This window comes from Streptomyces tsukubensis, assembly GCF_003932715.1.
Taxonomy (GTDB): Bacteria; Actinomycetota; Actinomycetes; order Streptomycetales; family Streptomycetaceae; genus Streptomyces; species Streptomyces tsukubensis.
In genome coordinates, this window is record NZ_CP020700.1 from 4,313,577 (window position 1) to 4,428,919 (window position 115,343).

Sequence of the window (115,343 nt, forward strand, 5' to 3'; positions counted from 1 at the left end):
CGCAGCGGGAGCAGGGACGGCGCTCCATGGCGACGGCGGCGGGGGCGATGCCCAGATGCATGCCCAGCAGCCTGCGCAGGGCCACGTGCGCCACCGCATAGGCATGGCGGTCCTTAGGGCGTAAGAAGGCGTCCAGCCGGGACGACTCCTCCGCGTCGAGGAGATGGCGGTGGGACAGTGCCTCCTCGGCCAGCTCGGCCACCCGGCCGTACCAGACCAGGTCGACGCCCGGGGGTGGTGCGAGGTGCTCGGCGGTCGTGGCCATGTAAACCTCGTCTTTTCTGCGGTTCTTCGGTTGTACGGCTACCCGGCTATCCGGCATCCGGTTCTACGGCTACCCGGCATCCGGCTGTACGGCGGAACGGCTGTACGGCCGGGGGACGGCGTTGCCCGCCCGGCGCGAGCCGCCCGGTCCGCGCGGCGGCCGGCCTCTGATCCGGCGCCGTCCGGGCCGGACCTCCAGTGGATCACCCGCTCCGGGAACCGGCAAGGGTCCGCCGCCCGAAGGCAGCGGACCCTGTGCAATCAGTGCGCCGGCACCGTCAGATGTTGACGCCGAAGTCCTGGGCGATACCGCGCAGACCGGAGGCGTACCCCTGGCCCACCGCACGGAACTTCCACTCCGCGCCGTGGCGGTACAGCTCGCCGAAGACCATCGCGGTCTCCGTCGAAGCGTCCTCGCTGAGGTCGTAGCGGGCGAGCTCGGCGCCGCCGGCCTGGTTGACCACGCGGATGAACGCGTTGCGCACCTGGCCGAAGGACTGGCCGCGGCTCTCGCCCTCGTGGATCGAAACGGGGAAGACGATCTTCTCGGCGTTGGCCGGGACGGCGGCCAGGTCGACCTTGATCTGCTCGTCGTCGCCCTCGCCCTCACCGGTGAGGTTGTCACCGGTGTGCTCGACGGCGCCCTCGGGGCTCTTGAGGTTGTTGAAGAAGATGAAGTGCTGGTCGGAGAGGACCTTGCCGGCACCGTCGATCAGGAGCGCGCTCGCGTCGAGGTCGAAGTCCGTCCCGGTCGTGGTGCGGACGTCCCAGCCGAGGCCGACGATGACCGCGGTAAGGCCAGGGGCCTCCTTGGTAAGCGAGACATTGCCGCCCTTGGAGAGGCTGACACCCATGGAAATCCCTGCCCAATCCGGCGCGGGCCGCGCCTTTCTTGACGTTTCCTTTGCCCAATATGCCCAACGAGCCGCCCCCGGGTCCGGTTCCCGGATACGACAAAGACTTCTTGTCGGGTTAGTTCCCGGAAGGCCGCCGCAACAGCCACCGCAGTACCCGCAACACCCACCGCAACACCCACCGCAGCGGCCTCCGCAGCAGCAGTGACGGCGGCTGTTGCGAGGACCCGGACCCGTTTCCCGTACCTCCGGCCGCACCACGGTTCACGCACTCCCGGCAGCTGCCCCCGCCTCCGCCGCCCCCTTCTTCTCCCGCCTCCCTCTCGCACGCTCCAGCAGATGCGCCGTGACGAAGCCGACGACCGCGCAGACCGCGATCAGCGGCGTCTGATTCGACGCGTCCGGCCCGAGCAGCAGCGTGGTCAGCAAGGCGCTGGTGACGGGCAGCCGGGTGACCGCCGCCGTCGCGGTCACCATTCCGAGCGCGAGCCCCGAGGTCGTCCCGAGCCCCGGCAGCCCCGAGCAGGCCACCCCCATCGCCGCCCCGAGCAGCACGGCCGGGAAGATCGGCCCGCCGCGCAGGCTGCCGAGCGCGATGCCCCAGGCCAGCCCCTTGCAGACGACGAGCACCAGGAGCGCGGCGACCGGCCAGGCGCCCGGATCGGCGGCGAGCGCCCCGAGCGTGGTCTGCCCGGAGAGTGCCGCCTCGGCCGGGGACCGGCCGGTGATCAGGGCGTACGCGGCGATGAGCACCCCGACGGCGACGGCGCAGGCCACCGTGCGCGGCGCGGTGCGCAGCTCGGTCCACCGGGCGGTGACCGTACCGATCCGGTGGGCGGAGAACACGATCACGGCGATCAGTACGGCGACGGGCACGCCCCACAGGAAGTCCCCGGGGTCCGGGGTGGTGTTCGGCGGTACGGACGGCAGTTCGAGCGCGCCCGTGGAGAAGCCGGTCCATCTGCCGAAGCCGGTGAAGACGAGCGCGCCGACCCCGCTGGCCAGCAGACAGGGCAGCAGCAGGACGAAGAGCTGGGTACCGGCCAGCCCCGCCGCTTCGACGACCATCACGACCGCGACCAGCGGCCCGCCGAAGATCGTGGAGATCGCGGTGGTCGATCCGCTCATCGCCAGCACCAGTCCGGCCTTCGGATGGGCGGAACGTTTCACGGACCCGAGGGCGAGGAGCGCGAGACCGCTGCCGAGCGCCATCAGAGGGGCCTCGGGCCCGAGCACCACGCCCAGCGGCAGCGTCGCGAGCGCCGCGATCACGACGCCCGGCAGCGCCGACGGCCCGAGCGGCGGCCCGCCGAGCCCTTTCACCGGCTGGTGACCGCCGCCGCCGGGGAGACGGGTGACGACCGGCACGAGGATCAGCCCGGCCAGCAGCAGCGCGGGCAGCGGCCACCACCAGGGGGCTTCGGCATAGCCGACGGCTTTCGGCAGATCGGTCCAGACGGCACGCTGGAGTTCGTGCTGAAGGCTGACGAAGAGGAAGGCGAGAAGGGCGATCGGGGCGCCGAGGACCGCCGAGAAGAGCAGCAGGGTCAGATATCCGCGGCTTCGAAGAATGTCCCCCAGGGGCACCGCGCTGGCCGTCCCCGGCCCGCTGGGCGCGGCGCCCTGACTCCCCGGGCCCTCCCCCTCGGAGCCCTGCGACTTGGCGCCCTTCCCCGGTGGCCCTCCGGCGGCGGATCCGGAACCGGAGCCGCCGCTCCCGCCCGGTGCCGCGCTTCCCTCGTCCGTACCCATGCCCCCACTCAAAGCCCCGCCGATGCCGCCTGCGCGGGGACGGGCCCGTACGGGTGAGCTTGTGCCCGTACGGACCAGTGCGACTCGCCCGCACGCCGTACCGCCGGTTCGCTGGCTGCACCGGTACGTACAGCCGGCGCAGGCCCGGTATCCGGTACGGCGGCGGCGGAGAGCGACAGCAACGGCGGCGGAGGCGGCGCATGGCACAGGAACCACCGGACGCCACCGGCCCGCCCGACGACCCCCGCAAGATCCCGGGCGACGGCTCTCGCGAAGTCCCGCCCGGCAGCCCCGGCAAGGTCCCGGGCGCCCACACCCCCGATGAACTGAAGCGACTGCGGGAGCGCGTCGCAGCACTGGAGAGCGCGCAGCAGACCGCCGTACGCCCCGGGCACCACCGGGTCCGCGCCTTCTTCTCCGCCCTGCTGATCGTCGTCGGCTGTGTGCTCGCCCCCCTGAGCGTGGTCGCCGCTTGGGCCGCCCAGGAGGTCGGGAACACGGACCGGTACGTGGCGACCGTCGCCCCGATCGCCGCCAACGGCGATGTGCAGAACGCGGTGGCGAACCGGGTCACCGACGCGGTGATGCAGCACATCGACCTCAACACCCTCCTGGAGGGCGTCGCTCCGGCCGACCGGCCCCGGCTGACGGCCGCACTCGGCAAGCTGGGCGGCGCTCTGGAGAACGCGCTCAAGAGCTTCGTCCACGACAAGGCGAAGCAGGTCGTCGCCTCCGACCGCTTCCAGACCTTCTGGACGGACGCGAACCGGAAAATCCACAGCTCTGTGGACAAAGCGCTGACCGGCAGCGGCGGAGGAGCGGTCAAGCTCACCGACAACGCCGTCCAGATCGACCTGGCGCCCGTGATCGACCAGGTCAAAGAGCGTCTGGTGGCCGACGGACTGACCGCCGCCGGCAAGATCCCCGAGGTCCACACCCAGTTCACGATCGTCAAATCCGATGACATCGGAAAGCTGAAGACCGGGTTCCGGCTGCTGCAGCTGGCCGGGTTCTGGCTGCCGGTCCTGGCGATCCTGCTGGTCGCGGCCGGAGTGCTGCTGGCCCTGCGCCGCCGCAGGGCCCTCGTCGCCGCCGCCCTCGGGGTCGCCTTCGCGACCCTGGTCCTCGGCCTGGGACTGACCGTCTTCCGGGCGGTCTATCTGGATGCCCTGCCGCCGTCGGCCTCCCAGCCGGCCGCCGGAGCCGTGTACGACGCGCTGGTCAGGCTGATGCGTACGACCATCCGCATGGTCGTCGTCCTCGGGATCGTGGTCGCGCTGGCCGCCTGGCTGACCGGACCGGGCCGCCGCGCCGCCCTCGTACGGCAGCTCTGGCACTCCGGCATCCGGTCCGTCCGGTCCACCGCCGACCATTACGGCATGCGTACGGGCCCGGTCGGACCGTGGATCCACCGCTACCGCCGCTGGATCGTCTGGGCGCTGGTCGCGGTCGCGCTCGTCGTCTATCTGGTGTGGAGTTATCCCACGGCATGGGTTGTGGTCGGTATCGCTCTGGCCCTGCTGCTCGCCTTCGCGATCGTCGATTTCCTCGATGAGGACCCGGCCGCGGACATCACCCGAACGGGTGCATCCGAATAGCGGTACGAGAGGTCCGGTCCGACGCTCGAATCCGGACCCCGTATGCGTCGGGCGTACGGGACGACGAAGGAGAGTCCCATGACCCAGGCACCACAGCCGACCGGGACCCCGCCGCACAGGTCCGGGGCCCACGGCACCGGCCCCGGTTCATCGGGCAACAGCTCATGGGCGGTCGGCGGGGTCGTTTTCGCCGGGGTCCTGATGCTGTGCAGCGGTGTCCTCGCGATCCTCCAGGGCATCGCGGCCATCAACAAGGACGTGATCTACGGAACGGTCGGGGACTACGTCTACCGGATCAACCTCACCGGCTGGGGCTGGATCCACCTGATCATCGGCATCCTGCTGGTGATCGCCGGCTACGGGGTGCTCAAGAACATGGAGTGGGCGCGCTGGCTGGGCATCTTCCTGGCCTCCATCAGCCTGATCGCCCAGTTCCTGTTCCTCCCGTATCTGCCGGTCTGGGCCCTGATCGTGATCGCGATCGACGTGTTCATCATCTGGGCACTGGCGGTGTACCGCCCGGAGGACCCGGAAGCTCGGCTGCTCTGATCCTTCCCGCGGTTACGGCGGTGGGTGCCGGCCCCGGCACCCACCGCCGCTCCCTGCCCACCGGACTCACCGAACTCACCAGCCCCTCACCGGGTCAGGGTTGCGCTGAGAACATGCGGATCGGTGAGCGTGTACTGCGCCGAACTGGCGATATGCACCGTCGTACCGTGCCGGGCCAGCGCCGTGGGATTCTGCAGCCCGTCCTCCTCGTCCAGTACGGGAGTGCCCTTGCCGTCGCGGACCAGCAGCACCCTGCTGTCGGTGACCCCGGCGACCAGCAGACCGTCGCCGTCGCCGGTGAACACCAGGTCGTCGATCTCGCCCAACCCCTCGGCCACCGTCTCGGGCCGCCCCGCGACGGGCGCGGACCGCGGCCCCGTCACCGGAAACCGCAGTACGGTGCCGCGGTCGTGGTTGGTCACCCAGACCGCTCCGGCGTGGACCCTGATCCCGTTGGCCCCGGCGAACCCCTCGGAATGCCGGGCGAGCAGCGGATCGGCGCTCCACACCACCGCCGGGCCCCCGGCCGCAGGCGCCCGCCACACCCGTCCGGCGAAGGAGTCGGTGATGTAGAGCTGCCGGGACCGGGTGTCCAGGGCGATCCCGTTCGGCAGACCGCCGGAGGGCAGCGCGACGACCCGGCGCGGAACGCCCCCGTCCGCCGCGATCCGCCAGACACCGGTGAGGTCGTCGGTCCCGGTGGCGTACGTGACGTACAGCGTCCCGTCCTCGGCCCGTACGATTCCGCCCGCGTACGGCTCGCCGACCGCGGGCGTCTCGGCCTGCGGCGGCGGGGCGGGCAGCGTGGCCAGGACGCGCAGTTCGCCGGACGGGGTGATCCGGACGATCTGACGGGTGGGCGCGAAGGTGACGACGACCGAACCGTCCGGTTCGGCGACGATGCCCTCCGGCTGCTGCCCGGAGTCGATGTTCAGCCGCGCGGCCCCCCGGACCGGCGCGGCCACCCCATCCGCCTCTTCGGCCCTTTCCATTCGGGCCTTACCGTCGCCCGACCGCGCGGGTGGCTCACCGGCATCCGCCGAGGGTACGGGGGCGACCCGGGTGGACGCCTGGGGCACCGCCCCGGCCTGGGCGACGTACAGAGCAGTCAGAACGACGAGCGCGGCAGCACCGGTGAACCTGCGCGAGGACGACGGGGACTTGTTCACGTGGGTCTCCAGAGCGGGAGCGCAGCTGCGGCACACTCCCGGGGGAGGAGCGCACCGGACCGGCCAGAGGCGTCACCCTATGAGCTGATCCTGTGCGGAGCGCCCCAACCGGCCGAAGAACTCGCGGTTTTCTGCGCGTACGGTCCTTCCCTCGGCCTGCTTCCCGTACCCCTCGCCGCCAAACCCGGGCGCGCTCCTGTCAGCGCCGGGGCTCTTCGGGCCCGCCGCTCGGCCGGTCGTGGTGGTCGAGCAGCCTGGACAGGAGGCCGGTCAACTGCTGCCGCTCCGCGGGCGACAGCGGTGCCAGCAGCGTGTCCTGGGCTTCGGCCAGCGGCTGCTCCAGCCGCCGGAGCTGCCGCCCGCCGTCGGTGGTCAGCGAAATGATGTTGCGCCGCCGGTCGGAGGGGTCGGGGGCGCGCTCGACCAGTCCGCGTCCGGCGAGTTCGTTGATTGCCGCGACCAGGTCGCTGACATGGATGCCGCTACGGCGGCTGAGTCCGGCCTGGCTGAGCGGGCCGGACTCCTCCAACGTCGCGAGCAGGCGGAAGTCGTAGCCGCGGGCGCCGACGGCCGAGAACCCGTCGGCCACCAGCCGGTGTGCGTGCTGGGCGGTCTGGGTGAGCAGCCAGCTGGGCAGGCTCCGCCATCCGGCGGGCGTGTTCTCGGTCGGGTTCTCCATGAAGACGAGTCTACCGAATCATTGGTCACACCTACGATTCCCTGTTACCGTTCAGTCATTGGTTGGGCAAACATTAGCCACCCCAATAAACTCTGGAGTGCAGAGAACATGATCAAGCCGTTCCGCATCGAGATCCCCCAGGCCGACCTCGACGATCTGACCGACCGGCTCGCCCGCACCCGCTGGCCGAACGAGGTCGCCGACGCCGGATGGGACTACGGTTTCCCGCTGGCCCGCCTCAGGGAACTCGCCGAGCACTGGCGCACCCGCTACGACTGGCGCGAGCACGAGAAGAGACTCAACGAACTACCGCACTTCACCACCGAGATCGACGGTCAGAACATCCACTTCGTCCATGTCCGGTCCGCCGACCCCGAAGCCCTCCCGCTGATCCTCACCCACGGCTGGCCCGGCTCGTTCCTGGAGTTCCTCGATGTCATCGAGCCGCTGTCGCGCGACTTCCACCTGGTGATCCCGTCCATCCCGGGCTACGGCTTCTCCGGGCCGACCCATGAACGCGGCTGGGACATCGTCCGTATCGCCCGGGCCTGGGTCGAGCTGATGCACCGGCTCGGGTACGAGCGCTACGGCGCCCAGGGCGGCGACTTCGGCTCCGGCATCTCCACCGCACTCGGCGCGGTGGCACCCGAACAGGTCGTCGGCGTACACGTCAACTACCTGCCGACCCCGCCGGTCCCGGACGCCGGCCTGGAACTGTCCGCGTCGGACGAAGCCCGCCTGGACAAGATCAGAAAGCTGATGGCGAACCGCCCGCCGTACCAGGCTCTCCAGGCCCTCACCCCGCAGACCATCGGCTACGCACTGACCGACTCCCCGGTCGGCCAACTGGCGTGGATTGCGGAACGTTTCGCCCAGTGGACCGACCCCCGCGCCCCGATCGACGACGAGCGGATCCTCACCAACGTCTCGCTGTACTGGCTCACCGCCACCGCGGCCTCCGCCGCCCGCCTCCACCACGACGCTCCGCGCCGGGCCGAACCGTGCCCCGTGCCGATCGGCGTGGCGGTCTTCGCACACGACATCACCCGGCCGGTACGGCCCCTGGCCGAGCTGCGGTACGACATCGGGCACTGGTCGGAGTTCGACCGCGGCGGCCACTTCGCCGCCATGGAAGTGCCCGAACTCCTCGCTGAGGACATCCGGAACTTCTTCCTCACTCGCATCGCGCCGGAGGGGGCGCATGGACCGGAGTGACCCCCGCTGGTTAGGTTCGACCTCATGTCCCATGACGAACCCATGCGTGCAGCGCGTCTGTTGAGTGCCCAGGCGAAGGCGGTACGGCTCTTCGAGACCATCGAGGAACGGGGCCTGATCGCCCCGGGCCAGGGGGAGCGGGCGGTCAGCGACCGTATCCGCGATCTGGCGAACGAACTGTTCGGCACGACCCGGCACTGGCACAAGAGGATCGTCCGCTCGGGACCGAACACCCTCATGCCCTACAAGGAGAATCCGCCGGACCGGGTCATCGGCACGGACGACATCGTCTTCGCGGACTTCGGGCCGATCTTCGAGGAGTACGAGGCGGACTTCGGCCGGACGTTCGTCCTCGGGGACGACCCGGTGAAGCACCGGCTCCGCGCGGATCTGCCGAAGGTCTTCGCAGCGGCCAAGGAGCACTTTGCACAGCACGGTGACATCACGGGCAGAGAGCTCTACGCCGAGGTGTCACGGCTGGCCGACAAGGCCGGCTGGGAACTGGGCGGATGGCACGCGGGGCACCTGGTCGGAGAGTTCCCGCACGAGTCGATCGAGGGTGCGGACATCGAGTCGTACATCGCCCCCGACAACGAAAGCCCCCTCCGCCGCACGGACAAGGCCGGCCGCACCTGCCACTGGATTCTGGAGATCCACCTGGTCCACGGAGAAGGAGAGTTCGGAGGCTTCCACGAGGAACTCCTCACCCTCGGCTGACCATACGCTGCTCAGCGTTGTTACCCGTCTGCCGCCAGCCGGGAAATCTCGGCGGCCACGGCCTCCGGAGTCGGCGCGACGGTGACACGGGCGACCCCGTCCAGGCCGGGATGCGCCCCGACCCGTACCGCATGCCGGGCACCGCGGAGCAGCTCCAGATCGTTGATGTCGTTGCCGAAGGCGTTGTACTCGTCGATCCCCAGCGAGGCCAGCGCCTCCCGCTTCGTCGTCGTACCCGGGGCGAAGTCGATGATGGCCTCGTCGAGGTGGTGGTTCACCGTCATCCCGAGCGCCCGCCCGGCCTCGGCCAGGGCGGCCATATCGGTGGCGTCGACGACCAGGAACTTCACCACGGCGGGCAGCTCGCCCGGCTCGACCCTGCGGGCCAGACCCCCTTGGTCGACACGGCTCAGGATCGGATGCCCGGCGGGCCCGGTGTAGGCGTAGTCCCAGGGCCCGTCGGCCAGATACCCGGCGCGGTACCGCTCGGCCTCTCCCAGGAGCAGCCCCAACTCCTCACCCCCGAAGGCGGCCCGCGCCCGCACCCGGCCACCGACCGACACGAGACTCCCGTTCCCGCCGATCAACGTGGCGGAAGGAAAGGCTCCACCGAGCACGGGCAGCAGATCCCGAACGGGCCGCGCGGAGGCAAACACGAGCTCGTGCCCCGCCCGCTCGCAGTCCCCGATCGCGGAGACGATCCGCTCGTCGATGGAGCGCCCGTCGAAGCAGAGCGTGCCGTCGATGTCGAAAACGGTCGTACGCACGCTGGAACTGGTCACGATCGGATGATATCCACCCCCATCGCGTCCCCAAGGGCCGCCCACCGGCGCTCAAGAACGACCTGCTGGCCGACACCGGACCTGCAGTACGACACGCAGCAACGCCAGAGGACCCTCACCCATCCGGTAAGGGCCCTCTGCCCTGGTACTTCAGCGTCGGGGTGGCGGGATCTGAACCCACGACCTCTCCGTCCCGAAGCAACTTGGGCGAGGGCTCTGCCTGGGGCTGGTGCGCCTCTCACCTGCGTTGATGGCCCCCAGGCGTCCGCGCTTGTCCGCCGTTGTTCGTCGGCGTTGTCACGTGGCTAGACACTCACCGCTCAACGGCCGGTCACGGGCAAGACCGTTGTCAGTAGAGGCTAGAGATGACCTAGTGACCAAGGGGCCTCCAGACTGTCCGCAGGGATGATCTTGGCCCTCGCCAGAATCTCTTCGTCCAGGGCCCGCACAAGGACGCGCAGCTCACGCGCGCTCTTCCTGGGCAGTGCCTGAAGCACTGCTTCGAGGTGCATGCGGAAGCCTGCGCCGTAGCACCCGCACTCTGGGAGGCCGCAATCAGAACCTATGCGTGGGTCTACAAGTTGCCTGAGAGGGCCGTGGGCAAGGACCTTCCAGTGCCAGAAGGCTTCTTCCGTAGCTTCGGGCCAGAAGCGAGTTCGCTCCAGCCGACGCAAGTCGGCTGTGCAGGACCCTGAAAGGTGATCAATCAATGGGTACCTTCGCCGCCTCAGGGGGCGCCCGGGGAGGTCGCCCCGCAGGGCTGATGGGCGCCTACGCGGCATTGCCCCTTCGGTTGTCAGTCATGCGGGCAAGGTACAGAACCAGGCGTCGGGGTGGCTACCGCGTATTCCGGTGGCTGATGCCCCGAGCTTGGGAATCACCGCATCACCGCATCTCTAGGCTTCAGCACTGTTCTGAACTGCGCCTATGGGAGCCAAGGCGTTCCTGGGCAGGCTCCTTGGCGTCCGCTGTTGACTGCTGTTTACCGGCTCATCGGGCACGGATCGGGCACGGCCAACGGGGCCTGCCTTGACGACCGCGTTCATGGCGGCGCGGAACTCGTCCTGGTAGCCCTGCTCGACTTCCGGGCGGAGAGGTCGCTCATCGGAGGGCGGCGTAGTCATGCTGCCTGCCCGGGGAGTGGGGAGCGACCGGCAGGGCTCAGCACGCCTCCGCCTCCGTGGGCTTGGCGCAGAGTTCGGCTGTGATGGTGTGGCCGTGGTGGTCGCCGCTGATGCGGATCTCGGTTGCATAGGCGCTGACCAGGGCCAGGCCCCGGCCTCCGAGCGCGTCATCGTCCGGGTGAGTGATCCGGGGGCGGCTGCTGCTCCCGCCGGAGTCGGTGACCGTGATGGTCGCGGCGGTCTCCGTATAGGTGACGGCCAAGTGGAACCCGCCCCGGCCGCCGCCGCTGTGGGCGATGGCGTTGGTGCCCAGCTCGGTCACGACCAGCAGTGCGTCGTCCGCGCACGGATGAGGGCCGAGGACAGTCCGGGTCCAGCGGCGAGCGCGGCTGACCTCCTGGGGCAGACCGGCGAAGGGGCGTCGATAGGTCGGCACGGTGTGTGTCCTCCATCCCTGATGACCTGCGGGTTCTTACGGCTCTGCGGCCATTCGGCTGACGTGGAGGTTCATGAGCCGTAGAATTAGTACTAGCACCGTACTTGATGTGTGGATACTAAAAGTGCGTGATCGAACTTTTCGTGCGGATGGTTGCCGCATAGCGTTCGCCGTAGGGCGGTGCCTGGCCGTTTCGCCGAGGAGGAAGGAATCCCGGATGTTCGGGCTGATGGTGCGGTTCACGTGCAAGGACGAGGCTGCCGCTGCCGCGTTCGACGAGCTGGTGACGCGGACCGGCGAGCACATTCGTGCGAACGAACCTGGAACGGTGATCTACACCGTCCACCGCGTTGACGGCCGGCCGCTGGAGCGGATCTTCTACGAGCTCTACCGCGACACCGCCGCCTTCGAGGTGCACGAGTCGCAGAACTACGTACGGGAGTTCCTCGAAGAGCGGGATCAGTACCTCTCCTCGACCCAGGTGGACCGCCTGGACTTCGTATCGGGCAAGGGTGTCGACGGTGAGCGCTGAGTACGAGAAGTCCCTCGGGCGGAAGATCGCCTTCAACCGCAAGCGGCGGGGGCTGTCGCAGAAGGAGTTCGCCGGGCTCCTCGGCCGGTCGGAAGCCTGGGTCTCCCAGGTGGAACGCGGCGTCCGCCGTATCGACCGGATGACGGTGCTGGAGAAGGTCGCCGAAGTCCTTGATGTGCCTGTTGCCGAGCTGGCTGCAGAAGCGCCGATCGTGGCGTCCGTCTCCGAGAGTGAGCCTCCTGGGGCGAGCCGACTGCGGCTCGTCCTCAGCTCGGCCCACTCGCTCAAAGCGATTCTCGGGCAGCCCGAACCGCCCGACATCCCCACCCTGCGGGCCGATGTGGAGCGGGCCTGGTCCCTGACGCACGAGGGCAACTACGCGGACCTGGCCGAGCTGCTGGAGGACCTGGTCCCGCGCCTGGAGTCGGCCACCCGTGCGGGCGTCGAAGAGGAGCGTCCCGGACTGTTCCGGCTGCTCGCCGCGATGTACCACACCTGCAGTGCCGCGCTGGCGAACTCGGGTGAGCCGGAGGCCGCGTGGATTGCCGTGGACCGTTCCGTGGTCGCCGCCGAGCGTGCGGGGGACCCGCTGCTGATGGCCGCGGGCGAGTTCCGGCTCTCGATCGTCTTCCTCGGGGCACGTCACTACGAGCAGGCCGCCCGCGTGTCGGGAAGTGCCGCGGACGCCCTCGCGCCACTGGCCGAGGACGGTGAACCCGAAGCCGTCGCGATGCGAGGGGCGCTCACCCTTCAGCGCGCCGTGGCCGCCGGCCGGTTGAACTGCGCGGACGACGCCTACGCCTACCTCCGTCTGGCAAAGGAACTGGCCGCGCAGGTCGGTGACGGGCGCAACGACTACAACACCGAATTCGGACCCACCAATGTGGCGCTCCACGAAGTCGCCGTCGCCGTCGACCTGGGGGACGCCGGGATCGCCCTGCGCGCGGCGGAGGACGTGGACGCCTCCGGACTGTCCTCGGAGCGGCAGGCCCGCTTCGGAATCGACCTCGCCAAGGCGCACGCCCAGCGCCGTCAGATCGACCGGGCCGTCGACTCCCTGGTCAGGGTGCGCGGACTGCTCCCCGAGATGTTCCGCGCCAAGCCCGCCGTCAAGCAGCTGGTGGCCGACCTGCTGGCGATGAGTCCCCTGCCGTCCGATCAGCTTCGGGAGCTCGCGCGGGAGTTGGGCGTACAAGAAGTGCGGACTAGTACCTGAAGTACTAGACGGTACTTCGCGTGCGAGTTACTGTGGTGTGTGTCGGCAGACTCCCTCTCGCATCCGGTGCGTGAGGGTGGGCTGACATGCGAACGCGCTGGTCAGGAAGGCAGACCTGTCCGGCGCGGGAGTGATACGGCCACAGAAACAAATGTGGCCTGAGCGGGAGGCAGCCCACTCAGGCCGGGTGCGTCTTTGGCATCAGCGCTCCTTGAGCGTATCGCGCCCGACCCGACCTATAAGCGGTCAACCTCCCCATGTGTACCACTTGATGATTATTTGCGCCCTCGTGTGGGCGCTGCACAAGGGAGTACATCCAGATGCGTTCCATTCGTGTGGAGACCTCGGCGGCGACGATCCTGCTGACCGAGGCTCCCGAGCCCAAGGTTCGCGACCGGAAGACCGGCGAGATCGCCGAGGACGCTGTCAGCGGTGAGACGTTGATGTCCCTGGGCGTCGTGTACATCGAGGACGGGGAGTCGTCGCTGGTCAAGGTCGTTGTGCCGGAGAGCGGGGTGGCGGAGGGGTCGGCGCTCGGTGCGCCGGTTGCGCTGCCGGGGCTGGTTGCCCTGCCCTGGGAGAGCACGTTCAACGGCCAGCAGCGGCACGGCATTGCCTTCCGAGCCGCCGCCTTCACCCCGGCCGTGTTCCCGGCCTTCGCAGGGGCATCGGCGTGATGATCGACGCTACGGACATGCTGCTCGCAGGCAGCCTCCCCGCCTTATGCGCTGCTGGCGCCGTGTACGCCCGGATGTCGTATCCGGGTCTGTACTGGCCGTCCGCGCTCCGGGCTCGGCTCGGTGTCCCTCAGCCGATGGCCGATGCCATCGCCACCCATCTGCGAGAGGAACGAACACCGTGACCGTTGACCGCCGTTTCCGTAGCGTGGCCCGCATCGGATCCGTTTGGGTGGGGAGCGCGTACGACCACTACGGCCGGGAGAAGCACACCGCTGCCTGTACGGCTCCGCGCTGCGGCTTCTCCGTCGACTATGACTCCCGCGCCGCCGCCGAACTCGCCGCCCGCACCCACCGCTGCCCCGTCCGCTGAAGGAACGTGACCATGGCAGTGAGTCTCCCGCCCGTCTTCGTTCTGGGCGTCGTCACCTGGGCCGCCATCAAATCTCGGCATCCGCCTGTGGGCCGATGCGGGCGCCAACCGTGTGCTGATGCGCCCATGCGATGGTGGAGTCGACCGAGACATCCCGATCGGATCCCGCCCGCTGCAGGGACGTGGTCCGGACCTGCTGGACCAAGCATTTCTTAGGTGCCGTCGGCAGACCACAATCGGTGGCGGGCGTAGACCGTCTTCCAAGGCCCGAACCGTTTAAGCCGGTCACCAGTCACAAATCACATGAACCCTGGTTCTCAGTCCGCGACGAAAGGCGCATATCCGACCGGGAGCTCGCTCACCTCAAGGTCCGAGAAGAGCAGGGTCAGATCGTGCGCGTTGGTCTCGATGTGGACCTCACGGAAGTCGATCCCGACAGCCTTGGACCAGTGGCGGGTGGCCTCCGACTCAGGGCGAAGCTCGGCACCGTACATCTCGTGGTACTTCGCGCCCCAGACATAACTACCGGGGTTGGGATCAGCGGTTTCGCGGTCGAGTAGACGGTCGTCCAGGGAATCCCGCCAGGTATCCGTGGACAGGAACGACTCGCATCGGGCCTCGACGCAGTACCGGAAGAGAAACCGCAGGTAGGTCGGCGGGCTCTGGACGCCGTTCGACGCGTCGACGATGACCTCGTAGTCGCGCATGTAGGGGGTGTATCCGTGGTGCACGACAAGGTGTCCGACGGTCTCGTTCAGCGTCCGCTGAAGTTCTGCGGTGTCCATGTCGCCCTTCTACCTCACTCGGTAAGCCCTTCGACAGCGAGATTCCGAGGCGTTGGGCACCCGTCGCCCGAGAGATCGCCCGGACAAGTCCCTCGACTCCGCACGGCTCCCGGCGGGAGCCTGCTGGTCCGCTGCAACAACCGCCGTACGACCCGGTGCGCGGCATGTGCGGAGGTCTACCGGAAGGCAGATCCGGCCCGTGATCCAGACCGGCGTCGTCGTCATGGACGGCATCTTCGGCACCGACCAGTCGCGGTAGTAACGCGGGAATCGACAGTCACGCAGTTAGACACGCAGCAATGCCAGAGGGCCCTTACCGATTCGGTAAGGGCCCTCTGACCTGGTACTTCAGCGTCGGGGTGGCGGGATTTGAACCCACGACCTCTTCGTCCCGAATGAGGTCCACCCAAGATCCCCACCACCCCGAACGACGTTTCCCCTGGTCAGCGCCGTGGGCTCGAACGGTCTGGGGCAGTCTCAAGAGGGCTCGGTGAGCAGATCGGCTCCCAGCTGGCTCCCAAGCCTCCCGATGTCATCTTGGGAGCCATTAAGCTTGGGGGCGCTCGATAACCCCTGTTATCGAGCGCCCGTAGCGGCTCCAGCGAAGAGCGACCGTAGTTTTTGGATACGCGGGAGGCGGTACTGCCGACGGGGCAGTCAGGTTGTCCTGCGAACAGGATCTTGAAGGGGGGGAGGGCGTCGTGGTTCACCATAGGGTTTCCGTGCCGGGCTCATCTCACCCCTTCGCGGCTGTGCCGTACGTCTCCATGTCCGAGATCGCGACGCTCGCGCGGGTGAAGCGTCCCGTGGTCTCGACGTGGCGGCGACGGTACTCGCATTTCCCGGCACCCGTCGCGGGAAATGCCGGCCGGCCCTTGTTCGACGGCGGGCAAGTGGCGGAGTGGCTGATCTCCTCGGGTCTGGGAAACACCGACCATGCGGAGCTTCGTTCTGATGTGGCCCTCTTCGGCATCGTGGCACTGACGGACCGATTCAGTGGGTGGCAACTCATTGAGGTCCTGGGCAGCCTGCTGTGCCTGCGCAGGCTCGACGGCCGCCCACTGGCCGGTCCTGACGTCGGCGCTGACAACGACGATGACCGGACGCTGTGGGCCGCGGTGATGCACCGAGCTGAGCGGATGGACGCCGAGGACGAGTTCGTCTTGCGCGAGCTGCGCTCAGTCGACGCTGCCGCCGCCCCGCTCGTCCGGTTCGCAGAGGACCTGGCTGACGCCGCCTACAACGAGCGAGGCGCGTACGAACGGCTGCTGGCTGCCCGTGCCCGGCTCGGCGTGGACGCTCTCGCCGCAGATGCCGTGTCCCCCGAGCTTCTGAGCCTGATCACCCAGCTCGCGGACCTGCGTGTCCGCCTGGAACGCGACCAATCGATCACCCTCGCCGACCCGCATGCACGCGCTGGCGACCTGCTTGCCGCGCTGCTGCGCGAGGCCGACGACTGCGAGAACATCACCGCCTTGGCCGCCGAGCCGGACGAGCGCCTGGCCCGCATCGCCCGTCGCCGCTTGCTGCTCGCGGGCGTCGACGAGCTCGCACTCGACGTGCAGACCGGCAACGACCTCGAGGAACGCCTCGCGGACCCCGATCTCATCGTGACTCAGCTCCCGTACCGCCCAGGTGAGGACCGCTCGGCCCTCGCCGCCCTTGAGGGCATCGAGCGCGTGGCCGACCTTCTCGCCTCCGGCTGCACGGCCCTCGTGCTGGGCCCCGCCGACGCCCTCGTCGACGCTCTGCGGGGCACGGAGGAGTCCCAGCTGCGGTCAGAGCTGCTGCGCAGAAATATCGTCGAGGCCGCCATCGCTCTGCCCGGCGGCGTGCTTCCTCACCGTCCCGGCTACCGTCCGGCTCTCTGGGTACTCACCCGCGACCCCGTTTCGGCAGCGGACGGCAAGGTCTTACTCGCCGACATCAGCGCCGTCTCCTTGACCGAAGACGTATGCGCCCGGCTGGCTGAAGACGTACTCCTCTGGCGCGCCGAAGGCTTCCGCGCACTCGACGGCCACGACCCCCGCTACGGACGCGCGGTGGACGTCGCTGTCCTGGACCGTTCCTTCGGCGGCCCGCTGACCCCGCCCGCGCCGCCTGCCTCCGCGATCTGGTCGCGCACGACGACAGAGCGTCCCGCACTTATCGCTGAAGCCGAGGCCTGCCTGGAGCGTGCGGCCGACGAGGCTGGGTCGTACGAGGACACGCACGGTCCGTTCCGCGGGCGCGTGCTGCGCCGCGTCGGCCGGATGCCCCGGCGGACCACTCTCGGCGCGCTCATCGCCGAGGGCAGGGTGAGCAGGCTCAAAGGCCACCGGATCGACGAGGACCATCTCGTCCGGGACGGCCATCACACCGTGCTCGGCCCCGAGGAGATCACCGGGGCCGGCGCCGTCGGGGCGCGGCGCATGGACCGGCTGGTGCTGGCCACCGCGTACGACCGCGTGGCGCTCACCGAGCCGGGGGATGTCGTCTACACGCTTGCGCCGCGACTCGGCCTGTACGTCGACCACGACGGCTTCAGCGTGGTCGCCTTCCCGGCCCGCGTGCTCCGCGTCAACCGCGCCGCCGAACGCCCGCTGACCCCGCGCGTGCTGGCAGCCCTGCTCGGCGTCGCCCGCAACACCGGCCGCAGCCCCAGTGCCGTGCGGGCCGCCCGCCGCATCGAGGACTACCAGCTGCCCGACCTTGACCCAGAGGACGTCGAGCGTTTCGACGCCCTGCTGGCCGAGACCGAGCGCCGGGAGCGGCTGTTGCGCGCGCAGGCCGACGCGCTCGCCGAGGCCAGGAGCCTGACGGTCGCCGGCCTCGCAGACGGCACCCTCACTCTCGACCGAAACGTGAACCAACCACCGTACGCAATGAATACCTTGACCATGGACGAGTTGTCGTCGAGCAGTCACGCAGGAAGAAGGAACGATGCCCCCGCGTAAGCGAGCCGCCGCCGGACAGGGCGAACTGCCCGGCGTCTCCAGCACCAAGGAGATCCAGGACATCCTGTGGAAGGCCGCGGACAAGCTCCGCGGTTCCATGGACGCCGCCCAGTACAAGGAGTTCGTGCTCGGCCTGGTCTTCCTGAAGTACGTCTCCGACGCCTTCCACGAGCGCCGCGAGGAGCTGGCCGCAGACCCGGAGCTGGCGGCCATCCCGGAGCACCGGCGGGCGGCGTTCCTGGAGGAGAAGGACGAGTACACCGAGAAGAACGTCTTCTGGGTGCCCCCGACCGCCCGCTGGGACCACATCAAGGAGAACGCGTCGAGCGCGGAGGGTGGCGTCGGCAAGCTCCTCGACGAGGCCATGGATGAGGTGATGAAGGCCAACAAGACCCTCACCGGCGTCCTCCCCAAGATCTTCAACCGCGACAACGTCGACCAGAAGCGCCTGAAGGAGCTGGTCGACCTCATCAGCGACGCCCGCTTCACGGGCCACGGCGACCGCCCGGCGCAGGACGTGCTCGGCGAGACGTACGAGTACTTCTTGGGGCGGTTCGCGAGGGCGGAGGGCAAGCTCGCTGGCGAGTTCTACACCCCGGCGAGCGTGGTGCGGCTGCTGGTCGAGGTCCTTGAGCCCTACGAGGGCCGGGTGTACGACCCGGCGTGCGGCTCGGGCGGCATGTTCGTGCAGTCGGGCAAATTCGTCGCCAGTCGGCGCGGCAAGGACCACACCCACGACATCGCGGTGTATGGCCAGGAGGCCAACGAGCGTACCTGGCGGCTGGCGAAGATGAACCTCGCCATCCACGGCATGGACCCGAAGGGCGTCGGCGAGCGGTGGGCGGACACCTTCGCCGACGACAAACTGCCTGACCTCAAGGCCGACTTCGTCATGGCCAACCCGCCGTTCAACATGTCCGACTGGGCAAGGAAGTCGGACGACCCCCGCTGGCGGTACGGCGTCCCGCCGCAGTCGAACGCCAACTACGCGTGGCTCCAGCACATCGTCTCGAAGCTGGGGGACCGGGGCAGCGCGGGCGTCGTCCTGTCCAACGGCTCCATGTCCTCGAAGCAGTCGGGCGAGGGCGAGATCCGCGCGGCACTGGTCGCGGCCGACCTGGTGGCCTGCATGGTTGCGCTGCCGGCCAACCTGTTCCGCACGACCGCGATCCCGGCCTGCCTGTGGTTCCTCACGAAGGACAAGTCCCCGCAGGGCACGAAGGCACTGGAGGACCGGCGCAGCCGGGTGCTGTTCATCGACGCGCGGGCCATGGGCACGATGCTCGACCGCACGGAGCGCATCCTCACGGACGCGGACCTGGAGAAGATCTCCGACACGTACCACGCATGGCGCGGCACCAGGTCGGCAAGGGAAAAGGACCTTTCGTACGAGGACGTGGCCGGTTTCTGCTACAGCGCAACGCTGGAGGAGATCGAGAAGCATGACTATGTGCTGACGCCGGGGCGGTACGTGGGGGCGACGGAGATCGAGGACGATCCGGACGCGGAGCCAGTGGAAGACCGCATTGCGCGGCTGACCAAGGAGCTGTTCGAGCATTTGGACGAATCGGCGCGGCTTGACGCGGTGGTACGCGAGCAGTTGGGGAGGGTCGTATGAACGGGTGGCAGGTCCGTGAGCTCGGCGATCTTTGCACAAGAATTACGGTCGGTCACGTGGGCTCCATGGCGTCTCGCTACGTTTCTCATGGAATTCCTTTCCTACGGTCACAGAATGTGAAGCCGGGACGCATTGACGTATCCTCGCTCAAGTATATCGACCAGGGATTCCATGATGAGTTGGTTAAGTCTCAACTGCACGCAGGCGATTTGGTAATCGTTCGCACCGGTGAACCTGGCGTGGCTGCCGTGGTTCCGGATGACATGGGGGCGACTAACTGCTCCGATTTGGTAATCGCGAGGCCCGGTCAGGGCGCTGACGTACGCTTCTTGTGTTATGCGATTAATGAGACTGCCGGAGATTTCATCCGAGCTCATACGGTCGGGGCCGTGCAGCAGCACTTCAATGTTGCTTCAGCGAAAAAGCTCACCCTTGATGTCCCGCCTCTCGCTGAACAGCGGGCAATCGTCGGTTTGCTCGGGGCGCTGGACGACAAGATCGCGGCTAACGACCGTGTCGCGTTTGCGGCGCAGAGCCTGCTGCGAAGTCTGTACGGTTCGGTCGGTGCAGAAACTGGTGCAACACCAATCGGTAAGATCGGGTCCGTCGTCCGCGATCTAGTCAAGCCGGAGATGCTTTCCGGGCGTGAGCCCTATGTGGGTTTGGAGCATATGCCTAGAAAGAGGGTATGGCTGGATACGTGGGGCGATACATCGAAAGTAGCCAGCGCCAAGAACGCTTTCCAGAGCGGGGATGTGCTGTTCGGGAAGCTTCGCCCCTATTTCCACAAGGTTGGACTAGCTCAGACTGCTGGTGTCTGCTCGACTGACATCATCGTGGTTCGGCCGGTGGAAGATGAGTATCGTCCTTGGCTCCTGATGGCATTGTCCAGCGATGAAACTGTCGCACACGCAACGGCGCGAAGTGATGGTACGCGGATGCCCCGTGCGAAGTGGTCCGATCTTGCCGGGTTCGAGGTCTCTTGGCCTGGCCGCGAAGCGGTGAACCGATTCGGAGCGGTTGCCACTCCGTTGATCCAACGGGTTGAGGCTGCCGCCGCCGAGAGCCGCGCCCTCGCAGCGCTCCGCGACACCCTCCTCCCCCAACTCATGTCCGGCAAGCTCCGCGTCCGTGACGCCGAGCGCATCGTGGAGGACGCTGTATGACGACTGTCAACCACCGCGCCAAGCTCGACCGAAAAATGACCGAGTCCACCTGGGAACACCTCGCTATGGACGAGCTAGGCCAACTCGCCTGGGAGGTGAAAGAGGGCAAGGCGATCGCCCCCGGCTCCGGGCACCGCAAGGACTGGGACGACCTGATCCTGCACGACCAGCTCCAGGCGGCCATCGAGCGGCTGAACCCCGAGCTGTCGGCCACCGCCGTCCACGAGGCGCTCCGCATCGCCACCGACCCCGCCTCCACCGAGCCGTACCCGGAGAACAAGCAGGCGCACGCCCACCTCACCGCCGGCGTCCGGTTCACCTACACCGACGAGTTCGGCGCCGAGCAGACGCCCACCGTCCGTCTCGTCGACTTCAACGACCCCGACGCGAACACCTACCTCGCCGTCAACCAGGTCACGGTCCGGGACACCGACGGCCGCCACCGCCGTTTCGACGTCGTCCTCTACGTCAACGGCCTGCCCCTCGCCGCCATCGAGCTGAAGAGCGCCTCCGCCGAGAACGCCACCCTCAAGGACGCGCACGCCCAGCTCCAGACCTACGTCGCCGAGTTCCCCATCGCGTTCCGCTACAACGTCCTGAGCCTGGTCTCGGACGGCATCACCGCGAAGTACGGCACGGTCTTCACCCCGTACGAGCACTTCGCGCCGTGGAACGTCGACCACGACGGCGACCGCGTCGACACCAACGCCCCCGACTACGACGGCCTGGAGGCGCTGAACCTCGCCCTCCACGGACTGTTCACCCAGTCCCGCTTCCTCTCCCTCACCCGCAACTTCGTCAACTTCACGCCCACCGGCAAGCGCATCGCGAAGCCCCACCAGTATTTCGCTGTGACCAAGGCCGTCGAGGCGATCGTCACCGCCTCCCAGAGCAACGGCCAGGCGGGCGTCGTCTGGCACACGCAGGGCGCCGGCAAGTCCGAGGAGATGGTGGAGACCTCCGCCCTCGTCTCGCGCCACCCGGCCTTGAACAACCCCACCGTCGTCGTCGTCACCGACCGCAACGACCTCGACGACCAGCTCTACGACACCTTCCGGGACAGCCAGACCCTCCTCGGGCAGGAGCCCCGCCAGGTCAACACCCGCGAAGAGCTCCGTACCGAGCTGAAGAGCCGTACCGTCGGCGGGATCATCTTCACCACACTGCAGAAGTTCGGTCTCAGCCAGGAGGAGAAGGACTCGGGCGCGGGCCACCCCCTCCTCTCCGAGCGCCGCAACATCCTGGTCGTCGTCGACGAAGCGCACCGCTCGCACTACGACAGCCTCGACGGTTACGCCCGCCACCTGCGCGACGCACTCCCGTACGCCACGCTCATCGCCTTCACGGGCACCCCGATCTCGAAGGCCGACGCCGACACCCGCGCGGTGTTCGGCGAGTACATCGACATCTACGACCTCAAGCGGGCCGTCGACGACGAGGCCACCGTCCGCGTCTTCCACGAGCCGCGTGTCATCGACGTGTCCCTGCCGCCCGACGTCGACCCGTCGACGATCGACGAGCAGGCCAACGCCCTTACCGAGGGCATGGACGACGCCGAGCGCCGCCGCGCCGTGCAATACGCCGCCACCATGAACACGGTCTACGGTGCGCCCGACCGTATAGCGACGCTCGCCGACGATCTGATCTCCCACTGGGAGAAGCGTCGCGAGCTGATGAAGCCGGACATCGGCGGCCCCGGCAAGGCGATGATCGTCTGTGCGACGCGGGAGATCTGCGTCCGGGTGTACGACGCGCTGGCCGAGCGCCGTCCCGAGTGGGCGAGCGGCGAGGTCGACCAGGGCGTCATGAAGATCGTCTTTCACGGGGACCGCACCGACGAGGAGCACCTGCGCAAGCACGCCCTGCTCAAGTCCCAGCAGAAGACCATCCAGGCCCGGGCCAAGAACCCGGAGGACGCGCTCGAACTGCTCATCGTGCACTCGATGCTGCTCACCGGCTACGACGCCCCGCCCATCCATACCCTGTACATGGACCGTCCCATGCGGGGCGCCAACCTGATGCAGGCCCTGGCCCGCGTCAACCGCCGCTTCCGCGGCAAGCAGGACGGTCTCCTCGTCGGATACGCGCCGCTCACCGACAACCTCTCCAAGGCCCTGGAGGAGTACTCGCGCCAGGACCAGCAGGACAAGACGCTCGGTGCGGACATCGATCGGGCCATCACCGAGGTCAAGAACGAACTCGCCACCATCAAGGGCCTGCTGGCCGGCTCGCGCTGGCGGGAACTGCTCGCAGACACCGCCCACCCCGAGCCGCGCAAGCGAGCCCTGCGCCTGACCTCCAACTTCCTGCGCGACCCGAAGACTCCGGGCAACAAGGTGGAACCCGGCACCAAGCCGCTGTCCGTCCGTTTTAAGGACAGTGCCGCTCGCTTGGACCGCTTCTACCGGATCTGCGCGATGAGCAAGGAGATCGCCGAGCGTTGCGAGGACCTAGAGGACTGGCGGCGCGACATCGCCTTCTTCAGTGAGGTGCGCGCCTGGATGATCAAGCTCGACGCCGCCGACCGTGAGGCCACGGGTCAGCCGGTGACCGCTGAGATCCGGCGTTACCTCGAAGCGCTCGCCGCCTCGGTCGTCGACGCGGACGAGATCACCGACCTGTACGAAGAGGCCGGGATCGGGCGGCTGGACATCACCCGCCTCAACGACACCCAGCTGCGGAAGCTGGAGAACTCCGAGACCTCACACCTGGTCACCGAGGCGTTGCGCCGCATGATCGAGCAGAAGATGCGCGAGGTGACGAAGCACAACGTCGTCCGGCACGAGAGTTTCTCCGAGCGGCTGAACGACCTGATGACGCGCTACATGCTCCAACAGCTCACCAGCGCCCAGGCGATTGCCGAACTCGCGGCGCTGGCACGGCAGGTGTCGGACGAGGCCCGTCGCGGTGAGCGCTTCGACCCACCGCTCAACCACGCCGAGCTGGCCTTCTACGACGCGGTCGCCCATCGCGACATGGCCGAGCTGATGGAGGGCGGCGACGACAAGCTCGCGCAGATCGCCCGGGCCCTCGTTGCGGACGTCCGCAAGAACCTGTCCGTCGACTGGCTCTCCCGTGAGCCGGTGCGCGCCAAGCTGCGCACCCGCATCCGCCGGGTCTTGGCCATGTTCGACTACCCGCCCGAGGAGGAGCTGGAGGCCATCGACCTGGTCCTCAAGCAGATGGAGACCTTCGCGGCCCAGTGGGCACCCGGCGCCAAGTAGTCCTCAGCAGGCGGGCCGCCATGCGGCCTGCCCGCCTGTTGAGGTCGGGGATCAGTCCCGCACGTGCGAGTTGAACGGAGGTGCCGCCGTCGCGGCAGCCCGACGTCCCGGCCAAGTGCGCACAAGACACGCGAGACGCAAGCAGCGGCGCGGCCGCTCGGCGAGGAAGCGTGCGACCCAGGGGAGGAAACCGGGTCCGCACAGGAGGAGTTTGCCGCGTAGTTCACCTCGAACCCCGAGGTGCGCATCTCGCTCTGCGGCTCGCAGTGCGGGTCCTGGAGGAGTGGGGGCATCCGCCTGCCTCGGACGGCTCCTGCACCGTCGCCCTGTTGGTGGCGGAGCTCGCCGCCAACGCCGTACGCCACGGGCGTGTGCCAGGGCTCGACTTCCGGCTTCGCCTGACCTCTGATGCGCGGCGGCGTCTGATCCGTATCGAGGCGGGGGACGCGTCCTCGGACTGGCCCCCGGCCCCTGCGCCGTCCCCCGACGATGAGGCCGTGCGCGGCCTGCTTCTCGTGGACGTGCTGGCCACCCGCTGGGGTGTGACGCCCCGTGTTCCGATCGGCAAGGTCGTCTGGTCGGAAGTGGCGGTGGAGCCCTGAGGGCTTCGACTGAACGCTACCCTGCTTCATGTCGACCAGTTACTGATAACGGGAGTTATCGGTGAATCAATAGGTCGAAGCCATCCAGTCTTCCTACTGTTCCTTTACACCGAGCCCCCACGAAGCGGCGGGCCGGACACCGGAGCAGAGGAGCTGACCGTGACGGCACACCCCGCGCAGAGCACTCACGCTGAAGAATCCGCACCGTCGGCAGAAGCCGAGGACCCGCAGACGCTCTCCGGCCTCCTGGAGACCCGCCTCGCCGCCTCGGTGCTCTCCGACGCGACGAAGGCGATGCTCCGGGAGGCGCTGGGAGACGTCGAAGGGGCAGCCGCGGCCACCGCGCCTCGCCGCGTCTATCTGGACTCCGTCTCCGTCGCCGGCTTCCGGGGCATCGGCCCCAAGGCGTGGCTCTCCCTCGCCCCCAAGCCCGGCGTCACCCTTGTCGTCGGACGCAACGGCTCCGGCAAGTCCAGCTTCGCCGAGGCCATCGAGACGGCGTTCACCGGGAAGAGCGCCCGGTGGGACGGGCTCAACCCCGTGTACCGCAGCAACTGGCGCAACCTGCACGACGGTGCGGCGCCGAAGATCGAAGTCAAGCTGTGCGAGGAAGGAGACACCAAGCCCAGCACCCTGACCTGCACCTGGGCGGGGGACGATGTCACGCTGCCCGACATCGAGTTCAAGCGTCCGGGGCACGGGCGCGGCGCCTTCGGCGAGGCGGGCTGGCAGCAGCCGCTGACCGACTACCGCCCGTTCCTGTCGTACTCCGACCTCGACCGGATGATCAGTGGGAAGCCCAGTCAGATGTACGACGCGGTCGCCAAGATCCTCGGTCTGGGCAAGCTGACTGGCGCCGACGACCTGCTCCAGCTCCTGGAGAAGGAGCTGAACACCGCGCTGAAGAGCGCTGAAGCGGAGCTGCCGGGGCTGGTCGAGATGCTGTCCGGTCTGGAGGACCCCCGGGCGGATGCGGCGATCGCGGCTCTCGGCCGGACCGGAGCCCCCGACTTCGACGCGCTGACCGTGCTGGTGGAGGGCCTGCCCACCGCCGACGCCGGCCACCTCGACGGGCTGCGCGCCGCCGCTGCCCTGACCGGACCCGACCTCGACGAGGTCGGCCCGGCGGTGGACCGTCTGCGCGAGGCCGTCGCCGTCCTGGGCGACGTGTGCGCATCGGGCGCCGAGGACGCTCACCAGCGCGCCGAACTGCTGGCCAAGGCCCTGGACCACAGCCGCCGTCACCCCGGCGAGGAAGTCTGTCCCGTCTGCGGCTCGGCCCGGCTGCTGGACGAGGCCTGGGCAGAGCGTGCGGCCGACCAGATCGCCGTCCTTCGGCAGGAGGCCGCCGCCGCCGAGGAAGCGCGGAGCGCCCTGCGCCGCTCTGTGGATGCCGTGAGGTACCTCGTTACCCAGGCCCCCAACTGGCTTCCGGCCGCGCTGGTCGATCCGTGGGAGGAGTGGACGGCCTGTCGCGGGATCGCCGATCCCGAGCAGCTCGCCGGGCGGGCCGAGAACAGCGCCCTCGTCCTGGCCGACGCTTGCGCCGTCCTCAGGGAGGAGGCAGTCCTGGAACTGGAGAAGCTGGACGAGGGCTGGCGCCGGTGCGTCGCGCGGCTCGCGGGCTGGCTCGACCGGGCGCGTACCGCCCATGCCGGAAAGCCCCGGCTGCGCCAGGTGAAGGCGGCCCGCAAGTGGCTCAAGGATGTCGGCGGGGAGCTGCGGGAGGAGCAGCTGCGGCCCTTCGCCGACCACACACAGAGGATCTGGGAGCAGCTGCGGCAGCAGAGCAACGTCGACCTGCGGTCCGTGCGCCTGAACGGCACCGAGAAGGCCTCCATGCGCAAGCTCGTGATGGACGTGTGCGTGGACGGTACGGAGGCGTCGGCCCTCGGGGTCATGAGCCAGGGGGAGCTGCACTCCCTCGCGCTGTCACTCTTCCTGCCCCGCGCCGCCGCGCCGGACAGCCCGTTCGGCTTCGTGGTGATCGACGACCCGGTGCAGTCCATGGACCCGGCGAAGGTCCACGGCCTCGCGAAGGTCCTGCACGACCTCGGCCAGAGCCGGCAGGTCGTGGTCTTCACCCACGACACCAGGCTGCAGCGTGCCTTCCACGACCAGGAGCTCGCCGTGACGGTGCTCCAGGTCGAGCGGGGTGACCGGTCCATGGTCAAGGTCGAGCGGGAGACCGATCCGGTCGCCCAGGCGCTGAAGGACGCGCGGGCCCTCGCGAGCACGACGGACCTCCCGGCCGTGGCGATGACCCATGTCCTGCCCGGCATCTGCCGGACCGTGCTGGAGCGCGCGTTCACCGAGGCCGCCTGGCTGCGTATGCACCGGGCCGGCATCGCGGAACACGAAGCACAGGCCGCGATCACCGACGCGAACACGCTGAGGGAGATCGCCGCTCTGGGGCTGTTCGGTGACGCGTCCAGGGCGGGGGACATCTACCGGGAGCTGAGCAGGCGCTGCGGGCCGCAGGCCGTGGGACTCGTCAGGCAGTGCCAGGAGGGTGCACATCCCACGGGCGCTTCCATGCCGGCCCCGCACCGGTTCGTGGACGCCATCGCAGTCATTGCCGAGAACGTACGGAAGCCGGAGGACTCGACGCCGTGAACGCCACTATCCCCCTGTTGCTCGCGACCGCCGACCGGCTCCTCACCGACCCGCCCGCCGCGATGGCGGCGGGCAGGTTCCGAGGAGCCGCCTTCGCCCTCCGGACCGCACTGGAGATCGCGGTCTCCGACGCGCTGCTGGCCGCGACGCCCGCAGTCCGGGCCAGGTCCACGCGAGCGAAGCTCCTCTGCCTGCGCTGCTGCACCGAAGCCGAGACTGCCCGACGGGCCAAGGCCGTATGGAAGCTTCTCTGCCTGGGCTGCCATTACCACCACTACGAGATCGGCCCTACCGCGAGCCAGCTGGCGCTCTGGCGGAGCGAAGCCAATCTCGTTGTCGCCCGATTGGGGAATTGAGTCAGTCTTTGCACACCGATTTCTGCTAATCCTATGACCGGGGTTCCGGGCGCCAGCCCGTCGTAGCGCCAGTATGGCGAACCGCTGCTTGCGGCGGGACCAGGCTGACTGGCTGAGCGTGTGGCAGATGCTCGGATGCCCTGACGACGGCCGGTTGCGTTTCCTGCGGGATCTTGCCCAGAGCATTCGCGACATCGAAGGGCCCCATTGCGAATGGTGGGCCCTCCGACATCGTGGCCGGTGAGGTACTGGCGGAGGGTGCGAGATTCGAACTCGTGAGGGGTTGCTCCCAACACGCTTTCCAAATGTTCATACGGGGGTTCGGCGGGGTTCGTACTTGTCCTGACCTGCGGCGGAGTGGTCATGCCAACCCCATCCGGACGGCTCCGGCCAGGGGGCGAATGAGCCCAGAACTGAGACCGCTCGACCGTTGTTTACCCGCCTTCCGGGCCAGGTCGGGCAGGCCTCACATGATCACAAAATGCGGCTTCTGAGCTGCTGACTTTGATCTCGGCGGTCACGACCATGGAGATGAAACGCAATCTGCGGGAGGTGGCGAGTGCGCTGGTTCACCGTCCTGGCAGGGGCTATCGCCGCCACTGGGCTCGTGAGGTGTCTGCTCGTGCAAGTCCGGAAGCTGATCATGGCGGTGGCTGAGGTCATCCGGTCGTGGCGTGAGGTCTGGAGGCTGCTGAGGCGCCGGTAGATCAGCCCGCTCGGCCAGAGACGGGTGGAGCCTGTGGGCGGCGCGGGGCCACACTGGTTGAGCGGGCCGGATCAGGCGTCCGCTTGGAGCCTGCTGCGGGGTACAGACGGTGTCGGGGAGGGCCTCCAGCCGCAACCGGCCATCGCCTCCGCCAGGCCGGAGAAGCCGGTCTGTACGGGTTCCAGCCGCTGGAGGCCAGCGAGACTGATCGTCTTCTGGGTGGGGCACCGCTCGTCCAGCACCCGGGTGGGCAGGACATAGAAGGTCCACTGCGTGAGGTCGAGGGGGTCCAGGCTCTGCTTGTCCTGATGGTGCAGCAGGCAGAAGACATACGCGTCCGAGCGGCGGAGGACCTCGGGCGACATCGTGCCCGTCGTGGCGTCCCACCCGGTGGAGGGAGCGATGGAGAAGGAGATCTTCGACAGAGCCTTCTGAGCCCAGGACTGCAGAAAGGCGGCCGACTTCACCTCGACCCGGCACCCCTCGGGGCTGCGGATGTCAACCGTGTCCCATTCGACACGGGTGCCGTCGACGGAGCCCAGCGCGGTGCCGACGATGTACTCGGCCAGGACTCCGCGCATGGTGTTGCCCACCAGATCGGAGCAGGCCCACTGCCAGAAGTCACCGAGCGTCCCCACGGCACCGCCACCGGCTCGCAGGGGGTCGCTGCCGCTTCGCCTCAGAGCGGTCAGCGGGCCGAGACGGACGTTCATGGGTTCCTCCAGTGCGGCGAGGGGCATCGCAGACGCGGGCAGCGCTGGTAATGGGCGGGTTCGGTGGACGGGTTGGGACAGCTTCGGCTTTCACTGCATTCCCAGTGACTTATGCACCGCGTTGGTCAGGGCCGTCGCTCGCATGTCGTCCGAGCCGCTGATGATGTGGTTCATGACGTAGCCGAAGGCGATGACGTGTTCCGGGTCGGCGAAGCCGAGTGAGCCCCCGCGGCCCGTGTGACCGAAGGCGGCAGAGCCGGTCATAGGAATGGCGGCGGTGGGCAGCATGAATCCCGAGGTAAAGCGGCTCGGGACCACCATGACCTGGTCCCGCCCGTGGGCCTGCTCCTCGGTCGCCAAGGCCAGCGTCTCTGGGGTGAGCAGACGGACCCCGTCCACCTCGCCGATCAGCGCGGCGTACATGCGCGCCAGCGCGTGCGCGGTGCCGATGCCGTTGGACGAGGGGAGTTCCGCGGCCTGGACCTCGGGGGAGTCGAAGTCGATGTTCGCCGGGTCGGTGACCGCGAACGCTCTGTTGCTGAGCGAGTTCGGGTCGCGCCAGGCGGCGACGAGGTCGCGCAGGTCCTCGGGGACCGACTCCTCGGGCACGGTGGTGAGGTCGACGTCCGGCTTCCGGTACACCATGCGGCTGACCCGGTCGCGTTCACCGGGCGGCAGCCCGATGAAGAAGTCCAGCCCCAGCGGCCTGGCGATCTCCTCGGTGAAGAAGCGGCCCGGCGTGCGGCCGGACACCCGGCGGATTACCTCGCCGACCAACCAGCCCCAGGTCCTGCCGTGGTATCCGTGTGCTGTTCCCGGTGTCCACTGGGGGCGCTGGGCGGCCAGGGCTGCCGTCATGGGGTGCCAGGCCAGTGCCTCGTCCAGCGGCACCGGCTCGTCGAGAGCGACCAGGCCGGCTTGGTGGGAGAGCAGCCAACGCACCGGGATCTCCGCCTTGCCGTTCGCGGCGAACTCTGGCCAGTACTCGGCCACTGGGGCATCCAGGTCCAGCTCGCCCCGCTGGGCCAGCAGATGCGCCGCCGTGGCGGTCGCTCCCTTGGTCGCCGAGTAGACGAGTTGAAGGGTGTCCCGCTCCCACGGGCGGCCGGTGTCCGGATCGGCGACCCCGGCCCACAGGTCCACCACGGGGCGGCCGTCCTGGTAGACGCAGACCGCCGCGCCGATCTCCTCGCGCCGGGCGAAGTTTGCCGCGAACGCCTCCAGTACCGGTTCGAACCCTGCCGCGACCTCACCGTTGATCACCGTCATACCGCCCATCCTGGCACTCACGGACGCTCACTCCGAGGGGCAAGTTCCTGAGCAGGGAAGATCAGGCCGCCACGGGTACCGCCTGGAGGCGCTCGCGGAATTCCCGTACGGACGGGACGGCCCGATGGGGTTCGAGCTGCAAGGAGAACTCCTTCAACCGGTCCAATGCCCGCACCGAGCTGACCTTGTCCTCCAGCAGCGCCGCACCGTAGTTCGCGGCGTCCAGTGCCCCGTCCAGATCGCCACCCGCCAGCCGGGCCTCTGCCAGTCGGCTGGAACGGACGGCCTTGTCCCGGGGCGCCGCCCGCTCGACAGAGGTCACCAGCGAACGCGTCGCTCGCTCCACATGCCCCGCGCGGAGCAGCACCTTGCCCTCCGTCGATTTCACCTGCGCTTCGCCGAACCAGTCGAGCCAGTCCGGCGCGTCCCCCGCCGTCTGGCGCTCCCAGAGGGAAGCGGCACGGTTGAGGGCTGTGCCGGCCCTCTGGTGATCACCGTCGCGTGACAGCGCCTCGGCCTTGTGCAGGTAGAGGAAGCACCGAGTGGAGGGAGACAGCGCGCGGGGAGCGTTGTCGATGCCGGTCGAGATCAGGTCGACCCGCTCGGCCGTGCGTCCGGCTTCGGAGACGTGGACGCCCATCTCGGCCAGGATGAAGGCACCGAAGGCGTCGTCTCCGCCGGTACGGGCGCTGCGCAGCGCGCCGACGTAGTACCGCTGGCCTGCGGACCGCAGGCCAGCGTCGTACGCCATCCAGCCTGTCAGGTGCGAGGTCCGGGCGGCCAGCGCGTACAGGCGGACCCGGATGTCGTCCGTGTACCGGCCGCCGCTGAGCAGGCCCGTGACCAGGGAGAGGTCGCCTCGGGCCTGTTCCAGGAGCCGGGCACCCCCCAGCTGATCATCGAGGGTGCGAAGGGTGCTGACGCGCTGCTCGATCATCGAGACCATCACGTCGGTGACGCGGTCTCCGTTGATCGCCGAGGCGAATGCGGAGGGTGCTTCGACCCAGCTCGACGCGAGCCCTGTCAAGGTAGCGCCGGTGATGGTGAGAAAGCCTCGTCGATCCAACCGTCCACTCCCCACGAGATCGGCCAAAGCCTCGATGGTGCCGGCCTCGGTCCAAGGCGCGGTGAGCCCCGTCACTTCCCAGACCGGAAGCCACCGAGGCCAGCCCTCCGCCCGCGCCCGTTCATACGGAACGGACAGCAGATCGCTGAGCACGCGCTGAGCGTCCGCGTCCGGTTCCTGACCCTGCTCCCACTTCCAGACAGTCGTGCGATTCGTCGCCAGAGGGATACCGAGCAGCTTGCCACGCGCCTGCATGAGGCGGGCGAACTCGGCCTTCCCCCATCCGCGCGACTGACGGACGAAGGTCAAAGGGTGGACAGCTAAGGACTCACCGGGCACGTCATCACTCCTGTCGTATCCCAACAGGGCGGCCGGGCACTGCATTCCACCCCTACGTACGAGGGTGGCGTCCCCTGGAGAAACCCCCCAGAAACGTTCCGCACCCGAGGGGCCCGGTCGTTGACTGGACCTCAGTCGTCCTCGGGCTGGGCTCGCAACTTCGCCCTTGGACGGACATCAGATCGACGGCTTCGCTCGCGTTCCTGTCCTGGCGGAGCCGCCTTCCAACACTGTGGAGGCATCCACCATGTCCTCGCTCGCCACCCGTCTCGTCCTCATGGGCAGGGAAGAGGAGGTCTCCATGGCCCGGCGCTCGGTCGTGGAGCGGGTCCGCGCGTGGGGCTCCATGGACGAAGAGACGACCGAGACGATCCGCCTCATCATCTCTGAACTGGTCAGCAACGCTGTGGTTCATGGCGAGGGACCTGTCACGATCACCGTTCTCGGGCGTCCCAGCGGCCTGCTGATCGACGTGCGAGACGGCAACCACGAGGCTCCCCGGACAGGGAGCTTCGGCACCGAGAACGAACACGGCCGGGGCCTGGCCCTGGTGGACGCCCTTGCGGTGCGGTCGGGATGGGAGCCGCTCGGGCGCGGCAAGCGGGTCTGGGCCGAGGTCGCACTTTCAGAACTGAGATCGGTTGGTCCTCGGACGCCGTCTGAGCCCCAGCTTTGCCCGGCCGTCTGATGTATCCGCTTCGCCCGTCGCCTCTTCCCGACCCGGACATCGTCTTCCGGCCCACCCGCCGAGACATTGACCCGAGCACGGGGGAGCCCACCGCCCACGCCCTGTGGGATCGCCAAGAGTGGCAGCCGTACGGCGAGTGCTGGCTGTGGTGCGGACGGCAGAACGTCGAGGTGACGTGGATCGGCCCGGTCCGGTCCAGCGGAATGCACGCCTCCCTGTACGCCTGCCGGGCCTGTCTGTACGAGCTTGATCAGCGGGTCCTGGAGGCCAACATCCGCTGGGACGCCCGCCCCGCCCGCTGACGCCCTGACGAGGTCTCCGAACCTCCGGCTACCCGTGCTCTATGTCATCCGCACCCAGCACCACCAACAGGGGTGCGGCCCCAACCTCCACCGGAATGCCGGCGGGAGGAACCCAAGAGGAAGGAGAACAACGAGGTGGCAGAGAACACGACACCGTCGTCGGCCCGGAAGGGCCTCCTGGTGGCGGTCGAGGAGCTGACCTCCGTCCACGACCGGTACGACAGCCTCCGGTCGGACAACGCCGGTAGCTCCGGCGACTCGCCGTGGCCCGGAGGCGACGGCAACCTGCACGACAGCGAGTAGCGGGCGGCGGTGGGGTCCGTGGTTCTGCCCGCGGACCCCACCGCTCCCTATCAGCCGATCTCATGAGGAGGAATTGATGGAACACCAGTTGATCAGCGCCATCGAGACGGCGCTCGGGTGGAACGACGCGGGCGAACTCGGCAAAAACTTCGCACGCGGAAGTATCGGCGACCCGGGCCTGATCTCGCGCGTACTCACCCCGAACCGCCTGCTCGACATCGTCATGCGCCGGAGCATGAACCGCCCGCAGTTCCGGGTCTTCCAGGAGAGCAAGGAAGTTCACCCGGCCATCTACTTCACCGACAGCGTCAGCCCCCGGGGCCAGAGCATCCCCATGGTGAACATGCACAGCCTCGGCCGGCTGCTGGGGGACGGGGCCACGGTGATCCTCGACCAGGCCAACGTCTTCGACCCGACGATGGAGGTCGCCTGCCGGGCGCTCCAGTGGTGGTCGCACGAGCGCGTCCAGGTCAACGCGTATCTGACGACGAACGAGGCGTCGGGCTTCCCGCTGCACTGGGACGACCACGACGTGGTGATCGTCCAGCTGGCGGGCGAGAAGGGCTGGGAGGTCCGGGGCACGTCTCGGTCCGTGCCTCTGTACCGGGACGCCGACCCCAACGACACCCCGAGCGAGGAGATCATCTGGTCAGGGGTCATGAAAGCCGGTGACATGATGCACATTCCCCGCGGCCACTGGCACCAGGCGACCCGTAACGGCCACGGGTCGGGGAAGAGCCTCCACGTCACGTTCGGGATCACCAAGCGCACCGGCGCGAGCTGGCTGGCGTGGCTGGGCGACTGGTGCCGAGAGAAGGAGATCTTCCGGCACGACCTGGACCGTCGTGGCGGAGAGGCGTTCCGCACCCTGACGGAGGCCGCCGGTCAACTGGTCGCCGAGCGCTCGCCGGCCGCCTTCCTGGCCGCGTACGAGCAGGCGATGCCGCTTCCCCGGCAGGTCCCCTTCCTGGACATCTTCGGTTCACTCGACGCCGTGGTCTGCACCACCCACTTCCCTCCGCGCATCGAGGAGAACGGCGAGACCATCGACGTCCTGGCCTCGGGGAAGAAGCTGACCCTCCTGGCCGAGGCACTGCCCTCGCTGCGGCTGTTGCTGAGCGGGAGGCCCGTGCCGCTGGACCGGGCGGTCTCCGTCGTCGGGTCCGAAGTGGTGGAGGTCGCCGAGATCCTGGTGAAGGAGGAGCTGTGCGCGGTCTTCACCCCCGAGTTGTCCTCGGGCTATACCGGTCTCGTCACGAACGCCGCCTCCTGACCGGAGCACTGGATCTCGGCGTCACCTCGATCGACACGAGCACCAACTACCTCGGCTTCCACTCGCATACCGTCCTGGCGCGGACGGCCGGCGATCTCCTGCCCAGGTTCACGGTCTCCACGAAGGTGGGTTACTTCCCCGGACGGGAACGGGCTGAGCACTCCCTGGACCCCGTGCGGTTGTACGAGGCTGTGGAACACGCCGCTCGGGATCTCGGTCGGGAGCCCGACATGGTGTTCCTGCACAACCCGGAACACTCCCTCGGTGACGCCTCCGCCCATGGCCGGGACGTACTGGCCCAGGCGTGCGCCGCGCTGGACGACGCCATGTCGAAGGGGCTGTGCGGTGCCTGGGGCGTGGCCTCCTGGGATCCGTCCCCGCTGGTCGGCCTGGTCGATCCGACGACGCCGAAACCATCGGTCCTCATGGCGCGAGCCGGGCTGCTGGTCGGTACGAGAACACTCGAAGCCGCCGAAGCCCTCGCGGCGGCCTGGGACCTCGACCGCAGTCGGTTGTGGGGTATGAGCCCCTTCGGCGGAAATACGGGGGACCCGGTATGGGGTCGGATCGACCCCCGGGTCTTCCTCCGGGGGGGTGACGGATTCTCCCGTGTCCAGGCGGCCTTTCGGGCCTCGTACTGCCTCCCGGGTGTCGGGACCATGGCCGTGGGCACGGACGATCCGGCTCATCTGGGCGAACTGCTCGAAGCCCTGGCCGCCGAGCCCGATGAGCGGACGATCCACGAGTACCGCACCCTCCTTCGGGAGCGGTCGATGGGTCAGTCGGCCTGAAGCTCCGAGATGACCTGCCGTGCCCTGTGCCGGGCGGGTTCGATCCGAGGGTCCTGCGGGTGCGCGTCCGGTCCGAGGATCTTCGAGCAGACGAAGAGCGTCATCAGCTTGCCGTCCCGGCTCTCGAAGTCGTGCCGCCGCTCGCGTCGTACGCGGCCGGCCAGTGCGGGGACGGCGAGCGAGGCGGCCCAGAGGGTCGCGGAGTCGAGGCCCCGGGGGGCGGTTCCCCAGTCCTCCCAGTCGAAGAGGGAGAAGGTCGGCGCGCTCATGTTGGCCCAGTTCAGGTCGGCGTGAGCCGGAACCCACCGCTCGACGGTCGTGTCGATCACCTCGGGGAACACGCCCCGGATCGACCCGCTGACCAGCTCCTGTGTGATCGTGACGGTGTCCGGAGTGGCTACGCGCCTGGTCGTGTTCCGCGCGAGAGCGTCCAGCGAATCCCCGAAGGCCCGCCACCACTCCTCCGACAGCGTCGGCTCCTCAGCGAGGACGGCGGTCCCGATCGGCGTACCGGGAAGGAGATCGGTCTCGTCGGCCCGCCACATCACCGGCTCGTCCGCGTCCTGCCAGACCACACATCCACGCCACGCGGGCTGGGCGACGCCCTCAAGGCGCGCTGCGCTCTCCGTACCGTTCCATCCCTGGTCGGTGATTCTGTCGAGCGGCCGACGTTCCACCCGTACCCAGGTGTCGCGGTCGGTCCGTGCGCCGACGGATCGGCGTTTGCGTACCACCGTGCTCGGGTCCAGTCGGGTCTGAAGGGACCGCCCGACGCGGTCAAGAACCTTGTCGACCGGCTCGACTCGGAGGTCGACAGAGCGGACAGCGGAGACCGAGTGCGTCATGCGGGGACCGTAGCAGCGGGCCACGGTGCCACGGGGACATCTGAGCCAAGAGGGGCGAGCGGATACCTCATGCCTGCGGCGCTATTCGGGAACAGCGACGGCCTCCTTCGGACGCAGCGAAGGAGGCCGTCAGCGGTCGGACTATCGGCGTGGACTGGGCCGTGGCGTCGGGCTCAACGACGTGGCGGCGACGGGCTCGCTCTGGTGCACGGCCATCGGCCTTGCAGCCCTGGTCGAGCGTGCCTGAGCTGCGAGGGCGCGGTCGCTTGGCGGTGGCCGGTGGGCGAGGCGGCGGATCCGCCAGGTGAGGACCTCCGCAGGGGAAACGGCGTCATCCAGGGTGCGCTGGTGGGTCGCGGCCTGGAGCAGTCGTCGTGGGTCATGTCCTGCGGTTTCGGCCTCCGAGAGAGCGGTGGCCAGGGCGGGCCAGGCGGGGTCGGTGAGGACCGTCTCCCCGTGATCGGGGGCCACCGTCCGGATGTGCTGGGCCAGCCGTGCGGCCTTGTCGGTCGGTGGCCTGCGGTCGGCGAGGGCGGCCAGGGGCGCGGCGGCTGCTTGACCGTAGGCGGCCCGGAGATGGAGCAGGGTCTGTTGGGCGGCTGCGACTTGCTGGTCGTGGTGGCGGAGCCGGTGCCATCGGATGGTGGCGATGACGGCCAGGAGAGCCATGTCGAGGAACATCGCCAGTCCACTGCCGTCACCGCCGGCTGGTGCGGTCCGCAGGGCGCGGACGGCTCCGCGCAGGGCTCGGGCCTGGTCGTGCCGGGCCCGGACCCGGGAGCGGGTTGCTCGTTCGAAGGCCGTGGCGGCTTGGCGGAGCTGAGGACGGAGATCGGCGGGGGCGACCAGCGGCAGGGCGTCGAGTGCTTCTCCGAAGGCGGCGATGTGGGCCTGGGCGGCTTCGTCGTCGGCTCGGTCGAGGTGGTGCGGGACGCGTTCGGTTGCGGCTGTGGCCTGGTGCCAGGGGTCGGTCCTTCGGCGGGTTCCGGTCGGGTCGGTCGGCAGTGCTTCGGTGGCGTCGAGGCGTTGGCGGATCTGGGGATAGGAGAGGTCGGGTGCGAGCTTGGATCCGGAGAACCAGATGGGCTCGCCCTGAGCGTTGGTGTCGCCGCTGAGGGCGATCTTGTAGCCGCGTATGTCGCCGGACGGGAAGTGCTGGACATCGACGAGGATGCCCTCCACACCGGCCAGTACACGGATGAACTCCTCCGGGCTGGTGGAGACGGCGACCACGGTGCGGACGGTGGTACGCAGGTGCTCGCGGGTGGTCGTCCGCCGACCGGTCCGCAGTGCCTTCTCCTTCTCGGCGCGGGTGGGGCGCTGGGCGGCGGTGCGGTCTCCGCGGACGAGTTGCCGGAGGCCGTACTCCTTCTCGATGGAGGCGAGCTCGCGGTCGGCATTGAGGTAGTCGTGCCAGTGGCGCGCGGGGTTCAGGTCGCCCCGGACTTTGGTGGCGGCGATGTGGATGTGGTCGGAGGCGTGGCGCACAGCCACCCACCGGCATCCGTCCGGGTCACCCTCGGGGGCTATGCCGGTGGCCGCGACGATACGCCGGGCGATGTCCGCCCACTCGTCGTCACTGAGAATCCGATCCTCAGGTGCGGCCCGGATCGAGCAGTGCCAGACGTGCTGCTTGGGTCCCCGGCCGAGCCGCCTGGCCTGTTTGACCCGCAGGTCGAGGTCGGCGACGAGGAGCTTCTTGGTGGCGTCGAAGTCATCGCCCCGGCCAGGGTCCGGGGCGAAGCCGTCCCAGGAGGCGACCAGGTGCGGGTCGGTGTGGTCCTTGGCCTTCGTCGTGTCGAACAGGTACCAGATGAGACCAGCGGTGCTCTTGCCGCTGCCGACCTTCGCGATCATCCGGCCGCCTTCCCGGAGACGGTCTCGTTCATGACCCCGGCGACCTCGGCGATAGTGGCGCGCACAGTGCCGAGGGTCTGCTGGGCGCGGTCGAGGAGGGCGGTGTCCCCAGGGTGGGGAACGCCTCCGGTATTCAGCCGACGGGCGATCTGGTTGACGTTGTTTCCGATACGGGCCACCTCGGTACGCAGAGCGTCGAGCCGGTCAAGGCGGTCGTCGAGGCTGGTGCGCTGCCCGGACAGGCCGCTTGCGAGTTCTCCGTCGAGGTAGGCCATGACCACGGCACCGACGAAGTGCGCGCCGGCTATCTCTAGCTCGCGAGCCTTGCCGACGATCCGGGCTTTCTCCTCGGCGCTGTAGCGGACATCGACCCGTTCCTTGCGCTGGACCTCCTCGCGGTCACGTCGTCGGGCGACGCGCCGCAGGGTGGCAGCACCTCCGTCGTCGACGGCCTTCTCCTCTTCGGGCACCCCCTGGTGCCCGAGCACCTCCGCCACCCCCGGGGCGGAGGAGTTCGCGTTGGACCGGCCCTTGGACGGTCCAACGCCATACCTTGCTGCGCCGGTTGCTGTGGGTGTGGTCGTCTCCTGCTGGTCGATGGTGCGCTCGCTGTGCTGGACGTGCATGTGGGTCTTCTCCGTGCGGCGGTCATTGGAGGGCTGGGGCGGGCCGGAGCTCGGGTCGGTTGGAGGCGGCGTCGGTGAGGGGTGGGAGACCGGGTTCGGGGGCCGGCCGGAGCGGACGACCGCAGGTGGTCCAGTGGCTGGTCGTCTTGGTCCGGTGTGTGGTCCGCGATGCCGGAGATGGACCGCAGCCTTGCGGACCAGAGCGGCGGTCTCGCGGACCAAGAGCAGGTGCATCGCGCTGACCTGCGGAATGTGTGGTCCGCAGACCGGTCCGGTCCGTGCGGACCACTTTTGTACGTACACATCTGGTCCGCGGTCAGGTCCGGCGGACCAAGCCGGTGTGGTTGTGGTCCGGGCTGGGGCTGGCTGGACTCGTCCCAGTCGTCCCGTTGCTGGTCAGGGCAGGTACGGGTGGGGTGGTGATGTCGGGTTGACCCGTTGCGGGCCCGGGACCCGTCCCCGTGCTGACCTGCGCGGGGACGGGTGGGACGGGTCGATACGGGTTACGCGCCGGGCTCGGCGGGTTCTGGCTGCGGGGCCGGGGTGGGGCAGTAGCGGTCCCAGGCGTCGGTGAACTGGTGGCGGGCGAAGCCCTTGGCCTGGGTTCCGCCGGGGAAGCGGTGGTTTGCCGAGCTGATCCCGTAGTCCTTGAGGAGCAGTTGCAGCCCGCGCGGGGTGAGCCCGTGGGGTCCGTATTCGGCCCAGGGGGCTTCGGTGTCGGCGTTGAGCTGTTCGATGAGGCGGCCGGTGCGCAGGGTGGCGGGGTCGCCTTCGGCGGCGAAGACGCGGCGGATGTCGGTCAGGATCCGGGTCCGCAGGGCTCCGTCCTCGTCCTGTCCGGCCTCATGGGCGGTCATGGTCCGGCAGGCCGTACGGGCGAGGGCGGGCCATTCGCCCTGGGCGAGGTCGGCGACGATGATCAGGGGTTCCCAGGTGTCGGCGGCGCGGTCTTCGACCGGCATGGCCGGTTCCATGTCCATTGCTTCGGCGTGCTGGGGGTGGAGCCATGCGGTGAGGCGGTCGCGTATCGCGTTGAGGGCTGGGGTGTCGCGGCCGGTGCGGAAGGCGGCCACGGTCTCACCGGCCGCTCGGCGGCGCATCCGTACGACGACCGACCTGTCCATGATCGTGTCGGGGAGGTCGCCGATGCCGGCGAGGGCGGCCATGGCGAAGGTGGGGAACTTGACCGGCTTGTGTTCGGGGCCGGTCACTCGCAGGGTCGGCCGGTTGCGCTGGTGACCGGCGTTCAGGAGGCCGCGCAGGTCCTCGTTGCGCTCGGCGGCCTTGAGGGTGCCGAAGAGGGTGTCGGCCTCGTCGACCAGCAGGGTCGGCGGGTTCTCGGTGATCGACCGGAAGATGGCCGCCGGGCTGGCGTTGACCGTGATCAGCGGCGCGTGCACCGTCTCGGTCACCACGTCCAGGAGCCGCGACTTCCCGCACCGCTTCGCCGGGCCGACCACCGCGAGACGGGGTGCGTGCTGCCACGCGGTTTGCAGGTGGGTGGCCGCCACCCACAAGGTCACCGCGGTCACCGCCTCCTCGCTCGGAAGCACCACGAACCGCTTGACCTGCCCCCGCAGGTCAGACAGGACCCGCGCGCCCTCGGACAGCGGCTCGACATGGCCGTTCGCCTCGGGCTTCTCACCACGGGTGGGCTCGGCCGGAGTGGTGTTGCCCGGCTGACCGGGGACGGCGGTCGGAGGCCAGGGCACGGACCTTGTGGTGGTGTCCTCGGTCGGGGATGGCGTGTTCGGCCGGGGGTCGGTCATACTGGGCTTCAGCTCCTCTGCTCGCGGGCCATATGGGACGGCAATCCCGGCCTCGCGGGTCGATCGCTAGGGATGGCGGTTGAGAGGTTTGCGCTTGAGCCCCCTGGTGCCGATGGCATCAGGGGGCTTCTTCGTTGGCGCGGTCGTGTCCTGCCCTACAAGCATGCCACAGGAATTGCGAATCGCAGTAGTGTTCTGCATCTCGCAGAATCCATGTTACGGTTGTGGGGTAGCCGGGAACGATCAGCCCTGCACGCATGGAAGGAAGTGCTCACGGTGGACGACGGCCAAGAGGGCGTTCTGCTCAGTGGGGAGGAGAACGTCGCGGTCCGGATCAAGCTGGAGCGCGAGGCCCGTGGGTGGAGCACCAACGCCCTGTCCGACCGCCTCAACGAGGCCGGCTTCGACATGAACCCGTCGGCGGTCTGGCGGATCGAGAATCGCAAACGCCGGATCAACCTCGACGAGGCCATCGGGTTCGCCGAGGTCTTCAGCGTCTCCCTGCGCAACCTCGTCGGCCCTCCGAGGCTCGCGGCCAAGGCCCGCGCCATGGAACTCATCGACGACATCGTGGCCGCCCACCGGGAGACCCAGCGAGCGAACCACGCCTTCACCCAGGCCCGCGACGCCTTCGACGCGTACATCGCCGAACATCCCGACATCAGCGAGGAGGCCGAAGTCATGGTCTCCAACGCCATCGCCGAAGCGCTCATGCAGGCCAACCTCGCCACGCACGAGCCCACCCCCGGAGGACCGAAGTCCGACACCGGCCACGCCGGTTCCCCCGAGGAGTAGCCCCTCCTCAACGCCCAGCCTGGTTCCGCAAACCCCAGGCGCGGGCAACACACCACGCCATCCCTAACGATCAACCGGCCAGGCCGGGGTTGCCGCCCCACACCACCTGGCCAGAACAGGACACCCCCTTTGCGCCGACAGGCGATACCCCCTGCCCTGAACTCTGACGCCGCTCTGCCGCGTCTCTACCTCCCGGAGGAGGTCGCCGCCTTCCTCGGCTGCTCCGCCTGGTGGGTCAAGGATCGCGCCCGTCGACGGCTCATTCCCTTCACCCGTGTCGGCCGCGCCTACCGCTTCACCGCTGAGCACCTCGCGGAGATCATCCGTATGCACGAGGCTCGCCCCGCCGTTCCGCAGCAGCGAGTGTCGGCCGCACCGCTGCCCACTCCTCCCACTTCCTCCTCGCCCGCTGCTGTGCCCACGTCCCGGCTCCGCGCCCGGCTGCCTCGCCGAGCCCGCCAGAGCCGCTTCGGGACCGCCGCCTAGCTCGACGAGGGGAGGGAGAAGCAACGTGGGCTTCGCGGAGAAGCGTGGAAACTACTGGCGCGGCCGGTACAAGACCGAGCCCGGCAAACACCTCACGGTCGTCGACGAGAACGGCAAGACGATCAAGTTCGCGACCAAGGGCGAAGCCCAGCGCGCCGCGAGCGAGGCCGAGAACAAGTACCGGCGCGGCGACTGGCGTGACCCGGCGCTCGGCCTGGAGACCTTCGGCGAGTACGCGGGCCGTTGGTATGCCGCCCAGGACCTGGCCGCCTCGACGATGCAGAACTACAAGCGCCACATCGAGGAGCACCTGCTCCCCGACTTCGAGGGCAAGGCACTGAGCGGTGTCCTCCGCACGGACGTTGAGCTGTGGGAGAAGAAGGAGCGGGCCGTGTACGCGGCCTCCAGCGTGAAGACATGGCGTTCGACGCTCCACCTGATCTTCGAGGACGCGATCGACGAAGGGCTGATCACCTCCAACCCGGCCGGCCGGCGGCGAGGGCGCGGCAAGCGCGCCGGCCGGTCCCGGGACCGAGGCCCGGAGAAGGTCGTCACCGACGCACTCGGCATCCTGCTGGCCGCCGAGCGGGCCGCCCTGCTGTCCGGTCGCGACGACGAGTTCGTCGCCGTGGTCCTCAAGGGCTACACGGGCAAGCGCTGGGGCGAGATCGTCGGCCTGGAAACGGAGTTCGTCCGGCCACACGCGTTCCGTGTCGAGTGGCAGCTGTACGAGCTGGACACCGGCGAGCTGGTCCGCTGCCCGCCCAAGGACGACAGCTACCGCACCATCGACTCGATGGACTGGCTGTCGGCCCTGGTCCTCAACCACATCGCCCGTACGAAGCCGACGCCCTGCCCCTGCCACGGACGGACGTATGTCTTCCGTGGTCAAGGAGCGGCCCGCACCGGTGGCCACCAGGGAGCGAAGCTCGTCGACGTTGCCCGTCTCGCCGGGGTCTCCACGGGTACGGTCTCCAACGTCCTCAACCACCCCGACCGTGTCACCGAAGCCACACGGGCACGGGTGGAGAAGGCTGTCGCGGACCTCGGGTTCGTTCGGGGCGGCGCGGCGCCGGCACCTGCTGCCCACTGGCGCAGAAACGGTTTTGCAACCTGGCTGTTCACCCCTGCGGTCTCCGGCTGGTATCCGAAGAAGGCTCCGCAGGAGGCCCGGCCCGTCCCTCTGCTCGGCGAGCCGTGGCCCGGCGTCCCGGCACGGGGACGCGGCGCCACCAACCGGGCCGACGCCTGCTGGCTGCCGATCGCCAAGGGCCTCACGCCCCACGGCCTCCGCCACACCCACCGGACGATGATGGAGGACCTCGGCACCGAGAAGGTCCTCATGGACGAGCGCATGGGCCACATCGACGGCTCGGTCTCGGCCCGCTACGCCCACGTCACCCCAGGCATGCGCCGCCGCCTCATGGTCGGCCTGACCGACCAGTGGCAGGCCGCGCTCGATGCCCGCCTGGCCATGTGCTCGTCATCGCCGGTACGTGTGCTCAACGAGCTTCTGCGCGCGCATACTGCCCGTGGACCAGTGCTACCTGGTTGATGCCCCACGCAGGTGCCCCACGCGAACATCGCGTGGGGCACCTGCGTTTCGTCAGCGCGTCAGATCAGACGGCGAAGGCTTGACCGCATACGAGGCAGTGATACGGGCCCGAGGTGTCTTCGGGTACTTTCACCGGCTCGTACGAGTGACAAGGGGACGTAACGGTGATCATGTCGTCGGGCTCGGTCAGCGGCGAGGGCACCTCTCGGGAGTCCACGCTGCTTTTGACGCTGACCTTCACGTACTTGCTGCGAGTCGGCTTGAACGCGTTCTTCAGCTCGTCCTCCACCATTCGTGCTGCGGCGGGAGCGATCACGCCCTTGGCGTAGTCGATCTGTTCCTGCGTCCACCAGGAGTCCGGCCCGGCTGGCTGCCCACAAAGAGGGCAGTAGTAGGCAGTGGGCGACGGCTGCTGTTCGGCCTCTTCGTTCGCCGGTCCGTGGTGCCACTTGAACTGGCTGATGCAATGGGGACACTCCCGACGCACGAAACCGTCGTGGTCGAGAGGCAGGCTCATCGGAATTTCCATGTCAGGCCCCGTCTACGAACTCTTCGACCCTGATCGGCACCCCATCAGCAGTCTTCGCCGTCAGGACGACGTTGAAATAGGAGCTTGATCCCGACCCCAGGGAGCGAGCACTCATCACGCGCACTGACTTACCGGCGGGCAACTTCGGGACGGGGAACTCACCCTTGTTGCGTGTGACGAGCTCGTCCTTCTCTTCGGCTTCCACGTCGAGGTCGTACACGTCTCCGGGGCCGTGGTTGGTGATCACGACCGTCCCCATCTTCCTCGACCCGTTGTCGACGTAGCGGGCACTGAGCCGAGGGGCACCGGCCGCCTGCGAGGACGGCAGCTTTCGTCCCAGCGGAAGCCCGCCGCCTGGCGGCACCGGGGGAGTGAGGTCGCCGGCGTCATGCCAGTCCGTGCCGGTCAGGCGCACAGCGCACCCTGCCGTCTGCAGGCGCGTCGCAAGGTCCTGACGCTTCCTTGTGGAGTTGTCGAGGCGGATCACATGCCGGCCGTGAATGTCGCTGAAGACCTTCACCTGCCCGAGCTCCACGATGACGGTGCGGTTCTCGTCTCGGCCCATGGCCATGCCAGCCTCGAACAGGACGTTCGGCCGGGGCTGCATCTGCGGACTGCACTCGGGGTCCCCGGCGTACGTGAGGCTCTCATGCAGGTAGGTAACGTCGTCGGGGGTTTGGAGGACGACCACTGCCTGCGCGCTTGAGAACGCTGTGTCTAGGACCTCACCGATGTACGGGGAACCCTTGCCGGTCAGCTGGATGGCCTCGGACCACTCGATGGGATCGAGGCCCAGCGCCCGCAGGAACTTGAAGAGTCCCTTGCGCGCGAGTTCGTTTCGTCCGTGGATCACGAACACCTTGCGAGGGTCTGCGCCGCCCTCGGCCACTCGGTCTGCCATGTCTTGCTCACCACTCACGGTCGAGGGAGAACTGTCCCCAGCGACGGTAGCGGCAGGCACTGACAACGAGGGGATCCCGAAGTCGGCTCCCAGTCGGCTCCCAAGCCGACCCTGGAAACCACTCAGGGGCTTGATCCGATGTCTCGGATCAAGCCCCTGACCTGGTGTTTCAGCTGTCGGGGTGGCGGGATTTGAACCCACGACCTCTTCGTCCCGAACGAAGCGCGCTGCCAAGCTGCGCCACACCCCGATGTCGCCGCTGTCGCGGCGACATCGCTAACTTTAGCCCACCCGCGCCCCCACGCGAAATCCGCTTTCGGCGTGGTCGCTAGGGCCGCTCGACCAAGGTCAGGAGGGTGGCTTCGGGCGGGCACGCGAAGCGGACCGGGGTGTAGCGGCTGGTGCCGCAGCCCGCGGAGACGTGGAGGCAGGAGGTGTGGTCGGCCGCAGTGTGGGTGGAGAGGCCCTTGACGCGGTCGGTGTCGAGGTCGCAGTTGGTGACCAGGGCGCCGTAGAAGGGGATGCAGAGCTGGCCGCCGTGGGTATGGCCCGCGAAGATCATGGGGTAGCCGTCGGCGGTGAAGGCATCGAGGGCGCGCAGGTACGGGGCGTGGACCACGGCCAGGGAGAGGTCCGCGGCCGGGTCGGGGCCGCCCGCCACGGACTCGTAGCGGTCGCGCTTGATGTGGGGGTCGTCCAGGCCGGTGAAGGCGATCTCGCCAGCGTCGAGCTTCAGCTTGCCGCGGGTGTTGCCGAGGCCGACCCAGCCCGCCGTGTCGAAGGCGTCGCGCAGCTCTTCCCACGGGTTGTGGACCACGCCGACCGCGGGCGCGTTGCCGTTGAGGCCGTGGCGGCCCTGGGCCTTTTCCAGCAGATAGCGGGCGGGGTTGCGGAGGGTGGGGCCGTAGTAGTCGTTGGAGCCGAAGACATAGACGCCGGGGAGCTCCATCAGCGGGCCGAGCGCGTCCAGGACCTCCGGGACGCCCTCGGGGTCGGAGAGGTTGTCGCCGGTGTTGATCACGAAGTCGGGGCGCAGGCCGGCCAGCGACTGGAGCCAGGCGCGCTTCTTGCGCTGGCCGCTGACCATGTGGATATCGGAGACCTGGAGGACTCTGAGGGGGCGCATGCCCTGCGGGAGTACGGGGACCGTCAGTCGCCGGAGGCGGAAGGAACGGGCCTCGAAGGCTGCTGCGTAGGCGATTCCGGCGGCGCCGACCGCCGTGATGGCCAGGGGGACTCCGTAGCGTGCGCGCATGGGTCCATCGTCGCAGACCCGCTCCGGGGTGTGCGTGGCGGAGTGATCATGAGGGGGCAATCGGCGGATTCGTCCGGTGATGGCCGTGGTGCGGAAAGTGACGGGCGGGGGAAATCGGCGGGCAGGAGCGGACCCGTACCTGTCACACTCTCCCTATGACCACGCTCAAGGCCAAGCTCAGGGACGACCTCACCGACGCGATCAGGGCGCGTGACGAACTGCGCTCGTCGACGCTCCGCCTCACCCTCGCGGCCGTCTCCAAGGAAGAGGTCGCGGGTACGACCGCCCGTGAGCTCTCGGACGACGAGGTGCAGAAGGTCATCGCCCGCGAGGCGAAGAAGCGGCGCGAGGCCGCCGATGCCTTCAGCAAGGGCGGCCGGGCCGAGCAGGCCGAGCGGGAGCTGGCCGAGGGCGTGCTGCTGGACGAGTATCTGCCGAAGCAGCTGTCGGACGCCGAGCTGGAGGCGATCGTGGCCGAGGCCGTCGCCGAGGCGAAGGCCGCCGGGGCCGAGGGGCCCCGGGCGATGGGCGCCGTGATGAAGATCGTGAACCCGAAGGTCGCCGGGCGGGCCGAGGGCGGCCGGGTGGCCGCAGCCGTGAAGCGGCTGCTCGCCGGCTGACCGGGCGGATACGGGCCAGAGGCAGAAGCAGCGCCAGTAGAAGAGGAGGGATCCGGGGCACCGCCCCGGATCCCTCCTTCTTGTTTGCTTCAGAGGGCTCGCCGGTCAGGACTGGCCGGGACCGCCGGGTCCCTGGCCCCGCTGACCGCCGCCTCCGATGACACCCGGCGCCATGGAGATACCGGGGATCGGACTGCCGCCCGCGTCACCCTCGCCCCCGCCGTTCCCGGTGCCGCCGTCGCCGCCCCAGCCGCCGTTGTCCCCCCAGCCGCCGTTGTCCCCCCAGCTACCGCCGTCTCCTCCGTTGCTGCCGTTGTTGCCGTTGCCTCCGGGGTTGCCCCAGGAACCGTTGTCCCCACCGTCCCCGTTGTCCCCGTCACCCGGGCGTTCCTGTTCGCCGTCGCCGGGAGTCTCACCCGGATCGGGCTTCTTCACATCCGGAATGGTGACCCGGTTGAACCTCGGGGCCACCTTGCCGCTCAGCGCACCGGTCATCGCCTTGCGCCAGATGGAGCCCGGTACCTCACCGCCGAAGACCTTCGGCTTGTACCGGCCGCCGATGGTGATGTTGAACATCTTCACCTGCTGGGTCGGGCTGCCGACCCAGACCGCCCCCGCCATATTGGGGGTGTAGCCGACGAACCAGGCGTTGCGGCGGCCGTCGGTGGTACCGGTCTTGCCCGCGTTGTCCCGCCCCGCGAGCCCCGCCTTCGCACCCGTACCCGCGTCGGAGACCACCCCGCTGAGCAGGGAGCTGATGCTGTCGGCGGTGTTCTGGCTCATCGCGCGCCGGCAGGTGCTCTCCGGCACCTCCAGCTTGCGCCCGTCGGCCGTCTTGATGGACTCGATGGCGACCGGGGTGCAGTACGTGCCCCGGTTGGCGAAGGTCGCATAGGCCGACGCCATGGTCAGCGGCGACATGCCCTCGGAGCCCAGGGTCATACCGGAGGGGGTGAAGGCGAGGTTCTTGCCGTTGCCCACGATCAGGCCGAGCTTGTCGGTCATCTCCTTCACCGGGCAGAGCCCGATGTCCGCGACCATCTGGACGAAGTAGGTGTTGACCGACTTCTCCATCGCCTCCTTGAAACTGTACGGACCGACCTCCGACTCCATCTCGTTCTCGACCTTGTCGTTCTCGGCGTTGACCCAGGGCTTGCCGTCACAGGTCTGGATGGGGCTCGGGTACGGCATCTCGTACGGCGAGGGGTACGTCTGCGACAGCGGCGTTCCCTGCTCTATGGCCGCCGCGGCGACGAACGGCTTGAACGTCGAGCCGACCGGGAAGCCGAAGTTCGACCCCTCCATCCTCTTGTCGACGGAGTAGTTGATCTGGGTCTCGTTCTTGCCGAAGCCGTACGGCCGGGACTGGCCCATCGCCAGGATCTTCCCGGTGCCGGGCTCGACCATGGTCACCGCGGTGGCGACCTTGTCGCTCTTGTAGACGTACTCCTTGATGGAGTCCTGGGCCGACTCCTGCGACTGGGGGTCGAGGGTGGTGCGGATGGTCAGACCGCCGTGGTTCCACAGCTTGGCCCGGTCCTCGCGGGTCTTGCCGAAGACCGGATCGCCGAGGAAGACGTTCCGGACGTAGTCGCAGAAGAAGCCGGCGCCGCTGACCGCGGTGATGCAGCCGTTCTTCGGGGTGCTCACCTTCAGCGCGACGGGGGTGGCCTTCGCCCGGTCCGCGTCGGCCTGGGTGATGTCACGGACGTCCGCCATCCGCTGGAGGACGATGTTCCGGCGCTTCTTCGCCTCCTCCGTGTCGTTCACCGGGTCGTAGCGGCTGGGGGACTGGACCAGTCCGGCCAGCAGGGCGGACTCCTGCAGATTGAGGTCCCTGGCCGGTTTGGAGAAGTAGCGCTTGGACGCGGCCTCGACGCCGTAGGCCTGCTGTCCGAAGAAGGTGATGTTGAGGTAGTTCTCCAGGATCTTCTTCTTGCCCAGCTCCTCCTCGACCTGGATGGCGTACTTCAGCTCCTGGATCTTTCGGCCGAGCGTCTGCTGGGTGGCCTGGGCGACCTTGTCGGGGTCGTCGCCGGCCTCCTCCACGAAGACGTTCTTCACATACTGCTGGGTCAGGGTCGACGCGCCCTGGGCGACCCCGCCCGACTGGGCGTTGCGGTTGAGCGCCCGCAGGACGCCCTTCATGTCGACCGCGCCGTGCTCGTAGAAGCGCGAGTCCTCGATGGCGATGATCGCCTTCTGCATGTACGGGGAGACTGCCGTGAGCGGGACGACGGTACGGTCGCGCGAGTAGACCGTCGCGATCGCGCCGCCCTCGGCGTCGAGGATGGTGGTCCGCTGACTGAGCGGGGGAGTCTTCAGATTCGCGGGGATCTCGTCGAACCCTTTGACCGTGCCTTTTGCGGCCAGTCCCAGCGCGCCCGCGGCCGGCAGGGCGATGCCCGCCAGTACGGCTCCGGCGAGCACACTGACACCGAGGAACTTGGCGGCTTGCTGGGTCCCTGACAGACCACCGCCGGAGCGGGTCTTTGGCATGGAGTCAGCCTACGTTCTCAATTGCCGGACACAGGGGCAGCCGTTGGCCTAAGCTGCTCCCAACTGTCACAGCAGTGCGGTTTTGCAACAAGGCAATCATGGATCGTTCCCGGAATTCACCGGAACTCCCCAACCGTCTTCCTGGCGTGTCCCGTAGTCATCGGGGCCTGGTGAAGGGGAAAGTGGAGTTCGGCATTCCAGGACTGGCCGCTCAGCGGGCCGCCCGGAATCTTGCCGAATCTGCCCTATGTGCCGCTCCTCGGCCTCGATGATCAGATGGTTCTGTCCCGGTTCGAGGGGTTGGGTTTATATGTCCCCGGCTCACTCCCCTGGGTGATCTGCCGCGTACGCATAGTCCGTTCGGGCCATTCGAGATTGGGCCCGCAGGGGGTGTTGCACCGCGCCCGCCTTCCGTAACGTCCTCAACTGGCAGCGGTGAATATGCCGCTGCCGCCGTGGGGGAGCCTCGATTCGGGAGAGGACGGCAGCCGTGATGGGCTGGGTAACCGACTGGAGTGCGCAGGCAGCCTGCCGCACTACCGATCCGGATGAACTGTTCGTACAAGGGGCAGCGCAGAACAGGGCCAAAGCGGTCTGCACCGGATGTCCGGTGCGAACCGAATGTTTGGCCGATGCCCTCGACAATCGGGTGGAGTTCGGTGTGTGGGGAGGAATGACCGAAAGAGAACGGCGCGCTCTGTTGCGCAGGCGCCCCACGGTCACCTCCTGGCGCAGGCTTCTGGAGACCGCGCGAACGGAGTACGAGCGCGGCGCGGGCATGCTGCCGGTCGGGCTCGACGACGACGAGACGTACGCCGCGTACGCGGCCGTCGGATAGCCGCTCGCGCGCCGTATCACTCATTTACGGCTTCGCGCGGCTCTACGGCAACGGCCCGTGGATGTGTCCCGCGAGATGCGTCCATGGCGGCGGTTCCGTATGCCGCCGTTCACCGGCGGAGTTGCCGGTGGCCGGAGCCGGAAGCGCTCCCCGCCTGCGGCGGCGCGGTCCGCCCGGCCCGAGGAGGGCCGTCGCGATGGTGCTGCCGTGTGCCGGCCGGGCCGACAGCCTGCGCCGACGGCGGTACGGCGCGGAGGCCCGCGCACGCATGCCTTCCTGACGCCCGGTAAGGCTAGGTCGCCGTCGGCCCGTTCCCCGCGTCACCGGCCGCCAGCTGCTCACCGATCGCCCGCAGTCCCGCGAGATCGTGGACGTCTCCGGGCAGTGCGGCCACATGAGCCACCGCCACCTCGGGGTGAAGCGCGGTGAAACGGTCCCGCATGCGCTGCTCACGCGCGAGCACCTGCATCCGTTCGGCATGCAGGCGCAGCAGACCAGCCGTCAGTTCTTCCGTGGTGTGTTCGTGGTGTGCCTCAAGAGGGATGGGGTGCTCGGGGGCGTGGTCCACGGGCGGGGATTCGGGAGAGGCGCCCGTGGCCTCACGAACACCAGTCTTCCCTGACCCATGATCCACAATGCGGGCCTCGGCAAGATTTTCTGAGGATTCCACCAACGACTCATCCGACTCATCAGACCTGTCGGACTCATCCGCCAGGTCCGCCAGGTCCGGCGCATCGGCCTCGTGCTCCCCGGATTCGTCGTACTCGTCCTCCGGGTACTCCGGTTCCAGCACTTCCGCCGCCGCCAGGGCCCGCTGGGCCGACAGCCTGGCGGCGCCGCTGCCGTGGACCCGGTTCAGCACCAGCCCGGCCAGCGGCATCTCCTCCTCCGCCAGCCGTTCCACGAAGTACGCCGCTTCCCGCAGCGCGTCCCGCTCCGGCGCCGCCACCACGAGGAACGCCGTCCCCGGGGCCTGGAGCAGCCGATAGGTGGCGTCGGCCCGGGTGCGGAAGCCGCCGAACATGGTGTCCATGGCCGTGACGAAGGTCTGGACGTCCCGCAGCAGCTGCCCGCCCAGCAGCTTGCCGAGCGTCCCCGTCATCATCGACATGCCGACGTTCAGGAACTTCATCCCCGCCCGGCCGCCCATCTTCGCGGGGGTCACCAGCAGTTTGATGAACTTGCCGTCAAGAAAGGACCCCAGCCGCTTGGGCGCGTCCAGGAAGTCCAGCGCGCTGCGCGACGGCGGAGTGTCGACGACGATCAGGTCCCACTCGTCCCGGGCCCGCAGCTGGCCCAGCTTCTCCATCGCCATGTACTCCTGCGTACCGGCGAACCCGGCCGACAGGGACTGGTAGAAGGGGTTCTCCAGGATCGCGCGGGCCCGTTCGGCGTCCGCATGGGCCTCGACGATCTCGTCGAAGGTCCGCTTCATGTCGAGCATCATGGCGTGCAGCTCGCCCGCCGGGCCCGTACCGTCCTGCTCTATGCCCTTCACCCGGCGCGGTGTGTTGTCGAGTGAGTCGATGCCCAGCGACTGGGCGAGCCGGCGGGCCGGGTCGATGGTGAGGACGACGACCCGCCTGCCGCGCTCGGCCGCGCGTACCCCGAGGGCCGCCGCGGTCGTCGTCTTGCCGACGCCACCCGCACCGCAGCACACGATGATGCGGGTGTTCGGGTCGTCGATGAGAGGGTCGACCTGCAGGGGGCCGGCCGCTGCGTCCAGGCTCATGAACCGGTTCCCGTCCCTTGTCCGGCGCCGTGCCGGCCGTCGCTCCGGCCGTTCGGCGCAGCCGTCTGCTGTTGCTGGGCGCGCAGTTCCTTCGAGAGCCGGTAGAGCCCGGCGAGGTCGACGCCTTCGCTGAGCAGCGGCAGTTCGTACGAGGGCAGCTCAAGACCGGCCAGCGCGGCCCGCTGCTCCCGCTCCAGGGCCACCCGCCGGGCATGGTCGGTCGCCTGCTCCAGCAGCGGGGTGACCAGGGAGCGCGCACCGCTCACCCCGGCGGACGTTAGCGCCGCGGCGATCTCCGTACGGCGCCCGTCGGCGGCGCCGCGCACCGCCGCCTCGTCCAGGACATGGGGGCGGACCATGTTCACGATGACCCGCCCGACCGGAAGGTCCGCCGCCCGCAGCTCGGCCACCCCGTCCGCGGTCTCCTGGACCGGCATCTCCTCCAGCAGCGTGACCAGGTGGACCGCGGTCTGGGGGGACTTCAGCACCCGCATCACGGCCTGGGCCTGGTTGTATATCGGCCCGAACTTGGCGAGCCCCGCCACCTCGTCGTTCACATTGAGGAACCGGGTGATCCGGCCGGTCGGCGGCGCGTCCATGACCACGTAGTCGTAGGCGTACGAGCCCTGCTTCGTACGGCGCCGGACCGCCTCGCACGCCTTCCCCGTCAGCAGGACGTCCCTGACCCCGGGCGCGATGGTCGTCGCGAAGTCGATGGCGCCGATCTTCTTGAGGGCCCGTCCGGCGCTGCCGAGCTTGTAGAACATCTGGAGGTAGTCGAGGAGCGCGCGCTCGGCGTCGATGGCGAGGGCGTAGACCTCGCCGCCTCCGGACGAGACGGCGATCTTCCGCTCCTCGTACGGCAGCGCCTCCGTCTCGAAGAGCTGTGCGATGCCTTGCCTCCCCTCGACCTCCACGAGGAGTGTCCGCTTGCCCTCGGTCGCGAGGGCGAGCGCGAGGGCGGCGGCGACCGTGGTCTTACCGGTTCCGCCTTTGCCGCTGACGACCTGGAGCCTGCTCACGCTTTCGAGCCTAACCAGTCGGACCGCGCCCTACGCACGAGGCTGTGTGCGGGCTGCGTCACGTGCCCACGGGACAGGTGTACGAGTACGGGCGGGGGAGGGCGGGAGTCGACGGGTGGATCCGGGCGGCCCCGGCGGGGCGGATACAGTCGGCTCCATGACCAAGAAGTGGGAATACTCCACCGTGCCGCTCCTCGTGCACGCGACCAAGCAGATCCTGGACACCTGGGGCGAGGACGGGTGGGAGCTCGTCCAGGTCGTACCGGGCCCCAACCCCGAGCAGCTCGTGGCGTACCTGAAGCGGGAGAAGACCTCGTGACGACCGCCGGTGGCGGTGGCGGTGTTGTCGAGGCGCGGCTGGCGGAACTGGGGCTGACGCTGCCGGCGGTCGTTCCGCCGCTGGCCGCGTACCAGCCCGCCGTCGTCTCGGGGCCGTACGTCTATACGGCGGGACAGCTTCCGATGGTGGACGGCAAGCTCCCGGTCACCGGCAAGGTGGGGGCCGAGGTCACCGCCGAGGAGGCCAAGGAACTGGCCCGGACGTGCGCGCTCAACGGCCTGGCCGCCGTGAAGTCGGTCATCGGTGACCTGGACCGGATCGCCCGTGTGGTGAAGGTCGTGGGCTTCGTCGCCTCGGCGAGCGACTTCACCGGGCAGCCCGGTGTGATCAACGGCGCGAGTGAGCTGCTGGGCGAGGTCCTCGGTGAGAAGGGCGTCCACGCGCGGAGCGCGGTGGGTGTCGCGGTGCTTCCCCTGGACGCACCGGTCGAGGTCGAGTTCCAGATCGAATTGGTGCAGGACTAGGTCCTGTCCGCCGGTTGCCGGTTGCCACCGGCGGCGCCGAGCAGGCGCGCCGGTGCGGCGGGCAGGACGGGAGCGGCCGGCGCGAGAGGGCTCGTACGGCCCGCTCCGCCGCCCGCCGCCGACGCGAGGTCCGGTGTTCCGCCTGCCGAGGGTCGTTGTGCCCGTGGTTCGCCGCGTTCGTTCCGCCCGGGGGCGGCGCGCGGGGTCTTCACATACGGGCGCGTGTACGGCTCCGCTCCCGTCGCCCCACTGCCCTGGCCACCGCTGCCGATGACCGGGATCCCGGCCTTCCCGGACACGGCTTCTCCCCGTCCGTACTGCCGTAACCCCGCAGCACTGCCGCAACTCTGCGGTGCCGAGCCTCCCGTCCAGGCCCGCCGCGGTCCACCGCCGTAACTCCGCAGTATCCCGCCCGAGTGACCGGGAGCCTCGGAGCGCGGGCCTGTGCCGTCCCGGGAGCTCCGGCGGCCCTGTTGGTCCGGTGCCGCCTCCGCGTCCCGCAGAGCGGCCGTCAGGTCCCGTGTAGGGGCCATCTTCGTTCCACGTGAAACAGTCGCCCCCGCCCGGCACCTCTCGAACATCCCGTCCGATCCGCATAGCATCCGGCCATGCCCGATGGTCAGTGGTACCCCCCGGAGTGGCCCGAACGGATCCGCGCACTCGCGGCCGGTGAGCTCGTCCCCGTCGTGCCCAAGCAGGCTGCAACCGTCATGCTGCTGCGCGACACCCCGGACGGCCCCGCCGTCCATATGCTGCGCCGCAGGGCCTCCATGGCCTTCGCCGGAGGCGCCTATGCCTATCCGGGCGGTGGAGTCGATGCCCGGGACTCCCGGCCCGTCGGCTGGGCGGGTCCGCCGGTCGCCGCATGGGCGCACCGGCTCGGTACGGACGAGGCGACCGCCCAAGCCGTGGTCTGTGCCGCGGTACGGGAGACGTTCGAGGAGTCGGGGGTGCTGCTCGCCGGGCTCACCGCCGATACGGTGCTGGGCGCCGTGGGCGGGGACGAGGCGTCCGAGCCCGGGCGCGGCCCCGGGGACGACGGAGGCTGGGAGGCCGACCGGCAGGCGCTGGTCGACCGCGAACTGGCCTTCGCCGACTTCCTGGACCGCCGGGGGCTGGTGCTGCGCTCGGATCTGCTGGGCGCCTGGGCCCGTTGGATCACACCCGAGTTCGAGTCCCGCCGCTACGACACCTGGTTCTTCGTCGCGGCCCTTCCCGAGGGCCAGCAGACCCGCAACGCCTCCACCGAGGCGGACCGTACGGTCTGGATCCGGCCCGCCGAGGCGGCCGCCGGATACGACCGGGGCGAACTGCTGATGATGCCCCCGACCATCTCCACGCTGCGCGATCTCGTCCCGTACGAATCGGCCGCGAAGGCGGTCGCCGCTGCGGACGGCCGCGATCTGGCCCCGGTCCTCGCCACGGCCCGCTGGGAGGACGACACCCTGGTGCTGAGCTGGCCGGGGCACGAGGAGTTCACCAAACACATCCCCGCCGAGGGAGGCACCCGATGACGGAGGCGGCGGCCCTGCCCGGACAGCCCCGGGGCGGTGTGCTCTCCGGACCCGCCACGGCCCGTGCCGTGAACGTCCTCGCGCCCAACGCCTCGGCGATGACCCTCGACGGCACCAACACCTGGATTCTCGCCGAGCCCGGCTCCGGGCTCGCTGTGGTGGTCGATCCCGGTCCGCTCGACGAATCCCATCTGCGCCGGGTGATCGACACCGCCGAGCAGGCGGGGCAGCGCATCGCCCTCACCCTGCTCACCCACGGCCACCCGGATCACGCCGAAGGCGCGGCCCGCTTCGCGGAACTCACCCGGACGAAGGTCAGGGCACTGGATCCCGCGCTGCGGCTCGGTGACGAGGGGCTCGGCGCGGGCGATGTGATCGGTGTCGGCGGCCTCGAACTGCGGGTCGTACCCACTCCCGGCCACACCGCCGACTCCCTCTGCTTCCATCTGCCCGCCGACGCCGCCGTGCTGACCGGCGACACCGTCCTCGGCCGGGGCACCACGGTCGTGGCCCACCCGGACGGCCGTCTCGGCGACTATCTGGACTCCCTGCGCAGGCTGCGCTCCCTCACCGTCGACGACGGGGTGCACACCGTGCTGCCCGGCCACGGGCCGGTGCTGGAGGACGCCCAGGGCGCGGTCGAGTTCTATCTGGCCCACCGGGCCCATCGGCTGGCGCAGGTCGAGACGGCCGTCGAGAACGGCTACCGCACCCCCGGCGAGGTCGTTGCCGAGGTGTACGCGGAAGTGGACCGCTCACTCTGGCCCGCGGCGGAGCTGTCCGTACGGGCGCAGTTGGAGTACCTGCGCGACCACGGGCTGATCTGACACCCGGACCGGTCGGTCGAGCGGTCCGGGCGCGGGCCGGTCCGTCGGGGAACAGCGGAAGGGGCGTCCGGAACCGTTCGGTTCCGGACGCCCCTTCCCGTGCGTGCTGCGAGTACCTCGTACGGCTCCCGGCTTCAGCGGGAGCGCTTCGCCAGCCGCTCGACGTCGAGCAGGATCACGGCACGCGCCTCCAGGCGCAGCCAGCCGCGCTGGGCGAAGTCGGCCAGGGCCTTGTTCACGGTCTCGCGGGAGGCGCCGACCAACTGGGCCAGCTCTTCCTGCGTCAGGTCGTGGACGACGTGGATGCCCTCGTCCGACTGGACGCCGAAGCGGCGCGACAGGTCGAGCAGGGCCCGGGCCACCCGGCCCGGCACATCGGAGAAGACCAGGTCGGACATCTGGTCGTTGGTCTTGCGCAGTCGGCGGGCGACGGCACGCAGCAGCGCGGACGCCACCTCGGGCCGGGCGTTCAGCCAGGGCTGGAGGTCGCCGTGGCCCAGACCGAGCAGTTTGACCTCGGTCAGCGCCGTCGCGGTCGCCGTACGCGGACCGGGGTCGAACAGCGACAGCTCGCCGATCAGCTCACCGGGGCCGAGGACGGCGAGCATGTTCTCGCGGCCGTCGGGCGAGGTGCGGTGGAGTTTGACCTTGCCTTCGGTGACCACGTACAGGCGGTCACCGGGGTCGCCCTCGTGGAAGAGCGCGTCACCTCGGGCGAGCGTCACCTCACTCATCGAGCCGCGCAGCTCCGCCGCCTGCTCGTCATCGAGCGCCGCGAAGAGCGGGGCGCGCCGCAGAACGTCGTCCACGAGTTCTCTCCTTGTCGACCTGCTCAGGGACCGTGGTCCCCCATGATGCCGGACCGCACGGTGCCCGTCCGGGGGACACCGCGGGCGGGACGCGTAGGACAGCTTCGCCGCGGCGGACCTGGCAAGTAAATATTCGTGCGATCAATCACAACAAGTTTGACGCACTGGAGCAGGTGTTCGTGCTCCAGGGGCCCGATTGGGTCCGGATCAGCGGTGGCCGGGGCGGACGAAGGCGGTGGACCGTAGGGTGGCCGGGTGTCCAAGTCGCCGGTGACAGCGCAGGCCAAGGGGGCCGGAAGAGTGTCCGGAAAGCAGGATTCCGCTATGGGCGAACAAGCTCCCATCGGTACCCGAAATGCCGCAAAGTCGGGCAAATCCAAGGGTGGGGCTGCTGCGTCGGGAGCGCGGAAGCGCACCGCGCCCGGAGCCGGAACCCGGACCGAATCCCGGCTCGCCATGGTCCGCCGCGCCCGCCGGATCAACCGGGAGCTGGCGGATGTGTATCCGTACGCCCATCCCGAGCTGGACTTCCGCAACCCGTTCGAGCTGCTGGTCGCCACCGTGCTGTCGGCCCAGACGACCGACCTCCGGGTCAACCAGACCACGCCCGCGCTCTTCGCCGCCTATCCCACCCCGGAGGAGCTGGCCGCTGCCGTTCCCGAAGAGCTGGAGGCGATCATCCGCCCCACCGGCTTCTTCAGGGCCAAGGCCCGCTCCCTCCTCGGGCTCTCCGCCGCGCTCCGCGACGATTTCGGCGGAGAGGTGCCGGGGCGGCTGGAGGACCTGGTGAAGCTGCCGGGAGTCGGGCGGAAGACCGCCTTCGTCGTCCTCGGCAATGCCTACGGAGTCCCCGGCATCACGGTCGACACCCATTTCGGACGGCTCGTCCGCCGCTGGAAGTGGACCGAGCAGGAGGACCCGGAGAAGGTCGAGGCGGAGATCGCGGAGATCTTCCCGAAGTCCGAGTGGACCATGCTGTCCCATCGGGTGATCTTCCACGGGCGCCGGATCTGCCATGCCCGCAAGCCCGCGTGCGGCGCCTGCCCGATCGCCCATCTCTGCCCCTCCTACGGCGAGGGCGAGACCGATCCGGAGAAGGCGAAGAAGCTGCTCAAGTACGAGATGGGCGGTCAGCCGGGGCAGCGACTGAACCCGCCCGCGGACTATCCGGGCACCCCCGCCCCGCCCCTCGGTGCCTCCGGACAGGCCTCCGCGTAGGTGCCGGCCCTCCGGTCGCGGCCGTCCGCCTGCCGTGGAGCGGTCGGAACGATCTGTGCGGCCCGGTGCGTTGTGAGACGAGGGGGGTGCCCATGCGCGCACAAGAGACGAGAACCGGCGGTGGCTGTGAGGCCGAGGTGCACAACGGTCAGCAGGACGGCGACGGCGCGGCCCGCCCCGGCCGTCGGGATCCGGCCGGCCGGTCCCCGGGCGGGTACGGCCGCGACGGCTCCGCCCGGACCGGAAGCATGACCGGCCACGACGGCTCCGAAGCCCCCGGGCGGCCCGGCGAGGGAGCCACAGGCGGTCCCGGCGGTCCCGGACACCCCGCCGACCGCGGTACGGTCCGAAACCCCGCCGACCGCGGTACGGCCGGAAGCCTCACCGGCCCCGGCGCGGCCGGTGCGGCCGGTGGTGTCAGTGGTGTTGGTGCAATCGGGGCCGTCACCGTCTCGACCAGTGGCCTGCCCGGCTGGCTGGATCCCGTCGTCGCGGTCGTGGACACCGTCCAGGGCCGCCAGCTCAGCCAGTTCCTGCCGCCCGGCGGCGGGCGCGGCAGACCGTCGGCCGTCCTGGTCCTCTTCGGGGAGGGCCCGACCGGCCCCGAACTGCTGCTCATGGAACGCGCGGGCGGACTGCGGTCGCACGCCGGACAGCCCTCGTTCCCCGGCGGCGCCCTCGACCCCGAGGACGGTGATCCGGAGACCACAGGCCCGCTGCGCGCCGCGCTGCGCGAGGCCGAGGAGGAGACCGGACTCGACCCCGCGGGTGTCCAGGTCTTCGGCACCCTGCCCAAGCTCTACATCCCCGTGAGCGGTTTCGTCGTCACCCCCGTCCTGGGCTGGTGGCGGGCGCCCAGCCCGGTCGGCGCGGTCGACCCCGCCGAGACGGCCCGCGTGTTCACCGTCCCCGTGGCGGATCTCACGGACCCCGCCAACCGCGCCACGGCTGTTCATCCGCGCGGTCACCAAGGCCCCGCATTCCTGGTCGAATCGGCCCTGGTCTGGGGTTTTACGGCCGGGGTGATCGACCGCATCCTGCACTTCGCGGGCTGGGAACGGCCCTGGGACCAAGCCCGACAGGTCCCCCTGGACCGGCGCGCATGACAGGCTGATTCCTTCGCGCCCGGTGCGCCACCCCCGTACATCCCGGATGCCCCGGACCAAGCCGGTTGCCCCGGACCAAGCCGGACACCCAGCGGCCCCGATCCGACCGAGCGGAGCCGGAGCCGAGACAGCGACTGCGAGGCAAATGACGGTGAACGTGCTGGACATCCTGCTGCTGGTCACGGCCGTATGGTTCGCGATCATCGGTTATCGGCAAGGTTTCGTCGTCGGCATCCTCTCCGTCATCGGTTTTCTCGGCGGCGGCCTGGTCGCGGTCTATCTGCTGCCTGTGTTCTGGGACAAGCTGATGAACGGGACCGAGGCGTCCACCACCGCGATCGTCGTCTTCGTCGTGGTCGTGATCGTCTGTGCCTCCGTGGGCCAGGCCTTCACCACCCATCTCGGCAGCCGGCTCCGCCGCCAGATCACCGGGGCGTCCGCCCGGGCCCTGGACGCCACCGGCGGCGCCCTGGTCAATGTGGTCGCCATGCTCCTGGTCGCCTGGCTGATCGGCTCGGCGCTCAGCGGCACCACACTGCCCACGTTCGCCAAGCAGGTCCGCACCTCCCAGGTGCTGGAGGGCGTCGACCGGATGATGCCCCAAACGGCGTCCACCTGGTTCGACGACTTCTCCGGAGTCCTCGCGCAGAACGGCTTCCCCCAGGTCTTCAGCCGGTTCTCGGACGAGCCCATCAAGGAGGTCCGGCCGCCGGACCCGGCGCTCGCAGGCAGCCCGGTCGTCGCCCGAGCCAAGAAGTCGATCGTGAAGGTCGTCGGTACGGCGGACAACTGCGGCAAGGTCCTCGAAGGCACCGGCTTCGTCTTCGGCGAGCGCCGCGTCATGACGAACGCCCATGTCGTCGGCGGTGTCGACGAGCCGACCGTGCAGATAGGCGGCGAGGGCAAGCTGTACGACGCCAAGGTCGTCCTCTACGACTGGCGTCGCGATATCGCCGTACTCGACGTACCCGGACTCGAAGCGAAGCCGCTGCAGTTCGCCGACGCCGACGCGCGCAGCGGGGACAGCGCGATCGTCGCCGGCTTCCCCGAGAACGGCGCGTACGACGTCCGCTCCGCGCGCGTCCGGGGCCGTATCAACGCCACCGGCCCCGATATCTACCGCCGCGACACCGTCAACCGCGACGTGTACTCGCTGTACGCGACGGTCCGTCAGGGCAACTCCGGCGGACCGCTGCTCACCCCGGACGGCAAGGTCTACGGCGTTATCTTCGCCCGCTCCCTCGACGACAAGAACACTGGCTACGCGCTGACCGTCGACGAGATCGCCGACGACATCACGACCGGCCTCGCCGCCAACCAGGAGGTCAGCACGGAGAGCTGCGCGCTCTGACCGTCCCGTACGATCCGCGGGTCCCGCGGCACATCGGCCCCCGCGCCGCGGCCGACCGCCGGGCCGCCCGTCACGGACCGGTCGTCAGGAGCGGGTTGCCCCGGGTTTCCGCCGAAGGAGGCGAGCGCGGCGGCCGGTGTCAGCCGCGGGTGTGCCGGAGCCGGGCCGACACCCAGCGCGCCCGCCGCCGCAGGATCCGGGGAATCCCGATCCCCTGCCCCGGGTGGTCATGGCTCCGGCCCCGGGGGCCATCGCCGTCATGAGAGCCCGGCCCACTGGCCGGGCGGCGGTCACGTGCCACGTCGCCATAGTCGTACGTCCAGCCCATACCGGGACGTCTGCCCGGGCCCCAAGGTCGGTAACCGTACGGAGGGCCGCCAATTGGCCTATGCGCCGGGCACATGGCCGTTCCCGTACTTTTCGTGCGGAAGAGACGCGCCCACGCCCGGCGGGCGGAGACCTAGCGGTCGGGCTCCGGGTCCTTCAGCCAGTTGATCAGCTCTGCGGAGAACGCCACCGGGTCCTCCTCGTGCGGAAAGTGGCCGAGACCGTCGAACAGCCGCCAGCGGTACGGCGCCTCCACGTACTGACCGGAACCCGCCGCGCTGCGCGTCCGCATCGCCGGGTCGAGCGACCCGTGCAGATGGAGCGTCGGCACCCGCAGCGGGCGCTTCATCCGGCGGTTGAACTGGATGCCGTCGGGCCGGGCCATCGACCGCACCATCCAGCGGTACGGCTCGATGGAGCAGTGCGCCGTGGACGGGATGGACATCGCGCGCCGGTACGTCTCCAGAACGGTCTCGTCCGGCGGCTTCGGCCCCCACCAGTCGCTGATCAGCTCGCCCACCAGCGCCGCATCGTCCGCGACCAGCCTGCGCTCCGGGATCCAGGGGCGCTGGAAACCCCAGATGTACGAACCGGCCCGGGTCTGTGCGAAGTCGGAGAGCATCGCCGAACGCCACCGCCGGGGGTGCGGCATCGAGGACACCGCCAGCCGGCGCACCAGCTTCGGCCGCATCACCGCGGCCGTCCACGCCAGATAACCGCCCAGATCGTGTCCGACGAGGGCGGCGTCGGGCTCGCCGAGCGACCGCACCACACCGGTGATGTCGAGTGCGAGGTTCGCGGGGTCGTAGCCCCTCGGCGTACGGTCGCTGCCGCCGACCCCCCGCAGGTCCATCGCCACCGCACGGAAACCGGCGTCGGCGAGCGCGGGCAGTTGATGCCGCCACGCCCACCAGAACTGCGGAAAACCGTGCAGCAGCAGCACCAGGGGACCGTCGCCCATCTCGGCGATGTGGAAGCGCGCGCCGTTGGCCGCCACATCGCGGTGGGTCCAGGGGCCGTCGATGCGTACGGGGCTTCCGGAGCCGGGGCCGGAGTCAGGGGCCGTCATGTCCACGAGCGTGCCACACCGGCCGGGGTGGTGCGGCCCACGGTCATCACTCGTACGGGTGTACGGGGCAGAGGAACCGTTTCCGTACCGGCCCCGCCGGAAGCCCGGCGTCAGGCCGCACCGGGACACGGAACCCTCGGGTCCGGAACCCCTTTGGTGCCCGGGCCGCCGGATCGGCTCAGCGCTGCGAGAGTTCGCGCTCCACGGCCGCCGGAAGCTGCCGGCGCCGGTCGGCCTCCGGACGGGGGTGCGGCTTGACGTTCTGGAGGACGGCCGCCGTCTGCTTGGCCGACGCGATCGTCTTCTCCGGCGGCTTGACCTTCTTGAACTTTGCGATCGCCAGCACCGACAGCAGCGCCGCGAGGACGACGTACGCCCCGCCGACGATCAGGAACGACCAGGCCAGCCCGAGTCCCAGATTGTGGATGCCGTACGCCGCGGCGAAGCTGAACACGGGCAGCGAGAACAGCAGGAAGACACCGGCGATCACAAAGGCGATGGCGCCGGTGGCGCCGCGCTTCACATCCTGGCGGAGTTCCGCCTTCGCCAGTGCGATCTCATCGTGCACCAGCGCCGACATCTCCGCCGTCGCCGATGCGACCAACTGGCCGATGCTGCGCTCGGCACCGCTGCCGGGGTCGCTCATGGCTGCTCCCTCTCGTGCTTCCGTATGTTCCCGGATGTACCGGACCGAACCGGGCCGGATGGTCCGGGGTCCGCCATCAGATCATGCCGGACCCCGGCCGTCAGTGCGCGACGCCCCCGTCGGTGCTCCGGTCGGCGCCCTGCCCGGCGGTGGCCGCCAGCTGCCGGTGCTCGGCGGCCTTCCGCTCGTAGATCTCCGCCATCCGCAGGTGGTACGCGGGGTTGTCCTGCTCGTAGACGTCGGGGATGCCGTCCTGGTCCTCGTCCCGCTCCTCCTCCTCGTACAGCGCCTGGTACCTGCGGACCCGCAGCTTCAGCAGGACGGCCGCGAGGACGGCGGCGATCAGCGAGCCGACCAGTACCGCGGTCTTGACCGAGCCGGTGAGCGCCGGGTCGCCGGCGAAGGCGAGCTCGCCGATGAGGAGGGAGACGGTGAAGCCGATACCGGCGAGCGTGGCGACGGCGAAGACATCGGGCCAGGCCAGTTCGTCGTTCAGCTCCGCGCGGGTGAACCGGGCCGCCAGCCAGGTGCCGCCGAAGACGCCGAGGGCCTTGCCGAGGACCAGCCCGAGGACCACTCCCAGGGCCTCCGGTTCGGTGAAGACCCGGCCCAGGGCCCCGCCGGAGACGACGACCCCGGCGGAGAAGAGGGCGAAGAGGGGAACGGCGAGACCGGCGGAAAGGGGGCGTACGAGGTGTTCGATGTGCTCCCCGGGAGACTGCTTCTCGCCCTCGCGGCGGGTGCAGCGGAGCATCAGGCCCATGGCGACACCGGCGATGGTGGCATGGACGCCGCTGTTGTACATCAGGCCCCAGATCACCAGCGCCAGGGGGACGTAGACGTACCAGCCGCGGACCCCCTTGACCAGCAGCAGCCGGAAGACGACGAGGCCGATCACCGCACCGGCCAGCGCGGCGAAGTTCAGTTCACTGGTGAAGAAGATCGCGATGATCATGATCGCGAAGAGGTCGTCGACGACGGCGAGCGTCAGCAGGAAGGCGCGCAGGGCCGAGGGCAGCGAGGTGCCGATGACCGCGAGGACCGCGAGGGCGAAGGCGATGTCCGTGGCGGTGGGGACGGCCCAGCCCTTGGCGGAGCCGCCGCCGAGCGTGACGGTGGCGAAGTAGACCAGCGCGGGGACGGCCATACCGCAGATCGCGGCGATCACGGGAAGCGCGGCGGCCCTGCGGTCGCGCAGCTCACCGGCGACGAGTTCCCGTTTGAGTTCGATACCGGCGACGAAGAAGAAGATCGCGAGGAGTCCGTCGGCGGCCCAGTGCTGGATCGACAGGTCGAGACCGAGGGATGCGGGGCCGAGATGGAAGGAACGTATCGCCTCGTAGCTGTCCCGCAGGGGGGTGTTGGCCCAGATGAGTGCGATCACGGCGGCGAGCAGCAGCAGAACGCCGCCGACCGTCTCGGTGCGCAGAGCGTCCGCCACGAAGGTGCGCTCGGGCAGCGAGAGCCGTCCGAGGAACTTACGGGGGGTGGATACGGGCGCGGGCATGGCGGGAAACCTCCGGCGGTCGGTCGGGCAGGGCGAAGCACATGCCGACCAGACTTCCCGGCGCACCTAGGTTTTCTTGTTGCGTCTTTGACGCGGTCCTTACTTTACCTAAGTGGGCAAGGGGGCATCCGGCGTCCTCTCACTCTAGGACTTCGCGGACTTTTCGCATGTCGGAGGGGGTCGGGGCGCGCAGGAGGGGGAGAGAGCGGTACGGGCGGTGGCCCGCGCCTCACCGAGAGGCGCGGGCCACCGCCCGTACACATGCCGTGCGGGAGCGGTCCGGGACCGCCCCTTCCGGTCAGTCCTCCGAGGCCGCGCCGGGCAGCTTCGACTGGATGAGGTCCATGACCGAGGAGTCGGTCAGGGTGGTGACATCTCCGAGCTGGCGGTTCTCGGCGACATCGCGGAGCAGCCGGCGCATGATCTTGCCGGAGCGGGTCTTCGGCAGCTCGCCCACCGGAAGCACCCGCTTGGGCTTGGCGATCGGGCCGAGGGTCGCCCCGACGTGGTTGCGCAGCTCGGAGACGAGGTTCTCGTCCTCGGAGGCCGAACCCCGCAGGATCACGAAGGCGACGATGGCCTGGCCGGTCGTCTCGTCGGCCGCACCCACGACCGCCGCCTCGGCGACCTTCGGGTGCGAGACGAGCGCGGACTCGACCTCGGTGGTGGAGATGTTGTGACCGGAGACGAGCATCACGTCGTCGACCCGGCCCAGCAGCCAGATATCGCCGTCGTCGTCCTTCTTGGCGCCGTCACCCGCGAAGTACTTGCCCTCGAACCGGGACCAGTAGGTGTCGATGAAGCGCTGGTCGTCGCCCCAGATGGTGCGGAGCATCGACGGCCACGGCTCGGTGAGCACCAGATAGCCGCCACCGCCGTCCGGGACCTCGTTCGCCTCGTCGTCGACGACGGTCGCGGAGATACCGGGCAGCGCGCGCTGCGCGGAACCGGGCTTGGTCTCGGTGACCCCCGGCAGCGGGGAGATCATCATCGCGCCGGTCTCGGTCTGCCACCAGGTGTCCACGATGGGGGCCCGGCCGCCGCCGATGTGCTCGCGGTACCAGATCCACGCCTCGGGGTTGATCGGCTCGCCGACCGAGCCGAGGACCCGCAGGCTCGACAGGTCGAACTTGGCGGGGATGTCGTCGCCCCACTTCATGAACGTCCGGATCGCGGTCGGCGCGGTGTAGAGGATGGTGACGCCGTACTTCTGGACGATCTCCCAGAACCGGCCCTGGTGCGGGGTGTCGGGCGTGCCCTCGTACATGACCTGCGTCGCGCCGTTGGCCAGGGGGCCGTAGACGATGTACGAGTGGCCGGTCACCCAGCCGATATCGGCCGTACACCAGTAGACGTCGGTCTCGGGCTTGAGGTCGAAGACGGCGTGGTGGGTGTAGGCCGCCTGGGTCAGATAGCCGCCGGAGGTGTGCAGGATGCCCTTGGGCTTCCCGGTGGTGCCGGAGGTGTAGAGGATGAACAGCGGCTGCTCGGCGTCGAAGGCCTCGGGGGTGTGCTCGGCGGACTGGCGGTCCACGATGTCGTGCCACCAGACGTCGCGGCCCTCGGTGACGGCGGTGTCCTCGCCGGTCCGGCGGACCACCAGGACGTGCTCGACCTGCGGGCACTTGGTGAGCGCCTCGTCGATGGCGGGCTTGAGCGCGCTCGGCTTGCCGCGGCGGTAGCCGCCGTCGGCGGTGATCACCAGCTTGGCGTCCGCGTCCTGGATACGGGAGGCGACCGCGTCGGCCGAGAAACCGCCGAAGACCACGGAGTGGGCGGCGCCGATCCGGGCGCAGGCCAGCATCGCGACGACGGCCTCGGGGATCATCGGCAGATAGACGGCGACCCGGTCGCCCTTGCCGACTCCCAGCTCGGTCAGCGCGTTGGCGGCGCGGGAGACCTGGTCCTTCAGCTCCGCGTAGGTGACGCTGCGGCTGTCGCCGGGCTCGCCCTCGAAGTGGATCGCGACCCGGTCCCCGAGGCCCGCTTCGACATGGCGGTCGACGCAGTTGTACGCGACGTTGATCCTGCCGTCCGCGAACCACTTGGCGAAGGGCGGGTTGCTCCAGTCCAGCGTCTCGGTCGGCTCGGTGGCCCAGGTGAGCCGGCGCGCCTGCTCGGCCCAGAAGCCGAGCCTGTCGGCCTTCGCCTGCTCATAGGCGTCAGCCGTGACATTGGCGTCCGCGCTCAGCGCGGCAGGCGGCGCGAACCGCCGCTCCTCCCGCAGCAGGTTGGCCAGACTCTCGTTGCTCACGACATCTCCCTTTCCCAGGGCGTCCTCAATACCTGTGTGTCCCGGGCCATAGCTCATCAGCCGGAGGCCCGGGTGACAAGAGCCTTCGGGTAAATGGTTTAGACCTGTCGTGGGTTTTGCCCCGTGATGGTGAACCGCAGCGGCTGTCGGGGGAGAAATACCAGGTGGCGGCGGGCGTGTCGGCTGGATTCCGGACGGTCCCTCCTCCCCGGGCGGCGGGGAGGAGGGACCGTCACTCCTTTGCACGGGCCCCGGACGGCTTTGGTTCACCGCTTCTTTCCCGTGGATGTTTCCGGTCGGCCCCGGGCGCGATCCTCCCGGGCCCGGACGGGTGGGGGCCGGTCAGCCCCGGGCCCGGACGGACCGGGCGCCGGACGGCGGAACCCGGTGGAAGACCAGGTCGAAAGCGGGCCCCGGCGCCGTATCCGGTCCTCCGTCCGGCTCTCCGTCCGGCTGTCCGTCCGCAGGCTGCTTCCCCGCCGGCTGTCCTTCAGGCCGCCCGGACCGCTCCGGCTGCTCGGGCCGCTCCGGTCGGCCGGACCGCTCCGGCTGGGCCGGTTGTGAGGGGCCGCCGCCCGTGCGCCTGTCCTCCTCCGCGAGGAGATACGCCTGGGCCTCGCCGACATGGAAGTACATGCCGTGCAGCTTCAGCGTGCCGTCGGCGAGCCTTCGGGCCACCGTCTCGTACGACCGCAGATGCTCCAACTGCTGCACCACATTGGTCAGACAGAGCTGCTCCACCGCGTCCTTCGGCGGCCGCCCCGAGAGACGCGCCGTGGCGCCCCGGCCCGCGGCCATCCGCTCCAGGCTCGGCAGTCCGTGGCGGAGCCACCGCCGGAGCGGGGTCTGTTCACCGCCGGGCTCCAGCCCGATCAGGGACTGCATCGCACCGCAGCCCGAATGCCCGCAGACCGTGATGGAGCCGACGCCGAGCACCTCGACGGCGTACTCGATGGCCGCGGCGACCGAATCGTCGCCGTTCTCCTCGCCGGGCAGGGGGACCAGATTCCCGATGTTCCGTACGGTGAAGAGGTCGCCGGGGCCGCTTGCCGTGATCATGCTGGTGACCAGGCGGGAGTCGGCGCAGGTGAGGAAGAGCTGGGAGGGGCGCTGTCCCTCGCGGGCCAGCCGTGCCAGCTCGTCACGGACCAGCGGAGCCGTATCGCGCTGGAAGGAGCCGAGGCCGTCGGCCAGTTCCCGGCCGGTCCGCCGGCCGGGGGAGCTGTGGCAGTGATGATTGCGCCAGGGGGTCCAGGGGCGGCAGCAGTTCTGGGACTCCGCAGCGGGCCCGCTGATCCTGCCGCCCGCCCGGCCGGTGAACTCCACCGTCCCGCCGTGGGCCACATGCGCCACCTGCCAGTCGTGCAGCGCTTCGTACGCCGCATGGTCCATAAAGGAGCCGTCCAGCTCGACCACGCAGTCCGTACCGCGGGGCACCAGGCCCAGTGCGCGGGTCAGCCGGGGCACCGCGAGGAACGTCAACTGGCCGCGCACCCGCACCCGGCGGACGCCGTCGTACTCCTCCTGGGAGATCCGGGTCCGGGTCAGCCGGTGCAGGGAGACGGCGACCGCGGCGGCGATCCCGATGGCCACGCCCTCCAGCACGCCCGTGGCGACGACGGAGAGCAGGGTCACCACGTAGACCAGCATTTCGCGGTTCCGCCGGACGGTCCGCAGATGGGTGATGCTCACCATCTGCACGCCGACGACCATCACCAGGGCGGCGAGCGCGGCCAGCGGAATGAGGTCGAGGAGCGGAACCAGCAGCAGGGCGGCGAGCACGATCCACAGTCCGTGCAGCATGGTGGAGTGGCGGCTGACGGCACCGGCCGAGACATTGGCGACCGTTCTGACGGCGACTCCGGCCACCGGCAGTCCGCCGAGGGCACCCGAGACGATGTTCGCCGCGCCCTGGCCCGCCAGCTCGCGGTCCAGATTCGAGCGGGGGATCCGGGACTGGGCGGCGCCCTCCGCGGTCTCTGCCCGCTTGGCCAGCAGTTTGTCGACGGCGACCGCCGACAGCAGGGACTGGACGCTGGTCACCAGGGTGATGGTTACGACGGCGGCGGCGATTCCGAGCACCGGATCCTGCGGCAGCTGGGGGAGGGCATGGCTGCTCCAGGACGGCAGGTCGACGCGGGGCAGCCCGTCGAGCCGGGCGACGGCGGCGAGCGCGGTGGCCGCCGCGACCGCGGCGAGCGCGGCCGGAATCCGTCGTACGACTCGTCCGGTACGTCCGGGGAGCCGGGGCCAGGCCAGCAGTACGGCGACGGTGACGGCGCTGACCGTGACGGCGTCGGTGTGCAGCGCGGCCAACTGGCCCGGCAGGGCCAGGGCGTTGTCGAGAGCGGCCGAGCGCGGGGTGCCGCCGAGCACGATATGGAGCTGGGCCAGGGCGATCGTGGCCCCGATGCCCGCGATCATGCCGTGGACGATCGCGGGGCTGACCGCGAGGGCCGATCGCGCCACCCGCAGGGCGGCCAGACCGAGCTGGGCGAGTCCGGCGAGAACGGTGACGGCGCAGGTCGCACGCCACCCGTACTGCTGGATGAGATCGGCGGTGACGACGGTCAGCCCCGCCGCCGGGCCGCTGACCTGGAGGGGTGAGCCGCCGAACCGGCCGGCGACGATCCCGCCGACGGCCGCGGCGACCAGCCCCGCCTGGAGCGGGGCTCCGGTGGCGAGGGCGATGCCCAGGGAGAGCGGCAGCGCGATCAGAAAGACCGACACGGAGGCGGACAGATCGGCGCCGGCGATCCGGAAGCCGCCGGGGGGCGGGCTGTGGGGCAGGGGAGAGCCCTCGGGCGGCTCGGGTGGGGAGTCGGTGCGGGTGGGGACGCAGGCGGACATGGTTCCCGTCTCCTCCGGGGCAGCGCGGTCGCGGAATGTGGGGGCGCGGCCGTGGGTCACGGCGTGCAGCGGCGGGATACGTGCAGAGACTCAACTCTCAGTAAATTGATCGTAATGGAGAGTAAAGACCGAGGTTGGACAGTCCGGGCATATAGGTCAACGTTTCACTCCTTCCAGTGATTAATGCGGTTAATGCGGCCCGCCATCGGCGGCTCCCCCCTGCTGCGGTGCGACTTTGTCGAATCGGTAATACCGGTCGGAAAAACACAAAGTCATATGAAAGTGGGTGGACGGATGAAGGCCGCCGTCGCACAGAGGGCCGCCGTCGGCGCGGTGGCCACGGCGCTGCTCGCGGGGCTGGCGGGCTGCTCCCTCCCGGGTGACCGGTCCGCGCAGGAGGGCGCGCCGGGTGCCAAGAAGGCACCCCTGCCCAAGGCCGCGCCGCAGCTGATCGGGGACGGTTCGACCGCCTACACCGGGGCGCAGCCGAACCAGCTGAAGCCGCGGAAGCTGAAGGCGGGCCAGAAGCCGCCCCAGTTCGTCGTGTTCTCGTGGGACGGTGCGGGCGAGGACAGCCAGAAGCTCTTCTCCCACTTCCGTTCCGTCGCCCGGAAGTACGACATGACGATGACGTACTTCCTCAGCGGGGTCTATCTGCTGCCCGAGGAGAAAGCTTCCCTCTATCTGCCGCCGCAGCACTCCGCCGGGCGCTCGGACATCGGCTTCAACGATGTCCAGGGCATCCGTGACACCGTGCGCGAGCTGCGCGCCGCCTGGCAGGAGGGCAATGAGGTGGGTACCCACTTCAACGGCCACTTCTGCGGGCCGGAAGGCGGCGACAGCTGGTCGGTCGAGGACTGGAAGAGTGAGATCAGCCAGGCCAAGTCCTTTGTGAAGAACTGGCGGACGAACTCCGGTCTGGCGGATGAGAAGCCGCTGCCGTTCGACTACGACAAGGAGCTGATCGGCGCCCGTACCCCCTGCCTGGAGGGCCGCAAGAACTTTGTGAAGGCCGCCGGTGAGCTGGGCTTCCGCTATGACACCAGCGGTATCAACGACCAGATCTGGCCGGAGAAGGAGGGCGGGGTCTGGGACCTCGGGCTCCAGATGGTCCCGTTCCCGGGCCGCGGCTTCGAGACGCTCTCCATGGACTACAACTTCATGGTCAACCAGTCCGGGACGGTCAAGGGCGACCCCGCGCAGCACGACTACTGGGGCCGCCAGATGCGGGACGGGCTGATCCAGGCCTTCGACCGCGCGTACGACGGGAACCGGGCGCCGCTGATCATCGGCAACCACTTCGAATCGTGGAACGGCGGGACGTACATGCGTGCCGTCGAGGACACCATCGCCACGGTCTGTGTGAAGAAGGACGTCAAGTGCGTCTCCTTCAGACAGCTCGTGGACTGGCTGGACGCGCAGGATCCCAAGGTGCTCGCGAAGCTGCGGACACTGAAGGTAGGCGAGGCCCCGGCGGCGGGCTGGCCCGCCTTCCAGCGCGGGGTGCCGGCCGGTCCGGCGGGTGACCCCGCCGGGTCGGCGGCCGAGAAGCAGGACCGGGCGGTGCCGCCCGCCGGAGACGGGGCAGAGGAGGACGGTCCGGCGGCCGTCGCGGCCGCCGTCCCCGTGGTCAGGCCGGAAGCGGAGCGCTGATCCCGGCGGCGGTCTCGCCGAGAACGAAGGCGGGGTCGACCTGGGCCGCCAGGTCGGCACCCGTCTTCGCGTTGCCCCAGCTCTCGGCGTTCCGCAGATGGAAGTGGACCATCTGGCGGGTGTACCGCTCCCAGTCGCGCCGCTCGTAGGTGTCAGTGACGGCTGCCAGCAGGGTGCGCAGGGCGGCGCGGTTCGCCGGTTCCAGCAGGCCGTACGGCTTCGGGCGGCCCTTCTCCATCGTCCGCACCCAGTCCGAGTGGCCGACGGTGACCAGCAGGTCGTCGCCGACCTCCTCGCGCAGGAAGTCGAGATCGTCCTCGCCCTGGACCTTGTTGCCGACGACCTTGAGCGCGACGCCGAAGTCCCGCGCGTACTCCTTGTACTGGCGGTAGACGGAGACGCCCTTGCGGGTCGGCTCTGCGACCAGGAACGTCATGTCGAAGCGGGTGAACATGCCGGAGGCGAAGGAGTCCGATCCGGCGGTCATATCGACCACGACGTACTCGTCGCGTCCGTCGACCAGATGGTTCAGGCACAGCTCCACCGCCCCGACCTTGGAGTGGTAGCACGCCACACCGAGGTCGGACTCCGTGAAGGGGCCGGTCGCCATCAGCCTGATCACGGCGCCGTCCAGCCGGACCGGGCGGGCGCAGGCGTCGTAGACCGGATTCTCCTCGTCGACGCGCAGCAGCCGGGAGCCCTCGCCCGGGGGCGTGGTTTTGATCATGGTTTCGGCGGAGGCGATCCGGGGGTTGGTGCCGCGCAGATAGTCCTTGATGAGGGGCAGTTGGGCGCCCATGGCGGGCAGCGCGGCGGCCTCGTCCTCGTCGAGACCGAGGGCCGCGCCCAGATGCTGGTTGATATCGGCGTCCACGGCGACGACCGGGGCCCCGTCCGCGGCCAGATGCCGGATGAACAGCGAGGACAGCGTGGTCTTCCCGCTGCCGCCCTTCCCCACGAAAGCGATCTTCATGTTCACCTAGGGTAGTGCTGAGATTGCCCTGTGTTGTCAAGAGGGGTGAAGAAGACCACTCAAAAGGGGGACGTACGCCGGGGGCGCGTAGCCTCCATGCCATGAGGACGAACGCCGTGCCCGCCCCCTCCGCCGATCCGCTCGCCGCCCTGGGTGAACTGCCGGGAGTGCCCGAAGCCGTTGCCTCCGTACGGACGGCGGTCGACCGGGTCTACGGTCACCGGGTCATGCGGCGGCGCAGTACCGAGGTGACATCGGAGGCCGCGCTGCGCGGGGCCCGGGGGTCGGCGGCGCTGGCCGGTGCCGACTGGGCGCTGGAGGAGGTCCGCAGGCGTACGGACTTCGGTGCCGAGGACGAGGCGCATACGGTCGGGGCGGCGCTCAGGCTCTCCGCCGAGGCCGGTCAACTGCTCTCCGTCTGGCGCCAGTCGCCGCTGCGGGTCCTGGCCCGGCTGCATCTCGTCGCGGCCGGCGGGGCCCCGGCCGACGGCGCTGTGGGGCGGCCGCGGCTGGCCGGAGAGGCGGTCGACGAGCCACTGGTGACGGCTCCGCTGCCGGATGCCGCGGAGCTGAGCGGCCGGCTGGAGGGGCTGGCCGGGCTGATCGTGGCGGGCAGCGCCGCCCCGGCGCTGGTGAACGCCGCCGTGGTGCACGGCGAACTGCTGGCCCTGCGCCCCTTCTGCTCGTACAACGGGCTGGTGGCGCGGGCGGCGCAGCGGATCGTGCTGATCGGCAGCGGGCTGGACCCGAAGTCGATCTGCCCGGCCGAGGTCGGCCATGCGGAGCTGGGACGAGAGGCCTATACGACGGCCCTGGAGGGCTATCTGTCGGGTACGGCGGAGGGCATGGCCGCTTGGATTGCCCACTGCGGGCGGGCGGTGGAGCTGGGGGTGCGCGAGTCCACGGCGGTCTGCGAGGCGCTCCAGCGCGGCGCGGCCTGAGCCGGGGAGGCGAGGGTCCGCCCGGTCCGTATCCGGTCCGGGGTCGGGGTCCGGGTGTCCGGTCCGGCGGAAGGTCCGGAGCGGCGGGTGCCGGGCACGGGCTCCGGGGGTGGTGTTCCGTGGTGCCGGGCCGGGGTCCGGCACCGGACAGGGTTGCGGCGGTACCGGTTGCGGTACCGCCGCTGGCACGTCCGCCGAGTTACCAAGCGTCCTCGATGATGCGCCCATCAGGCCGGGGACTTTGCCCTTCACCTGGTGCGGCTGGCCCGTATTCGACGGGTCGACGTCGCGTGGGTGCCCGGTTTTCATGCTCGGTCCGTGGGGCCTTCATGCGTGTACTAGGTGATCCTCTCGGATGTCCTTGGTCTCGCGGGCCGTTGAATCCTTTGTACTCCTGCGGGCAGGGAAGCGGAACCCCTGCCCGCACTTCTTTACTTTTAGCTTCAAATACGGAGGAAACGGTCGTTGGAGCGGCCCGTGAGGCGACCGGTGGTGCGGCGGGTGGTGCCTGAGCCGCCGACCGAAGCCCCCACAGCCCCCACAGCCCCCACAGCCCCCGCGGCCCCGGCGGCTCCGGCTGTCGTACGGATGGCCTGGGTGACGACACGGGCCGGGCCGTTTCCCGAGGCGGCGCGGGCCGCTGCGGCACCGCTCCGGCGGCGCGCGGCGTACCAGACCAGTCCGGCGGTCGCTGCCGCCGCGCCCACCGCGGCCGCCGCCATCAGCGCGGGGCGCGGCGGCATCGAGAGGGCGGGCAGCCGCTGCTTCAGCCGGACCGGCCGGTTGAAGACCAGAACCGGCCAGTCCCGGGCGCCCGCTTCCCGGCGGAGTGCGCGGTCCGGATTAACCGCGTAAGGATGTCCGACGGACTCCAGCATCGGCACATCGGTGATGGAATCGCTGTATGCGTAGCAGCGGGAGAGGTCGTATCCCTCGGACTCGGCCAGTTCCCTGATGGCTTCCGCTTTTGTCGGCCCGTAGGCGTAGTACTCCACTTCGCCGGTGAAACAGCCGTCGTCGCCGACAACCATGCGGGTGGCGACCACCCGGTCGGCGCCCAGCAGTTCGCCGATGGGCTCGACGACCTCGGCACCCGAGGTGGAGACGATGACGACGTCGCGGCCCGCGGTGTGGTGCTCCTCGATGAGGGAAGCGGCTTCGTCGTAGATGATCGGGTCGATCAGGTCGTGGAGCGTCTCGGCGACGATCTCCTTCACCTGTTGAACGTTCCAGCCCTTGCAGAGGGCCGAGAGATACTTGCGCATCCCCTCCATCTGGTCGTGGTCGGCGCCGCCCGCGAGAAAAACGAACTGGGCATACGCGGTCCGCAGTACGGCCCGGCGGTTGATCAGGCCACCGTGGTAGAAGGACTTGCTGAAGGTCAGCGTCGAAGACTTCGCAATGACCGTCTTGTCCAGGTCAAAGAACGCGGCTGTGCGGGGCAAGGAGTGGTTTTCCACGACCCGAGCATAGGTGGCCTCCATTCGGCGTACGCTCGGGCGTGTGGGTTTGCCTGAGAAGGCTCTCGGGTACACCATGGAAGTCACGGATCGTTCGCGACCGTGCTAACCCGGTCCGGCTCCTCCCCCCCCGAGCCGGCCGGAGAGGCGACCCCCGCTCTCCCCCCCGGCGGGGGTCGTCGCATGTCCGGACGGGTTTTCTGTCCACTGCAAGATCCACCGGGCTCGACCTCCCCTTCGCGCGGCGCCGTGGGCCTGCCTCTCCGAACACTCTGCATCGTCACTGTGCGTGACGGAAGAGGTGCGCAGGGGGAACCACTGGTATGGGCGACCAAGTTATTCACAAGTGGTCGGTTGTCCACAGTTTTTCGGCAAGATCCACACGATTTCCCGGTGCGCCGCACCGTGATTCCACCCGCGTAGTTCGCGGGCATCAGGAATCACCGATCCCGTTTCACCGCGGGATCGCGGCAAACAAGGGGTGGAGAGTGTGGCTGGATCCCTCACATCGCGGCGGGCGACGACCGGTGAAGGGCGCGGGCGGGGCCCGCTGATCCTCACCGAGGACATGGAACTGCTCGACGATCTGCTGCGGCTGTGCGCCGCTGCGGGGGCCGAGCCCGAGGTCCGGGCGCGGGTGCCCGAGCGCCGGGAGAGCTGGGAGGACGCCCCGCTGGTCCTGGTCGGCGACGATGCCGCGGCGCACTGCCGGGGCGCCGGCCGCAGAAGCGGGGTGCTGCTCGTGGGCCGGGACCGGGACGGGGAAGGGTCCGCCGGCTTCGTCGATCCCGTCCTCTGGCGGCATGCGGTGGAGATCGGAGCGGAATCGGTGGTGCGGCTGCCCGAAGGGGAGGGCTGGCTGGTCGGCAGGATCGCCGATGTCGTCGAGGGCGCCGGGCAGCAGGCGCTGACGGTCGGGGTCCTCGGCGGCCGGGGCGGCGCCGGGGCTTCCACACTGGCCTGTGCCCTGGCGGTGTCCGCGGCCGGAGCCGGGGTCCGCACCCTGCTCGTCGACGGCGATTCCCTCGGCGGCGGTCTCGACGTCCTGCTCGGCGGTGAGCGGGCCGAGGGGCTCCGTTGGCCGGATTTCGTCGGCACCAGGGGACGGCTGGCGGGCGGTGCGCTGGAGGAGTCCCTGCCCGAGCTGCAGGGTCTGCGGGTCCTGAGCTGGGACCGGGCCGATGTGGCCGTTCCGCCGGAGGCGGTGCGATCCGTGCTGGCCGCGGCCCGCAGGCGCGGCGGGGCCGTCGTCGTGGATCTGCCGCGCCACTTCGACGACGGCACGCGCGAGGCGCTGGCACAGGTGGACATCGGTCTGCTGGTCGTCCCCGGCGAACTGCGGGCCGTCGCCGCGGCCGGCCGGGTGGCGGCCGCGGCGGGCCCGGCCCTCAAGGACCTCAGGGCCGTCCCCCGCGGCCCCTATGCCGCGGGGCTCGACGAGCAGTGGATCGCCGCCGCGCTGGGGCTGCCGCTCGCCGGTGAGCTGCCCCGGGAGCCCGGTCTGCGGCGCGGCTGGGACGAGTCCACCCCACCGGGCGGCGCGGACGGACCGCTGGCGCGTTTCTGCGCGGCCTTCTGGGACCGGGCCCTCGGCGGGGACGTGGTCGCATGAGCTCCGTCATGCTGGACGCGGTGCGGCGGCGGCTCGCGGAGAGCGGAGCCGAGCCCACCCCGGCGCGGGTCGCGGCCGCCCTGCGCGCCCAGGGGCGCCTGCTGGGAGATACGGAGATCCTCGGCGGCACGGAGTCCCTCCGCTGCGAACTGGTCGGCACCGGGCCGCTGGAGCCGCTGCTGGCCGACCCGGCCGTCACGGACGTGCTGGTGTCGGCGCCCGACCGGGTCTGGGTCGACCGTGGCCATGGTCTGGAGCGGGCGGGGATCACCTTCACCGACGCGGCCTCCGTACGCCGGCTGGCCCAGCGGCTCGCCGCCGTGGCGGGCCGCCGGCTGGACGACGCCAGGCCGTGGGTGGACGCCCGGCTCCCCGACGGAACCCGTATGCATGCCGTCATTCCACCGGTCGCCGTCGGCTCGACCTGTCTGTCGTTACGGGTGGTGCGGACCCGGGCCTTCACGCTCCCCGAGCTGACGGCCGAGGGCACGGTGCCGCCCGGCGGCGACCGGCTGCTGGCGGCGCTGGTCGCGGCCCGAGTCTCGTTCCTCATCAGCGGTGGAACGGGCAGCGGGAAGACCACTCTCCTGGCCGCACTCCTCGGCCTTGTCGGGGAGCACGAGCGGATCGTTCTGGCCGAGGACTCCGCGGAACTGCGGCCCGACCACCCCCATGTGGTCCGACTCGAATCCCGCCCCGCCAACCAGGAGGGCGCGGGCCTGGTCACCCTGCGGGATCTGGTCCGGCAGGCGCTGCGGATGCGCCCCGACCGGATCGTCGTCGGAGAGGTCCGCGGCGCGGAAGCAGCCGATCTGCTCGCCGCACTGAACACCGGTCATCAGGGCGCCGGGACCGTCCATGCGAATGCCGCGGCGGATGTGCCCGCCCGCCTCGAAGCCCTCGGCACCGCCGCCGGGCTCGACCGGGCCGCCCTCCACAGCCAGCTGGCGGCCGCGCTCGATGTGGTGATCCACCTCGTCCGGGGCCCCGCCGGACACCGCCGGATCGCCGAGATCCACGTACTGGAACGCGGTCCGGGAGGACTGGTGACCACAGTTCCCGCAGTGCGGCACCGCGGTGACTCCTTGGTGTACGAACGCGGCTGGGCCCGGCTGCGGGATCTGATCGGAGACGAGTCGTGAGCCCGGTCGAGCTGGTACACGCCGCGCTGTTGTGTGCGATGGCGGCCGCCGTACTGCTGATGGACGGCCGGGGCCGCGGGCGGCGGGCGAAGCTGGTCCTTGCCGGGTGCGCCGCGGTGCCGCCTCCCCGGCCGCGGCGGCGGTGGCCGGCCTCCGAGCTGCGGGCGCGGGGCGAATGGCTGTGCGGGGCCGGTGCCCTGACAGTCGCCGTTCTGGCGGAGTCGGTGGTTCCGCTGCTGGTCGGGGCCCTGGCCGTGCCGCTGGTCCGGCGCGCCCGGCGGACCCGTGAGCGGGAGCGGGCGAGGGCCCGGCGGGCGGAGGAGGTCATCGCCCTGTGCGGCTCCCTGGCGGCGGAGTTGAGAGCGGGTCTCCAGCCCGGGCAGGCGCTGGCCGAGGTCGGCGCGGGGCAGGCGCTGGGGGCCGCCGAGCCCGCGGTGCTCGCGGCGGTCCGGTTCGGCGGCGATGTGCCCCGTGCCCTGCGGGACGCGGCAATGGAGCCCGGTGCCGAGGGGCTGTCCGGGATCGCCGCCTGCTGGAGCGTGGCCGTCGGCAGCGGCGCGGGGCTGGCGGCCGGTCTGGACCGGCTGGAAGCCGCGCTCCGTGCGGAACACGACCAGCGGGAGGATCTGGACGCCCAACTGGCGGGCGCCCGCTCCACGATCGTGCTCCTGGCCTTCCTGCCCCTGGTTGCCCTCGGCCTGGGATCGGCCCTGGGCACCGATCCGCTCCGGGTGCTGCTGCACACTCCCGCGGGCCTTCTCTGCCTGCTGGCCGGTGCCGTGCTGGAGGCGGCCGGGCTCTGGTGGGCCGCGCGGATCGTCCGCAGGGGGCGGTTCCGGTGAGCCCGGCCGCCTTCGTCCGCCCGGAACTGATGCCGGTGGTGGTGCCGGGGTTCGTGATCACGGCCCTGCTGGTCCTGACCGTCCTCGCGGACCGTCGCCGGAAACGCCGGACGAGGCTGCGTGCCGACCGTCTGCTGGGCCGGGAGCGGAACCGCCCCCGCCCCCGGTGGCGTACGGCCCGGCAGGAGTGGGCGCGGAACTGGGGGCCGCCACTGGCTGCCTTCGCCGGAAGCTGCGTCCTGGTCGGCGGGCTGCCCGGCTGCGCCGTGGGGGCGGTGGCGGGCTGTGCGGTCCATCTGTGGCGGCGTCACCGGCCGCCGGGGGCCCGGGTGGAGGAGGAGGCGGCGGCCCGTCAGCTTCCCCTCGCCGCGGACCTCCTGGCCGCCTGCGTGTCCGCCGGCGCCGGGCCCCGCGAAGCGGCCGAGGCCGTCGGCGAGTCCCTGGGCGGTCCGGTCGGCGAGCAGCTCGTCCGTACCGCCGCGGAACTGCGGCTCGGCGGTGAACCCGATCTGGCGTGGGACGGATTCGCCCGGATACCGGGAGCCGGGGAACTGGCGCGCTGTTTGGGCCGCGCCGATGCCACCGGCGCTCCCGCGGCGGAGCCGGTCGCCCGGCAGGCGGAGCGTCTCCGGGCCGCCCGGGCCCGGACCGCGACCGCCCGGGCCCGCCGGGCCCAGGTCCTGGTCACCGCGCCCGTGGGGCTGTGCTTCCTGCCCGCGTTCCTCGCGGTGGGGGTGGCGCCCGTCGCCATCGGCCTGGCATCCGGGCTGCTCGACCGCACCTGACACGGGCGGCGCGCGGCAGCAGCCCCGTCAGCGCCCGGGTCGTTCCGTCCGGGCGCCGGGACAGCCCGTCCGTCCATGAACGCGCGTACCGAAGCCAAGCGAACCGAAACGAAGCAGGACGGATCCGACCGGATCCTTTGAACCCGAGGAGTTTTCGATGTCCGAGAAGCCTTTGACGGAGAACGACGACGCAGCTGCCCGTGCCGGAAAGGCCGCCGGGGAGCGTCCGGGGAACGCCGCGCGCCAACGGCCGCGCCGGAGGCGCCGCATGTACGGGGACCGGGGGATGGCCACCGCCGAGTACGCGGTGGGGACCGTCGCCGCCTGTGCCCTGGCGGCGGTCCTCTACCGGATCGTCACCGGGGGAAGCGTCACCCGTGGTCTGGAGTCACTGATCGGCGAGGCCCTCAGTGCGCCGTTCTGAGCCTGGCACCGGCGCCCGGGACCGGGGTGCGGTGACGGCGGAGGCGGCGGTGGCGATCCCGGCCCTGGTCGCCCTGGTCGCGGCGTTCCTCTGGGCGCTGACGGCCGCGGTGGCACAGATCCGGTGCGTGGACGCCGCCTATGCGGGGGCCCGGGCGGCCGCGCGGTCCGAACCCCGCTCCGTGGTGATGGAGACGGCCCGGGCGGCGGCCCCCGCCGGAGCGCGGATCCGGGTCCATCGCGCGGGCGACTTCTGGCGGGTCCGGGTGGAATCCCCGTCGCCGGGCCCCGGGAGCCTGGCCCTCACCCTGAGCGCGGAAGCCGCGGTCCGTGCGGAGGGGACGGCGGCGGAGGTGGCGGGATGGTGAGGTCGGTGAGGGCAGTGGGGTCGGTGAGGTCGGTGTTCTCCCGGGTTGTACGGGATGCCCGACCGCACCGGATCGCGGATGGGCCGCGCGCCTGCATTCCGCGGTCCGTACGGGCGCCCGCACGGCGGGACGGCGGCTCGGCCACGGTCTGGGTGGCGCTGGTCGCGACCGTGCTCTGCGCCCTCTTCGGCACGGTGCTGGCCCTGGGACAGGTGGTGATCGCGCGTCACCGGGCGGCTGCGGCCGCCGATCTGGCCGCGCTCGCCGCGGCCGACCACGCGTTACGGGGCGAAGCCGTGGCGTGCACCCGGGCGGCGGAGGCGGCCCGGGCCCAGGGCGCGATGCTGCTCCGGTGCGAGCTGCGCGGGGAGACCGCCGATGTGGAGGCGGCTTCCCGGCTGGGACCCTTCACCCCCAGGGCCCTCTCCCGGGCGGGCCCTGCGTATCCCGTGCCGGCTCCGTCCGCACCCGGGGAAGGCTGACCGCGGTGCCCTTCGCCGGAGCCGCGCCCCACCACATCGGGCCGGCCGGAGGGCCTTCCCCGGATTCCGGAAGGCGGTTACATATCGCTGCAGGGGCCCGCATTCCAACGCCGCAGGCGCACCGCACACTGCTCGAAGGAGTAGAGGAGCAGCAGCAACAGCAGGGCCGCAACGCCGTCTGCCCAGAAGTGGTTGGCCGTGACCACGACGACGGCGATCGTGACCGCTGCGTGCGCGGTGCCCAGCCATCTCCAGTGACTGCTGGTCAGACGAGCTGCCACCAGGGCCACCAGCAGGCACCAGGCGACGTGGACGGACGGCATGGCTGCCAGTTCGTTGGGAGCCAGGCCCGCCATGGTTCCGTCGAACATCGACTGGCCGTACTGGACTGCCACGTCGACAAAGCCGTTCTGGGGCAGCATGCGGGGCGGCGCCACCGGGACGAACTGGATGATCAGGCACCCCGCGGTCACCAGCACCAGCGCTGTCCAGACGCGGCGAAAGTGATGCTGATGCCGTACAAATACCCAGATCAGCGTGCCGGCCGTGCCGAGGCCGTGCATGACGGCGTAATAGCGGTTCGCCGCTTTGACCAGCCACGGTCGTGGCAGCACGACCCGCTGCCAGGAAGCCTCGTTCGGAAAGCCCAGCCGGAGTTCGGCTCGGTGAATCCGGGCCGCGCGGTCCAGAGCAGGTTCCTTTCCGGCCGATGAGAGATGACCGGTCAGCTGCCATACCGAAAAGAGGCCGAGCACCGTCCCCGCGTCGCACAGAGCTGTGCCGAGCGGGGCAAGACCCGACCGGCGGGCCACCGCGCCGGCCGTGAACAGAACCGCTGCGGCCCCACCCGTAATCCGCCACGAACGGACCGTACTCCGCACCGAAAACTCCTCTCTTTGCAGCCGTACCGGTCCCACAGCAGCCTGCAGCCCGGTCCGGTAATACTTTGAAATGCGATGCAATTGATGAAGCTGCCGGAATTCTCGACTTGCCGTACCCCGCCATGGGCGAGTGCGCGGCTAGGATGCCGATCCGTGTCCACGGTAACCGATATTGCAGCACATCCCGTCACGGTAAGTCCGGTTTCAGGGCGTCGCGGTAAGACCGAGTTCATCCGACTTCCCTATCATCTCTATCGAGGTGACCCATGCTGGATTCCGCCCCTTGAATACGAACGCAGACAGTTTCTCAGTAGCCGCCATAACCCGTTCTTCAGCTACGGCGAGGTGGGCTTGTTTCTGGCGCGGCGGGGGCCGCGGATCGTGGGGCGTATCGCCGCAGTCCGTAACTCCCGCTACGAGGAGTTCCAAGGGAAACGCCACGGCTTCTTCGGGCTTTTCGAATGCGAGAACGACCCGGAAGCGGCTCGCGCTTTGTTCGACGAGGCCTCGAAATGGTTGCTCCGCTTCGACCTGGAGGCCATGCTGGGCCCGGTTTCTTTTTCGCTCAACGACGAGTGCGGGACTCTGGTCTCCGGATTCGGCCACCGGCCCATGGTGATGATGTCCTACAACCCGCCGTATCATGATCGGCTGATGAATTCCTGTGGCTTTTCCAAGGCGAAGGATCTATGGGCCTGGAAGTTTTCCGTCGAAGAGCCTCCTGCTTTTCTGCTGGAGCAGGCGGAGCAGGCTCGGGCCCGTTCCGGCGTCACCGTGAGGACGCTTGAGCTGCAGAACATGAAGACGGAACTGCCCCGCATGATTGATGTCTACAATTCCGCATGGAAAGACAACTGGGGATTTGTTCCCATGACCAGCGAGGAGGTCGAGCGTCACGCCGATCGTCTGCGTCGGGTCATTGAGCCGGAGCTGGTGCTCACCGCGGAGGTGGACGGGGTCCCCGCCGCCTTCCTGCTGGCTCTCCCCGATGCCAATGAGGCCGTGGCCGCCGCTCAAGGACGGCTGACCCGTTGGGGTGTGCCGATCGGATTTCTGCGGATGCTCCGGGCGGCCGGTCGCATCGAGGGCATGCGCATGGCCGCTTTCGGCGTAGCGCCCGGATACCGGAGGCTGGGGCTGGACGCTCTGCTCTACACCGAAGCATGGCAAGCCGCCCGGCGCCTGGGCTACCGCCGTGCGGAGCTGTCGTGGACCTTGGAAGACAACGCCGTGATCAACCGTGTCACTTCGGCCATGGGCGGGGAGCGCTACAAGACGTACCGCATCTATCAACGGCCGCTCGGCTCCGTACCGCCGGCACCCGCAGGGCGGTGGTGAAGGTGCGTATCGCAGTCACCGGAGCCACCGGGTTCATCGGCGGGCGGCTGATCCGGCATGCGGTCCGCCGGGGCGACACCGTGACGGCCCTGGTCCGCCGGCAGTCCGATACGACGGCGCTACGGCGTACGGGAGTCGGCGTGCGGGAAGTGGACTGGGCGACGGGCGACGGAATCACCGACGCCATTGCCGACGTGGAATGTGTGGTGCACCTCGCCGGTGCAACGGCGGCCAGGAATCGGGCGGATTACCTTCGGGGCAACGCGGACACCGCCGCGGTGCTGGCACGTTGCCTGGCCGCACTGCCGGACCCCCCTCGGCTGGTGCACTGCTCCTCGCTGGCGGCGGCCGGGCCGTCCACGCCGGGCCGGCCCCGCACCGAGGCGGACCCGCCGACCCCGGTCTCCCATTACGGCGGCAGCAAGCTCGCCGGCGAAGCAGCCGTACGAGCCGTCTGCGAGCGGGTGCGCGTGGTCATCGTCCGCCCGCCCATCGTCTACGGCCCCGGGGACCGGGAGTTTGTGCCGCGCCTGATTCCTCTGGTGCGCGCGGGCCTTCTGCCCAAGGCCGGAACCGGCCTCCGATGGTATTCGCTGATTCATGTGGACGACTTGGTCCGTGCCCTGTTCGCTGCGGCAGTTCGCGGTGAGACCGTCCGGAATTCTGCACCTACTTGTGGAACCGGGGTCTATTTCGTCTCGGACGGTCACGAGTACTCATGGCAGGACATTGCGAAGACAGCCGCGCGGGCTCTTGGACGGCCCACCCCCGTCGTCTTTCCGGTTCCCCTGGCCATGGCGCAGCTTCTGGCCTGCGGAGCGGAGTTCGTTGCCCGCGCCGGTGGCAGAGTTTCCCTGCTGAACCGCGACAAGGCGCGGGAGATGCGGTATCACGCATGGACCTGCTCGCCGCAGGCAGCGGCGCGTGAGCTGAACTTCACCGCCGAGATTCCCCTGCTGCGGGGAATCGAGGAACTTATCGGACCCGATGCCGATGAAACGAGACGCAGACGCGGCCGGGTGCCGAGTGAGCCGAATGACATGTCTTCCTAGGCCGAGTGGACCAACCTCGCCCCCCTGTGCCGTTTCTCCGATGGGGCGCTGCCCAGGGCCCGTACCACTTGGCCCTACCTTCTTGGATCAGGCCTTCTCCAGCCATGTACGAGGAACGGGACACCATGGATCGCAACCGGAGCGGTTCCGAAGAAATCGCCATTGTGGGTATCGCCTGTCGGCTTCCCGGTGGCACAAACAGCCTCGATGAACTCTGGACGGCTCTCGCGGACGGCCGTGACCTGGTCACCGAGGTCCCGCACAACCGGTTCGACGTCTCTTCCTTCCTCGCCCCCGACCCCCGGCAGCCGGGCAAGAGCTACTCCCTCGCGGGTGGATTCCTCGAAGAGATCGCAGGTTTCGACGCGGAGTATTTCGGAATCTCGCCGCGAGAGGCCAGTCGCATCGACCCTCAGCAGCGTCTGGCCCTGGAACTGGCCGTGGAAGCCCTCGACGACGCGGCAATCCACGGCGATGTGCTCAAGGGCTCGGACACCGGGGTTTTCATCGGAGTCGCCGCTCAGCACTACGCGGCTCTCCAGGAACGTGACCCCGCTTCGATGAACGCCTACACCATGGCCGGCGGGTCCACGGGGAACACCGCCAACCGGGTTTCCCACGCCCTGGATCTGCACGGGCCGAGCATGGCCGTCGACACGGCTTGTTCCTCGTCGCTCGTGGCGGTCCACCAGGCATGTCAGGCGCTGCTCGGCGGAACGGGCCGCGTCATGCTTGCGGGCGGAGTCAACGTTCTCCTCAGCCCGCACCACTTCGTCGGCTTCTCCAAAGCCTCCATGCTGTCGCCGAGCGGCCGCTGCCGGACGTTCTCGGCCGCGGCGGACGGCTACGTACCGGCCGAAGGCGGCGCGGTCGTGGTGCTGAAGCGCCTGTCGGACGCCCTGGAGGACGGAGACCGGGTCCACGGGGTGATTCTCGGGACCGGCACCAACGCCGACGGGCGCACGAGCGGACTCTCACTGCCGAGCGCGACAGCGCAGGAGGCGCTGCTGCGCCAGGTCTACCGGCGGGCCGAGGTAAGCCCTGACGACCTCGCGTACTTCGAGGCACACGGCACCGGCACCGCGGCCGGTGACCCTGTCGAGTGCGAGGCGATCGGGCGCGCGTTGAGCTGCTACCGCCATAAGGATCTTCCGCTGCCCGTCGGATCGGTCAAGACCAATCTGGGGCATCTCGAACCGGCTTCGGGCATGGCGGGCCTCTGCAAGGCCCTGCTGGTCCTGCGGGAAAGGGCCATCCCGCCGTCGCTTCACGCTGAACCACTCAATCAGGACATCGACTTCACAGGATTGCGGTTGCGCCCCGTAACCGCCGCTCAGCCGATCCACGGCTCCGGCCGTGCTGTCGTGGGCGTCAACTCCTTCGGATTCGGCGGCGCCAACGCACACGTCGTCCTCGCCGAACCGGCACAAGCCCGGGAGAACCCCCAGCCTCCGCCCAGACGCGCCCTGCCGATCGTCGTATCGGCCCGCAGCGCGGCAGCGCTTGCCGACGCGGCCGAGCGGATGAGCAGCCATATGCGCGGAATCCCGGCGGAGCGGTTCTACGACACGTGCCACACCGCCGTTCTCCGGCGGACACACCATGAGCACCGTGCCGTGGTGATGGCCGACGATCCCGGCAGCGCGGCGGCACAACTCGAAGCCCTCGCGAAAGACGCCCCGGTCTCCGGCACGGCCACCGCCGAGGCCGTGGGCAAGGGGCGCGTGGGGTTCGTCTTCTCGGGCAACGGTTCGACCTGGTCCGGGATGGGCGCAGATCTCCTGAGCGATCCGGCCTTCCGCACCGGTGTCGACGAGGTGGACTCCGTCCTGTCGCCGCTCCTGGGCTGGTCGGTCGGAGAGCGGCTTGCCGAACCGCCGGAGGCCGCGCAGATGGAGCGTACGGAATTGGCCCAACCCTTGCTGTTCACCCTTCAGGTCGCCCTGGTGAACATGCTGCGCCGGCAGGGGATCGTGCCGGCCGCCGTCATGGGCCACAGCGTCGGCGAGATCGCCGCCGCATACACAGCCGGAGCCATTGATCTCGCGACCGCCGCCGCGGTGGTCGCCGCTCGAAGCCACTGCCAGGAGGCCACCGCGGGCCTGGGCCGGATGGCGGCCGTGGGCCTCTCCGAGGAAGACGCCGTCAAGGAGCTGTCCGCCTACGACGGGCTTCTGGAGCTGGCGGCCGTCAATTCCGACAGGGACGTCACCATCGCGGGGAACCGCGAGGCCCTCCGCCAGCTCGAACGGGACCTTACGGCACGGGAGGTCCCCTTCCGCACGCTCGACCTGGACTACCCATTCCATACCCGGGCCATGGACGTGATCGAGGAGCCGCTCCTGCGCTCCCTCTCCGGGGTGCGCTCCACGGCGCCCGGTCCGGCGATGGTGTCCACGGTGACCGGCCGTCTCGTCGAGAGCCGGCAACTGGACGCCGCGTACTGGTGGAAGAACGTCCGTCAACCGGTGCAGTTCCTGTCCGCGGCCCGCGCCGTGCACGATCTCGGCTGCGACGTTCTGGTGGAGATCGGCCCGCATCCCGTCCTGTCGGGCTATCTGCTCCGGATCGAACCGCGCGACGAAACACCGGTCGCCGTCGTACCCACCCTCGTCCGCTACGGCGACGGGCCCGAAGCGATGCGCGCCGCAGTGTGCCGGCTCATCGCGTACGGAGCCGTAACCGAGTGGGAGGCGCATTTCCCCATCCCGGGGCGCGTGGTCGGCCTCCCCGCCTACCCCTGGCAACGCGAGCGCCACTGGAACGGCGCATCCCACTGGTGGTCACCCTACGGTCGCGCCGACCACCCGCTGCTGGGTTCGTCCCTGCCGACAGCGGAGCCGAGCTGGTACGGAATCCTGGACCGCACCCGTCTGCCCTGGCTGGACGACCACAAGGTCGGGGGCACCACGATCATGCCCGCCACCGGGTATGTCGAAGCGGCCCTCGCCGCCGGCCGACGGGCCCTGAACACCGCCGTCGAGCTGACGGACCTGCGCATCACCCGCCCCCTGGCCCTGGCCGATCCGTTCTCCGAGGCAGGATTGCGGGTCTCGGTCTCGGACGAAGACGGTGTGGTACGGATCGCGAGCAGCACCCCGGGCAGCGGGTCCGCCAAGGACGCCCCCGAGGACCCCGGGCAGGAGCATGCCCGGGGACGGGTACGCAGGCTGTGCGCCGACCGGCCGCGTCCTGTGGACCTGAACGGGATCCGGACCCGACTGACCGGCCGGACGAGCGCGGCGGAACACTACGAAAGGACCGCCCGCGCCGGCTTGTCCTACGGACCTGCCTTCCAGGTCCTCACCGAACTGGGCCTCGGCGACGGCGAAGTGCTGGCGGCCTACCGTGCGGAGGACCCGGACGAGGCGTACGGCATCCACCCCGCCGTCCTCGACGGTGCCCTGCAGGCCGGCACCCCGTTGCTGGCGGACTCCGGCGCGCATCAGCCCTTCCTTCCCGTCGCCGTCGAAGAGGTCCAGCACTGGGTCGGCCCGGCCCGGACCGGCTTCGTACACGTGCGGGCACGAGCGACCGGCTCACGGGAGGTCTGCTGGGACCTGGACGTCACCGACGATGCCGGAGAGGTCTCGGTACGGATGCGCGGGGTGCGGCTGCGGCGGGTCGACACCGCGGAGTCCACCACGGCCGACTGCTGGACGACCGTGACGCGCGCCCTGCCGCCGTACCACGGCCGGCCCTTGCAGCGCAGCCCCTTCCCCACGCCCTCCGCGGTCGTGGACGACGCCGGCACGGCCCTGCTGGAGCCGGCCGGTGGGCGTCCGTTCGACCAGTGCGTGCGCGCCTTCAGCGAAATGAACGCCCATTTCGCAGCCCGGACCTTCGCAGACCTGCTGCCCGAAGGCGGCACTTTCGGCGCCTCGGAGCTCATCGCCGCCGGTGTGCAGCCCCGCTACCGGAAGCTGCTGGACCTGCTGACCGAGCTGACGACGCAGTACGGGTTGACCCGGCGCATCCACGAAAGCGCCACGGAACCCCGGTTCCGGTTGGCACTCGATCCCCGACCCGACCGCATGGTCCAGCTGGCCGCCGCCCGATTCCCGGACCAGGCGATCGTCCTGGCCCTGTACACCAGATGCGGAAGGAACCTCGCCGAGGTACTCAGAGGCAGCATCGACGCGCCGGAACTGCTGTTCGGCGACGCGGACCGCCACCTCATCGAGCAGTTCTACGAGCAGCAGCACGATCTGCGTCTGCACAACTCCTGCGCACAGGCCGTCGTACGCAGCATGATCAGGAACTGGCCTGCCGGACGTCCGCTCCGCGTACTGGAAGTCGGAGCCGGCACGGGAGGAACAACGGCCTCGGTGCTGCCCGTGCTGCCCGCCGAGAACACCACGTACACCTTCACCGACGTCTCCGCCGCCTTCCTGCCCAGAGCCCAGCGGCGCTTCGGCGGCCACGACTTCATCGAGTACCGAACGCTCGACCTGGACCAGCCCCCCGCACCTCAGGGCTTCCAGACCGCCGGGTACGACCTCGTCATCGCCTCCCACGCCCTCCACGCGGCTCCGGATCTGGCACGCGCCCTCGACCACGTCGGCAGTCTCCTGGCCGACGGGGGCCTCCTCCTGGCCGTCGAGTGGCACGAGTCCACCCATCTCGCGCCCTGCTTCGGGTTGCTCGACAGCTTCTGGAGCTTCCACGACGCGCCCCTGCGCACCTCCTCCCCGCTGCTGAGTCCGGCGGAGTGGGAGGCGCTCCTCGGTGACCGCGGCTTCGCCCACCCGGCACGGGTGAGCCGGGAACCGGACAGCGGCTCCCCCCTCTGCTCGGTGCTCGTCGCACAACGTGACATCAGGGCGGAAGCCCCCGAGGTGCCGCCGCCGGCCGCCGCCGATCGCGACGCCGCCTGGATCATCGCTGCCGGTTCCCGCGACAGCGATCTCGCCGAAGGCATTCGGAACGCGCTCCTCACCGCCGGACACCTGAGCGCACACCGCACCGCGCCTCTTGACCAGCCCGACGAGTGGACATCGCTGCTACCCGCCGCGGGCCCGGCGAACATCGTCCTGATCCTCGGGGACGGCGCCCACGACTCCGCTGCCCCCACCGAACGCGCAGCTGTACGCACCTGTGTGGACCATGCCGCGGTGTTGCGCGCCGCGGCCTCGGCATGCGACGGCCTTCCCGAGTCGGCCACGGCAACGCTCTGGCTGATCACCCGCCCCTGCGGCGCCCTGCCCGGCCCCGTCCGGCCACTGACCCTCGCAGACGCCGCGACCTGGGGTGTGGCCCGGTCACTGGCCAACGAGCACCCCCGGATCGCCGTCCACCAGATCGCACTGGAGCGCGGTCCGGCGGCCGACGAGGACGCACAGCGCCTGTGCCAGGAGCTCCTGGCCGGTTCGGAAGAGCGCGAGATCGTCCTCACCCACGGTGGGCGTTTCGGCCCCCGGGTCGTCAAACGCGCCGTGTCCGGCCGCAACCGGGACCGGCAGCCCTTCACCCTTGCCCTGAGAGACCCCGGACCGGGCCACCGGCTCTCCTGGCAGGACATGCCGATGCCCGTACCGGGCCCGGGCCAGGTCGTGATCGAAGTCCGGGCGGCCGCGCTCAACTACCACGACGTCATGGTGGCCACCGATCTGCTGCCGGCGGGAGCCGAAGGCGACGAGGTGGAACCGAAGCTGGGCCTGGAGTGCGCCGGGACCATCGCCGCGGTCGGGGACGGGGTCACCTCGCTGGCCCCGGGGGACCGGGTATGCGCCATGGCGGAAGGAAGCCTCGCCTCGCACGTCCTGGTGGCCGAAGAGCTGACCGCGCCCGTGCCGGCCCGGCTGAGCTTCCCCGAGGCGGCCACCCTTCCCGCGGTCTTCACCACCGTGCACCACAGCTTCGGACGGCTGGCCCAGCTGCGCCCCGAAGACACCGTGCTGGTCCACTCGGGCGCCGGGGGAGTGGGCCTCGCCGCCCTCCAGTTCGCGCAGGCACACGGAAACCGGATCATCGCCACGGCAGGCACACCGGGCAAGCGGGAACTGCTCCACTCCCTGGGAGTCGACCATGTGCTCGACTCCCGCGATCCCGCCTTCGGCGAAGAAGTCATGAGAGCCACAGGCGGCCGGGGAGTCGACGTGGTTCTCAACTCCCTCGCGGGTGAGGCCATCGCCCGAGGGCTCGAACTTCTCCGCCCCCACGGCCGGTTCGTCGAGCTCGGCAAACGCGACATCCACGCCAACGGCCGGATGCTGCTCCGGCCCTTCCGCAACAACCTGGGCTATTTCAGCGTCGACCTCCTGCAGATGCTGCGCGCAGATCCCCAGCGCTTCGGCTGCCTGCTCACCGAGGTCATGGACCAGGTAGCGGCAGGCACCTACCGTCCTCTTCTGCACCAGACCTATGCGGCCGCCCGCATCGGCGAAGCCTTCCGCGTACTGCACCGCGCCCGGCACGTCGGCAAGATCGTCATCTCGTTCGACGAGCGGCCGCCGACCGAGCCGTACTCCTCGTCGTTCCGTCCGGACCCCGAGGGCACCTATCTGGTCACCGGTGGTCTCGACGGCTTCGGAGCCGCCACCGCGGTCCGCCTGGCCGGGCAGGGAGCACGGCATATCGTGCTGGTGGGCCGCCGCGGCGCGGACACCCCGGGAGCGGACGGACTGCTGCGTACCCTGCGGAGCCTCGGGGCGGAGGCCACCGCCCGGACCGCGGACGTGACCGACCGCGGAGCCGTGCAGAAGGTACTGGACGCCATCGACGCCACCGGTCACCCCCTGCGGGGCGTGGTCCACGCCGCCATGGTCCTCGACGACGCCCCGCTGAAGGAGCTGGACGACGAGCGCTTCTCCGCCGTGCTCGCGCCCAAGGTGCAGGGCGCGCTGGTACTGGACTCGCTGACGCGCGATCGCGACCTGGACCTGTTCCTCGTGTTCTCCTCGGCATCCTGCCTGATCGGCAACATCAACCAGGCCCCGTACGCAGCGGGCAATCTGTTCCTCGAAGCGCTGGTCCGTGCCCGCCGCGAGGAAGGGCTGCCGGGTACGGCGGTCGCCTGGGGAGCCGTCACGGACGTCGGCTACGTCGCCCGCAGAGAGCTGACCGACATGATGGCGCGCGTCGGCCTCGGAATCATGACCTCCGCCGAAGCGCTGGACATCCTGGAGAACCTCCTTGCCCTGGGCGACGAGGTGACCGTGGTCGGACGGCTCGACTGGGACGCACTGCGACGGGTCATGCCCGTCCTGCGCACCCCCCGTTTCGCCGGCCTCCTGTCGGCGACGGATACGGCCCGCCGGAGCAGCGACCTGCGCGAACGACTGGTGGAAGCAGACGGCGAGGAAGCCGCCGCCCTGGTCACCGACACTCTCGTACGGCTGGCCGCCGACGTACTGCGCAGCACACCGGACCGGATCGACCGCTCCCGCCGCCTGGCGAGCCTCGGCCTCGATTCCCTTCTGGGCGCGGAACTCGCCGTGGTCATCCGGCGCTGCTTCGGCTGCGACCTGTCGTTGATGGAGGTCCTGACCAGCAGGGATCTCAACGATCTGGCCCACCGCATTCTGTCCCGGGTCGACCGCCGGGGTACGACACCCTCCGACGGACACCCCGAGCCGGTGAGCAGTTCCCGGGGCGGCCACTGATCCGGGATCCCGTTGGTGTGCGCGTCGACGGCGGTGGTGCGCAGGCACCACCGCCGGACCGTGCGCCGACGTGCCCCTCAACGGAGTCTCCGCCGGGCGTCCCGGTGGCCGTCGCTACCGCAGCGCGGCGAAGGCCGCCACCACTTCGTCGAGGTGTTCCCTGCGCTGCGTCGCGGTGCAGCTCAGCCGCAGCCGCGCCGATGCGGCCGGTGGAAGGACCGCGTTGACATAGACACCACGGTTCATGAGGTCGCGCCACACGGTGGCCGTCTGCACCTTGTCCTTCATGGGCACCGGGATGATCGGGGTGGTGGCCGGTGCGCAGGCGTAACCGAGGGCGGCCAGTTCACCGGCGAGGGTACGGGCGTTCCGCAAGGCGGTGCGCCCCCGCCACGGCTCCTGCCGTGCGACGCGCAGTGCGGTCAGCGCCGCAGCCGTGGCGGCAGGAGACAGCGCCGCACTGAACACCATGCTGCGGGCGTGGTGGCGGAGGAAGGAAATCGTCGAGGGGGTGCCGAATACGGCCCCTCCGATCGACGCCAGTGCCTTGCTGAAGGTGAGCGTCAGGAGATCGACCTCGGCGCGCCCCGCGAAGTGCGCCAGCGTGCCGCGGCCGTCCGCGAGGACGCCCGCGCCGTGCGCATCGTCGAGCAGGACGGTGGCCTGGTGGTGCCGGGCCACCTCCACCAGTTCGGGCAGCGCGCAGATATCCCCCTCCATGCTGTAGATGCCGTCCAGTACGACGAGACGGCTTCCCTTTCTGCCGGGTTCGGCCGAGGACAGGGCCGTGTCCAGGCTGTCGGGGCTGTTGTGCCGGAACATGCGCATACGGGACTGCGAAAGCCGGGCGCCGTCCAGGAGCGACGCGTGGGCGTACTGATCGAAGAAGATGACGTCGTCCGGCCCGCACAGGCCGCTCATGACACCGAGATTTGCCTGGTAGCCGGTGGCGAAGACCAGAGCGGCAGGCATCCCGAAGAAATCTGCGAGTTCCCGTTCGAGTTCCTCGTGGAGTTCCAGTGAACCGTTGAGGAGTCGGCTGCCGGTGAGGGAGGATCCATAGGTGAGCGCCGCGTCACTGGCCGCTCTGACGACGCGATCGTCGTGTGCGAGCCCGAGGTAGTTGTTGCCCCCGAACATCAAGGCGGATTTTCCGTCGACCTCGCAGACGTCCGCCGCCATATGCTGCCAGGCGGTATAGAACGGATACAGGCCCAGCTCCTGCGCCACCTGCGGCAGGTTGAACTTCTCGCATTTGTCCAACAATGCCATCGGAGCTGCTCCTTAACGCCGCTCGGTGGAATCAGGCGACATGGAACACAAGAGCAGCATTCTGTCCCCCGAATCCGAAGGAGTTGGTGAGGGCGGCATCCATGGGGGTCTCTCGTGGTTCCTTGCTGACGATATCAAGGTCGATTTGCGGATCCGGCGAGTCGAGATTGGCGGTCGGCGGAATGGTCTGCCGTTCCAGTGTCAGTACCGTATGCACGGACTCGATGGCGCCGGCACCGCCGATCGCGTGACCGAGGAGGCTCTTGTTCGCGCTCACCGCCGGCGGTCTGCCGAACACGTGGTGCAGTGCGTGGAACTCGGCCAGGTCGTTGAGCGGGGTGGACGTGCCGTGGGCATTGATGTGGTCGATGTCCTCGGGGGCCAGGGCGGCGTCCCGCAGTGCCGCTTGCATGGCTTCGGCGGCGCCGCGGCCGGCCGGGTGCGGCGCCGCGAAGCGGTAGGCGTCGCAGGAGGCGCCGTAGCCGGCCAGATAGGCCCGCGGTCTCGCCCCGCGTCCGAGTGCGTCACGGGGCCGTTCCAGGACCAGGACGCCGGCCCCCTCGCCGAGGACGAAGCCGTCTCTGTCCTGGTCGAACGGGCGGGAGGCGCCAGCCGGATCACGGGTGCGCCCGGAGAGCGCGCCCATCTGCCCGAAAGCGGCCGAACAGATGCGGTTGCACGCCGATTCCGCTCCCCCCGCGATGGCGATGTCGCAGCTGCCGGCCCGCAGAAGGCCGAGGGCGACGCCGATGGCCGTGGCGCCTGAGGCGCAGGCCGTGGAGACGCCGAAGTTGGGGCCGCGCGCTCCCAGGTCCATGCCGATCTCTCCGGCCGCCATGTTCGGCACGCTCCGGGTGATGGCCAGAGGCGAGACCTTCTCAAAGGCGCCGACCTTGATGTGGCCCACTTCTTTTTCATAATGGTCGTAGCTGACGCTGCCGACTCCGATGACGACCGCGACGCGCTCCGCATTCCAGCGGGCCGGATCCCATCCGGAGTCGGCCACGGCTTCACGTGCCGCCGTCACCGCGAGTTGTGTTCCCCGGTCCAGGCGCCAGGAGAGTCGTCGTCCGAGAATCGCATCGGCGTCGAAGTCCGGGACCCTGCAGCAGAAGTCCACGGGCAGACCCGCCAGGGCGGCGTCCGTCGCCGCACGGCTTCTTCCGGTCAGCAGGCCGTCCCAGGCGGCTGTGACACCGATACCCGCCGGTGTCACCAGTCCGATTCCGGTTACGGCCGCCGACGTTTCGGTCACCGCCCCGTTCCTGCCGCGGTTCCTGTCTGCTCGGGGTCGGCGGTGGCGATTTCCTCGGCGCTGTCTGCGGCTGCGTCGCGAATGATGTGGTCCAGTGCGGTTGCGGTCTCACCGAGTGTCGACGCCACACCGACATCGGACAGTTGGTGTCCAGTGCGCTCCTGTACGATCAGGCCGAGTTCGACGAGGGCCAGTGAATCCACTTCCAGCTCTTCAAAGGTGGCATCGGGTCGCATCCGATGCTCGTCCAGACCGAATGTCTCGGTCAGTGTTTGTACGATCAGCTGGTAACTCTCCACTGCTGCACCTGCTTCTCTAGGGGCACCCGGTAGATCCGCCGACGACTCGATGCAGACAAGAGTCGGTGTAGACGCAGTGCCGAAGAGGGCAAGACACGCGTAACTCAGTCTGTCAGCGCAATGGAACGGACTGATCCCACCGGGCTTATGGGGACGGTGTTTTGCACCCCGGCATCGGCATATCGCCGGGGCTCACCGGGGCTCAGGGGCGGGGCGGGCCGGCGGAGGCGAGGAGCTGGGTGAGGAGACGGATCGCGGCCCGCTTGTCGAGGGGCTCGTTGCCGTTGCCGCACTTGGGGGACTGGATACAGGAGGGGCAGCCCGCCTCGCACTCGCAGGACGCGATGGCCTCCAGGGTCGCCGTCAGCCAGGCACGGGCGGTGTGGAAGGCACGTTCCGCGAAGCCCGCGCCGCCCGGATGCCCGTCGTAGACGAAGACCGTCGGGAGAAGCGTGTCGGGATGGAGCGGGACGGAGACCCCGCCGATGTCCCAGCGGTCGCAGGTGGCGAAGAGCGGCAGCATCCCGATGGACGCGTGCTCCGCGGCGTGCAGCGCGCCGCCGAGCTGTTCGGGGGTGATCCTGGCGGCATCGAGCTGGTCGTCGGTGACGGTCCACCAGACCGCCCGGGTCCGCAGGGTGCGCGGCGGCAGGTCGAGCTTGGTCTCGCCGAGCACCTCGCCCGTGATGAGCTTGCGGCGCAGGAAGGAGACGACCTGATTGGTGACTTCGACGGATCCGTAGCACAGCCTGCCGTCGCCCCAGGGCACCTCGGTGTCGGTGCCGAGGACGGAGACGGCGGTGGTGTCGCGCGCGGTGGTGGAGTACGGGGGTACGGCCTCCTCGACCAGGGCGACCGAGTCCTCCAGGTCGAGCCGGCGGACGAGATAGGTCCGGCCCTGGTGGAGGTGGACGGCCCCTTCGTGGACGGAGGTGTGCGCGGCGGATTCGTCGACCGTGCCCAGGAGCCGTCCCGTGCCCTCCTCGACGATCTGCACGGGCCGCCCGCCCCCGCCGCGGATGTCGGCCAGGTCGGCGGCGCGCTCGCGCCGGGTCCAGTGCCAGCCCGATGCCCGGCGCCGCAGCAGCTTCGCCGCCTCCAGCTGCGGCATCAGGCCCGGGGCGGCCGGTCCGAAGAGGCTCAGGTCCGCCTCGGTGAGCGGGAGTTCGGCCGCGGCCGCGCAGAGGTGGGGCGCGAGGACGTACGGATTGTCGGGGTCCAGCACGGTCGACTCAACGGGCTGCGCGAACAGCGCCTCGGGGTGGTGGACGAGGAAGGTGTCCAGGGGGTCGTCCCGGGCGATCAGCACGGCCAGCGCGCCCTGCCCGCCGCGTCCGGCCCGGCCCGCCTGCTGCCACAGCGAGGCCCGGGTGCCCGGGTATCCGGCGATCAGGACCGCGTCCAGGCCGGAGACGTCGATCCCGAGTTCCAGTGCGGTGGTGGCGGCGAGGCCGAGGAGTTCACCGGAGTGCAGGGCGCGTTCCAGGGCCCGGCGCTCCTCGGGCAGATATCCGCCCCGGTAGGCGGCGACCCGCCGGGGCAGCGTGCGGTCGACCTCGGCGAGTCGCTCCTTGCTGATCACGGAGATCAGCTCGGCGCCCCGCCGCGAGCGGACGAAGGCGACCGTACGGACCCCCTGCACGGTCAGGTCGGTGAGGAGGTCGGCGGTCTCCGCGGTGGCGGTACGGCGCACCGGGGCGCCCTTCTCGCCGTGCAGCTCCGTCAGCGGCGGCTCCCAGAGGGCGAAGACCAGTTCACCGCGGGGCGATGCGTCGTCGGCGACCTCGTGGACGGGCACCCCGGTGAGCCTCCCGGCGGCCCGGGCCGGGTCGGCGGCGGTGGCGGAGGCCAGGAGGAAGACCGGATCGGCGCCGTACCGTGCGCATATCCGGCGCAGCCGGCGCAGCACCTGGGCGACGTGCGAGCCGAAGACGCCCCGGTAGGTGTGGCACTCGTCGATGACGACGTAGCGCAGGGCGCGCAGGAAGGACGACCAGCGGGGATGGGAGGGCAGGATGCTCCGGTGCAGCATGTCCGGGTTGGTGAGGACGTAGCCGGCGTACTGGCGTACCCACTCCCGCTCCTCGAAGGGGGTGTCGCCGTCGTACACGGCGGGCCGTACCCGGTTGCCCAGCGGGGCGGCGAGCGCCTTCACGGCCCGGCACTGATCGGCCGCCAGCGCCTTCGTCGGGGCGAGGTACAGCGCGGTGGCGCCGCGGCCGTTGGGGGCTTCGGCGCCGTCCAGGAGCGTGGTGAGGACGGGCGCGAGGTACGCCAGCGACTTGCCGGACGCCGTTCCGGTGGCGATGACGACGGACTCCCCGTCGAGCGCATGTTCGGCGGCGGCCGTCTGGTGGACCCACGGATGGTCGATCCCGGCCTGCTGGATTGCGTCGATCACTTCCGGCCGGATGCGGTCCGGCCAGACGGCATGACGGCCCGGCCGCGGGGGCAGGTGCTCCGTATGAGTGATGCGCGCAGCCCGGTTCGCCCCCGCGGAGAGGCGGTCGAGGACCGCCTGGGGGGTGGGGCGGGCGTCCCCGCTCTCGTGGGGTCGTCGGGGACGAAGATTCTTGGCCATCGGCACCGAGTGTGTCACCGGCGTGACGGACAATGGTCCCAAGGCGTCGTGCATGGTTGCAGGTAAGTGATTGAATGCCATCGCGGCTGGCGACCGTCCCCCGGCTCCGCCGGGGAGACCTGAGGGGGCGGCCGCTCGATAGCAAGGTGCTGGAGGATCCGTGGACCTGTCCCTGTCGACTCGCGTTGTGCCCGGTCCGAACGGCGACCGTACGGTCGTCGAGGTCGGTGGCGAGATTGATGTGTATACCGCGCCCAAGCTGCGCGAGCAGTTGGTCGAGCTGGTGAACGACGGCAGTTATCACTTGGTCGTCGACATGGAGGGCGTGGACTTCCTCGACTCCACCGGACTGGGGGTGTTGGCGGGTGGCCTGAAGCGTGTGCGTGCACACGAGGGTTCGCTGCGTCTGGTCTGCAACCAGGAGCGCATTCTCAAGATCTTCCGGATCACCGGACTCACCAAGGTGTTCCCGATCCACACCACGGTCGACGAGGCCGTCGCGGCCCCGGACTAGGCCGTTCCCGTCCCTGTCTCCGTTTCCCTCCGGCGTCCGCCGGGTCTTCCCGTGCCACGGCCGTCCGGTTTCCCGGTCGGCCCGGCCCGGGGCCGGGCCCGGCGGACGCCGGGCGGGGCGGTGAGAGGGGCCGGGGGCGGGCTGGTCGCCGGCTCCGGTACGGGAACCTGCCCGGTTCCCGCACCGGAGAGGGCGCCGTGCCCTCCGGGGGCGGCCGATCGGCCGGAAGAAAACAGCAGTACCAGGGGGGAACCGGGCCGCCAGTCCGGTGCCCCCGTACGTATGCCCGTACGTCCGAGGGGGATCGCATGACCACCGTCGAACTTCGATTCAGCGCTCAGCCCGAGCATGTCAGGACCGCCCGGTTGGTGGCCGCTGCCGTGGCGCGCCGGGCCGGGGTCGACGAGGCCGTGCTCGACGAGGTGAGGCTCGCCGTGGGCGAGGCCTGCAGCCGGGCCGTCGGACGGCATCGTTCCCATGGCATCACCTCACCCATCGAGGTCGTGCTGACGGAGGAGGACAAGACCTTCTCCATCGCGGTCGGGGACGAGGTCCCCGCCTCCGGTTCCGACGGCTCCGCGGGCCCGGCCGACGGCCGGGGCGGTGATCCCCGGGACGCGGGCGACTCCGCCGCGGACGGCGAGGACGATATGGGCCTCGCGGTGATCAGCGGGCTGGTGGACGATATGGAGGTGTCCACCACCGAAGAGGGTGGTGTGATCCGCATGAGCTGGCCGAAGGCCCAGGTCACCGCTCTGCCGTAAGGCTCCCGCCGGGTCTGCCGGGGTCCGGTCCGTTCGGGCCGGGGCTCCGGGTGCTCCGGACAGGTGCCCAAGGGCGTGCCCGGCCGATCGCCCCGAGGCTTCGCGCCCGGCTCGGTACGGGCCCGCTCCGATTCGGGGTGCGGGGGCGCCGTTCACGGCCCCGCGCTCTGCTCCGTGCCCGCGCCGCGTCCCGCACCCGTCCTGGCCGTGGTCGTTCCGGCTGCACCCGCCCTGGCTGCATCCGTTCCGTCCGCGACCGGTCCAGGCCCCTGTGCGGGCCGCGCCCGGGATCCGTCTTTGAGACCTTCGGCGCGGCGCTCGCCCCGTCCGCGGCCGCCCCGTCCGCGCCTACGGGTGGGCGATTCCCCCGGCCGGCCCTACGGCCCTGATCTTGACGGACGCTCGTCCCGAGCCGCCCCCACCGGACCCGGACCCCGTCAAGAACCCTGCTGAGCAGGGTTTTCTCATATTTCCGCGATCACATCCCGGCCGCGTTCCGATCATTTCCGGATCACTTTTCCCGTGATCGACCGCTTCGGCGATCACGGGTCAATGCCCCCATCCCATTACTTCTTTCGGGTGTATTTACGGAACTCGATCATTTGCCAAGGGCCACAAAGGTCACTTTGCATTTGTCGTGCTCTGTTTTGATCAGGTTCCGCTCCCTAGACTCCGTCCACATCTTGAGCTCTGAACGACGTCAAGGAGGACGAATGGCGGGGCTCTTCCATCAGCCAGATCAGGAAATGATCAATCAGTCCATCTCTCTGTCGGCCGCGGTGCTGACCGATGACAACCGGGTGATCGTGGTTGTCATCGCCGTGGTCGCCCTGGCCGCGCTCGTCGTCGCCCAGCTGCTGGTGCGCCAGGTGCTCGCCGCCGGTGAGGGCACCGACTCCATGAAGAAGATCGCGGCCGCGGTGCAGGAGGGCGCGAACGCCTATCTCGCCCGGCAGCTGCGCACCCTCGGCATCTTCGCGGTCGTGGTGTTCTTCCTGCTGATGCTCCTTCCGGCGGACGACTGGTCGCAGCGCGCCGGGCGTTCCGTGTTCTTCCTGGTGGGTGCCATTTTCTCGGCAGCCACCGGTTACATCGGCATGCGGCTCGCGGTACGGGCAAATGTCCGGGTCGCAGCCGCGGCGCGGGAAGCGACCCCCGCTCCGGGAGAACCGCCGAAAGACCTGACGGAGGTCTCCCACAAGGCCATGAAGATCGCCTTCCGTACCGGTGGCGTGGTCGGAATGTTCACCGTGGGCCTCGGACTGCTCGGTGCCTCCTGTGTCGTTCTCGTCTATGCCGCCGACGCACCCAAGGTGCTGGAGGGTTTCGGTCTCGGCGCCGCGCTGATCGCCATGTTCATGCGGGTCGGCGGCGGTATCTTCACCAAGGCCGCGGATGTCGGCGCCGATCTCGTCGGCAAGGTCGAACAGGGCATTCCGGAGGACGATCCCCGCAACGCCGCCACCATCGCGGACAACGTGGGCGACAACGTCGGAGACTGCGCGGGCATGGCCGCCGACCTCTTCGAGTCGTACGCGGTGACCCTGGTCGCCGCCCTGATCCTCGGCAAGGCGGCTTTCGGTGATGCCGGGCTCGCCTTTCCGCTGATCATTCCGGCGATCGGCGTGGTCACCGCGATGATCGGTATCTTCGCGGTCGCTCCGCGGCGCTCCGACCGCAGCGGGATGACCGCGATCAACCGCGGGTTCTTCATCTCGGCGGTGATCTCCCTCGCCCTGGTCGCCGTCGCCGTACTGCTCTATCTGCCCTCTTCCTACGACGATCTGCAGGGTGTCACCGATCCGACCATCGGGGAGCACGGCGGCGACCCGCGGGTCCTCGCCCTGGTCGCCGTCACCATCGGTATCGTGCTGGCCGCCCTGATCCAGCAGCTGACCGGCTACTTCACCGAGACCAGCCGCCGCCCGGTCAAGGACATCGGGAAGTCGTCGCGGACCGGACCTGCGACGGTCATCCTCGCCGGGATCTCCATCGGCCTCGAATCCGCCGTCTACACCGCGCTGCTGATCGGTCTCGGCGTCTACGGGGCGTTCCTCCTCGGCGGTACGTCGATCACCCTCGCGCTCTTCGCGGTGGCGCTCGCGGGCACCGGCCTCCTCACCACCGTCGGTGTCATCGTCGCCATGGACACCTTCGGCCCGGTCTCCGACAACGCCCAGGGCATCGCGGAGATGTCGGGCGATGTCGAGGGCGCGGGCGCGCAGGTGCTCACCGACCTCGACGCGGTCGGCAACACCACCAAGGCCATCACCAAGGGCATCGCCATCGCCACGGCGGTACTGGCGGCGGCGGCGCTCTTCGGCTCGTACCGCGACGCCATCACCACGGCAGCACTGGACGTCGGCGAGAAACTCGGCGACGACGCTCCGATGAACCTGGTGATGGACATCTCCCAGCCCAACAACCTCGTCGGGCTGATCCTGGGCGCCGCGGTGGTCTTCCTCTTCTCCGGACTCGCCATCAACGCGGTGGCCAGATCGGCCGGAGCGGTGGTCTACGAGGTGCGGCGGCAGTTCCGCGAACACCCCGGGATCATGAACTACACCGAGAAGCCGGAGTACGGGCGGGTCGTCGACATCTGCACCAAGGACGCCCTGCGCGAACTCGCCACACCCGGTCTGCTGGCCGTACTGACCCCGATCGCGGTCGGCTTCTCCCTCGGTGTGGGTGCGCTCGGCGCGTTCCTGGCGGGCGCGATCGGCACCGGCACGCTGATGGCGGTCTTCCTCGCCAACTCCGGCGGCGCGTGGGACAACGCGAAGAAGCTGGTGGAGGACGGCCACTACGGCGGGAAGGGCAGTGAGGCACATGCCGCGACCGTGATCGGCGACACCGTCGGCGATCCGTTCAAGGACACCGCGGGACCCGCGATCAACCCGCTGCTGAAGGTGATGAACCTGGTGGCACTGCTGATCGCCCCCGCCGTGATCCAGTTCAGCTACGGGGACGACGCCAGTGCTCCGGTACGGGCGCTGATCGCCGGACTCGCGATCCTGGTCATCGTCGGGGCGGTGTACGTGTCGAAGCGCCGCGGAACCGTCGTGGGCGACGACGAACCGGGCCCCACGGAAGCGGAGCGGAACGCTTCGTCTCCCGACCCCGCGGCGGTGTCCTGACCGGCCCGTTCCGGAACGCGTCACACGTCACACGTCAGTTCATCAGTGCTCGGAGTTCAGGATGCGGGCGGTCGGTGTGCTCCGGTGCACCGGCCGCCTTCCGCCGTCCGGCGCGGGCGTCTGCCGGTCCCGGTGAGCGTTCCCGGGCTCCGGGTGAGGCTTCTCTCCCCTGCATGCTTGGTGCAAATGGCTTCAATGGCACATGAACCGGTCAGTTGACGGGTGGTGAGCACCGGCCCGGCGTGTATGTTCCGGGGCGCAAGGAGCCTTGGAAGGGACCGATCCGGTGAACAAGAAGCTTGCGGCTGTGCTGTCCGGCGGTGCGGTACTGGTACTGGCACTGTCCGGGTGCAGTAGCGAAGAGAAGACCAACCCGGTCGACGACTGGGCCAGGAAGTACTGCGATCAGGTCAAGACCCAGTTCAAGATCAAAGCGGAGGCCGATCAGCTGATCGCCGTCACCGCGATCGACGGCAAGCCGGCCGACCTCCAGGCGGCCGACTCGAAGGCCTTCCAGGACCTTGCGAACGTCAACAAGGCGCTGGCCGCGGCTTTCCGTACGGTGGGCACGACCCCCGTCGAGGACGACGAGCAGCTCGTCCGCGCGGCGGCCGCGGAGCGCGACGCCAGTGCCGCGTTCTACCTCGACCTGAAGAAGCAGGTCGACGCCCTCGACACCGCCGACCAGCAGGAGTTCGCGGACGGCCTGATGGTCGTCTCCGAGGGCTTCGCCAAGGCGGAGGCCAACGAGAAGGCCTGGAACAAGCTCCGGGCCAGCGAAACGGGCAAGGCGATGGGCAAGTTCGAGGGCTGCCGGACGGTGAAGGCGAAGCCCCCGGCCGCGGCGGGCCCCTCGCCGTCGACCTCCTCCTGACGGCCCGCGCCGCCGCGGCGGCGCAGCCACCCGAGTACGCCGTACGGTGCCCCGAGCCCGTACGGCGTTCCGTTTCCCGCGCCACGTTCCGTTTCCGTACGGCGCGGGGGTCTCCGTACGGCACGACCCGTTTCCGTACGGTGCAGGTCATTTCCGTACGGGGCGGGGCATTTCCGTACGGTGCCCGGGTCTCCGTACGGCCCACACCGCACCCGCCCCGCCGCGTCCCGGCCGCCCGGTGTCCCCGTCGGCGGGGACAATGGGCGGGTGAGTACGACCGGTGTCACCCCGCCCATCCCCGCCCCCGACCACGCGCCCCGGCTTCGCGACGCGCTCATCGCCGCCGACTTCACCGCCGACGGGCTGCTCGAACGGCTCGGGGCCACCGCCTATGCCGCTCTCGCCCGCAGCGAGACCGTCCCCGCGCTGCGGGCGACCCGCGGTGACGGCCCCCTCGACGAACTCGTCCGGCTGTTCCTGCTCCAGCGGTCCGCCGCCTGCGACCGGGTACGGGACGTCCTCCCCCTCGACCTGTGCCTGGCCGACGGGTGGCTCGTCCGCGACGGCGACACCGTCCGGGCCACCGTGGACGTGCGCCCCTACAGCGGGCCCGCGGGCGAGGACTGGTTCATCGTCTCCGACCTCGGCTGCGCGGTCGGCGGCGCGGCGGGCGCCGGCGGGCAGGGCGAGGCCGTGGTCCTGGGCGTCGGCGGCGCCTCCACGACCCTCGCCGGGATCACCGTGCGAACCCCCGTCGCTTCCGCCCTCGACCTGGGCACCGGCTCCGGTATCCAGGCCCTGCACGCCACCCGGCACGCGACCCGGGTCACCGCCACCGACCTCAACCCGCGCGCCCTCGCCTTCACCCGGCTCACCCTCGCGCTCTCCGGCGCGCCCGGAGCCGAACTCCTGGCGGGCTCCCTCTTCGAGCCGCTGCCGGCCGCGGAGACGTACGACCTGATCGTGTCCAACCCGCCGTTCGTGATCTCGCCCGCGGCCCGGCTGACGTACCGCGACGGCGGTATGGGCGGCGACGACCTCTGCCGCACCCTCGTCCAGCAGGCGGGGGAGCGGCTGAACGAGGGCGGGTACGCCCAGTTCCTGGCCAACTGGCAGCACGTCGAGGGCGAGGAGTGGCAGGACCGGGTCCGCGCCTGGGTGCCCGCGGGCTGCGACGCGTGGATCGTCCAGCGCGAGGTCCAGGACGTCACGCAGTACGCCGAGCTGTGGCTGCGCGACAGCGGCGACCACCGGGGGGACCCCGAGCGGTACGCGGCACGGTACGAGGAGTGGCTGGACGAGTTCGCGGCGCAGCACACCAAGGCGGTCGGCTTCGGGTGGATCACCCTGCGGAAGTCGGCATCCGAACGGCCGTCGGTCGTACTGGAGGAGTGGACGCATCCGGTGGAGCAGCCGCTCGGCGAGACGGTCGTCGCCCACTTCGCCCGCCAGGACTATCTGCGCGAGCACGACGACGCGGCGCTGCTCGCCGACCACTTCGTCCTCGCGGCGGAGGTCGTCCAGGAGCAGGTGGGGCCGCCGGGCGCGGAGGACCCGGAGCATCTGGTGCTGCGGCAGAACCGCGGAATGCGGCGCGCGACCAGGGTGGACACGGTGGGCGCGGGCTTCGCCGGGGCCTGCGACGGGACGCTGAGCGCCGGGCGCATCCTCGACGCCATCGCCCAGCTGCTCGGCGAGGACCCGGTACTGCTGCGGGACCGCACCCCGGCGGCCCTGCGGGTGCTGGTGGGGGAGGGGTTCCTGGAGCCGGTGGGGAGGCTCTAGCGCCCCCGCCCTGCTCCGGGGCCGTTCCTGAGCTGCTGCTCCCCGGCTGCTCCCCGTCCCGCTCGGGTGCTGCTCCCCGTCCTGCTCGGGTGCTGCACCGGGGCTGCTTCGGGGCGGGGGGAATCGGCCAATGTTCGTTCTCCGTGACGAGTCGGTTCCCCTCGGTCACCCGGGCCGGTCGGAGCGGGTACGGGAGCGGCCGGGACCGCCCCGCCGAGCGCCCCGGCCCTGCCCGGACCCGTCCGCCGCCACGCGGGTGAACCCCCGCGCCGTTCACCCGGAATTCGCAACTCCGCCGCCCTGAGCTGTCAGCCTCGGAAGTCCGGTGCCGGGGACGGCCCCGAAGGGCCACAGAAGGGCGGGAAACGGGCATGGAGAGCGGTCCGGCGATTTTCGCGGCGGCGGCGTTCGGCCTGTTCGGAGCGGCATTGCTGGTGTGGACCGGGGTGCGTACGGCACACCGTTCGCCCGTCGCCGCGGGAGTGAGTCCCGCCACGGCCGCCGCCCTCACGACCCTCACCGGCGTGGTCTCCCTCGCCCTCGGGGTGTGGTGTCTGACCCGGGTGTGAATCCGGTGGGAACCCGGCCGGGATCCGGCGGTGAATCCGGTGGCGCACCGGGTCTGAACATGTCCCCATCAGGAATCCGGCTGCCTCCCGCGGCTGCGGGCCGGGGGCGGGCTCCAGGGGGCCGCCGGAGGGTTCCGGCCCACCGTCATACCGGTCCGGGCGGCAGGAACGGCCGGTCTCGGGTTACCGTTCGAGTGGCCGTTGCGGGCTTTTGCCGTTTGACACGGGGGCGGGTTGTACCGTCACACTCCGCAGCGACGGCACCGGCGCGCCGCGTCGGACCGTGCCGTGCCGGGCAGTGCGACCCCGACCGGGGCCGCCCGGACCCGGGTGCCGCCCAACTGAACAGCCGCAGCACCGCAGCACCGCAGCACCGCAGCACCGCAGCACCGATGTACCGATGTACCGAAGTACTGCAGTACCGAACGCCGAAGAACCGAACACCCGAATACCGAACACCGAAGCACCGAGCACCGACGTACCGAGCAGCGCGCAGCACCGCACGGCACCATCGACCACCACGCCGTATCCGCCGCGCACCGAGCGCCGACCGGAGAGAAGAGCCACGTTGTCCCCGACCAGCGAGACCGCACAGGGCGGCCGCCGACTCGTGATCGTCGAGTCGCCTGCCAAGGCGAAGACGATCAAGGGCTACCTCGGCCCCGGCTATGTCGTCGAGGCAAGCGTCGGGCACATCCGCGACCTCCCCAACGGCGCGGCCGAAGTGCCGGAGAAGTACACGGGCGAGGTCCGTCGCCTCGGTGTCGACGTCGAGCACGACTTCCAGCCGGTCTACGTCGTCAACGCCGATAAGAAGGCCCAGGTCAGGAAGCTCAAGGAGCAGCTGGCCCAGAGCGACGAGCTCTATCTCGCCACCGATGAGGACCGCGAGGGCGAGGCCATCGCCTGGCACCTCCTCGAAGTGCTCAAGCCCAAGGTCCCGGTCCACCGGATGGTCTTCCACGAGATCACCAAGGACGCGATCCGCGAGGCCGTCGCCAACCCGCGCGAGCTGAACCAGCGGATGGTCGACGCCCAGGAGACCCGCCGCATCCTCGACCGGCTCTACGGCTACGAGGTCTCCCCGGTGCTGTGGAAGAAGGTCATGCCGAAGCTGTCGGCGGGCCGTGTGCAGTCCGTGGCGACCCGGCTCGTCGTCGAGCGGGAGCGCGAGCGCAGGGCGTTCCGCTCCGCCGAGTACTGGGATCTGACCGGTACGTTCGCCACCGGCCGCGCCGGTGACCCTTCCGACCCCTCCTCCCTCTCCGCCCGGCTGGCCGCGGTCGACGGCCGCCGGGTCGCCCAGGGCCGTGACTTCGGTCCGGACGGGCAGCTCAAGGGCGCCGCCGCCGGTCAGGTGCTGCACCTCGACGAGGCGAACGCGCGAGCCCTGGCCGCCGCGCTGGAGAACGCCGCGTTCTCGGTGCGCGCGGTGGAGTCGAAGCCGTACCGCCGCTCCCCGTACGCCCCCTTCCGTACCACCACGCTCCAGCAGGAGGCCTCCCGGAAGCTCGGCTTCGGGGCGAAGGCCACCATGCAGGTCGCCCAGAAGCTGTACGAGAACGGCTTCATCACCTATATGCGTACGGACTCCACGACGCTCTCCGACACGGCGGTCGCGGCGGCCCGGGCGCAGGTCACCCAGTTGTACGGGGCCGACTATCTGCCCGACCGGCCGCGGACCTACGCGGGCAAGGTGAAGAACGCCCAGGAGGCGCACGAGGCGATTCGTCCTTCGGGTGATCGTTTCCGCACCCCGGCCGAGACCGGTCTCAGCGGCGACCAGTTCCGTCTCTACGAGCTGATCTGGAAGCGGACCGTCGCCTCCCAGATGAAGGACGCGGTCGGCAACTCGGTCACCGTCCGGATCGCGGGCACCGCCTCCGACGGCCGGGACGCCGAGTTCACCGCCTCCGGCAAGACGATCACCTTCCACGGCTTTATGAAGGCGTACGTCGAGGGCGCCGACGACCCGAACGCCGAGCTGGACGACCGCGAGCGGCGGCTGCCGCAGGTCGGCGAGGGCGACGCGCTGCGCGCCGACGAGATCACCGCCGACGGCCACGCCACCAAGCCGCCCGCCCGCTACACCGAGGCGTCGCTGGTCAAGGAGCTGGAAGAGCGCGAGATCGGCCGCCCGTCGACGTACGCCTCCATCATCGGGACCATCCTCGACCGCGGGTACGTCTTCAAGAAGGGCACGGCCCTGGTGCCGTCCTTCCTCTCCTTCGCGGTCGTCAATCTGCTGGAGAAGCACTTCGGCCGGCTCGTCGACTACGACTTCACCGCCAAGATGGAGGACGACCTCGACTGCATCGCGCGCGGCGAGGCGCAGGCGGTGCCGTGGCTGAAGCGCTTCTACTTCGGCGAGGGCGCGCCTCACAAGGGCTCGGCCGCCGAGGCCGGGAACGGCGACGGCGACCACCTCGGCGGGCTGAAGGCGCTGGTCACCGACCTGGGTGCGATCGACGCCCGGGAGATCTCCAGCTTCCCCGTCGGCGACGGCATCGTTCTGCGCGTCGGCCGCTACGGCCCGTACATCGAACGCGGCGAGAAGGACACGGAGGGCCACCAGCGCGCCGACGTGCCCGACGATCTGGCGCCCGACGAGCTGACCGTGGAGTACGCGGAGGAGCTGCTCGCCAAGCCGAGCGGTGACTTCGCGCTGGGCAAGGACCCCGTCTCGGGCCACGAGATCGTCGCCAAGGACGGCCGCTACGGTCCGTACGTCACCGAGATCCTTCCCGAGGGCACCCCGAAGACCGGCAAGAACGCGGTCAAGCCGCGGACGGCCTCCCTCTTCAAGTCCATGTCCCTCGACACGGTCACCCTGGCCGACGCGCTGAAGCTGATGTCGCTGCCGCGGGTCGTCGGCGCGGACGCCGAGGGCGTGGAGATCACCGCACAGAACGGCCGCTACGGCCCGTATCTGAAGAAGGGCACCGACTCCCGTTCGCTGGAGACCGAGGACCAGCTCTTCACCATCACGCTGGAGCAGGCGCTGGCGATCTACGCCCAGCCCAAGCAGCGGGGCCGGGCCGCGGCCAAGCCTCCGCTGAAGGAGCTGGGGACGGACCCGGTGAGCGAGCGGCCGGTGGTGGTCAAGGACGGCAGGTTCGGTCCGTACGTCACCGACGGCGAGACCAACGCGACCCTGCGGACCGGTGACAGCGTGGAGACGATCACGCCGGAGCGCGGCTACGAGCTGCTGGCGGAGAAGCGGGCGAAGGGGCCCGCGAAGAAGACGGCGAAGAAGGCCGTGAAGAAGGCACCCGCCAAGACGGCCGCAAAGAAGACGGCTGCGAAGACGGCCGCAAAGAAGACCACGGCGAAGAAGACGGTGGCCAAGAAGACCACCACCGCGGCCGCCGCGAAGAAGACGGCAGCCACGAAGACGGCAGCCACGAAGACAGCGGCCAAGAAGGCGGCGGCCTCGTCGAAGACGGTCGAGGAGTAGCGGCCGTCGTACTCGTCCCGGCGCGCCCCGTACCCCCACCGGGTACGGGGCGCGCAGTCGTTCACGGCTCTGTACGGTGCCCCCGGTGAGCGCCCCCGTACACCGCGTAACGCCTGGTAACGCCCTCGTATCAAAGGGGTAAGGCCCTCGCTGCAGCGTACGGCCGTCCGTTCGGACGGGCCTCCGGCAGCGGTGGTGGTCCGGCTAGGCTGGGCGGATGACGCGAGCCGAGCAGCCAGACGAGCCGAAGGCGGTCGCGAGCGCCGTCTCAGAGACTGCCTCAGACGTCGGAGCCACCCCCGCCCCCGCCCCCGGCCCCGGTCCCGACGAGGCCCTCGCCGCCGACTCCCGGGAGCGCGCCCTGCGCTCGCTGCTCAGAGTCCCCTCGCTGCGACGGCTGTGGAACGCGCAGGTCGCCGGAGGTGTCGCGGATACGGTCGGACTGCTCGTCCTGGTCCTGCTCACCCTTCAGGCCGCGGTCTCCGACGCCACCTTCGGCGACGGCTACCGCGGGGCCGCCTTCGCCGTGGCCGCCGTGCTCGGGGTCCGCGTCGTCACCACGGTCCTCTTCGGCGCCGTCCTGCTCGGCCCGCTGACCTCGCTGACCGCACCTTCGGGCCCGCTCGACCGCCGCTGGACGATGATCGGGGCGGACGGGCTGCGGCTCGCGCTGCTGATCGTCGCCCCCCTGTGGATCGACTGGACACCCGCCAACGCCCCCCTGCTCCTCCTGGTGACCGTCTTCGTCACCGGTGCCGCGGAACGCCTGTGGACGATCGCGCGCGACGGCGCGGCCCCCGCGCTGCTGCCCGCACCGCCGCCGGAAGGCGCGGCCGTGCGCCCCCTGCCCGACCATCTGGACGCACTGCGCCGCCTCTGGCTGCGGACGTCGTTCGTGGTGATCCCGGCGGGCGCCGTGGTGCTGCTGGCCGCCGTGCTCGTGAGCGAACTGCTGGGCACCGGCGTCGAATGGTTCCAGCTCCACCAGGCGGCCCTCGCCTCGTACATCGCCGCCGGGCTGTTCGCCGCCTCGGCGTCGCTGCTGTGGGCGGTCCAGCTGCCGGGCGGCGGAACCCCGCGGCCGCGCTCCCCGCTGGAGGGCCTGCGCAGGCCGCTCATGGCAGGCGGCCCGGACGGCGCACGGGCCACCGACAAGGGCCGCACCGGCTCGGTGACGCTGTTCGTCCTCGGCTGCGCCGCGGTCGCCGGTGCGATCGCCGCGGCCGTCGCCGTCTCCGTACTGCATGCGTACGACCTGGCCGGCGGGCCCGCCTCGTACGCCCTCCTCGTCCTCGTCCTCACCGGCGGTACGGGGCTCGGCATCCGGGCGGCCACGGCCGTCCTGCCCGCCCTGTCGCGCCGCCGCCTCCTCGCCCTCGCGCTCGCCGTGACCGGTGTCGCGCTGCTGGCCATGGGCCTGGTGCCGGACACGGCGACCGTCCTGTTCATCGCCGCGACGGCCGGATTCTCGGCCGGTGTCGCGGCGGCCACCGGCCATGCGCTGCTCGACCAGGAGACCGAGGAGCCCCGCCGGGCCCGGATGACGGACCATCTTCAGGCCGTGGTCAGGGTCGCGATCGCGATCGGCGCACTGGTCGCACCGCTGCTGGCGGCGGCCATCGGACCGCACCGGCTCGCGGGCGGCGACTTCGTCTTCGCGCACGGCGGCGCCGCGTTCACGCTGATGCTGGCGGGCGCGCTGCTGCTGCCCGTCGCCGCGATCGTGCTGGCCAAGACCGACGACCGGGCCGGCGTACCGCTCCGGCGCGACCTCGGGGACGCACTGCGGCGCGGCGCCGACCCGCAGCAGGCCACCGCCCCGAACGGCTTCTTCATCGCCATCGAAGGCGGCGACGGAGCCGGGAAGTCCACCCAGGTCGAGGCGCTCGCCCGGTGGATCCGCGACAAGGGCCACGAGGTCGTCGTCACCCGCGAACCGGGCGCCACCCCGGTCGGCAAGCGGCTCCGTTCGATCCTGCTGGACGTCTCGTCCGCCGGTCTGACCAGCCGTGCCGAAGCACTGCTGTACGCGGCCGACCGCGCCGAGCACATCGGCTCGGTGGTCCGCCCGGCGCTGGAACGCGGCGCCGTGGTGATCACGGACCGCTATATCGACTCGTCCGTGGCCTATCAGGGCGCCGGCCGGGACCTCTCGCCGACGGAGATCGCGCGTATTTCGCGCTGGGCGACGGAGGGGTTGGTTCCGCATCTGACCGTTCTGCTGGACGTCTCCCCGGAGACCGCGCGGGAACGGTTCACCGAGGCGCCGGACCGGCTGGAGTCGGAGCCGCTGGAGTTCCACCAGCGGGTACGGTCCGGTTTCCTCACGCTGGCCGCCGCCGACCCCGCTCGTTATGTGGTCGTGGACGCCGGACAGGAACCGGAGGCCGTCACCACCGTCGTACGGCACCGGCTCGACCGGATGCTCCCCCTGTCCGCCGCCGAGATCCAGGCGCGGGAGGAGGCCCGTAAGGCGGCCGAGGAAGAGGCCCGGCGCAAGGCGGAGGAGGAAGCCGTCCGCAAGGCCGAGGAGGAGCGCCTGGAACGCGAGCGGCAGGAGCAGCTCGCCAAGCTGCGCGCCGAGGAGGAGGCGCGGCGCAAGGCGGAGGAGGAGGCCGCGCGGCAGCGCGAGGCAGAGCGGCAGGCGGAGGAGGCGCGGCAGCGTGCCGAGGAGGCCCGCCGGCTCGCCGAGGAGGAGCGCCGCAAGCGGGAGGCCGAGGAGAAGGCCCGCCGCGAGGAGCAGGAACGCCTCCGCAAGCTCGCGGAGGAGCAGGCCCGGCTGCGGGCCGAGGCCGAGGAGCGGCGGCTGGAGAAGCAGCGACTGGCCGAAGAGGCGCTGCTGCGGGCCGAGGAAGTGCGCCGGCAGGCGGAGGAGGCCAGGCTGGCCGTCGAGGCGGAGGCCGCACGGCTGGCGGCGGAGGCCGAGGAGGTTCGGCGCCGGGCCGAGACCACGACGACGACGGAGCTTCCGGCACCGCCGGTACGGGACGGCGGCGCGGACTCTGCCGCGGACTCCACTGCGGACTCCGCCGTGGACTCCGCTGTGGAGTCTGCGAACGAGGTCACCGTACCGACGCCGATCGTCCGGCCGGACGACGAGACGCACGAGATTCCGCAGCTCACGCCGGAGCAGGTGCGGGAGGCGGAGGAGACGGCGGTCCTGCCGCCGGTGCGGGACGCGGACGAGACCGCGGTCCTGCCTCCCGTACGGGACGCCGACGAGACGGCCGTGCTGCCTCCCGTACGGGGGGAGTCGCCCGCCGACCGGGTACCGCAGAGCATCTTCCGCGACGACGACGCCGAGAACGACGCCGGTGGTGTCGGTGATGGTGGTGTCGGCCCGAACGACCGTACGCGCGAGCTGCCCCAGGTCGACCCGGAGACGGGCGCCCCGCGGCGGCGGTCCGACTGGGCGGAGGAGACCCCGCTGGACGATCTGCCGACGCTGGCCGACGAACTGTTCGGGTCCCAGGACGACGGGGACGGGCGCGACGGCGGCGGCCGGGGCGGGCCGCGTCGCGGCAAATGAGCCCGCGGCGGTACGGATCCGGGGTGGTACGGATCCCGGGTGGTAGGGATCCGGGGCCGCCGGGGACGGATGCGGCGCTGACGTGCGCGTTCTCGCGTTGTCGTACCCACCCCTCACAATGGGGACCACGCGGCACGGTTCCGGACCACCCCCCGGGACCGGCGCCGTGGGCAGGGCCCCGGCGCTTCGGGGCCGGGGACCGGGGATCCGAGAAGGAGGGGTGACGGCATGACGGTCTGGGACGACCTCGTCGGTCAGGACCGGGTGCGGGAGCAGCTCGAAACCGCCGCGCGGGACGCCGATGCGCTGGTGACGGCCGCGGCGGCGGGGACCGCGCCGCCGGAGGCGTCCAAGATGACGCATGCCTGGCTGCTCACCGGCCCGCCCGGTTCCGGTCTGGCGACCGCGGCGAGAGCCTTCGCGGCGGCGCTGCACTGCATCAGCCCCGACCGTGCACTCGGCGGAGTGCCCGGCTGCGGCTTCTGCGACGGCTGCCACACCGCCCTCGTCGGGACGCACGCCGATGTGGAGGTCGTCCGTACGGACGTGCTCTCCATCGGCGTCAAGGACACCCGGGAGCTGGTCCGCCGGGCCCAGCTTTCGCCCGCAGGCGGCCGCTGGCAGGTGATCGTCCTGGAGGACGCCGACCGGCTCACCGAGGGCGCGGGCAATGTACTGCTGAAGGCCGTCGAGGAGCCCGCGCCGAGAACGGTGTGGCTGCTGTGCGCGCCCTCCCAGGAGGACGTGCTGCCGACGATCCGCTCGCGCTGCCGCCATCTGACGCTGCGGACGCCCCCGGTCGACGCGGTCATGGATCTGCTCGTACGGCGCGACGGGATCGAGCCCGAGGCCGCTGCGGCTGCCGCCCGTGCCACCCAGGGCCATATCGCGCGGGCCCGACGGCTGGCCACGGACGAGGGTGCGCGCGCCCGCCGCGCGACGGTTCTGAAGCTGCCGCTGCGCGTGGGCGATGTGGGCGGCGCCCTCAAGGCCGCCCAGGAGCTGATCGACGCGGCGGCGGAGGACGCCAAGCAGGTCGCGGACGAGGTCGAGACCAGGGAGACCGAGGAGCTGAAGGCCGCGCTCGGCGCCGCCCAGGGCGGCCGGATGCCGCGTGGGACGGCGTCGGCGATGAAGGAGCTGGAGGACCGGCAGAAGAAGCGGCGTACGCGTACGCAGCGGGACAGCCTGGACCTGGCGCTCAGCGATCTGACCGGCTTCTACCGCGATGTCCTGGCGCTGCAGCTGGGCAGCCGGATCGCCCTGGCCCATACGGACGTCCAGGACGCCGTCGACCGGATCGCCCGCGAGTCGACCCCGGAGGGAACGCTGCGCCGGATGGAGGCGGTCCTGCACTGCCGGGAGGCCCTGGGTGCGAATGTGGCCCCGCTGCTGGCGGTGGAGGCGATGACGATGGCGCTGCGGGCGGGCTGAGCGGGCACCGTCACGGGGTGGTCCTTCGCGGCCCGGCGGCGACTCCCCCTTTCCCGCCGCCCCTCTCACCGTCTTTCTCCCTTCCCATTCACCCGTACGAGCCGGGGGCGGGGGAAATAAGGAGGTAAAGGGGTTGTATGCGGGATGGTTCGCCTAGGCTCCGGGGATGGACCGACGCCGTTTGCTCCGCAGTTCCGCTCTCGCGCTGGCAGCCACGGGCCTGCTGCTCTCCGGCTGCACCGGCGGGGGCTCCTCGTCCAGTGCCTCGGCAACGCCCACGAAGGGCGGTTCGGGCCAGGGCGCGCGGTCCGCTCCCACGGCGGAGCTGAAGCCGTACTACACGCAGAAACTGTCGTGGCGGAAGTGCGGCACCTCGGGCTTCGAGTGCGCCACCCTCAAGGCACCCCTGGACTACGCGAAGCCCGGCGGTGACTCCGTCGAGCTGGCGGTGGCCCGCAAGAAGGCGACCGGTCCCGGGTCGCGGCTGGGTTCCCTGCACGTCAATCCGGGCGGACCGGGCGGTTCCGCGGTCGACTTCCTCCAGTCGTACGCGGGCATCGGCTACCCCGCGCCCGTCCGCGCCCGCTACGACATGGTGGCCATGGATCCGCGGGGCGTGGCCCGCAGCGAGCCCGTCGAATGCCTCGACGGCAAGGGCATGGACGCGTACACCCGGGTCGACCAGACCCCGGACGACCAGCGCGACGAGGCCGAGCTGCTCGCGGCACTGAAGGACTTCGCGGCGGGCTGCGAGAAGAAGTCCGGCACGGTCCTGCCGCATGTGTCCACCGTGAACGCGGCCCGTGACATGGACGTCTTCCGGGCCGTCCTCGGCGATGCGAAGCTGTCGTACGTCGGCGCTTCGTACGGCACCTTCCTGGGCGCGACGTACGCGGAGCTGTTCCCCGCACGGACGGGCCGGCTGGTGCTCGACGGGGCGATGGACCCCTCGCTCTCGGCGCGGCAGCTCAACCGGGACCAGACGGAGGGCTTCCAGACGGCGTTCCGGGCCTTCGCCACGGACTGCGTCAAGCGGAAGGACTGCCCCCTGGGCCGTACCTCCGCCGAGGACGCCGGGGCCCGCCTCAAGGCGTTCTTCACCCGCGTGGACGGAAAGCCGGTGGCGACGGGAGAGAGCCGGGAGCTCACCGAATCGCTGGCGACGACGGGCGTCCTGGCCGCGATGTACGACGAGGCGGCCTGGCCCCAGCTCAGGGTCGCCCTCACCGACGCGATGGCCGGCCGGGGCGCGGGTCTGCTGACGCTCGCCGACGCCTACTACGAACGCGAAACGGACGGCACGTACTCGAACCTGATGTTCGCCAACGCGGCCGTGAACTGCCTCGACGCCCCGCCCGCCTTCCCGGACGAGCGCGAGGTCCGGGCGGCGCTGCCCGATTTCGAGGAGGTGTCACCGGCCTTCGGCCGCAACTTCGCGTGGGCGGCCCTGAACTGCGCGTACTGGCCCACCCCCGCCACCGGCACCCCCCACCGCATCGAGGCGAAGGGCGCGGCCCCGATCCTGGTCGTCGGCACCACCCGCGACCCGGCGACCCCCTACAAGTGGTCCCGCTCCCTCGCGTCCCAGCTCTCCTCGGGCCGGCTGCTCACCTACGACGGCGACGGCCACACGGCGTACGGCCGCGGCAGCGACTGCATCGACACCGCGATCAACACCTACCTCATCGAGGGCACACCCCCGCAGGACGGCAAGCGCTGCCGCTGACCCCGGCCGGAGCCGGTCCCGGTGTGCCGGAACCGGCCCCGGTGCTGGTCGGAGGGGGGATGGTCGGGAGCACCCGCCGTAACCCTGTAGACTCAGCTCCGCTGCTGATGCGAACGTTCTCTCACGAGAAAGTTGCGTCGGTGCAAGCGCCGCCTTAGCTCAGTTGGCCAGAGCAACGCACTCGTAATGCGTAGGTCTCGGGTTCGAATCCCGAAGGCGGCTCTGAAGAACCTCAGGACTCACTCGCCGTGACCTGGGGTTTTTCGTTTTTGGGGCATGACGCGTCACACGGCCGGGCTGCCGCGAGATGGCTTGCGTGAGCGATGCGTGAGCGGAGCGGTCCGGCGCCCTACTTCTTGGACTTCTTCCGCTTGCCCTTCTTCTTGGCCCTGGCCTCGGCTTTCGCCTTGGACGAAGCCCTCTTGGCAGCCTTGCGGGCCTCTGCCGCCTCGGCCTTCCGCTGAAGCGGGACCAGCTTGGCGGTGGCCTCGGCTGCGTTCTTGCCGACGTGAGGAAGGACGCTCTGGTAGATGTCGCGCGTGATCCGGGTGTCGCTGTGGCCGAGGGTGTCGGAGACGATCTTGACGTCGATGCCGGCCGCGAGCATGAGGGTGGCCGCGCCGTGGCGGAGGTCGTGCAGCCGGATCGGCGGGAGGCCGGAGGCGGCGACGAGGCGTTCGAAGAGGTCGGTGACCTTGCCGGGGTGAAGCCAGGTGCCGTCTTCCTGGGTGAAGACCATGCCGGTCTCGACCCAGGCCGTTCCCCACTCCTCGCGGTCCGCGTTCTGACGTTCGCGGTGTTCCTTGAGCACGTTGACCGTGTCGTCGTCGAGCGCGATGACACGGAAGCCGCTGTCCGTTTTGGGTTCGGAGGTCTCGACGGCCCAGCCGTCGTGGACGAGCTGCGAAGACACGGTGAGGGAGTGGGTGTCGAGGTTGGTTTCCGACCAGGGCTGGCCGCATGCCTCGCCCCGTCGCAGGCCACGGAAGGCGATGAGGTGCCACATGGCGTACAGCCGGTCCTCAGCGACGGAGTCGAGGAACGCGCCCGTCTGCGCCGGTGTCCAGACCATGACGGGGGACGGCTTCTCGCCCGTCTGCTCCCAGACGGCGACGCGCTCGTCCGTCCAGACGAGGGCCTTGGGCTTGCGTGCGGGGTCGATCTCGACGTGGGCGGCGGGGTTGAAGGTGATGATCTGCTGGCCGATGGCGTCGTTGAGGGCGGCGCGGAGGGTGGCTTTGACGTGCTGGCGGGTGGCGGGGCCGGTGACACGGCGGAAGGGCGGCATCGTGTCGATCGCGGACTTCAATGTCTTGCGGTGGGCCCGGTGCTCCGCGCCCTTCCACGGGATGGTCGCGAGTTCGTCGACGGCGGCGCGTCGTTGGGCGTTCTGTTCGAGGAGCTCGGTATTGGTGTCGGTGATGGCGGTGAACATGTCGCTGAGGTGGCTTACGCGCAGCCGGTCGAGGCGGCGGTGGCCGATGTGCGGTTTGAGGTGGATGCGGATGTCGGTCTCGTACCGGCTGATACCGGACTTCCGTATGCGCTTGCCCGCGAGCCACCGGTCCAGCCATTCCGCGACGGTGAGGCTGCCGACGAGGTCCTGGCCCGCGTTGAGTCGCCGACGCGTCTCCTCCACGTCAGGGAGGGGTGCCTTTTCGTCGCCTATCTCCTCCAGCATGGCCGCGATCAGCGTCATGCCCTCCGGGTCGTCTGTGTCGGTGAGGCCGAGGAGGGCGCGGACGTGGTCGAGGTCGGCCTGGGCGGCTTTGAGGGTGTCGTAGCCGGCGCGGCTGAAGGAGCGGCGGGTGCCGTCTTCGCGGGGCGGTAGTTCCTGGCGGATGGAGTAGGAGCCGTGCTTGCGGCTGGACAGTTTGGGGCACTTCTTGCCGAGCGGTTTGCCGGTGTGGGGGTCGCGGCAGTAGCAGCGGCGGTGCGTGGAGCCCTTCAAGCGGTTTCCTCCGTGGGGTCGGTGTCGGTGTCGGGTGGGTCGACGTCGTGGAGTGCAGGTGGGAGGTCAGGCGGGGTGGCGTCTTCCTCGCGGATCTCGCGCCGGAGTTTGCGGAGCTCGCTCTTGGCCGCGATGGCGCGGTCGGCGTACTCGGCCCGCTGGCGTTCGGCGTTCTCCCGCTGGGCGCGGGAGGCGGCGGTTCTGGTGTCGAACCGGGCCTGCTTCTCCTCGTCGAGTGCGGCGAGTGCGGTGCGGATGAGGAGGGTGTGGTGCTCGAACTCGGGCACCATTCCGGGGTCGTTCTCGAAGACGTCTTCCTCGCCGGTGAAGCGGCGCAGT

Annotated in this window: 89 protein-coding genes, 2 tRNA genes and 2 pseudogenes (2 of these 93 cut by a window edge); 55 read left to right on the forward strand and 38 right to left on the reverse strand. The window is 70.0% G+C overall.

What is annotated here, in order from left to right:
* The 3 genes from B7R87_RS17650 to B7R87_RS17660 all read right to left on the reverse strand — a co-directional run.
* Positions 1–265: the start of a 4'-phosphopantetheinyl transferase family protein gene (locus B7R87_RS17650; protein WP_006347716.1), read on the reverse strand. Its footprint begins 470 nt before the window's first position; only the first 265 of its 735 coding nucleotides appear in the window; it begins with the start codon at positions 263–265; its stop codon lies beyond the left edge, outside the window.
* A 277-nt stretch (positions 266–542) separates the two neighbouring features.
* On the reverse strand, positions 543–1,118 hold the full coding sequence (locus B7R87_RS17655) for a TerD family protein (RefSeq protein ID WP_006347715.1): 576 nt from the start codon (positions 1,116–1,118) through the stop codon (positions 543–545).
* 264 nt (positions 1,119–1,382) lie between these two features.
* On the reverse strand, positions 1,383–2,870 hold the full coding sequence (locus B7R87_RS17660; protein ID WP_040915271.1) for a chloride channel protein: 1,488 nt from the start codon (positions 2,868–2,870) through the stop codon (positions 1,383–1,385).
* Between the two features lie 200 nt (positions 2,871–3,070).
* Here B7R87_RS17660 and B7R87_RS17665 point away from each other — a divergent pair, with 200 nt between their 5' ends.
* The gene (locus B7R87_RS17665; protein ID WP_006347713.1) at positions 3,071–4,468 is read left to right on the forward strand and encodes a hypothetical protein; all 1,398 of its coding nucleotides are present in this window, start codon (positions 3,071–3,073) and stop codon (positions 4,466–4,468) included.
* 78 nt (positions 4,469–4,546) lie between these two features.
* Positions 4,547–5,017: a DUF7144 family membrane protein gene (locus tag B7R87_RS17670; RefSeq protein WP_006347712.1), complete on the forward strand. Its 471-nt coding sequence runs from the start codon at positions 4,547–4,549 to the stop codon at positions 5,015–5,017.
* A gap of 86 nt (positions 5,018–5,103) precedes the next feature.
* On the opposite strand, the gene B7R87_RS17675 is transcribed toward B7R87_RS17670, so the two are convergent.
* Both B7R87_RS17675 and B7R87_RS17680 read right to left on the reverse strand, forming a co-directional pair.
* The gene (locus B7R87_RS17675) at positions 5,104–6,186 is read right to left on the reverse strand and encodes an SMP-30/gluconolactonase/LRE family protein (RefSeq protein WP_040915269.1); all 1,083 of its coding nucleotides are present in this window, start codon (positions 6,184–6,186) and stop codon (positions 5,104–5,106) included.
* A 199-nt stretch (positions 6,187–6,385) separates the two neighbouring features.
* A complete protein-coding gene (locus B7R87_RS17680) occupies positions 6,386–6,865 on the reverse strand; it encodes a MarR family winged helix-turn-helix transcriptional regulator (RefSeq protein WP_006347710.1) in 480 nt (159 codons plus the stop codon).
* 108 nt (positions 6,866–6,973) lie between these two features.
* Here B7R87_RS17680 and B7R87_RS17685 point away from each other — a divergent pair, with 108 nt between their 5' ends.
* On the forward strand, positions 6,974–8,080 hold the full coding sequence (locus tag B7R87_RS17685; protein ID WP_006347709.1) for an epoxide hydrolase family protein: 1,107 nt from the start codon (positions 6,974–6,976) through the stop codon (positions 8,078–8,080).
* Between the two features lie 24 nt (positions 8,081–8,104).
* Complete coding sequence (locus B7R87_RS17690; RefSeq protein WP_040915267.1) at positions 8,105–8,797, forward strand: M24 family metallopeptidase; 693 nt, start codon at positions 8,105–8,107, stop codon at positions 8,795–8,797.
* 20 nt (positions 8,798–8,817) lie between these two features.
* Here the strand turns inward: B7R87_RS17690 and B7R87_RS17695 are convergent, their stop codons facing one another.
* Complete coding sequence (locus B7R87_RS17695) at positions 8,818–9,579, reverse strand: HAD hydrolase family protein (protein WP_006347707.1); 762 nt, start codon at positions 9,577–9,579, stop codon at positions 8,818–8,820.
* A gap of 1,161 nt (positions 9,580–10,740) precedes the next feature.
* Positions 10,741–11,139: an ATP-binding protein gene (locus tag B7R87_RS17700; RefSeq protein WP_006347706.1), complete on the reverse strand. Its 399-nt coding sequence runs from the start codon at positions 11,137–11,139 to the stop codon at positions 10,741–10,743.
* A 217-nt stretch (positions 11,140–11,356) separates the two neighbouring features.
* On the opposite strand from B7R87_RS17700, the gene B7R87_RS17705 reads away from it, so the two are divergent.
* The 4 genes from B7R87_RS17705 to B7R87_RS17720 all read left to right on the forward strand — a co-directional run bounded on the left by B7R87_RS17705 (position 11,357) and on the right by B7R87_RS17720 (position 13,937).
* Positions 11,357–11,671, forward strand: a complete 315-nt coding sequence (locus B7R87_RS17705) for a putative quinol monooxygenase (RefSeq protein WP_006347705.1) — start codon at positions 11,357–11,359, stop codon at positions 11,669–11,671.
* A complete protein-coding gene (locus B7R87_RS17710) occupies positions 11,661–12,887 on the forward strand; it encodes a helix-turn-helix domain-containing protein (protein ID WP_006347704.1) in 1,227 nt (408 codons plus the stop codon). The genes B7R87_RS17705 and B7R87_RS17710 overlap by 11 nt, the downstream gene beginning before the upstream one ends.
* Before the next feature lie 320 nt (positions 12,888–13,207).
* Positions 13,208–13,564 carry an SCO3933 family regulatory protein gene (locus tag B7R87_RS17715; RefSeq protein WP_006347703.1) on the forward strand — a complete coding sequence of 119 codons (357 nt, stop codon included), beginning with the start codon at positions 13,208–13,210 and terminating at the stop codon, positions 13,562–13,564.
* Between the two features lie 181 nt (positions 13,565–13,745).
* On the forward strand, positions 13,746–13,937 hold the full coding sequence (locus B7R87_RS17720; protein WP_006347702.1) for a mobile element transfer protein: 192 nt from the start codon (positions 13,746–13,748) through the stop codon (positions 13,935–13,937).
* Between the two features lie 317 nt (positions 13,938–14,254).
* Here the strand turns inward: B7R87_RS17720 and B7R87_RS17725 are convergent, their stop codons facing one another.
* Positions 14,255–14,722 (reverse strand): YxiG-like protein, encoded by a 468-nt coding sequence (locus tag B7R87_RS17725; RefSeq protein WP_006347701.1) that lies wholly within the window; start codon positions 14,720–14,722, stop codon positions 14,255–14,257.
* A gap of 767 nt (positions 14,723–15,489) precedes the next feature.
* On the opposite strand from B7R87_RS17725, the gene B7R87_RS17730 reads away from it, so the two are divergent.
* The 7 genes and pseudogenes from B7R87_RS17730 to B7R87_RS17760 all read left to right on the forward strand — a co-directional run bounded on the left by B7R87_RS17730 (position 15,490) and on the right by B7R87_RS17760 (position 27,240).
* Complete coding sequence (locus B7R87_RS17730) at positions 15,490–17,658, forward strand: DNA methyltransferase family protein (protein WP_006347700.1); 2,169 nt, start codon at positions 15,490–15,492, stop codon at positions 17,656–17,658.
* Positions 17,645–19,276: a type I restriction-modification system subunit M gene (locus B7R87_RS17735; protein ID WP_006347699.1), complete on the forward strand. Its 1,632-nt coding sequence runs from the start codon at positions 17,645–17,647 to the stop codon at positions 19,274–19,276. The genes B7R87_RS17730 and B7R87_RS17735 overlap by 14 nt, the downstream gene beginning before the upstream one ends.
* A complete protein-coding gene (locus tag B7R87_RS17740; protein WP_078902219.1) occupies positions 19,273–20,442 on the forward strand; it encodes a restriction endonuclease subunit S in 1,170 nt (389 codons plus the stop codon). The genes B7R87_RS17735 and B7R87_RS17740 overlap by 4 nt, the downstream gene beginning before the upstream one ends.
* Positions 20,439–23,666, forward strand: a complete 3,228-nt coding sequence (locus B7R87_RS17745; protein WP_006347697.1) for a type I restriction endonuclease subunit R — start codon at positions 20,439–20,441, stop codon at positions 23,664–23,666. Before B7R87_RS17740 ends, B7R87_RS17745 begins: the two co-directional genes overlap by 4 nt.
* A gap of 233 nt (positions 23,667–23,899) precedes the next feature.
* Positions 23,900–24,268 (forward strand): annotated as a pseudogene (locus tag B7R87_RS17750) (ATP-binding protein); the annotation flags it as partial.
* 159 nt (positions 24,269–24,427) lie between these two features.
* Positions 24,428–26,884, forward strand: coding sequence for an ATP-binding protein (locus tag B7R87_RS17755; protein WP_006347695.1), 2,457 nt, complete (start codon positions 24,428–24,430; stop codon positions 26,882–26,884).
* Positions 26,881–27,240 carry a hypothetical protein gene (locus B7R87_RS17760; protein ID WP_006347694.1) on the forward strand — a complete coding sequence of 120 codons (360 nt, stop codon included), beginning with the start codon at positions 26,881–26,883 and terminating at the stop codon, positions 27,238–27,240. The genes B7R87_RS17755 and B7R87_RS17760 overlap by 4 nt, the downstream gene beginning before the upstream one ends.
* Positions 27,241–28,017: 777 nt before the next feature.
* Here B7R87_RS17760 and B7R87_RS17765 read toward each other — a convergent pair.
* From B7R87_RS17765 to B7R87_RS17775, 3 genes are all read right to left on the reverse strand, one after another.
* The gene (locus B7R87_RS17765; protein ID WP_040915285.1) at positions 28,018–28,659 is read right to left on the reverse strand and encodes a hypothetical protein; all 642 of its coding nucleotides are present in this window, start codon (positions 28,657–28,659) and stop codon (positions 28,018–28,020) included.
* Between the two features lie 90 nt (positions 28,660–28,749).
* The gene (locus B7R87_RS17770; RefSeq protein ID WP_040915265.1) at positions 28,750–29,928 is read right to left on the reverse strand and encodes a serine hydrolase domain-containing protein; all 1,179 of its coding nucleotides are present in this window, start codon (positions 29,926–29,928) and stop codon (positions 28,750–28,752) included.
* 61 nt (positions 29,929–29,989) lie between these two features.
* Positions 29,990–31,378: a hypothetical protein gene (locus B7R87_RS17775; protein WP_040915264.1), complete on the reverse strand. Its 1,389-nt coding sequence runs from the start codon at positions 31,376–31,378 to the stop codon at positions 29,990–29,992.
* A gap of 202 nt (positions 31,379–31,580) precedes the next feature.
* On the opposite strand from B7R87_RS17775, the gene B7R87_RS33640 reads away from it, so the two are divergent.
* The 5 genes from B7R87_RS33640 to B7R87_RS17790 all read left to right on the forward strand — a co-directional run bounded on the left by B7R87_RS33640 (position 31,581) and on the right by B7R87_RS17790 (position 34,690).
* Entirely contained in the window at positions 31,581–32,021 is a 441-nt protein-coding gene (locus tag B7R87_RS33640; RefSeq protein ID WP_006347690.1) for an ATP-binding protein, read from the forward strand.
* Positions 32,021–32,323, forward strand: a complete 303-nt coding sequence (locus tag B7R87_RS33645; RefSeq protein WP_006347689.1) for a hypothetical protein — start codon at positions 32,021–32,023, stop codon at positions 32,321–32,323. Before B7R87_RS33640 ends, B7R87_RS33645 begins: the two co-directional genes overlap by 1 nt.
* A gap of 135 nt (positions 32,324–32,458) precedes the next feature.
* Positions 32,459–32,626, forward strand: coding sequence for a hypothetical protein (locus B7R87_RS33130; protein WP_006347688.1), 168 nt, complete (start codon positions 32,459–32,461; stop codon positions 32,624–32,626).
* A 76-nt stretch (positions 32,627–32,702) separates the two neighbouring features.
* Complete coding sequence (locus tag B7R87_RS17785) at positions 32,703–33,899, forward strand: JmjC domain-containing protein (protein WP_006347687.1); 1,197 nt, start codon at positions 32,703–32,705, stop codon at positions 33,897–33,899.
* Positions 33,833–34,690 (forward strand): aldo/keto reductase, encoded by an 858-nt coding sequence (locus B7R87_RS17790; RefSeq protein WP_006347686.1) that lies wholly within the window; start codon positions 33,833–33,835, stop codon positions 34,688–34,690. The genes B7R87_RS17785 and B7R87_RS17790 overlap by 67 nt, the downstream gene beginning before the upstream one ends.
* On the opposite strand, the gene B7R87_RS17795 is transcribed toward B7R87_RS17790, so the two are convergent.
* From B7R87_RS17795 to B7R87_RS17810, 4 genes are all read right to left on the reverse strand, one after another.
* Positions 34,678–35,535 carry a hypothetical protein gene (locus tag B7R87_RS17795; RefSeq protein ID WP_006347685.1) on the reverse strand — a complete coding sequence of 286 codons (858 nt, stop codon included), beginning with the start codon at positions 35,533–35,535 and terminating at the stop codon, positions 34,678–34,680. The genes B7R87_RS17790 and B7R87_RS17795 overlap by 13 nt on opposite strands.
* Before the next feature lie 141 nt (positions 35,536–35,676).
* Positions 35,677–37,392 (reverse strand): relaxase/mobilization nuclease domain-containing protein, encoded by a 1,716-nt coding sequence (locus tag B7R87_RS17800; RefSeq protein ID WP_006347684.1) that lies wholly within the window; start codon positions 37,390–37,392, stop codon positions 35,677–35,679.
* Positions 37,389–38,018 carry a MobC family plasmid mobilization relaxosome protein gene (locus B7R87_RS17805; protein WP_040915263.1) on the reverse strand — a complete coding sequence of 210 codons (630 nt, stop codon included), beginning with the start codon at positions 38,016–38,018 and terminating at the stop codon, positions 37,389–37,391. The genes B7R87_RS17800 and B7R87_RS17805 overlap by 4 nt, the downstream gene beginning before the upstream one ends.
* A gap of 503 nt (positions 38,019–38,521) precedes the next feature.
* Positions 38,522–39,787 (reverse strand): DUF3631 domain-containing protein, encoded by a 1,266-nt coding sequence (locus B7R87_RS17810; protein WP_006347682.1) that lies wholly within the window; start codon positions 39,785–39,787, stop codon positions 38,522–38,524.
* 267 nt (positions 39,788–40,054) lie between these two features.
* Between B7R87_RS17810 and B7R87_RS17815 the strand changes: the two genes are divergently transcribed.
* The 3 genes from B7R87_RS17815 (at position 40,055) to B7R87_RS17825 (ending at position 42,623) form a co-directional block, all read left to right on the forward strand.
* The gene (locus tag B7R87_RS17815) at positions 40,055–40,582 is read left to right on the forward strand and encodes a helix-turn-helix domain-containing protein (protein ID WP_006347681.1); all 528 of its coding nucleotides are present in this window, start codon (positions 40,055–40,057) and stop codon (positions 40,580–40,582) included.
* 129 nt (positions 40,583–40,711) lie between these two features.
* Positions 40,712–41,068: a helix-turn-helix domain-containing protein gene (locus tag B7R87_RS17820; protein ID WP_006347680.1), complete on the forward strand. Its 357-nt coding sequence runs from the start codon at positions 40,712–40,714 to the stop codon at positions 41,066–41,068.
* 25 nt (positions 41,069–41,093) lie between these two features.
* Positions 41,094–42,623, forward strand: a complete 1,530-nt coding sequence (locus B7R87_RS17825; protein ID WP_006347679.1) for a LacI family DNA-binding transcriptional regulator — start codon at positions 41,094–41,096, stop codon at positions 42,621–42,623.
* 64 nt (positions 42,624–42,687) lie between these two features.
* On the opposite strand, the gene B7R87_RS17830 is transcribed toward B7R87_RS17825, so the two are convergent.
* The 4 genes from B7R87_RS17830 to B7R87_RS17845 all read right to left on the reverse strand — a co-directional run bounded on the left by B7R87_RS17830 (position 42,688) and on the right by B7R87_RS17845 (position 45,308).
* Positions 42,688–43,140: a hypothetical protein gene (locus B7R87_RS17830; protein ID WP_078902218.1), complete on the reverse strand. Its 453-nt coding sequence runs from the start codon at positions 43,138–43,140 to the stop codon at positions 42,688–42,690.
* Positions 43,141–43,153: 13 nt separating this feature from the next.
* The gene (locus B7R87_RS17835) at positions 43,154–44,011 is read right to left on the reverse strand and encodes a TIR domain-containing protein (protein WP_157997785.1); all 858 of its coding nucleotides are present in this window, start codon (positions 44,009–44,011) and stop codon (positions 43,154–43,156) included.
* A 218-nt stretch (positions 44,012–44,229) separates the two neighbouring features.
* Positions 44,230–44,303: transfer RNA gene (locus tag B7R87_RS17840), tRNA-Pro, on the reverse strand.
* A gap of 78 nt (positions 44,304–44,381) precedes the next feature.
* Positions 44,382–45,308: a metallophosphoesterase gene (locus B7R87_RS17845; protein WP_006347677.1), complete on the reverse strand. Its 927-nt coding sequence runs from the start codon at positions 45,306–45,308 to the stop codon at positions 44,382–44,384.
* Positions 45,309–45,463: 155 nt separating this feature from the next.
* On the opposite strand from B7R87_RS17845, the gene B7R87_RS17850 reads away from it, so the two are divergent.
* A complete protein-coding gene (locus tag B7R87_RS17850; RefSeq protein WP_006347676.1) occupies positions 45,464–45,928 on the forward strand; it encodes a GatB/YqeY domain-containing protein in 465 nt (154 codons plus the stop codon).
* 105 nt (positions 45,929–46,033) lie between these two features.
* Here the strand turns inward: B7R87_RS17850 and B7R87_RS17855 are convergent, their stop codons facing one another.
* A complete protein-coding gene (locus tag B7R87_RS17855) occupies positions 46,034–48,427 on the reverse strand; it encodes a transglycosylase domain-containing protein (RefSeq protein WP_006347675.1) in 2,394 nt (797 codons plus the stop codon).
* Between the two features lie 493 nt (positions 48,428–48,920).
* Here B7R87_RS17855 and B7R87_RS17860 point away from each other — a divergent pair, with 493 nt between their 5' ends.
* Positions 48,921–49,265 carry a WhiB family transcriptional regulator gene (locus B7R87_RS17860; RefSeq protein WP_040915279.1) on the forward strand — a complete coding sequence of 115 codons (345 nt, stop codon included), beginning with the start codon at positions 48,921–48,923 and terminating at the stop codon, positions 49,263–49,265.
* Positions 49,266–49,557: 292 nt separating this feature from the next.
* On the opposite strand, the gene B7R87_RS17865 is transcribed toward B7R87_RS17860, so the two are convergent.
* Both B7R87_RS17865 and B7R87_RS17870 read right to left on the reverse strand, forming a co-directional pair.
* On the reverse strand, positions 49,558–50,997 hold the full coding sequence (locus tag B7R87_RS17865) for an ArsA family ATPase (RefSeq protein ID WP_006347673.1): 1,440 nt from the start codon (positions 50,995–50,997) through the stop codon (positions 49,558–49,560).
* Positions 50,994–52,019, reverse strand: a complete 1,026-nt coding sequence (locus B7R87_RS17870; protein WP_006347672.1) for an ArsA family ATPase — start codon at positions 52,017–52,019, stop codon at positions 50,994–50,996. Before B7R87_RS17870 ends, B7R87_RS17865 begins: the two co-directional genes overlap by 4 nt.
* A gap of 157 nt (positions 52,020–52,176) precedes the next feature.
* On the opposite strand from B7R87_RS17870, the gene B7R87_RS17875 reads away from it, so the two are divergent.
* The 4 genes from B7R87_RS17875 (at position 52,177) to B7R87_RS17890 (ending at position 55,164) form a co-directional block, all read left to right on the forward strand.
* Positions 52,177–52,338, forward strand: coding sequence for a DUF4177 domain-containing protein (locus B7R87_RS17875; RefSeq protein ID WP_006347671.1), 162 nt, complete (start codon positions 52,177–52,179; stop codon positions 52,336–52,338).
* Positions 52,335–52,823, forward strand: coding sequence for a RidA family protein (locus tag B7R87_RS17880; protein WP_006347670.1), 489 nt, complete (start codon positions 52,335–52,337; stop codon positions 52,821–52,823). The genes B7R87_RS17875 and B7R87_RS17880 overlap by 4 nt, the downstream gene beginning before the upstream one ends.
* 608 nt (positions 52,824–53,431) lie before the next feature.
* On the forward strand, positions 53,432–54,337 hold the full coding sequence (locus B7R87_RS17885; RefSeq protein ID WP_006347669.1) for an NUDIX hydrolase: 906 nt from the start codon (positions 53,432–53,434) through the stop codon (positions 54,335–54,337).
* Positions 54,334–55,164 (forward strand): MBL fold metallo-hydrolase, encoded by an 831-nt coding sequence (locus B7R87_RS17890; RefSeq protein WP_006347668.1) that lies wholly within the window; start codon positions 54,334–54,336, stop codon positions 55,162–55,164. Before B7R87_RS17885 ends, B7R87_RS17890 begins: the two co-directional genes overlap by 4 nt.
* 134 nt (positions 55,165–55,298) lie before the next feature.
* On the opposite strand, the gene B7R87_RS17895 is transcribed toward B7R87_RS17890, so the two are convergent.
* Complete coding sequence (locus B7R87_RS17895) at positions 55,299–55,973, reverse strand: Crp/Fnr family transcriptional regulator (protein ID WP_006347667.1); 675 nt, start codon at positions 55,971–55,973, stop codon at positions 55,299–55,301.
* Between the two features lie 324 nt (positions 55,974–56,297).
* Here B7R87_RS17895 and nth point away from each other — a divergent pair, with 324 nt between their 5' ends.
* From nth to B7R87_RS17910, 3 genes are all read left to right on the forward strand, one after another.
* Complete coding sequence (gene nth / locus B7R87_RS17900; RefSeq protein WP_040915258.1) at positions 56,298–57,191, forward strand: endonuclease III; 894 nt, start codon at positions 56,298–56,300, stop codon at positions 57,189–57,191.
* 248 nt (positions 57,192–57,439) lie between these two features.
* On the forward strand, positions 57,440–58,297 hold the full coding sequence (locus B7R87_RS17905; RefSeq protein WP_233169061.1) for an NUDIX hydrolase: 858 nt from the start codon (positions 57,440–57,442) through the stop codon (positions 58,295–58,297).
* Positions 58,298–58,448: 151 nt separating this feature from the next.
* On the forward strand, positions 58,449–59,648 hold the full coding sequence (locus B7R87_RS17910; RefSeq protein ID WP_187144622.1) for a MarP family serine protease: 1,200 nt from the start codon (positions 58,449–58,451) through the stop codon (positions 59,646–59,648).
* 139 nt (positions 59,649–59,787) lie between these two features.
* Here B7R87_RS17910 and B7R87_RS33650 read toward each other — a convergent pair whose 3' ends face one another.
* From B7R87_RS33650 to B7R87_RS17940, 6 genes are all read right to left on the reverse strand, one after another.
* Entirely contained in the window at positions 59,788–59,976 is a 189-nt protein-coding gene (locus tag B7R87_RS33650; protein ID WP_078902217.1) for a hypothetical protein, read from the reverse strand.
* A gap of 132 nt (positions 59,977–60,108) precedes the next feature.
* A complete protein-coding gene (locus B7R87_RS17920; RefSeq protein ID WP_040915253.1) occupies positions 60,109–61,044 on the reverse strand; it encodes an alpha/beta fold hydrolase in 936 nt (311 codons plus the stop codon).
* A 178-nt stretch (positions 61,045–61,222) separates the two neighbouring features.
* Entirely contained in the window at positions 61,223–61,690 is a 468-nt protein-coding gene (locus B7R87_RS17925) for a phage holin family protein (RefSeq protein WP_006347662.1), read from the reverse strand.
* Positions 61,691–61,790: 100 nt separating this feature from the next.
* On the reverse strand, positions 61,791–63,197 hold the full coding sequence (nhaA, locus tag B7R87_RS17930; RefSeq protein ID WP_006347661.1) for a Na+/H+ antiporter NhaA: 1,407 nt from the start codon (positions 63,195–63,197) through the stop codon (positions 61,791–61,793).
* Between the two features lie 298 nt (positions 63,198–63,495).
* A complete protein-coding gene (gene acs / locus B7R87_RS17935; RefSeq protein ID WP_006347660.1) occupies positions 63,496–65,451 on the reverse strand; it encodes an acetate--CoA ligase in 1,956 nt (651 codons plus the stop codon).
* Positions 65,452–65,793: 342 nt separating this feature from the next.
* Entirely contained in the window at positions 65,794–68,301 is a 2,508-nt protein-coding gene (locus B7R87_RS17940; protein ID WP_006347659.1) for a SulP family inorganic anion transporter, read from the reverse strand.
* Positions 68,302–68,577: 276 nt separating this feature from the next.
* Here B7R87_RS17940 and B7R87_RS17945 point away from each other — a divergent pair, with 276 nt between their 5' ends.
* Entirely contained in the window at positions 68,578–69,954 is a 1,377-nt protein-coding gene (locus B7R87_RS17945) for a polysaccharide deacetylase family protein (RefSeq protein WP_233168864.1), read from the forward strand.
* On the opposite strand, the gene B7R87_RS17950 is transcribed toward B7R87_RS17945, so the two are convergent.
* Positions 69,932–70,927, reverse strand: coding sequence for an ATP-binding protein (locus B7R87_RS17950; RefSeq protein ID WP_006347657.1), 996 nt, complete (start codon positions 70,925–70,927; stop codon positions 69,932–69,934). The genes B7R87_RS17945 and B7R87_RS17950 overlap by 23 nt on opposite strands.
* A 101-nt stretch (positions 70,928–71,028) precedes the next feature.
* Between B7R87_RS17950 and B7R87_RS17955 the strand changes: the two genes are divergently transcribed.
* Positions 71,029–71,868: a Fic family protein gene (locus B7R87_RS17955; RefSeq protein WP_040915241.1), complete on the forward strand. Its 840-nt coding sequence runs from the start codon at positions 71,029–71,031 to the stop codon at positions 71,866–71,868.
* Between the two features lie 638 nt (positions 71,869–72,506).
* On the opposite strand, the pseudogene B7R87_RS17960 reads toward B7R87_RS17955, so the two are convergent.
* Positions 72,507–73,352, reverse strand: a pseudogene (locus tag B7R87_RS17960) (HAD family hydrolase); the annotation flags it as partial.
* A gap of 466 nt (positions 73,353–73,818) precedes the next feature.
* Here B7R87_RS17960 and ssd point away from each other — a divergent pair.
* The 7 genes from ssd (at position 73,819) to B7R87_RS17995 (ending at position 78,982) form a co-directional block, all read left to right on the forward strand.
* Positions 73,819–74,940, forward strand: a complete 1,122-nt coding sequence (gene ssd / locus B7R87_RS17965; protein WP_130584959.1) for a septum site-determining protein Ssd — start codon at positions 73,819–73,821, stop codon at positions 74,938–74,940.
* Positions 74,937–76,082 carry a TadA family conjugal transfer-associated ATPase gene (locus B7R87_RS17970; protein ID WP_006347653.1) on the forward strand — a complete coding sequence of 382 codons (1,146 nt, stop codon included), beginning with the start codon at positions 74,937–74,939 and terminating at the stop codon, positions 76,080–76,082. Before ssd ends, B7R87_RS17970 begins: the two co-directional genes overlap by 4 nt.
* 38 nt (positions 76,083–76,120) lie before the next feature.
* On the forward strand, positions 76,121–76,924 hold the full coding sequence (locus B7R87_RS17975) for a type II secretion system F family protein (protein WP_130585013.1): 804 nt from the start codon (positions 76,121–76,123) through the stop codon (positions 76,922–76,924).
* Between the two features lie 29 nt (positions 76,925–76,953).
* Complete coding sequence (locus B7R87_RS17980; RefSeq protein WP_130585012.1) at positions 76,954–77,709, forward strand: type II secretion system F family protein; 756 nt, start codon at positions 76,954–76,956, stop codon at positions 77,707–77,709.
* A gap of 157 nt (positions 77,710–77,866) precedes the next feature.
* The gene (locus B7R87_RS34280; protein ID WP_100249132.1) at positions 77,867–78,133 is read left to right on the forward strand and encodes a DUF4244 domain-containing protein; all 267 of its coding nucleotides are present in this window, start codon (positions 77,867–77,869) and stop codon (positions 78,131–78,133) included.
* The gene (locus tag B7R87_RS17990; protein WP_233168867.1) at positions 78,120–78,500 is read left to right on the forward strand and encodes a TadE family type IV pilus minor pilin; all 381 of its coding nucleotides are present in this window, start codon (positions 78,120–78,122) and stop codon (positions 78,498–78,500) included. The genes B7R87_RS34280 and B7R87_RS17990 overlap by 14 nt, the downstream gene beginning before the upstream one ends.
* 32 nt (positions 78,501–78,532) lie before the next feature.
* Positions 78,533–78,982 carry an Rv3654c family TadE-like protein gene (locus B7R87_RS17995; protein ID WP_006347649.1) on the forward strand — a complete coding sequence of 150 codons (450 nt, stop codon included), beginning with the start codon at positions 78,533–78,535 and terminating at the stop codon, positions 78,980–78,982.
* 77 nt (positions 78,983–79,059) lie between these two features.
* On the opposite strand, the gene B7R87_RS18000 is transcribed toward B7R87_RS17995, so the two are convergent.
* Positions 79,060–79,863, reverse strand: a complete 804-nt coding sequence (locus B7R87_RS18000; RefSeq protein ID WP_157997786.1) for a phosphatase PAP2 family protein — start codon at positions 79,861–79,863, stop codon at positions 79,060–79,062.
* A 153-nt stretch (positions 79,864–80,016) separates the two neighbouring features.
* On the opposite strand from B7R87_RS18000, the gene B7R87_RS18005 reads away from it, so the two are divergent.
* From B7R87_RS18005 to B7R87_RS18015, 3 genes are all read left to right on the forward strand, one after another.
* Complete coding sequence (locus B7R87_RS18005) at positions 80,017–81,201, forward strand: GNAT family N-acetyltransferase (protein ID WP_045852934.1); 1,185 nt, start codon at positions 80,017–80,019, stop codon at positions 81,199–81,201.
* Positions 81,195–82,253: an NAD-dependent epimerase/dehydratase family protein gene (locus B7R87_RS18010; RefSeq protein WP_006347646.1), complete on the forward strand. Its 1,059-nt coding sequence runs from the start codon at positions 81,195–81,197 to the stop codon at positions 82,251–82,253. Before B7R87_RS18005 ends, B7R87_RS18010 begins: the two co-directional genes overlap by 7 nt.
* A 125-nt stretch (positions 82,254–82,378) precedes the next feature.
* Positions 82,379–89,857, forward strand: a complete 7,479-nt coding sequence (locus tag B7R87_RS18015; RefSeq protein WP_063838394.1) for a type I polyketide synthase — start codon at positions 82,379–82,381, stop codon at positions 89,855–89,857.
* A 114-nt stretch (positions 89,858–89,971) separates the two neighbouring features.
* Here the strand turns inward: B7R87_RS18015 and B7R87_RS18020 are convergent, their stop codons facing one another.
* The 4 genes from B7R87_RS18020 to B7R87_RS18035 all read right to left on the reverse strand — a co-directional run bounded on the left by B7R87_RS18020 (position 89,972) and on the right by B7R87_RS18035 (position 95,345).
* Positions 89,972–91,129: an aminotransferase class I/II-fold pyridoxal phosphate-dependent enzyme gene (locus B7R87_RS18020; protein ID WP_040915219.1), complete on the reverse strand. Its 1,158-nt coding sequence runs from the start codon at positions 91,127–91,129 to the stop codon at positions 89,972–89,974.
* Positions 91,130–91,160: 31 nt separating this feature from the next.
* A complete protein-coding gene (locus tag B7R87_RS18025; RefSeq protein ID WP_006347643.1) occupies positions 91,161–92,384 on the reverse strand; it encodes a beta-ketoacyl-[acyl-carrier-protein] synthase family protein in 1,224 nt (407 codons plus the stop codon).
* Complete coding sequence (locus B7R87_RS18030) at positions 92,381–92,683, reverse strand: phosphopantetheine-binding protein (RefSeq protein ID WP_006347642.1); 303 nt, start codon at positions 92,681–92,683, stop codon at positions 92,381–92,383. Before B7R87_RS18030 ends, B7R87_RS18025 begins: the two co-directional genes overlap by 4 nt.
* Positions 92,684–92,885: 202 nt before the next feature.
* Positions 92,886–95,345 carry a DEAD/DEAH box helicase gene (locus tag B7R87_RS18035; RefSeq protein ID WP_078902215.1) on the reverse strand — a complete coding sequence of 820 codons (2,460 nt, stop codon included), beginning with the start codon at positions 95,343–95,345 and terminating at the stop codon, positions 92,886–92,888.
* A gap of 79 nt (positions 95,346–95,424) precedes the next feature.
* On the opposite strand from B7R87_RS18035, the gene B7R87_RS18040 reads away from it, so the two are divergent.
* The 11 genes from B7R87_RS18040 (at position 95,425) to B7R87_RS18090 (ending at position 113,275) form a co-directional block, all read left to right on the forward strand.
* A complete protein-coding gene (locus B7R87_RS18040; protein ID WP_157997787.1) occupies positions 95,425–95,778 on the forward strand; it encodes an STAS domain-containing protein in 354 nt (117 codons plus the stop codon).
* Positions 95,779–96,086: 308 nt separating this feature from the next.
* Positions 96,087–96,542 carry an ATP-binding protein gene (locus B7R87_RS18045; RefSeq protein ID WP_006347639.1) on the forward strand — a complete coding sequence of 152 codons (456 nt, stop codon included), beginning with the start codon at positions 96,087–96,089 and terminating at the stop codon, positions 96,540–96,542.
* A 746-nt stretch (positions 96,543–97,288) separates the two neighbouring features.
* Positions 97,289–99,679: a sodium-translocating pyrophosphatase gene (locus B7R87_RS18050; RefSeq protein ID WP_006347638.1), complete on the forward strand. Its 2,391-nt coding sequence runs from the start codon at positions 97,289–97,291 to the stop codon at positions 99,677–99,679.
* 286 nt (positions 99,680–99,965) lie between these two features.
* Complete coding sequence (locus B7R87_RS18055; RefSeq protein WP_006347637.1) at positions 99,966–100,553, forward strand: hypothetical protein; 588 nt, start codon at positions 99,966–99,968, stop codon at positions 100,551–100,553.
* Positions 100,554–100,820: 267 nt separating this feature from the next.
* Positions 100,821–102,338, forward strand: coding sequence for a DUF7059 domain-containing protein (locus tag B7R87_RS18060; RefSeq protein ID WP_006347636.1), 1,518 nt, complete (start codon positions 100,821–100,823; stop codon positions 102,336–102,338).
* 371 nt (positions 102,339–102,709) lie between these two features.
* The gene (locus B7R87_RS18065) at positions 102,710–102,907 is read left to right on the forward strand and encodes a hypothetical protein (RefSeq protein WP_006347635.1); all 198 of its coding nucleotides are present in this window, start codon (positions 102,710–102,712) and stop codon (positions 102,905–102,907) included.
* A gap of 568 nt (positions 102,908–103,475) precedes the next feature.
* Positions 103,476–106,364, forward strand: a complete 2,889-nt coding sequence (gene topA / locus B7R87_RS18070; RefSeq protein ID WP_006347634.1) for a type I DNA topoisomerase — start codon at positions 103,476–103,478, stop codon at positions 106,362–106,364.
* A gap of 217 nt (positions 106,365–106,581) precedes the next feature.
* Positions 106,582–109,893, forward strand: coding sequence for a dTMP kinase (tmk, locus tag B7R87_RS18075; protein WP_006347633.1), 3,312 nt, complete (start codon positions 106,582–106,584; stop codon positions 109,891–109,893).
* Between the two features lie 228 nt (positions 109,894–110,121).
* A complete protein-coding gene (locus B7R87_RS18080; RefSeq protein ID WP_006347632.1) occupies positions 110,122–111,327 on the forward strand; it encodes a DNA polymerase III subunit delta' in 1,206 nt (401 codons plus the stop codon).
* Positions 111,328–111,493: 166 nt separating this feature from the next.
* Entirely contained in the window at positions 111,494–113,053 is a 1,560-nt protein-coding gene (locus B7R87_RS18085) for an alpha/beta hydrolase (RefSeq protein WP_040915215.1), read from the forward strand.
* Between the two features lie 148 nt (positions 113,054–113,201).
* A tRNA-Thr gene (locus B7R87_RS18090) sits at positions 113,202–113,275 on the forward strand.
* Between the two features lie 127 nt (positions 113,276–113,402).
* Here the strand turns inward: B7R87_RS18090 and B7R87_RS18095 are convergent.
* Positions 113,403–115,004: a tyrosine-type recombinase/integrase gene (locus tag B7R87_RS18095; protein WP_006347630.1), complete on the reverse strand. Its 1,602-nt coding sequence runs from the start codon at positions 115,002–115,004 to the stop codon at positions 113,403–113,405.
* A protein-coding gene (locus B7R87_RS18100) for a helix-turn-helix domain-containing protein (RefSeq protein ID WP_040915214.1) crosses the window boundary here: on the reverse strand, positions 115,001–115,343 show its 3' portion. Its footprint extends 335 nt past the window's final position; 343 of the gene's 678 nt are visible here — the last part of the coding sequence; its start codon lies off the right edge, out of view — the gene reads right to left on this strand; its stop codon occupies positions 115,001–115,003. The genes B7R87_RS18095 and B7R87_RS18100 overlap by 4 nt, the downstream gene beginning before the upstream one ends.

What these genes read in the sequence shown, in the direction of transcription:
- B7R87_RS17765 (WP_040915285.1), bottom strand. Translation starts at nt 28,659, where the DNA reads ATGAACGTCCGTCTCGGCCCGCTGACCGCTCTGAGGCGAAGCGGCAGC.
- B7R87_RS17670 (WP_006347712.1), top strand. Translation starts at nt 4,547, where the DNA reads ATGACCCAGGCACCACAGCCGACCGGGACCCCGCCGCACAGGTCCGGG.
- B7R87_RS17705 (WP_006347705.1), top strand. Translation starts at nt 11,357, where the DNA reads ATGTTCGGGCTGATGGTGCGGTTCACGTGCAAGGACGAGGCTGCCGCT.
- B7R87_RS18035 (WP_078902215.1), bottom strand. Translation starts at nt 95,345, where the DNA reads ATGGCATTCAATCACTTACCTGCAACCATGCACGACGCCTTGGGACCA.
- B7R87_RS17970 (WP_006347653.1), top strand. Translation starts at nt 74,937, where the DNA reads ATGAGCTCCGTCATGCTGGACGCGGTGCGGCGGCGGCTCGCGGAGAGC.
- B7R87_RS17725 (WP_006347701.1), bottom strand. Translation starts at nt 14,722, where the DNA reads ATGGACACCGCAGAACTTCAGCGGACGCTGAACGAGACCGTCGGACAC.
- B7R87_RS17905 (WP_233169061.1), top strand. Translation starts at nt 57,440, where the DNA reads ATGACCGGCCACGACGGCTCCGAAGCCCCCGGGCGGCCCGGCGAGGGA.
- B7R87_RS18020 (WP_040915219.1), bottom strand. Translation starts at nt 91,129, where the DNA reads ATGGCATTGTTGGACAAATGCGAGAAGTTCAACCTGCCGCAGGTGGCG.
- B7R87_RS18085 (WP_040915215.1), top strand. Translation starts at nt 111,494, where the DNA reads ATGGACCGACGCCGTTTGCTCCGCAGTTCCGCTCTCGCGCTGGCAGCC.
- B7R87_RS17690 (WP_040915267.1), top strand. Translation starts at nt 8,105, where the DNA reads ATGTCCCATGACGAACCCATGCGTGCAGCGCGTCTGTTGAGTGCCCAG.
- B7R87_RS17850 (WP_006347676.1), top strand. Translation starts at nt 45,464, where the DNA reads ATGACCACGCTCAAGGCCAAGCTCAGGGACGACCTCACCGACGCGATC.
- B7R87_RS17830 (WP_078902218.1), bottom strand. Translation starts at nt 43,140, where the DNA reads ATGAGCCTGCCTCTCGACCACGACGGTTTCGTGCGTCGGGAGTGTCCC.
- nth (WP_040915258.1), top strand. Translation starts at nt 56,298, where the DNA reads ATGGGCGAACAAGCTCCCATCGGTACCCGAAATGCCGCAAAGTCGGGC.
- B7R87_RS17800 (WP_006347684.1), bottom strand. Translation starts at nt 37,392, where the DNA reads ATGATCGCGAAGGTCGGCAGCGGCAAGAGCACCGCTGGTCTCATCTGG.
- B7R87_RS17925 (WP_006347662.1), bottom strand. Translation starts at nt 61,690, where the DNA reads ATGAGCGACCCCGGCAGCGGTGCCGAGCGCAGCATCGGCCAGTTGGTC.
- B7R87_RS17890 (WP_006347668.1), top strand. Translation starts at nt 54,334, where the DNA reads ATGACGGAGGCGGCGGCCCTGCCCGGACAGCCCCGGGGCGGTGTGCTC.
- B7R87_RS17805 (WP_040915263.1), bottom strand. Translation starts at nt 38,018, where the DNA reads ATGCACGTCCAGCACAGCGAGCGCACCATCGACCAGCAGGAGACGACC.
- B7R87_RS17770 (WP_040915265.1), bottom strand. Translation starts at nt 29,928, where the DNA reads ATGACGGTGATCAACGGTGAGGTCGCGGCAGGGTTCGAACCGGTACTG.
- B7R87_RS17875 (WP_006347671.1), top strand. Translation starts at nt 52,177, where the DNA reads ATGACCAAGAAGTGGGAATACTCCACCGTGCCGCTCCTCGTGCACGCG.
- B7R87_RS17680 (WP_006347710.1), bottom strand. Translation starts at nt 6,865, where the DNA reads ATGGAGAACCCGACCGAGAACACGCCCGCCGGATGGCGGAGCCTGCCC.
- B7R87_RS17665 (WP_006347713.1), top strand. Translation starts at nt 3,071, where the DNA reads ATGGCACAGGAACCACCGGACGCCACCGGCCCGCCCGACGACCCCCGC.
- B7R87_RS17945 (WP_233168864.1), top strand. Translation starts at nt 68,578, where the DNA reads ATGAAAGTGGGTGGACGGATGAAGGCCGCCGTCGCACAGAGGGCCGCC.
- nhaA (WP_006347661.1), bottom strand. Translation starts at nt 63,197, where the DNA reads ATGCCCGCGCCCGTATCCACCCCCCGTAAGTTCCTCGGACGGCTCTCG.
- B7R87_RS17740 (WP_078902219.1), top strand. Translation starts at nt 19,273, where the DNA reads ATGAACGGGTGGCAGGTCCGTGAGCTCGGCGATCTTTGCACAAGAATT.
- B7R87_RS17685 (WP_006347709.1), top strand. Translation starts at nt 6,974, where the DNA reads ATGATCAAGCCGTTCCGCATCGAGATCCCCCAGGCCGACCTCGACGAT.
- B7R87_RS17845 (WP_006347677.1), bottom strand. Translation starts at nt 45,308, where the DNA reads ATGCGCGCACGCTACGGAGTCCCCCTGGCCATCACGGCGGTCGGCGCC.
- B7R87_RS17715 (WP_006347703.1), top strand. Translation starts at nt 13,208, where the DNA reads ATGCGTTCCATTCGTGTGGAGACCTCGGCGGCGACGATCCTGCTGACC.
- B7R87_RS17785 (WP_006347687.1), top strand. Translation starts at nt 32,703, where the DNA reads ATGGAACACCAGTTGATCAGCGCCATCGAGACGGCGCTCGGGTGGAAC.
- B7R87_RS17955 (WP_040915241.1), top strand. Translation starts at nt 71,029, where the DNA reads ATGAGGACGAACGCCGTGCCCGCCCCCTCCGCCGATCCGCTCGCCGCC.
- B7R87_RS18080 (WP_006347632.1), top strand. Translation starts at nt 110,122, where the DNA reads ATGACGGTCTGGGACGACCTCGTCGGTCAGGACCGGGTGCGGGAGCAG.
- B7R87_RS17730 (WP_006347700.1), top strand. Translation starts at nt 15,490, where the DNA reads ATGTCCGAGATCGCGACGCTCGCGCGGGTGAAGCGTCCCGTGGTCTCG.
- B7R87_RS17735 (WP_006347699.1), top strand. Translation starts at nt 17,645, where the DNA reads ATGCCCCCGCGTAAGCGAGCCGCCGCCGGACAGGGCGAACTGCCCGGC.
- B7R87_RS34280 (WP_100249132.1), top strand. Translation starts at nt 77,867, where the DNA reads ATGTCCGAGAAGCCTTTGACGGAGAACGACGACGCAGCTGCCCGTGCC.
- B7R87_RS33640 (WP_006347690.1), top strand. Translation starts at nt 31,581, where the DNA reads ATGTCCTCGCTCGCCACCCGTCTCGTCCTCATGGGCAGGGAAGAGGAG.
- B7R87_RS17855 (WP_006347675.1), bottom strand. Translation starts at nt 48,427, where the DNA reads ATGCCAAAGACCCGCTCCGGCGGTGGTCTGTCAGGGACCCAGCAAGCC.
- B7R87_RS17660 (WP_040915271.1), bottom strand. Translation starts at nt 2,870, where the DNA reads ATGGGTACGGACGAGGGAAGCGCGGCACCGGGCGGGAGCGGCGGCTCC.
- B7R87_RS17975 (WP_130585013.1), top strand. Translation starts at nt 76,121, where the DNA reads ATGGCGGCCGCCGTACTGCTGATGGACGGCCGGGGCCGCGGGCGGCGG.
- B7R87_RS17860 (WP_040915279.1), top strand. Translation starts at nt 48,921, where the DNA reads ATGGGCTGGGTAACCGACTGGAGTGCGCAGGCAGCCTGCCGCACTACC.
- B7R87_RS18045 (WP_006347639.1), top strand. Translation starts at nt 96,087, where the DNA reads ATGACCACCGTCGAACTTCGATTCAGCGCTCAGCCCGAGCATGTCAGG.
- B7R87_RS17865 (WP_006347673.1), bottom strand. Translation starts at nt 50,997, where the DNA reads ATGAGCCTGGACGCAGCGGCCGGCCCCCTGCAGGTCGACCCTCTCATC.
- B7R87_RS17950 (WP_006347657.1), bottom strand. Translation starts at nt 70,927, where the DNA reads ATGAAGATCGCTTTCGTGGGGAAGGGCGGCAGCGGGAAGACCACGCTG.
- B7R87_RS33645 (WP_006347689.1), top strand. Translation starts at nt 32,021, where the DNA reads ATGTATCCGCTTCGCCCGTCGCCTCTTCCCGACCCGGACATCGTCTTC.
- B7R87_RS18015 (WP_063838394.1), top strand. Translation starts at nt 82,379, where the DNA reads ATGGATCGCAACCGGAGCGGTTCCGAAGAAATCGCCATTGTGGGTATC.
- B7R87_RS17745 (WP_006347697.1), top strand. Translation starts at nt 20,439, where the DNA reads ATGACGACTGTCAACCACCGCGCCAAGCTCGACCGAAAAATGACCGAG.
- tmk (WP_006347633.1), top strand. Translation starts at nt 106,582, where the DNA reads ATGACGCGAGCCGAGCAGCCAGACGAGCCGAAGGCGGTCGCGAGCGCC.
- B7R87_RS17655 (WP_006347715.1), bottom strand. Translation starts at nt 1,118, where the DNA reads ATGGGTGTCAGCCTCTCCAAGGGCGGCAATGTCTCGCTTACCAAGGAG.
- B7R87_RS18050 (WP_006347638.1), top strand. Translation starts at nt 97,289, where the DNA reads ATGATCAATCAGTCCATCTCTCTGTCGGCCGCGGTGCTGACCGATGAC.
- B7R87_RS33650 (WP_078902217.1), bottom strand. Translation starts at nt 59,976, where the DNA reads ATGGGCTGGACGTACGACTATGGCGACGTGGCACGTGACCGCCGCCCG.
- B7R87_RS17885 (WP_006347669.1), top strand. Translation starts at nt 53,432, where the DNA reads ATGCCCGATGGTCAGTGGTACCCCCCGGAGTGGCCCGAACGGATCCGC.
- B7R87_RS17795 (WP_006347685.1), bottom strand. Translation starts at nt 35,535, where the DNA reads ATGACGCACTCGGTCTCCGCTGTCCGCTCTGTCGACCTCCGAGTCGAG.
- B7R87_RS17810 (WP_006347682.1), bottom strand. Translation starts at nt 39,787, where the DNA reads ATGACCGACCCCCGGCCGAACACGCCATCCCCGACCGAGGACACCACC.
- B7R87_RS17775 (WP_040915264.1), bottom strand. Translation starts at nt 31,378, where the DNA reads ATGCAGTGCCCGGCCGCCCTGTTGGGATACGACAGGAGTGATGACGTG.
- B7R87_RS17920 (WP_040915253.1), bottom strand. Translation starts at nt 61,044, where the DNA reads ATGACGGCCCCTGACTCCGGCCCCGGCTCCGGAAGCCCCGTACGCATC.
- B7R87_RS17940 (WP_006347659.1), bottom strand. Translation starts at nt 68,301, where the DNA reads ATGTCCGCCTGCGTCCCCACCCGCACCGACTCCCCACCCGAGCCGCCC.
- B7R87_RS18065 (WP_006347635.1), top strand. Translation starts at nt 102,710, where the DNA reads ATGGAGAGCGGTCCGGCGATTTTCGCGGCGGCGGCGTTCGGCCTGTTC.
- B7R87_RS17980 (WP_130585012.1), top strand. Translation starts at nt 76,954, where the DNA reads ATGCCGGTGGTGGTGCCGGGGTTCGTGATCACGGCCCTGCTGGTCCTG.